This is a genomic window from Streptomyces sp. NPDC042364 (genome assembly GCF_056437585.1).
In genome coordinates this window covers 1-115,343 of sequence record NZ_JBWKAJ010000009.1, presented here as the reverse complement: position 1 = coordinate 115,343, position 115,343 = coordinate 1, and the positions used below count along the sequence as shown (strand labels likewise).

84 protein-coding genes and 2 pseudogenes (1 of these 86 running past the window's edge) are annotated in these 115,343 nt (G+C 71.2%); 56 read left to right on the top strand and 30 right to left on the bottom strand.

Annotated elements, in window-relative coordinates; all coding sequences use genetic code 11:
* The 6 genes and pseudogenes from AC067N_RS19840 to AC067N_RS19815 form a co-directional block, all read right to left on the bottom strand.
* A protein-coding gene (locus AC067N_RS19840) for an LOG family protein (protein WP_478680206.1) crosses the window boundary here: on the bottom strand, positions 1-694 show its 5' portion. The gene continues 431 nt to the left of window position 1, outside the view; 694 of the gene's 1,125 nt are visible here — the first part of the coding sequence; the start codon lies at positions 692-694; the stop codon falls past the left edge of the window.
* Positions 695-724: 30 nt separating this feature from the next.
* Positions 725-1,132 carry a VOC family protein gene (locus tag AC067N_RS19835; protein ID WP_478680205.1) on the bottom strand — a complete coding sequence of 136 codons (408 nt, stop codon included), beginning with the start codon at positions 1,130-1,132 and terminating at the stop codon, positions 725-727.
* A 152-nt stretch (positions 1,133-1,284) separates the two neighbouring features.
* Positions 1,285-2,571: a hypothetical protein gene (locus AC067N_RS19830; RefSeq protein ID WP_478680204.1), complete on the bottom strand. Its 1,287-nt coding sequence runs from the start codon at positions 2,569-2,571 to the stop codon at positions 1,285-1,287.
* Positions 2,572-2,873: 302 nt separating this feature from the next.
* Positions 2,874-3,593: pseudogene (locus AC067N_RS19825) on the bottom strand (ABC transporter ATP-binding protein); the annotation flags it as partial.
* Between the two features lie 187 nt (positions 3,594-3,780).
* Complete coding sequence (locus AC067N_RS19820) at positions 3,781-5,145, bottom strand: aspartate aminotransferase family protein (RefSeq protein WP_478680203.1); 1,365 nt, start codon at positions 5,143-5,145, stop codon at positions 3,781-3,783.
* A 19-nt stretch (positions 5,146-5,164) separates the two neighbouring features.
* The gene (locus tag AC067N_RS19815; protein ID WP_478680202.1) at positions 5,165-5,701 is read right to left on the bottom strand and encodes an Lrp/AsnC family transcriptional regulator; all 537 of its coding nucleotides are present in this window, start codon (positions 5,699-5,701) and stop codon (positions 5,165-5,167) included.
* Between the two features lie 179 nt (positions 5,702-5,880).
* Between AC067N_RS19815 and AC067N_RS19810 the strand changes: the two genes are divergently transcribed.
* From AC067N_RS19810 to AC067N_RS19800, 3 genes are all read left to right on the top strand, one after another.
* A complete protein-coding gene (locus AC067N_RS19810) occupies positions 5,881-7,317 on the top strand; it encodes a gamma-aminobutyraldehyde dehydrogenase (protein ID WP_478680201.1) in 1,437 nt (478 codons plus the stop codon).
* Between the two features lie 133 nt (positions 7,318-7,450).
* Positions 7,451-8,644 carry a polyamine ABC transporter substrate-binding protein gene (locus AC067N_RS19805; RefSeq protein ID WP_478680200.1) on the top strand — a complete coding sequence of 398 codons (1,194 nt, stop codon included), beginning with the start codon at positions 7,451-7,453 and terminating at the stop codon, positions 8,642-8,644.
* 348 nt (positions 8,645-8,992) lie between these two features.
* Positions 8,993-9,802 carry an SGNH/GDSL hydrolase family protein gene (locus AC067N_RS19800; protein ID WP_478680199.1) on the top strand — a complete coding sequence of 270 codons (810 nt, stop codon included), beginning with the start codon at positions 8,993-8,995 and terminating at the stop codon, positions 9,800-9,802.
* Between the two features lie 51 nt (positions 9,803-9,853).
* On the opposite strand, the gene AC067N_RS19795 is transcribed toward AC067N_RS19800, so the two are convergent.
* Entirely contained in the window at positions 9,854-10,429 is a 576-nt protein-coding gene (locus AC067N_RS19795; RefSeq protein ID WP_478680198.1) for a PadR family transcriptional regulator, read from the bottom strand.
* A 135-nt stretch (positions 10,430-10,564) separates the two neighbouring features.
* On the opposite strand from AC067N_RS19795, the gene AC067N_RS19790 reads away from it, so the two are divergent.
* Positions 10,565-10,957: a nuclear transport factor 2 family protein gene (locus AC067N_RS19790; RefSeq protein WP_478680197.1), complete on the top strand. Its 393-nt coding sequence runs from the start codon at positions 10,565-10,567 to the stop codon at positions 10,955-10,957.
* A 109-nt stretch (positions 10,958-11,066) separates the two neighbouring features.
* Here the strand turns inward: AC067N_RS19790 and AC067N_RS19785 are convergent, their stop codons facing one another.
* Complete coding sequence (locus tag AC067N_RS19785; RefSeq protein WP_478680196.1) at positions 11,067-11,726, bottom strand: YceI family protein; 660 nt, start codon at positions 11,724-11,726, stop codon at positions 11,067-11,069.
* A 304-nt stretch (positions 11,727-12,030) separates the two neighbouring features.
* Here AC067N_RS19785 and AC067N_RS19780 point away from each other — a divergent pair, with 304 nt between their 5' ends.
* Positions 12,031-12,558, top strand: a complete 528-nt coding sequence (locus AC067N_RS19780) for a hypothetical protein (protein WP_478680195.1) — start codon at positions 12,031-12,033, stop codon at positions 12,556-12,558.
* 77 nt (positions 12,559-12,635) lie between these two features.
* On the opposite strand, the gene AC067N_RS19775 is transcribed toward AC067N_RS19780, so the two are convergent.
* Positions 12,636-13,322 (bottom strand): glycerophosphodiester phosphodiesterase, encoded by a 687-nt coding sequence (locus tag AC067N_RS19775; protein ID WP_478680374.1) that lies wholly within the window; start codon positions 13,320-13,322, stop codon positions 12,636-12,638.
* A 26-nt stretch (positions 13,323-13,348) separates the two neighbouring features.
* Positions 13,349-14,467 (bottom strand): adenosine deaminase, encoded by a 1,119-nt coding sequence (locus tag AC067N_RS19770; RefSeq protein WP_478680194.1) that lies wholly within the window; start codon positions 14,465-14,467, stop codon positions 13,349-13,351.
* A 574-nt stretch (positions 14,468-15,041) separates the two neighbouring features.
* Here AC067N_RS19770 and AC067N_RS19765 point away from each other — a divergent pair.
* Positions 15,042-16,055 carry a DUF4190 domain-containing protein gene (locus AC067N_RS19765; RefSeq protein ID WP_478680193.1) on the top strand — a complete coding sequence of 338 codons (1,014 nt, stop codon included), beginning with the start codon at positions 15,042-15,044 and terminating at the stop codon, positions 16,053-16,055.
* Between the two features lie 298 nt (positions 16,056-16,353).
* Here AC067N_RS19765 and AC067N_RS19760 read toward each other — a convergent pair whose 3' ends face one another.
* Entirely contained in the window at positions 16,354-16,920 is a 567-nt protein-coding gene (locus AC067N_RS19760; protein WP_478680192.1) for an NADAR family protein, read from the bottom strand.
* A gap of 211 nt (positions 16,921-17,131) precedes the next feature.
* On the opposite strand from AC067N_RS19760, the gene AC067N_RS19755 reads away from it, so the two are divergent.
* The 7 genes from AC067N_RS19755 (at position 17,132) to AC067N_RS19725 (ending at position 25,006) form a co-directional block, all read left to right on the top strand.
* Positions 17,132-18,667 carry a gamma-aminobutyraldehyde dehydrogenase gene (locus tag AC067N_RS19755; RefSeq protein ID WP_478680191.1) on the top strand — a complete coding sequence of 512 codons (1,536 nt, stop codon included), beginning with the start codon at positions 17,132-17,134 and terminating at the stop codon, positions 18,665-18,667.
* Between the two features lie 83 nt (positions 18,668-18,750).
* Positions 18,751-19,995, top strand: a complete 1,245-nt coding sequence (locus AC067N_RS19750; RefSeq protein WP_478680190.1) for a polyamine ABC transporter substrate-binding protein — start codon at positions 18,751-18,753, stop codon at positions 19,993-19,995.
* Between the two features lie 8 nt (positions 19,996-20,003).
* On the top strand, positions 20,004-21,155 hold the full coding sequence (locus tag AC067N_RS19745; protein ID WP_478680189.1) for an ABC transporter ATP-binding protein: 1,152 nt from the start codon (positions 20,004-20,006) through the stop codon (positions 21,153-21,155).
* Positions 21,155-22,087 (top strand): ABC transporter permease, encoded by a 933-nt coding sequence (locus tag AC067N_RS19740; RefSeq protein ID WP_478680188.1) that lies wholly within the window; start codon positions 21,155-21,157, stop codon positions 22,085-22,087. The genes AC067N_RS19745 and AC067N_RS19740 overlap by 1 nt, the downstream gene beginning before the upstream one ends.
* A complete protein-coding gene (locus AC067N_RS19735; protein ID WP_478680187.1) occupies positions 22,088-22,888 on the top strand; it encodes an ABC transporter permease in 801 nt (266 codons plus the stop codon).
* 35 nt (positions 22,889-22,923) lie between these two features.
* Positions 22,924-24,342 (top strand): NAD(P)/FAD-dependent oxidoreductase, encoded by a 1,419-nt coding sequence (locus AC067N_RS19730; protein WP_478680186.1) that lies wholly within the window; start codon positions 22,924-22,926, stop codon positions 24,340-24,342.
* 211 nt (positions 24,343-24,553) lie between these two features.
* Positions 24,554-25,006 carry a bifunctional DNA primase/polymerase gene (locus tag AC067N_RS19725; protein WP_478680185.1) on the top strand — a complete coding sequence of 151 codons (453 nt, stop codon included), beginning with the start codon at positions 24,554-24,556 and terminating at the stop codon, positions 25,004-25,006.
* A 6-nt stretch (positions 25,007-25,012) separates the two neighbouring features.
* Here AC067N_RS19725 and AC067N_RS19720 read toward each other — a convergent pair whose 3' ends face one another.
* Both AC067N_RS19720 and gabT read right to left on the bottom strand, forming a co-directional pair.
* Entirely contained in the window at positions 25,013-25,858 is an 846-nt protein-coding gene (locus AC067N_RS19720; protein WP_478680184.1) for a phosphatase PAP2 family protein, read from the bottom strand.
* A 259-nt stretch (positions 25,859-26,117) separates the two neighbouring features.
* Positions 26,118-27,452 carry a 4-aminobutyrate--2-oxoglutarate transaminase gene (gabT, locus tag AC067N_RS19715; protein WP_478680183.1) on the bottom strand — a complete coding sequence of 445 codons (1,335 nt, stop codon included), beginning with the start codon at positions 27,450-27,452 and terminating at the stop codon, positions 26,118-26,120.
* Positions 27,453-27,791: 339 nt separating this feature from the next.
* Between gabT and AC067N_RS19710 the strand changes: the two genes are divergently transcribed.
* The 3 genes from AC067N_RS19710 (at position 27,792) to AC067N_RS19700 (ending at position 33,756) form a co-directional block, all read left to right on the top strand.
* Complete coding sequence (locus AC067N_RS19710) at positions 27,792-29,924, top strand: ATP-binding protein (RefSeq protein WP_478680182.1); 2,133 nt, start codon at positions 27,792-27,794, stop codon at positions 29,922-29,924.
* A 167-nt stretch (positions 29,925-30,091) separates the two neighbouring features.
* On the top strand, positions 30,092-31,921 hold the full coding sequence (locus AC067N_RS19705; RefSeq protein WP_478680181.1) for a PucR family transcriptional regulator: 1,830 nt from the start codon (positions 30,092-30,094) through the stop codon (positions 31,919-31,921).
* Positions 31,922-32,310: 389 nt separating this feature from the next.
* The gene (locus tag AC067N_RS19700) at positions 32,311-33,756 is read left to right on the top strand and encodes an aldehyde dehydrogenase family protein (RefSeq protein ID WP_478680180.1); all 1,446 of its coding nucleotides are present in this window, start codon (positions 32,311-32,313) and stop codon (positions 33,754-33,756) included.
* 143 nt (positions 33,757-33,899) lie between these two features.
* Here AC067N_RS19700 and AC067N_RS19695 read toward each other — a convergent pair whose 3' ends face one another.
* Positions 33,900-36,758 (bottom strand): glycoside hydrolase family 3 C-terminal domain-containing protein, encoded by a 2,859-nt coding sequence (locus AC067N_RS19695; protein ID WP_478680179.1) that lies wholly within the window; start codon positions 36,756-36,758, stop codon positions 33,900-33,902.
* 372 nt (positions 36,759-37,130) lie between these two features.
* Between AC067N_RS19695 and AC067N_RS19690 the strand changes: the two genes are divergently transcribed.
* From AC067N_RS19690 to AC067N_RS19665, 6 genes are all read left to right on the top strand, one after another.
* Positions 37,131-38,816 carry an extracellular solute-binding protein gene (locus AC067N_RS19690; RefSeq protein ID WP_478680178.1) on the top strand — a complete coding sequence of 562 codons (1,686 nt, stop codon included), beginning with the start codon at positions 37,131-37,133 and terminating at the stop codon, positions 38,814-38,816.
* A gap of 26 nt (positions 38,817-38,842) precedes the next feature.
* Complete coding sequence (locus AC067N_RS19685; RefSeq protein ID WP_478680177.1) at positions 38,843-39,883, top strand: ABC transporter permease; 1,041 nt, start codon at positions 38,843-38,845, stop codon at positions 39,881-39,883.
* Positions 39,880-40,851 carry a carbohydrate ABC transporter permease gene (locus tag AC067N_RS19680; RefSeq protein ID WP_478680176.1) on the top strand — a complete coding sequence of 324 codons (972 nt, stop codon included), beginning with the start codon at positions 39,880-39,882 and terminating at the stop codon, positions 40,849-40,851. Before AC067N_RS19685 ends, AC067N_RS19680 begins: the two co-directional genes overlap by 4 nt.
* A gap of 333 nt (positions 40,852-41,184) precedes the next feature.
* Positions 41,185-43,416 (top strand): WD40/YVTN/BNR-like repeat-containing protein, encoded by a 2,232-nt coding sequence (locus AC067N_RS19675; RefSeq protein ID WP_478680175.1) that lies wholly within the window; start codon positions 41,185-41,187, stop codon positions 43,414-43,416.
* A complete protein-coding gene (locus AC067N_RS19670; RefSeq protein ID WP_478680174.1) occupies positions 43,413-45,398 on the top strand; it encodes a beta-galactosidase in 1,986 nt (661 codons plus the stop codon). Before AC067N_RS19675 ends, AC067N_RS19670 begins: the two co-directional genes overlap by 4 nt.
* A 166-nt stretch (positions 45,399-45,564) precedes the next feature.
* The gene (locus tag AC067N_RS19665) at positions 45,565-46,299 is read left to right on the top strand and encodes a glycoside hydrolase family 12 protein (RefSeq protein ID WP_478680173.1); all 735 of its coding nucleotides are present in this window, start codon (positions 45,565-45,567) and stop codon (positions 46,297-46,299) included.
* Positions 46,300-46,387: 88 nt separating this feature from the next.
* Here AC067N_RS19665 and AC067N_RS19660 read toward each other — a convergent pair whose 3' ends face one another.
* Positions 46,388-48,565, bottom strand: coding sequence for a glycoside hydrolase family 36 protein (locus AC067N_RS19660; protein WP_478680172.1), 2,178 nt, complete (start codon positions 48,563-48,565; stop codon positions 46,388-46,390).
* A 129-nt stretch (positions 48,566-48,694) separates the two neighbouring features.
* Between AC067N_RS19660 and AC067N_RS19655 the strand changes: the two genes are divergently transcribed.
* From AC067N_RS19655 to AC067N_RS19645, 3 genes are all read left to right on the top strand, one after another.
* Positions 48,695-49,732: a LacI family DNA-binding transcriptional regulator gene (locus AC067N_RS19655; RefSeq protein ID WP_478680171.1), complete on the top strand. Its 1,038-nt coding sequence runs from the start codon at positions 48,695-48,697 to the stop codon at positions 49,730-49,732.
* A gap of 389 nt (positions 49,733-50,121) precedes the next feature.
* A complete protein-coding gene (locus tag AC067N_RS19650; protein WP_478680170.1) occupies positions 50,122-52,593 on the top strand; it encodes a CBM35 domain-containing protein in 2,472 nt (823 codons plus the stop codon).
* A 246-nt stretch (positions 52,594-52,839) separates the two neighbouring features.
* Positions 52,840-54,270 (top strand): non-reducing end alpha-L-arabinofuranosidase family hydrolase, encoded by a 1,431-nt coding sequence (locus tag AC067N_RS19645; protein WP_478680169.1) that lies wholly within the window; start codon positions 52,840-52,842, stop codon positions 54,268-54,270.
* 85 nt (positions 54,271-54,355) lie between these two features.
* Here AC067N_RS19645 and AC067N_RS19640 read toward each other — a convergent pair whose 3' ends face one another.
* The 3 genes from AC067N_RS19640 to AC067N_RS19630 form a co-directional block, all read right to left on the bottom strand.
* A complete protein-coding gene (locus tag AC067N_RS19640) occupies positions 54,356-55,402 on the bottom strand; it encodes an AI-2E family transporter (protein WP_478680373.1) in 1,047 nt (348 codons plus the stop codon).
* A gap of 316 nt (positions 55,403-55,718) precedes the next feature.
* Positions 55,719-57,770 carry a glycoside hydrolase family 31 protein gene (locus AC067N_RS19635; protein WP_478680168.1) on the bottom strand — a complete coding sequence of 684 codons (2,052 nt, stop codon included), beginning with the start codon at positions 57,768-57,770 and terminating at the stop codon, positions 55,719-55,721.
* A gap of 204 nt (positions 57,771-57,974) precedes the next feature.
* Positions 57,975-58,988, bottom strand: coding sequence for a LacI family DNA-binding transcriptional regulator (locus AC067N_RS19630; RefSeq protein ID WP_478680167.1), 1,014 nt, complete (start codon positions 58,986-58,988; stop codon positions 57,975-57,977).
* Between the two features lie 478 nt (positions 58,989-59,466).
* Here AC067N_RS19630 and AC067N_RS19625 point away from each other — a divergent pair, with 478 nt between their 5' ends.
* The 8 genes from AC067N_RS19625 to AC067N_RS19590 all read left to right on the top strand — a co-directional run bounded on the left by AC067N_RS19625 (position 59,467) and on the right by AC067N_RS19590 (position 72,112).
* Positions 59,467-61,407 (top strand): acyl-CoA dehydrogenase family protein, encoded by a 1,941-nt coding sequence (locus AC067N_RS19625; protein WP_478680166.1) that lies wholly within the window; start codon positions 59,467-59,469, stop codon positions 61,405-61,407.
* Between the two features lie 123 nt (positions 61,408-61,530).
* Entirely contained in the window at positions 61,531-64,176 is a 2,646-nt protein-coding gene (gene secA, locus AC067N_RS19620) for a preprotein translocase subunit SecA (protein WP_478680165.1), read from the top strand.
* 516 nt (positions 64,177-64,692) lie between these two features.
* Complete coding sequence (dxr, locus tag AC067N_RS19615) at positions 64,693-65,967, top strand: 1-deoxy-D-xylulose-5-phosphate reductoisomerase (protein ID WP_478680164.1); 1,275 nt, start codon at positions 64,693-64,695, stop codon at positions 65,965-65,967.
* Positions 65,964-67,268: a M50 family metallopeptidase gene (locus AC067N_RS19610; RefSeq protein ID WP_478680163.1), complete on the top strand. Its 1,305-nt coding sequence runs from the start codon at positions 65,964-65,966 to the stop codon at positions 67,266-67,268. Before dxr ends, AC067N_RS19610 begins: the two co-directional genes overlap by 4 nt.
* Before the next feature lie 188 nt (positions 67,269-67,456).
* Entirely contained in the window at positions 67,457-68,614 is a 1,158-nt protein-coding gene (gene ispG / locus AC067N_RS19605) for a flavodoxin-dependent (E)-4-hydroxy-3-methylbut-2-enyl-diphosphate synthase (RefSeq protein WP_478680162.1), read from the top strand.
* A gap of 207 nt (positions 68,615-68,821) precedes the next feature.
* Positions 68,822-69,676, top strand: a complete 855-nt coding sequence (locus AC067N_RS19600; protein ID WP_478680161.1) for a GNAT family N-acetyltransferase — start codon at positions 68,822-68,824, stop codon at positions 69,674-69,676.
* 97 nt (positions 69,677-69,773) lie between these two features.
* Positions 69,774-70,304 (top strand): GNAT family N-acetyltransferase, encoded by a 531-nt coding sequence (locus AC067N_RS19595; RefSeq protein WP_478680160.1) that lies wholly within the window; start codon positions 69,774-69,776, stop codon positions 70,302-70,304.
* Between the two features lie 101 nt (positions 70,305-70,405).
* Complete coding sequence (locus AC067N_RS19590) at positions 70,406-72,112, top strand: proline--tRNA ligase (RefSeq protein ID WP_478680159.1); 1,707 nt, start codon at positions 70,406-70,408, stop codon at positions 72,110-72,112.
* Between the two features lie 145 nt (positions 72,113-72,257).
* On the opposite strand, the gene AC067N_RS19585 is transcribed toward AC067N_RS19590, so the two are convergent.
* From AC067N_RS19585 to AC067N_RS19575, 3 genes are read right to left on the bottom strand one after another with little or no spacing between them, the layout of a single operon-like run.
* A complete protein-coding gene (locus tag AC067N_RS19585; RefSeq protein ID WP_478680158.1) occupies positions 72,258-73,187 on the bottom strand; it encodes an aminoglycoside phosphotransferase family protein in 930 nt (309 codons plus the stop codon).
* Between the two features lie 28 nt (positions 73,188-73,215).
* The gene (locus tag AC067N_RS19580; RefSeq protein ID WP_478680157.1) at positions 73,216-73,671 is read right to left on the bottom strand and encodes a ferritin-like domain-containing protein; all 456 of its coding nucleotides are present in this window, start codon (positions 73,669-73,671) and stop codon (positions 73,216-73,218) included.
* Positions 73,668-74,153 carry a hypothetical protein gene (locus AC067N_RS19575; protein ID WP_478680372.1) on the bottom strand — a complete coding sequence of 162 codons (486 nt, stop codon included), beginning with the start codon at positions 74,151-74,153 and terminating at the stop codon, positions 73,668-73,670. The genes AC067N_RS19580 and AC067N_RS19575 overlap by 4 nt, the downstream gene beginning before the upstream one ends.
* A 285-nt stretch (positions 74,154-74,438) precedes the next feature.
* Between AC067N_RS19575 and rimP the strand changes: the two genes are divergently transcribed.
* From rimP to AC067N_RS19530, 9 genes and pseudogenes are all read left to right on the top strand, one after another.
* A complete protein-coding gene (gene rimP / locus AC067N_RS19570) occupies positions 74,439-74,948 on the top strand; it encodes a ribosome maturation factor RimP (protein WP_478680156.1) in 510 nt (169 codons plus the stop codon).
* 2 nt (positions 74,949-74,950) lie between these two features.
* On the top strand, positions 74,951-75,937 hold the full coding sequence (gene nusA / locus AC067N_RS19565) for a transcription termination factor NusA (RefSeq protein ID WP_478680155.1): 987 nt from the start codon (positions 74,951-74,953) through the stop codon (positions 75,935-75,937).
* Positions 75,938-76,073: 136 nt separating this feature from the next.
* Positions 76,074-76,352: a YlxR family protein gene (locus AC067N_RS19560; protein WP_478680154.1), complete on the top strand. Its 279-nt coding sequence runs from the start codon at positions 76,074-76,076 to the stop codon at positions 76,350-76,352.
* 147 nt (positions 76,353-76,499) lie between these two features.
* A complete protein-coding gene (gene infB, locus AC067N_RS19555; RefSeq protein WP_478680153.1) occupies positions 76,500-79,559 on the top strand; it encodes a translation initiation factor IF-2 in 3,060 nt (1,019 codons plus the stop codon).
* Between the two features lie 417 nt (positions 79,560-79,976).
* Positions 79,977-80,270, top strand: coding sequence for a DUF503 domain-containing protein (locus AC067N_RS19550; RefSeq protein WP_055543214.1), 294 nt, complete (start codon positions 79,977-79,979; stop codon positions 80,268-80,270).
* A gap of 72 nt (positions 80,271-80,342) precedes the next feature.
* Entirely contained in the window at positions 80,343-80,789 is a 447-nt protein-coding gene (gene rbfA, locus AC067N_RS19545; RefSeq protein WP_478680152.1) for a 30S ribosome-binding factor RbfA, read from the top strand.
* Positions 80,786-81,697: a tRNA pseudouridine(55) synthase TruB gene (gene truB, locus AC067N_RS19540; protein ID WP_478680151.1), complete on the top strand. Its 912-nt coding sequence runs from the start codon at positions 80,786-80,788 to the stop codon at positions 81,695-81,697. The genes rbfA and truB overlap by 4 nt, the downstream gene beginning before the upstream one ends.
* A 258-nt stretch (positions 81,698-81,955) precedes the next feature.
* Positions 81,956-82,176, top strand: a pseudogene (locus AC067N_RS19535) (hypothetical protein); the annotation flags it as partial.
* A 269-nt stretch (positions 82,177-82,445) separates the two neighbouring features.
* Positions 82,446-83,399 (top strand): bifunctional riboflavin kinase/FAD synthetase, encoded by a 954-nt coding sequence (locus tag AC067N_RS19530; RefSeq protein ID WP_478680150.1) that lies wholly within the window; start codon positions 82,446-82,448, stop codon positions 83,397-83,399.
* Positions 83,400-83,519: 120 nt separating this feature from the next.
* On the opposite strand, the gene AC067N_RS19525 is transcribed toward AC067N_RS19530, so the two are convergent.
* The 3 genes from AC067N_RS19525 to eccE all read right to left on the bottom strand — a co-directional run bounded on the left by AC067N_RS19525 (position 83,520) and on the right by eccE (position 89,530).
* Positions 83,520-87,140: an SCO5717 family growth-regulating ATPase gene (locus AC067N_RS19525; protein ID WP_478680149.1), complete on the bottom strand. Its 3,621-nt coding sequence runs from the start codon at positions 87,138-87,140 to the stop codon at positions 83,520-83,522.
* Between the two features lie 222 nt (positions 87,141-87,362).
* Positions 87,363-88,196, bottom strand: a complete 834-nt coding sequence (locus AC067N_RS19520; RefSeq protein WP_478680148.1) for a hypothetical protein — start codon at positions 88,194-88,196, stop codon at positions 87,363-87,365.
* A complete protein-coding gene (gene eccE, locus AC067N_RS19515; RefSeq protein WP_478680147.1) occupies positions 88,193-89,530 on the bottom strand; it encodes a type VII secretion protein EccE in 1,338 nt (445 codons plus the stop codon). The genes AC067N_RS19520 and eccE overlap by 4 nt, the downstream gene beginning before the upstream one ends.
* A gap of 195 nt (positions 89,531-89,725) precedes the next feature.
* On the opposite strand from eccE, the gene eccB reads away from it, so the two are divergent.
* The 4 genes from eccB (at position 89,726) to AC067N_RS19495 (ending at position 93,554) form a co-directional block, all read left to right on the top strand.
* A complete protein-coding gene (gene eccB / locus AC067N_RS19510; RefSeq protein WP_478680146.1) occupies positions 89,726-91,264 on the top strand; it encodes a type VII secretion protein EccB in 1,539 nt (512 codons plus the stop codon).
* Between the two features lie 13 nt (positions 91,265-91,277).
* A complete protein-coding gene (gene mycP, locus AC067N_RS19505) occupies positions 91,278-92,543 on the top strand; it encodes a type VII secretion-associated serine protease mycosin (protein ID WP_478680145.1) in 1,266 nt (421 codons plus the stop codon).
* Between the two features lie 298 nt (positions 92,544-92,841).
* A complete protein-coding gene (locus tag AC067N_RS19500) occupies positions 92,842-93,186 on the top strand; it encodes a WXG100 family type VII secretion target (protein WP_478680144.1) in 345 nt (114 codons plus the stop codon).
* A gap of 59 nt (positions 93,187-93,245) precedes the next feature.
* The gene (locus AC067N_RS19495) at positions 93,246-93,554 is read left to right on the top strand and encodes a WXG100 family type VII secretion target (protein WP_478680143.1); all 309 of its coding nucleotides are present in this window, start codon (positions 93,246-93,248) and stop codon (positions 93,552-93,554) included.
* Positions 93,555-93,618: 64 nt separating this feature from the next.
* Here the strand turns inward: AC067N_RS19495 and AC067N_RS19490 are convergent, their stop codons facing one another.
* The 5 genes from AC067N_RS19490 to eccCa all read right to left on the bottom strand — a co-directional run bounded on the left by AC067N_RS19490 (position 93,619) and on the right by eccCa (position 101,459).
* The gene (locus AC067N_RS19490) at positions 93,619-93,939 is read right to left on the bottom strand and encodes a DUF397 domain-containing protein (protein ID WP_478680142.1); all 321 of its coding nucleotides are present in this window, start codon (positions 93,937-93,939) and stop codon (positions 93,619-93,621) included.
* 67 nt (positions 93,940-94,006) lie between these two features.
* Positions 94,007-94,630: a hypothetical protein gene (locus tag AC067N_RS19485; protein ID WP_478680141.1), complete on the bottom strand. Its 624-nt coding sequence runs from the start codon at positions 94,628-94,630 to the stop codon at positions 94,007-94,009.
* 3 nt (positions 94,631-94,633) lie between these two features.
* A complete protein-coding gene (locus AC067N_RS19480) occupies positions 94,634-96,952 on the bottom strand; it encodes a DUF6571 family protein (RefSeq protein WP_478680140.1) in 2,319 nt (772 codons plus the stop codon).
* Positions 96,952-97,458 carry a hypothetical protein gene (locus tag AC067N_RS19475; protein WP_478680139.1) on the bottom strand — a complete coding sequence of 169 codons (507 nt, stop codon included), beginning with the start codon at positions 97,456-97,458 and terminating at the stop codon, positions 96,952-96,954. Before AC067N_RS19475 ends, AC067N_RS19480 begins: the two co-directional genes overlap by 1 nt.
* A 23-nt stretch (positions 97,459-97,481) precedes the next feature.
* Positions 97,482-101,459, bottom strand: a complete 3,978-nt coding sequence (gene eccCa / locus AC067N_RS19470; protein WP_478680138.1) for a type VII secretion protein EccCa — start codon at positions 101,457-101,459, stop codon at positions 97,482-97,484.
* A 314-nt stretch (positions 101,460-101,773) separates the two neighbouring features.
* Here eccCa and eccD point away from each other — a divergent pair, with 314 nt between their 5' ends.
* The 7 genes from eccD to AC067N_RS19435 all read left to right on the top strand — a co-directional run bounded on the left by eccD (position 101,774) and on the right by AC067N_RS19435 (position 110,519).
* Positions 101,774-103,288, top strand: coding sequence for a type VII secretion integral membrane protein EccD (gene eccD, locus AC067N_RS19465; RefSeq protein ID WP_478680137.1), 1,515 nt, complete (start codon positions 101,774-101,776; stop codon positions 103,286-103,288).
* A gap of 15 nt (positions 103,289-103,303) precedes the next feature.
* Entirely contained in the window at positions 103,304-104,815 is a 1,512-nt protein-coding gene (locus tag AC067N_RS19460; RefSeq protein ID WP_478680136.1) for an outer membrane protein assembly factor BamB family protein, read from the top strand.
* A 189-nt stretch (positions 104,816-105,004) separates the two neighbouring features.
* Positions 105,005-105,292, top strand: a complete 288-nt coding sequence (rpsO, locus tag AC067N_RS19455; RefSeq protein ID WP_073949078.1) for a 30S ribosomal protein S15 — start codon at positions 105,005-105,007, stop codon at positions 105,290-105,292.
* 359 nt (positions 105,293-105,651) lie between these two features.
* Positions 105,652-107,883 (top strand): polyribonucleotide nucleotidyltransferase, encoded by a 2,232-nt coding sequence (locus tag AC067N_RS19450; RefSeq protein WP_478680135.1) that lies wholly within the window; start codon positions 105,652-105,654, stop codon positions 107,881-107,883.
* Complete coding sequence (locus AC067N_RS19445) at positions 107,880-109,259, top strand: M16 family metallopeptidase (protein ID WP_478680134.1); 1,380 nt, start codon at positions 107,880-107,882, stop codon at positions 109,257-109,259. The genes AC067N_RS19450 and AC067N_RS19445 overlap by 4 nt, the downstream gene beginning before the upstream one ends.
* 35 nt (positions 109,260-109,294) lie before the next feature.
* Positions 109,295-110,047, top strand: a complete 753-nt coding sequence (dapB, locus tag AC067N_RS19440) for a 4-hydroxy-tetrahydrodipicolinate reductase (RefSeq protein ID WP_478680133.1) — start codon at positions 109,295-109,297, stop codon at positions 110,045-110,047.
* 16 nt (positions 110,048-110,063) lie between these two features.
* Positions 110,064-110,519, top strand: coding sequence for a hypothetical protein (locus AC067N_RS19435; protein WP_478680132.1), 456 nt, complete (start codon positions 110,064-110,066; stop codon positions 110,517-110,519).
* Positions 110,520-110,630: 111 nt separating this feature from the next.
* On the opposite strand, the gene AC067N_RS19430 is transcribed toward AC067N_RS19435, so the two are convergent.
* Positions 110,631-111,188, bottom strand: coding sequence for a hypothetical protein (locus AC067N_RS19430; RefSeq protein ID WP_478680131.1), 558 nt, complete (start codon positions 111,186-111,188; stop codon positions 110,631-110,633).
* 189 nt (positions 111,189-111,377) lie between these two features.
* Between AC067N_RS19430 and thyX the strand changes: the two genes are divergently transcribed.
* The 3 genes from thyX to AC067N_RS19415 all read left to right on the top strand — a co-directional run bounded on the left by thyX (position 111,378) and on the right by AC067N_RS19415 (position 115,084).
* Entirely contained in the window at positions 111,378-112,118 is a 741-nt protein-coding gene (gene thyX / locus AC067N_RS19425) for an FAD-dependent thymidylate synthase (RefSeq protein WP_478680130.1), read from the top strand.
* A 211-nt stretch (positions 112,119-112,329) separates the two neighbouring features.
* Positions 112,330-113,229 (top strand): 4-hydroxy-tetrahydrodipicolinate synthase, encoded by a 900-nt coding sequence (gene dapA, locus AC067N_RS19420; protein WP_478680129.1) that lies wholly within the window; start codon positions 112,330-112,332, stop codon positions 113,227-113,229.
* Positions 113,230-113,398: 169 nt separating this feature from the next.
* Positions 113,399-115,084: a ribonuclease J gene (locus tag AC067N_RS19415; protein ID WP_478680128.1), complete on the top strand. Its 1,686-nt coding sequence runs from the start codon at positions 113,399-113,401 to the stop codon at positions 115,082-115,084.
* The last annotated feature ends 259 nt before the right edge of the window (positions 115,085-115,343 follow it).

The following is a 115,343-nucleotide window of genomic DNA, read 5'->3' as shown; positions in this document are numbered from 1 at the left end:
ACGGCGTGAACGTCGGTGCGGTCGCCAGCAGTTTGAGGGCGTCGGCGAGCATCCCGTCGTCGTACGGGGCGGCGTAGGCGCCCAGGTTGGCGGCCTCCATCGCGCCCGGACCGCCGCCGGTGGCGACCGTGAGACCGGAGCGGGCCAGGCTGCGGCCGAGGTGGGCGGCACCCTCGTACGCCGCGGTGCCGCGGGCCATCGCGTGGCCGCCCATCACCCCCACCACCCGTGCGCCCACGAGGAGTTCGTCGAGTGCGTCGGAGACGGAGTCGTCGTGGACGGCGCGCAGCGTGGAGGCGAAGACGTCCCGGTCGGCCTTGGTCCGCTGGAGCCAGGCGTACGAGCGGGCGTCCGGCGTCGCCTCGTAACCGCCGTCGGACAGGGACGCGAAGAGCTCGTCGGGGGAGTAGAGCAGACCGCGGTACGGGTCGAAGGGCAGATCCGGTATGGGCGGGAAGACCAGGGCGCCGTCCGCGCGGATCTTCGCCGCCGCGTCGTCGCGCATCGGGCAGCCGAGGAAGACGGCGCCCGCCGCGTCGGTGGCGAGCAGTTCGCGCGTACGGTCCGTCAGGTCGACGCCCTGGACGCGGTACCCGCTGAGGGAGCCGCGTGCCGAGACGGTCGCGTCGAACTCCTCGATCGTCTCGATCTCGCGGTCGTCGTGGTGGGCCGCGTGGGCGGGCATCGTCTGCACCCGCCCATGCTAGGGCCCTGCTCCCGGCCCTCAGCCCTCGATGACATCGGGGTTCATCCACACGACTTCCCAGGTGTGGCCGTCGAGGTCGTCGAAGGCGCGGCCGTACATGAAGTCCATGTCCTGGATCTTCTCCGAGGCGGTACCGCCGGCGGCGACCGCCTTCTCCACGAGTTCGTCCACCTTCTCGCGGCTCTCGGCACTCAGACACAGCAGCACCTCGCTGGTCCGGGTGGCGTCCGCGATCTCCTTCCTGGTGAAGGTCGCGTAGAACGGCTTGGTGAGCAGCATCGCCACGATGGTGTCGCTGATCACCACCGAGGCGGCGTTCTCATCGCTGAACCGGGGGTTGATCGAGTACCCGAGCTCCGTGAAGAACTTCTTGGAGGCGTCGAGGTCGTTCACGGGCAGGTTCACGAAGATCATCTGCTGGTACATGCGAGTCTCTCCCGTAGGCGTCGGTCGGTCCGTCGTGGGTCTCGGTCCGTTCGCAGGGGTAGACCGGGGCTCCCCGCGAAACTCATCGCCGGCCGAGGTCTTTCTTCGTACGGGTTCTCCGGCGCCCCTCGAAGCCGACGCGGGACCGCGCTTCAGGAGGCCAGCGGAACCGCCGCCAGCTCCGCGACCGTCCAGGTCAGCGGGCCGAAGACGGCGAGCAGCGCGCCCGTGCGGAGCAGGGCCGCCCGGCGGGGCAGGGCGGCGGGCGCCCCCAGTCGCAGCAGCGCGGTCGTGGTGTCGGCGCGCGCCTGGCGGACCTCCACGGCGGCCGTGGCGAGGGTGAGAACGGTGCAGCCGGCCACGACGAGGGCGCCCAGCACGGTGAGCGGACCGACGGTGGGGCGCGGGCCGGAGGCGGACAGCGTCACCATGGCGTACGCCCCGGAGGCCACCGCGCACACCACCCCCACCGGACGACCGATCCGCCTGGCCTCCGCCTGCAGTACCCGCCCGGACAGCAGCCGCAGCGCCCCCGGCCGCACGGCCTGGAGCAGCCGGCCGGTGAGGTGGGTGAGCCCGGGGCCGACCAGGACCAGCCCCACAGCGGTCAGCAGCCAGCCGCCGAGCACCCCGGCGGGGCTGTCGGCGACGCCGCCGGGGAGCGTGAGGGCCGAGCCGGCGTCGGACTGACCGGCGTAGGTCTCGGTGGCGAGGCCGACGGCGAGCACGGCGATGCCCCACGGAAGGCCGCCGGGCGCGGGGCGCGGGGCCGCCGGCCGGAGGGCCTCGGGGGTCGTGGGGGCCTCCTCCTCGGGCTCCGGCTCCTCCTCGAACCTTGTCGCACCCGCCGGTTCCAGGACCCGGCGGCGGACGTCGAAGGTGTCGTACGCCATGAAACGCGTCCTGGGGCCGGCGGATCGGGGCCGGGGGTCCTTGGGGCGCAGGATCAGCGCCGTCGTCACCGAGGCCGCGACCGGTACCAGGGCGAGCAGGGTGAGGGCGGCCGGCAGGGGCAGGGGCCGGCCGGCGGCGAGGACGTCGGCGGCGGAGCCGTCGAAGGGCATGCCGGTGAGATCGCCGCGCAGATGCAGGAAGACGAGCAGGGCGAGCAGGGAGCCGAGGGTGGTGGACAGGGCCGTCGTCACGGCCGAGACGGCCATGAGACGGACGGGGCCGAGACCGACGGCGGAGAGGCCGGGGCGCGGCCGGGTGCCGGGGTCGGTGCGGGCGACCGCCACGGCGAAGTGGACCGTGGCGGCGGCGGGTACGAGGCACCAGAGCAGTCGGAGCACCGAGCCGGAGGGGGCGTGCGGGTGGGACAGGGCGTGCCCGAGGGCGCACAGCAGCAGGAAGCCCGTGCCGCCGGACGCCGCGGCGACCAGCAGCCGGCGGAGCTGGACGACCGGGTGGGCCCGGCGGGCTAGGCGGAGAGCGAGCACGCGGTCCGGCCTCCTCCCCCGGCGGTGGGCGGGGCTTCGCCGCCCTGCGCGGGGTGTCCGGTGCCCGGAGTGGGGAGGCCGCTGCCCGGGGTGGGGTGTCCGGTGTCCTCGGCGGCTGCCCGGCGACGTCCCTCCGCCCTGGGCCGGCCTTCGTTGTCGACGGTGGCCCGCAGCTCGCCGCCGGTGGCTGATCGCGTGTCGCCGGCGGTGGTCACGGCGTCCCGTGCGGCACCGGCCGGTGCTTCTCCTCGCGGGGCGGGGCGGCTCCTGCCCCCGGTGGCCGTTCGGCGGTCCGCCCCCGGTGCGGGCCTTGGGGCTCTGTCGGCCGCGGACGGGAGATGGACGGTCTTCACGCCGCGGCCGTCGAGCAGGGCGACCGTGCGGTCGGCGAGGGCGGCTGCCTCCGCGTCCTGGGTGGCGAGGACGACCGTGATGTCGTGGGAGCGGGCGGCCGTGGTGAGGGTGCGCAGCACATGGGAGCGCTCGGCACGGTGCAGCGGGGCGGTCGGCTCGTCGGCGAAGAGCACGGTGGGCGCGGCGACCAGCGCACGGGCGACGACCACCCGCTGGCGCTCTGACTGCAGCAGGGCGTGCGGCCGCTTGCGGGCCGCGTCGCGGATGTCGAGGCGCTCCAGCCACTCCAGGGCGGATGCCTTGGCGGCCCTGCGGCCCGCTCCGCGCAGCATCAGCGGCAGGGCGGTGTTCTCCCAGGCGTTCAGCTCGGGGACCAGCACGGGTTCCGGGTCGATCCAGCCGAAGCGGTCACGGCGCAGCCGCTCCCGCGAGACCGGCCCCATGGTGTGCAGCGGGATGCTGTTGAACCACACCTCGCCCTGCTGGGGCCGCAGCTGTCCGGACAAGCAGCGCAGGAGCGTGGTCTTGCCGCTGCCGCGCGGACCGGTCACGGCGACGATCTCGCCCACCCGTACGCCCAGCGACACGCCTTGCAGCGCGGGCGAGCCGTCGTGGGCGTAGGTCAGACCACGCGCCCAGAGCACGTCGTTGTCCGGTGGGGCCACCATGGGCGTACACCTCGGTTCGGATCAGGGATTGCCGTGGGGAGTCCCCGTCCGGGGGAACGAAAGCAGGGCTGATCGGTTACCGGGCACGCTAGGCCGGGGGGTGGCGGGGCCGGACGGCACGCGGCCCGGGACGCCTCCATCTCACTCGGACGGGGGCATCCCGGGCCGTTCGCGGCGCCGGAGGCGATTACAGCAGGGTCCACGCCTCCGTCAGCGTGGCGCGCAGGATCTGCTCGATCTCGTCGAAGGTCGACTGGTCGGAGATCAGCGGCGGGGCGAGCTGGATGACCGGGTCGCCCCTGTCGTCGGCGCGGCAGTACAGACCGTTCTCGAACAGCTTCTTCGACAGGAAGCCGTAGAGGACCCGCTCGGTCTCGTCGTCGTCGAAGCTCTCCTTCGTCGCCTTGTCCTTGACCAGCTCGATTCCGTAGAAGTAGCCGTTGCCGCGGACGTCGCCGACGATCGGCAGGTCGTGGAGCTTCTCCAGCGTCGAGCGGAACGCCCCCTCGTTGTCGAGGACGTGCTGGTTGAGACCCTCGCGCTCGAACAGGTCGAGGTTGGCGAGGCCGACGGCCGCGGAGACCGGGTGGCCGCCGAAGGTGTAGCCGTGCAGGAAGGTGTTGTCGCCCTTGTAGAAGGGCTCGGCTATGCGGTCGGAGATCACGCAGGCGCCGATCGGGGAGTAGCCCGAGGTCATGCCCTTGGCGCAGGTGATCATGTCCGGGACGTAGCCGAACTTGTCGCAGGCGAACGTCGTGCCGAGTCGGCCGAAGGCGCAGATGACCTCGTCGGAGACGAGCAGCACGTCGTACTGGTCGCAGATCTCGCGGACCCGCTGGAAGTAGCCGGGCGGCGGTGGGAAGCAGCCGCCGGCGTTCTGCACGGGCTCCAGGAAGACGGCCGCGACGGTGTCCGGGCCCTCGAAGAGGATCTGCTGCTCGATCTGGTCGGCGGCCCACCGGCCGAAGGCCTCGGGGTCGTCGCCGAAGAGCGGGGCGCGGTAGATGTTGGTGTTCGGGACCTTGTGCGCGCCGGGGACCAGCGGCTCGAAGGGGGCCTTGAGGGCGGGCAGGCCGGTGATCGACAGGGCGCCCTGCGGGGTGCCGTGGTAGGCGACCGCGCGGGAGATGACCTTGTACTTGGTCGGCTTGCCGACGAGCTTGAAGTACTGCTTGGCGAGCTTCCAGGCGGTCTCGACCGCCTCGCCGCCGCCGGTGGTGAAGAAGACCTTGTTCAGGTCGCCGGGCGCGTGGTGGGCGAGGCGTTCGGCCAGCTCGACGGCCTTCGGGTGGGCGTAGGACCACACCGGGAAGAAGGCCAGCTCCTGCGCCTGCTTGAGCGCGGTCTCCGCGAGCTCGGTGCGGCCGTGGCCGGCCTGGACCACGAAGAGACCGGCGAGACCGTCGAGGTACCGCTTGCCCTTGTCGTCGTAGATGTACGTGCCCTCGCCCCGGACGATGGTGGGGACCGGGGAGTTCTCGTACGAGGACATGCGGGTGAAGTGCATCCACAGGTGGTCGTACGCGGTCTTGCTGAGGTCCTTGGGGCTCACGGCTATCGCGTCCTCACGGTTATCGGGTTCCCCACATATAGGTCTGCTTCTTGAGCTTGAGGTAGACGAAGCTCTCGGTGGAGCGCACGCCGGGCAGGGTCCGGATGCGCTTGTTGATCACCTCGAGCAGATGGTCGTCGTCCTCGCAGACGATCTCCACCATCAGGTCGAACGAGCCCGCGGTGATCACGATGTACTCGACCTCCGACATGGCCGTCAGCGCGTCCGCGACCGGATCGAGATCGCCGTCGACGTTGATGCCGAGCATCGCCTGCCGCCGGAAGCCCACGGTGAGCGGGTCGGTGACGGCGACGATCTGCATCACGCCCTGGTCCAGCAGTTTCTGGACGCGCTGGCGCACGGCCGCCTCGGAGAGGCCGACGGCCTTGCCGATCGCGGCGTACGGCCGGCGGCCGTCCTCCTGCAGCTGCTGGACGATGGCGAGGGAGACGGCGTCCAACTGGGGAGTGCCGTTCCTGGGCTCCTTCGAGTCCCTGCGGGGCTCGCGGGAGTCTCTCTGCTCTGCGCTTCGACTGGCCACGGCCACACTGTGCACGAGACATCGACAGTTCCGCAAGGCCAGATCGATGAAATTCGTTGTTTACGGCGTCGTAGCTTGCGGATTTCGCAGCGAGTCTGGTGTCAGGGGTGTTGAAAACGTCGGGCGGCGGACTAGGGTGGTGTCTCAAAGGATGGACAACCCCCATCTGGAACCCACATCTGGAGGGCACGGCAGTGAGCACCGAGCTGCGTCGTCTGCGTAACTACATCGACGGGGAGTTCCGCGACGCGGTCGACGGACGGACCACCGAGGTGGTCAACCCCGCGACCGGCGAGGCCTACGCGACCGCGCCCCTGTCCGGCGAGGCCGACGTCGACGCGGCCATGGCCGCGGCCGCGGCCGCGTTCCCCGGCTGGCGGGACACCACCCCGGCCGAGCGCCAGAAGGCCCTGCTCAAGATCGCGGACGCGTTCGAGGAGCGGGCCGAGGAACTCATCGCGGCCGAGGTGGAGAACACCGGCAAGCCGATCGGACTGACCCGGTCCGAGGAGATCCCGCCGATGGTCGACCAGATCCGCTTCTTCGCGGGCGCGGCCCGGATGCTGGAGGGCCGCTCGGCCGGCGAGTACATGGAGGGCATGACCTCGATCGTCCGCCGTGAGCCGGTCGGCGTCTGCGCCCAGGTCGCACCCTGGAACTACCCGATGATGATGGCCGTGTGGAAGTTCGCCCCGGCGATCGCCGCCGGCAACACGGTCGTCCTGAAGCCGTCGGACACCACGCCGGCGTCCACGGTCCTGATGGCCGAGATCATCGGGGCGATCCTCCCGAAGGGCGTCTTCAACGTCATCACCGGTGACCGTGACACGGGCCGCCTGATGGTCGAGCACCCGGTGCCCGCGATGGCGTCCATCACCGGTTCGGTACGGGCGGGCATGCAGGTCGCCGAGTCCGCGTCCAAGGACCTCAAGCGGGTCCACCTGGAGCTGGGCGGCAAGGCGCCGGTCGTCGTCTTCGAGGACACCGACATCGCCAAGGCCGTCGAGGACATCTCCGTGGCGGGCTTCTTCAACGCCGGGCAGGACTGCACGGCGGCCACGCGTGTGCTGGTGCAGGAGTCGATCCACGACGAGTTCGTGTCCGCGCTGGCCAAGGCCGCCGCCGACACGAAGACCGGGCAGCCGGACGACGAGGACGTCCTCTACGGGCCGCTGAACAACCCCAACCAGCTCAAGCAGGTCTCCGGGTTCATCGAGCGGCTGCCGGCGCACGCGCGTGTGGAGGCCGGGGGCAAGCAGGTCGGCGACAAGGGCTACTTCTTCGCGCCGACCGTCGTCTCCGGGCTGAAGCAGGACGACGAGATCATCCAGAAGGAGGTCTTCGGGCCGGTCATCACGGTGCAGTCGTTCAGCGACGAGGCCCAGGCGGTCGAGTGGGCGAACGGCGTCGAGTACGCCCTCGCGTCGTCCGTGTGGACCAGGGACCACGGGCGGGCGATGCGGATGTCCAAGGCGCTGGACTTCGGATGCGTGTGGATCAACACGCACATCCCGCTCGTCGCGGAGATGCCGCACGGCGGGTTCAAGAAGTCCGGGTACGGCAAGGACCTCTCGGGCTACGGGTTCGACGACTACACGCGGATCAAGCACGTGATGACGTCCCTGGACTGAGACGTCCCCGGACTGAGGCGTCCCCGGACTGAGGCGTCCCCGGACTGAGACGTCCCCGGACTGAGACGTCCCCGGGGCGGGCGCGGGGGCGTGCACGTTGCACGGGCCGGAGGTCGGGCGGCATGCTGCGGTGATGTTCGTACCGCGGGGCAACGGCCGTCCTCCATCCCGTCGTTCGGTCCTGCGCGCCCTCGGTTCCGGGGCGCTGGCCGGCGGGCTCGCCGGGTGCGGGGTGCCCGCCGCCTACGTGGCGCCCGGCGACCGGGCCGGAGCGGATCGGTCCGCCCGGGAGAAGCGGGTCAGCTGGGCGAACTGGCCGTTGTACATCGACACGGATGACGCGGACGAGTCGCGCAGGCCGACCCTGGACGCCTTCGAGCGGCGGACCGGCATCCGGGTCGACTACGTCGAGGAGATCAACGACAACGACGAGTTCTTCGGCAAGGTCGGCCCCGCGCTGATGAACCACCAGGACACCGGGCGCGATCTGATCGTGCTCAGCGACTGGATGTGCGCCCGGTTCGTACGGCTGGGCTGGGTGCAGGAGATGGACCGGGCGGCACAGCCGAACGTCACCGCCTACCTCGATCCGCAGCTGCGGTCGCCCGCCTTCGATCCGGGCCGCAGGTTCACCGTGCCGTGGCAGTCCGGGATCACCGGGATCGCCTACAACCGGCGGAGGACGGGCCGCGAGGTGCGCCGCCTCTCCGACCTGTGGGCCGACGACCTCAAAGGGCGCGTGACGCTGCTCTCCGGGCTGGACGAGGCGTTCGCGTTGCTGATGCAGGGCAACGGCGTCGATGTCACGCGCTGGACCGCGGACGACTTCCATGAGATCTGCGACCAGGTGGAGGCCCGCGTCCGCGGCGGCCACATCCGCCGCTTCACCGGCAACGACTACATCAAGGACCTGGCCTCCGGGGACGTCCTCGCCTGCCAGGCCTACTCCGGCGATGTGATCCAGCTTCAGGCGGACGACCCGGACATCGAGTTCGTCGTCCCCGAGGAGGGTGCCGAGCTGTGGTCGGAATCCCTGATGATCCCCAACCGGGCCGGGCACAAGAGCAACGCGGAACGCCTCGTCGACCACTACTACCATCCCGAGGTCGCCGCCCGACTGGCCGCCTGGGTGAACTACGTCTGCCCCGTACCGGCCGCCCGCGACGTCCTCGCCTCCGCCCCCGACGAGGAGACCGCCGCGCTCGCCGAGGACCCCCTGATCTTCCCCGACGGCACCCTGCGTTCCCGCCTCGCGATCGCGCGCGACATCACACCCGAGGAGCGCCCGGGTTTCGCCAGGCGGTGGAACGGGATCGTGGGGCTGTGATCCCGCGCCCCAGGCCGCGGGACGCCCGCCGTGCGGGGCGGACGCCGTGTGAGGGCCCGGCGGGCGTTTGTCCGCCGCCGGGTGCGAGACTATCTTCATAGTCAATAATGCACTTAGAGCTCCGCACAAGAGTGGAGCCCGGCTCGCGGCGTCTGGCACGCCCGCTCGCCGCGTTGCCGAAAGCCCCTGGTAGCCCCGCTAACAGGAGCTTCCGGCGCCTTGCGATCGCACGCACCAGACGCCGCGAGCTGATCGGCCTCCACTCTTGTTCGGAGCTCTTAGGTGCTTCGTTGCCTACAGCGGTGGTCCGCCCTTCCCGGGCGACGTTGACGAGGAGGCGGTCGGTCCGTGTCGAGCGGTGCGTATCTGCGGTACGTCGCCCTGGGGGACAGCCACACGGAGGGGGTCGGGGACGGCGACGACGTGCGCGGGCTCCGGGGGTGGGCGGACCGGCTGGCCGAGCGGGTCGCCGGGCACAGTCCCGGCCTGCTGTACGCCAATCTCGCCGTGCGCGGCCGCAAGGCGGGGGAGGTGCGTGCGGAGCAGCTCGCCCCGGCGCTCGCGATGCGGCCCGACCTCGCCACCGTGGTGGCCGGTGTCAACGACGTGCTGCGCCCCGGCTGCGACCTCGACGAGGTGGCCGGCCACCTGGAGGCGATGTTCGCCGCGCTCACCGCGCAGGGAGCCACGGTCGCGACGCTCATGTCTCCCGACGTGGGGCGCATCACGCCGCTGGCCCGCCCGATCGGCCGTCGGGTCCTCGCGCTCAACGAGCGCGTCCGGGAGGCCGCCGCACGGCACGGCGTGGTGGTGGCGGAGACGGCCGCGCACCCGGTGGTGACCGACCCCCGCCTGTGGAGTGCCGACCGGCTGCACGCCGGTCCGCTCGGCCATGCCCGTATCGCGGACGCCGTCGCGCACGCGCTCGGCCTGCCCGGCAGCGACGACCGCTGGACGCTGCCGCTGCCGGACGACGGGGCGGGACCCTCGGTGCTGCGGACCATGGGTGCCGAACTGCGCTGGGCGGGCGGTTTCCTCGGCCCCTGGCTCGTCCGCCGGCTCCGCGGCCGGTCCTCCGGCGACGGACGCCGGCCCAAGCGCCCCGACCTGCTGCCGGTGGTCGGCGGCGAACCTCTGGGCAGTCACCTGGTTGAGTAGTCGACGAAGTGAACTTCGTGGCCGGGCGGGCGGGCGGCCGGCGGGCCGCGGTCAGCCATCGGCGCGGAGCGCGGCCGCGCGCTGGTCGAGGCGGCGGAGCGCCATGTCTCCCCACTGGAGGTTCTCCCGCTCGAAGGACATGCCGCGCAGCAGGGTGAGATAGGGGCCGATGCGCTCGGCCTCGGCGAAGTACGCCTCCTCCGAGCGTCCGTCGAGCAGGCGTCGGCGGAGCCGTTCGTAGCGGGCCAACTTGGCCGTGGCCCACTCCATGCGCTCGGCGACGGCCTTGCGGACGGCCTCGATGTCGCCCGCGTCCACGCACTGCACCTTGACCATCAACTCGTCCCGGATCGCGGACGGTTTGCCCAGGGGTTCGACGGTGTAGGCGTGCACGGCCGCGCGCCCGGCCGCCGTCAGGGAGAACAGCCGCTTGTTGGGGCGGCGTTCCTGCTCGATGACACGGGCGACGACCAGCCCTTCGGCCTCCATGCGTTCCAGCTCCCGGTAGAGCTGCTGCGGGGTCGACATCCAGAAGTTGGCGACCGACGCGTCAAACGCCTTCGCGAGGTCGTACCCGGACGCCTCGCCCTCCAGCAGGGCGGCCATCACCGCGTTCCGCAAAGCCATGGGCAGACGCTAACACCGGTGCTGACTGATCAAGGAAGTGACGGACTGCCGCTCCCCATGCTGTGGACATGGCCCCGGACGACCTCTAGCCTCCCCCTCACATAGACAATTTATTGAGTATGAGAGGTCCGGCTTATGCATCCCTTCCGCAAGGCCGTCGAGAGCGGCGACATGGACGCCGTCGCCGCTCTGCTGGCGGACGACGTCGTCTTCACCAGCCCCGTCGCCTTCAAGCCGTACGCGGGCAAGGCCATCACCGCCGCGATCCTGCGCGGGGTGTCCCGCGTCTTCGAGGACTTCGCCTATGTCCGCGAGATCGCCAACCCGGACGGGCGCGACCACGCGTTCGTGTTCACCGCCACGGTGTCCGGCAAGCGGCTCCAGGGCTGCGACTTCCTGCACTTCGACGAGCACGGCAGGATCGACGAGTTCACGGTGATGGTGCGACCGCTCTCGGCCGCCCAGGCGCTTTCCGAGGCCATGGGCGCCCAGTTCGAGCAGATCGCACGAGAGGCCGCCGGGGAGTGACCGCCGGGGAGTGACCGGCGAGGGGCGACCGGCGGGGCCGGCGGATGAGTCCCCCGGTGTCCGCCGGACCGCCCGGGGCGAGGGCCCCGGGCGGCTCCGTCGCGTCCTCTCAGGCGCCGGGGAACTGGCGGATGGCGGCGAGGTCGAACTGCAGGCGGACCTTCTCGCTGACCATGGCGCCGCCCTCGGCGAGCCGCTGGTTGTAGGTCAGGCCCCATTCGGAACGGTTGATCGTGGTCGTGCCGTCGAAGCCGACCCGCTCGTATCCGAAGGGGTCGACGACATGGCCGATGTAGGTGAGTTCGAGGTCGACGGAACGGGTGACGTTCTTGATCGTGAGGTCGCCGGTCATGCGGTAGACATCGTTGCCGACGAGGTGGACCGCGGTGCTCGCGAAGCGCATACGGGGATATGCCGCGGCATCGAGAAAGTCGCGGCCGACCAGATGGGCGTCGCGTTGTTCCACTCCGGTGTCGACGGATGCGGTGGACAGAAGGATCTCGGCCTGCGAGCGGGACGGGTCACGGCCGTCGAAATAGAGCCGGCTCTCGTACTGCGTGAAAGCTCCGCGCACGGTCGTCACCAGGGCATGGCGGACGGAGAAACCGATACGGCTGTGCGCCCGGTCGATGATCCATTCTCCGGTCAGCCTCGCCAGTGCGGGATCCGGTGTGCCGGTGTCGGCGAACGCCGTTGATTGGTGGGGGAGTTGTCGGGCAGTGGGGGGAGCCGGGCGGCGCAGGGACGCAGCACGGTTGAACAGGTTCATGATTCACGTAACTACGGCAGTCGGGAAAGGGCCGCAAGTCTTCTTCAAGGGCCGCGCACACGGTCATCACGAATCGCCCCTCTCATTCGCCTGCTATTCGCCGTAATTCGTCGAACGGCGGGCGGGTCGCGAAAAGCGGGAGGAATCGCCTTATTGCCCCCCGGAGGCATTCGGTGCTCTCGGCTCCACGACGGCCTCGCGTCGCTTCTCCGCCGCCCGCTCGGCGGGTCGCGCTGTCCGCTCGCCCGCTCCAGGGGTTCGGGGTGCTTTTGAACGTGTTCAAGTCCAGGCGTACGCTCCTGGCATGAGCGACAGAGCCGCCCTGGTGAGGGGCATCCGCGCGTGGCTGGTCTTCTTCGTCGTCTGTCTGGTGCTGAGCGGTGCCACGGCGTTCCCGCTCGTCCACGAGCTGCGCTGGACCGAGGAGTTGATGCGATCGCTGTCCGTCGGGGACCACCTGCCCGGACTCATGGAGTGGATCGGGCGGGTGCGCGCCGGGCTGGACGAGGCCGACGCCGAGTACCCGTTCCTGCTGTACGGCACGGACTGGCTGGCCTTCGCGCACCTCGTGATCGCGGTCGCCTTCCACGGGCCGTACCGCGACCCCGTGCGCAACATCTGGGTGGTCGAGGTCGGGATGATCGCCTGCGCGGGGATCATCCCGCTGGCTCTGATCTGCGGGCCGATCCGGGGCATCCCCTTCTGGTGGTCGCTGATCGACATGTCGTTCGGGGTGTTCGGCGTGATCCCGCTCTACGTCGTGTGGAAGCGGATCAAGCGGCTGGAGTCTCTGGCGCCGGTGTCGGAGCCGGGCGTGGCGGCGGCGGGCTGAGCCCGGCCGCGTCCCCCTCGACGGTGACGCCGATGCCGACGACGTCGTGAGGGCGGCGCGATACGGCTGTGCGGTCGTCAGTTCCCGTTCCGCAGCGCGCACAGTGTGTCGACGCGGTTCGTGGTGATGGAGTCGACCCCGAGTGCCGCCAGCCGCCGCATCGAGCGGCGGGTGTCCGGCGTCCAGACGGACAGCAGATAGCCGTCACGGTGGACGCGGTCCACGAGGGCCCGGCTCACCAGCCCGAAGCGGTAGTTGAGCCAGCGGGGCCCCACGGCGTCGAGGAGGGCCGGGCGGGGCGGGGCGAGGGTCTTCCAGGTGAGGGCGAGCTCGGCGGCGGGAGCGGCGGCCCGTACCGCGAGCAGGGTGTCGGCCCCGGCGCTGTAGTACACCCGCTCCTGCGCTCCGCACTCCCGTACGACGCCCACCACCTGCCGTATCGCCCGGGGGTCGGCCGCACCCGGCAGGTCGACCATCACCCGGCTGTCCCCGGTGACGGCCAGCGCCTCGGCCAGCGTCGGCACGCCGTCGGCCGTGAGCCCGCGCAACTCCGCGGAGGAGAGCGCCGCCAGCGGCCGGTCCAGCTCCCACAGCCGCTTCAGCGTGGAGTCGTGGAGCAGGACCGGCACGCCGTCACGGGTCGTCCGTACGTCGAACTCGACGGCGTCCGCGCCCAGCGCCAGTCCCGCCCGCAGGGAGTCCAGGGTGTTCTCGCGGTGGCGGTACGGGGCGCCGCGGTGGGCCACGGCGGTGACGGTGCGCAGAGGGTTCATGGTGCTTCCGGTGCGGGTCAGGGGGCGAGCCAGGCCGAGGTGTAGGTGTCGATCTCGGCGGCCAGCCGTGCCTTGCCGGGCTCGTCGAGGAACGCCGCCTCCACCGCGTTCTTCGCGAGCGCGGCCAGCCCTTGCTCGTCGAGGTCGAGGAGGCGCGCGGCGACCGCGTACTCGGTGTTGAGGTCGGTGCCGAACATCGGCGGGTCGTCGGAGTTCACGGTCACCAGGACCCCGGCCCGCACGAACTCCTTGATGGGGTGCTCGTCGAGGGTACGGACCGCGCGCGTCGCTATGTTCGACGTGGGGCAGACCTCCAGGGCGATCCGGTGCTCGGCGAGATGTGCGAGCAGCTCCGGGTCCCTGGCGGAACTCGTGCCGTGTCCGATGCGCTCCGCGCGCAGTTCGTTGATCGCGTCCCAGACCGTCTCCGGGCCGGTGGTCTCTCCGGCGTGCGGGACGGAGTGCAGTCCGGCCGCGATGGCCTTGTCGAAGTGCGGCTTGAACCAGGGCCTCGGCACGCCGACCTCCGGCCCGCCGAGCCCGAACGACACGAGGCCCTCCGGGCGCAGCCGGTCGTCGGTGGCGAGCCGGACGGTCTCGTCGGCCGACACCAGTCCCGCCTCGCCGGGGATGTCGAAGCACCAGCGCAGTACGGTCCCGAACTCGGCCTCGGCCGCCTTGCGCGCGTCCTCGATCGCGTCCATGAACGCCCGCTCGTCGATGCCGCGACGGGTCGAGGAGTACGGCGTGATGGTCAGCTCGGCGTACCGCACCTGCTGCCGGGCCAGGTCCCTGGCCACCTCGTACGTCAGCAGCCGGACGTCCTCCGGGGTGCGGATCAGGTCGACGACGGACAGATAGACCTGGATGAAGTGGGCGAAGTCGGTGAACGTGAAGTAGTCCGCCAGCGCCTCGGGGTCGGTCGGCACCTTGGAGTCGGGGTGGCGGGCGGCGAGTTCGGAGACGATCCGGGGGGAGGCGGAGCCGACGTGGTGCACATGCAGTTCGGCCTTGGGCAGGCCGGCGATGAAGGCGTGCAGGTCGCGGGCGCCGGAGCCGCCGGGCGCGGTGGAGGTGCCGGAGGCGCCGGGGGCGGGCGCGACGGGTCCGCCGGGCGCGGTGCGGTGGTCGGTCAAGGTTCCTCCCGGGAACGGCGTCCGGCCCGGACCGAGATCGTCGTCGGGGGACGCGGGTGATCGGCTGATCGAAGACTCGGGGATCATCGTAGGCTGCGATCCGCCCGGAGAAGCCCGGGCTTTAGCATGATCGAACGCACGGCTGATTTCGTACGGGTCATACGGTACGAAGGGTCGGTAATCCGATACGGGATCAACGCAACGCCACGACGTGGACGGAACAGAGGGGGACCCGCGCATGTCGTCCGACGAGGCCAGGACTCCGGCGACACCGGCCGACGCGCCGCCCGTTCCCGAGGACCGTGTGCCGTCCGCGCCCACCCCGGTCGACAGGCACCCGTCATCCGGCTCGGCGGAGGGTCTCGGCTCGCGGCCGGAGGATGCCGCTCCGCAGCGTGGGGGCGCTGGTGCGGGGCCTGGGGTTGCCGTTCCCCTGCCCGAGGGCGCCCCTGGGCAGCCCGAGGACGCTGCACCGGGGCCCGCCGGCGGCTCTCCGCGGTCGGAGAGTGCCGCGCCCGCCCGGAAGGTCGAGCTCGACAAGCCGGCGGTCGCCGACGCGGCAGACGTCGGCCGGGTGAGGCTGGACAAGCCTGCCACCGCCGACAGGGCGGACCCCGCCGCGGCGTCGGCGTCCCGGCCCTGGGCCGGCCCCGGTACGTCCGAGGCCCCTGCCGGGCAGCAGCCCGCCTGGGCCCCGCCTCCCGCCACCGGGCCCGCGGCTCCCGGCCCCCTCGCGTCCCCGGGGAACGAGACGGCTCCGCCCGCTCCCGCGGCCCACGCCCCCAACCCGTTCGCCCCGCCGTCGGACGAGGCGCCCCTCCCGGCCCCGGCGGCACCCGCCCCCAGTCCCTTCGCGCCGTCCGCGGCGGCACCGTACCCCGCGGCGCAGGGGACCGCACCGGGCAACCCGTTCGCCGCGCCCTCCGACGAGACGCCCTTCCCGGCGTCCGCGCCCCACGCCGCCCACTCTTCCCCCGCACCCATACCCGGCCATTTCGTCCCGCCCGCCCCGGCCGGCCACACCCTCCACACCCACGTGCCCGGCGCGCCGGGCGGTCTCCCCTTCGCCGCGCCGGGCCCCGGCGTGCCCGTGCCGCCCCCGCCGATCAGTCCCGACGGGCCCGGGCAGTTCCCGTACGTTTATCCGCAGTACCCGGGCGTCGGTCCCGGCGCCGTCGGCCATCCGTTCGCCTCCGGCTACGGCTGGCCCCTCCTGCCGCCTCCGCCGAGCAACAGCATGGGCATCGCCTCGATGGTGCTCGGGATCTGCGCGGTCACGCTGTTCTGCATGTGGCCGCTGGCGATCCTGCTGGGTGTGATGGCGGTGATCTTCGGCATCCTCGGCCGCGCCAAGGCGAGCCGGGGCGAGGCGACGAACCCCGGGCACGCGCTGGCCGGGATCATCTGCGGCATCGCCGGCTTCCTCATGGGCATCGGCTTCTTCGTCCTGATCCTTGTGGCGCCGGACGCCACGGACGACTCGGACCCCGGCGTCTTCGACGACAGCTACGACACCTCGCTGTCGCTGGTCCTGCCGGCCCAGAGCGCACCGCCGCCGCTCGCCAGGCCCGCGGTGCCGGGCCGGTAGGGGCTGTCGTCGGACTCCCGTCGTCGTCGCAGGGCGGCCCGGCGGCGTCCGGTGCGTGCCCTGGGGGTGCCCCCTGCCCGAAGAGCTTGGGGAAGCGCCGGGCGTAGGCCCCGTGCCGGGCGTACTCGGGCTTTCGCCCGGTGCGGCGAGAGGGCGTGCCAGGCGTCGCGGGGCACGTGCCAGGCGTCGCGGGGCGGACGGGAGTTTCACGCCGGCCCGCCCTCCTGGACCGGTTCCGCCGGGCCGCGCGGCGTGCGTGCCGCGGCGTGCGGCCCGGGCGCGATCCGGACGGCGGTCCCTACCCCTCGTCGCCCCGCAGCAGCCGCTCCCGCGCCGCCATCAGGGCGAAGCCCAGCAGGTTGGGACCGCGCCACCGCGTGGGGTCCATCGCGCGCTCGTCGTCCGCCGCGAGACCGATGCCCCAGACACGGTCGACCGGGCTGGCCTCGACGAGTACACGGCCCGTCGTGCCCAGCAGGAACGCCCGCAGGTCGGCGTGGGCGGCGAACTTGTGGACGCTGCCCTCGACGACGATGCCGAAGCGCTCCCGCTGCCACAGGGCCTCGTCGAAGCCGCGCACGAGCCGCCCGACCTTCTTGGCCATCGCGGGACTCGCCGCCGCGACGGCCTTGCGCTCGGCCTCCACGTCACCGAACAGCCGGGCCTTGGACGCCATCATCCAGTGCTCCGCCGTCGCGTACTCCACGCCGTCCACCGTGAACGGCGACGGCCACCACTGACTCAGGCAGCTCGGCCCCACCCGGCCGTCGGGCCGCGGCCGGTGCCCCCAGAAGTGCAGGTACTTGATCCTTGCCCCCGCCTGGACCTCGCCGATCAGCGCGTCCCAGGAATCGATCTTCAGCATGCCGACGAGTGTGGCACCCGCCACTGACACTCCGTCCTCGATTTTCCCCTGGGACTGGACACCTGGTCGACAGATTCCGTCGCGTAACCAAAAGGCAACAACGGAATCACTTGTTGGAGCCCCATCCCTCTGTCAGGATCGGCACTCAATTCGAGCTGGAGCTACGCCACCCGCCCCCGGGACGCAGGGGGACAAGGCGGAGGAGAGCGACATGCAGAACCCGGGTACCGCCACCCCGGACCGATTCCCGGCACAGGAACGCTTCGCGGCCGGCGCGCAGTACATCGCAGGCCGCCGGGCCACGGGCACGTCGGGTCACACGCACGCGGTCGTCGACCCCGCCACCGGCGAGGAGGTCCTCACCTACGAGCTGGCCGGCACCGACGACGTGGACGCCGCCGTCGCCGCCGCGCGCGCGGCGTTCCCCGGCTGGGCCGCGGCCACGCCCGGCGAGCGGTCCGACGCGCTGCACCGGTTCGCCGCCGTGCTCGCCGACCGGGCCGAGGAGTTCGCCCGGGCCGAGTCGCTCCAGTGCGGGAAGCCGCTGAAGCTCACCCGCGAGTTCGACGTCCCCGGCACCATCGACAACAACGCCTTCTTCGCCGGCGCCGCGCGCCACCTCCAGGGCCAGTCGGCCGGCGAGTACTCCGGCGACCACACCTCGTACGTACGGCGCGAGCCCATCGGTGTCGTCGGCTCCATCGCCCCCTGGAACTACCCCCTCCAGATGGCCGCCTGGAAGATCCTCCCGGCGGTCGCCGCGGGCAACACGATCGTCCTGAAGCCCGCCGAGCTGACCCCGCTCACCTCACTGCTCTTCGCGCAGGCCGCCACCGACGCCGGAATCCCCGACGGCGTGATCAACATCGTCACCGGCACCGGCAGGGTGGCAGGCGAGCACCTCGTCGGCCACCCCGACGTGGCCATGACGTCCTTCACGGGCTCCACCGCCGTCGGCAAGCGGGTCGCCGAGATCGCCACGGCGACCGTCAAGCGGCTCCACCTGGAGCTCGGTGGCAAGGCGCCCTTCGTCGTCTTCGACGACGCGGACCTGGACGCCGCCGTGAACGGCGCCGTCGCGGGCGCCCTCATCAACACCGGGCAGGACTGCACGGCCGCCACCCGCGCATACGTACAGCGTCCCCTCTACGAGGCGTTCGTGGAGCGGACGGCCGCCCTCATGGAGACCGTCCGGCTGGGCGATCCCTTCGCGCCGGGCACCGACCTCGGACCGCTGATCTCGCACGTCCAGCGCGACCGGGTCGCCGGGTTCGTCGACCGGGCCCGCGGGTACGCGCGCGTGGTCACGGGCGGAGAGGCGCCACAGGGCGAGCTGGCGAAGGGCGCGTACTATCGTCCGACACTGGTGGCCGACGCCGCCCAGGACAGCGAGATCGTCCAGTCGGAGATCTTCGGCCCCGTCCTCGTCGTCCTGCCCTTCGACGGCGACGACGAGGGCATCCGCCTCGCCAACGACACCCCGTACGGGCTCGCGGCCTCCGCCTGGAGCCGCGACGTGTACCGGGCGGGCCGCGCCACCCGGGAGATCAAGGCCGGGTGCGTATGGATCAACGACCACATCCCGATCATCAGTGAGATGCCGCACGGCGGCTACAAGGCGTCCGGCTTCGGCAAGGACATGTCGGCGTACTCGTTCGAGGAGTACACGCAGATCAAACACGTCATGTTCGACAATACGGCGGTGGCCAGGAAGGACTGGCACCGCACGATCTTCGGGGACCGCTAGTCAGACCGGGGCCCGGCCGCCCGACCTCCGGCCGGCCCCCGCCATCCTCCCGAAAGGGCACCTCCCGAAAGGGCAACACGCGCATGGAGCAGTACGAGCCCGACCGCCTGTCCCCGGCCCAGGTGGCCGCCATGCGGCGCAGTCTCAGGAACGGCAGGGCCTCCCTCAGCCGCCGTTCGCTGCTGCGCGCCGGAACGGGCGGCGCGCTCGCCGTCGGTGCGCTCGGCACGCTGAGCGCCTGCGGCATCCCCGCGGCGAAGAACACCTCGGGCGTCTCGTCCGAGGACCACTCGGCCAAGGAGAAGGAGATCTCCTTCTCCAACTGGACCGAGTACATGGACGTCGACGACAGCGGCAAGCACCACCCGAGCCTGGACGCGTTCACCAAACGCACCGGCATCAAGGTCAAGTACACCGAGGACATCAACGACAACGTCGAGTTCTTCGGCAAGATCAAGCCGCAGCTCGCCGCCGGTCAGGCCACCGGCCGCGACCTCATCTGCGTCACCGACTGGCTGGCGGCCCGGCTGATCCGCTTCGGGTGGGTCCAGAAACTGGACCCCTCCAACCTGCCGCACGCCTTCATGAACCTCTCCCAGCAGTTCCGCAGCCCGGACTGGGACCCGGGGCGGGCCTACTCCTACCCCTGGCAGGGCATCTCGACCGTCATCGCCTACAACAGGAAGGCCCTCGACGGCGAGGAGGTGAAGTCGGTCTCCGACATGCTCGACAACCCGAAGCTGAAAGGCCGCATCGGCTTCCTCTCCGAGATGCGCGACAGCATCGGGATGACCCTGCTGGACATGGGCAAGGACCCGGCGACGTTCTCCGACGACGACTTCGACGCGGCGATCGCCCGCCTCCAGAAGGCCGTCGACAAGGGCCAGATACGCCGCTTCACCGGCAACGACTACACCTCCGACCTGAGCAAGGGCGACCTGGCGGCCTGTATCGCGTGGGCCGGTGACGTCGTCCAGCTCAAGGCCGACACCCCGGACATCGACTTCGTCATCCCCGACAGCGGCTACATGACCTCGACGGACAACCTGCTGATCCCCAACAAGGCCCGCCACAAGACCAACGCCGAGCGGCTGATCGACTACTACTACGAGCCGAAGCCGGCCGCGGAACTCGCCGCGTACATCAACTACGTGTGCCCCGTCGAGGGGGTGAAGGCGGAGCTGGCCAAGATCGACGAGGACGCGGCGAACAACCCGCTGATCATCCCCGACGCGGCCATGGCGGCCAAGTCCCACGCCTTCCGCTCCCTCACCCAGAAGGAAGAGACGGCGTACGAAGAGAAGTTCGCGAAGCTGACGGGGGCGTGACGAGGACCATGAAGACCACACAGAACAGCAGCGGTGACGTACGCCTCTCCGGCATCGGCAAGACCTACGGCTCCTTCACCGCCGTGCACCCGCTCGACCTGACCGTGCCGGAAGGCTCCTTCTTCGCCCTGCTCGGAGCCTCCGGCTGCGGCAAGACCACCACGCTGCGGATGATCGCCGGCCTGGAGGAGCCTTCCTGCGGCACGGTCTCGCTGGGCGACCAGGACGTGACGCACCTCCCGCCCTACAAGCGGCCGGTGAACACCGTCTTCCAGTCGTACGCCCTCTTCCCGCACCTCGACATCTTCGAGAACGTCGCCTTCGGACTGCGCCGGCGCGGCCTCAAGAGCGTGAAGAAGCAGGTCGACGAGATGCTGGACCTGGTCCAGCTCGGCGAGCAGGCGCGCAAGAAGCCGCACCAGCTGTCCGGCGGCCAGCAGCAGCGCGTCGCCGTCGCCCGCGCGCTGATCAACCACCCCAAGGTGCTGCTCCTCGACGAGCCGCTCGGCGCCCTCGACCTCAAGCTGCGCCGCCAGATGCAGCTGGAGCTCAAGCGCATCCAGACCGAGGTCGGGATCACCTTCATCCATGTCACGCACGACCAGGAGGAAGCCATGACCATGGCCGACACGGTCGCCGTGATGAACGGCGGCAGGGTGGAGCAGCTCGGCTCCCCGGCCGACCTCTACGAGAACCCGAAGACCACCTTCGTCGCCAACTTCCTCGGCACCTCCAACCTCATCGAGGCCGAGGTCGACTCCAGGAGCGGCGAGGAGATCGTGCTGAAGGCGGGCGACGGGAAACTCGTCCTGCCCGAGGCCCGATGTCAGGCGCCCGCGACGACCGGCGGAAAGGTCCTCGTCGGCATCCGCCCGGAGAAGATCGCGCTCACGCACGCCGACGACGCGGGTGAGATCCCGGCGGGCCGCAACCGCATCACCGGGAAGATCGCCGCGACCAGCTTCATCGGGGTCTCCACGCAGTACGTGATCGACAGCTCGGTCTGTCCCGACTTCGAGGTGTACGTCCAGAACATCGACCGGGACGCCCGCCTGGTGCCCGGCGCCGACGTCGTCCTGCACTGGAGCCCGGCCCACACCTTCGGCCTGGACGCCGCGCAGGACATCGACGCGGGTGTCGAAGAGGGGGCGGCCGGCTGATGTCGACCCTCACCGAAGCCGAGGCGCCGCCGCCCCTCGCCCCCGTACCGACGGCGAAGCCGCCCCGCAGAAGGGGCCGCTGGACGCCGTACCTGCTCCTCGCGCCCGGTCTGATCTGGCTGCTCGTCTTCTTCGCGATGCCGCTGGTCTACCAGGCCTCCACGTCCGTGCAGACGGGCTCCCTGGAGGAGGGCTACCAGGTCACCTGGCACTTCGCGACCTACTGGGACGCGCTCGGCGAGTACTACCCGCAGTTCCTGCGCTCGGTGCTCTACGCCGGCACGGCGACGTTCCTGTGCCTGCTCCTGGGCTATCCGCTGGCGTATCTGATCGCGTTCCGCGCGGGGCGGTGGCGCAATCTGATCCTGATCCTGGTGATCGCGCCGTTCTTCACCAGCTTCCTGATCCGCACCCTCGCCTGGAAGACGATCCTCGCGGACGGCGGCCCGGTGGTGGGCGCCCTCAACTCGCTGCACGTCCTGGACGTCACCAGCTGGCTCGGTCTCACGGCGGGCGACCGCGTGCTGGCCACCCCGCTCGCGGTGGTCTGCGGCCTCACGTACAACTTCCTGCCGTTCATGATCCTGCCGCTCTACACCTCGCTGGAGCGGATCGACGGGCGGCTGCACGAGGCGGCGGGCGACCTCTACGCGACCCCGTTCACCACCTTCCGCAAGGTCACCTTCCCGCTGTCGATGCCCGGTGTCGTCTCCGGCACGCTGCTGACCTTCATCCCCGCCAGCGGCGACTACGTGAACGCCGAACTCCTCGGCTCCACCAACACCCAGATGATCGGCAACGTCATCCAGAGCCAGTTCCTGCGGATTCTCGACTATCCGACGGCGGCGGCCCTCTCGTTCATCCTCATGGCCGCGATCCTCGTCATGGTCACGGTCTACATCCGCAGGTCCGGGACGGAGGATCTGGTTTAAATGGCCTTCCTGAACTGGCTCAAGCGGCATCTCGTCGTCATAGCGGGACTGCTCACCCTCGGATATCTCCTCCTGCCCAATGTCGTGGTCACGGTCTTCTCCTTCAACCAGCCGAAGGGCCGTTTCAACTACGAGTGGCAGGAATTCTCCACGGCCGCCTGGACCGACCCGTGCGGTGTCGCCGACCTGTGCGGCTCGCTCACGCTCAGCCTCCAGCTCGCGGCCTGGGCGACCCTCGGCGCGACCGTCCTCGGCACCCTGATCGCCTTCGCGCTGGTCCGCTACCGGTTCCGCGCGCGGGGTGCCGTGAACTCGCTGATCTTCCTGCCGATGGCGATGCCCGAGGTCGTGATGGCCGCCTCGCTGCTCACCCTCTTCCTCAATCTGGGTGCTCAGTTGGGTTTCTGGACGATTCTCATCGCCCACATCATGTTCTGCCTCAGCTTCGTCGTCGTGGCCGTCAAGGCACGCGTGATGTCGATGGACCCGCGGCTGGAGGAGGCCGCCCGGGACCTGTACGCCGGCCCCGTCCAGACCTTCCTCCGCGTCACCCTCCCGATCGCCGCCCCCGGTATCGCGGCGGGCGCGCTCCTCGCCTTCGCGCTCTCCTTCGACGATTTCATCATCACCAATTTCAACGCGGGCTCGACCGTCACCTTCCCCATGTTCGTCTGGGGTTCGGCACAGCGCGGCACACCCGTCCAGATCAATGTCATCGGTACGGCCATGTTCCTGATCGCCGTACTGTTCGTGGTGGCCGGAATGGTCGTCACCAATCGCAGAAAGCGGCAGAAGGCATAACCCCGCCGCCGGAATAATCGTAGGGAGTTGAAATCATGGCCCCAAGCGCCATGAACCGCTGGACAAAGTCTCTCTCCGACGCGCAGCCGGTCCCGTACTGGCTCGAAGACCCCGGCAAGCCCCACCCCGAGCCCGCCCTCACCGGTGCCGAGACCTGCGACCTGCTGGTCGTCGGCGGCGGCTACAGCGGACTGTGGACCGCGCTCGTCGCCAAGGAGCGCGACCCCGGGCGGGACGTCGTCCTGCTGGAAGGCCGTGAGGTGGGCTGGGCCGCCTCCGGCCGCAACGGCGGCTTCTGCGCCGCCTCCCTCACCCACGGTCTGGCCAACGGCCTCAGCCGCTGGCCCGACGAGATCCACAAGCTGGAGGAACTGGGCGCCCGCAACCTCGACGAGATCGAGGCGGCGGTCGCCCGGTACGACCTCGACTGCGACTTCGAACGCACCGGCGAGATCGATGTCGCCACCGAGACCTACCAGGCCTGGGAGCTGCGCGACTGGTACGACGAGATCAGCCGCAGGGGCCTCGCCGACGGCATCGAGTTCCTCGACGCCGACGCCGTCCGCGAGCAGGTCGCCTCACCGACCTTCGAGGCCGGCCTCCACGACCGCCGGGGCGTCGCCATGCTGCACCCCGCCAAGCTCGCCTGGGGCCTCAAGCGCGCCTGTGCGAGGCTCGGCGTCCGCGTCTACGAGCACACCCCCGCGCTGAGCCTGAAGGCGTACGGCGCGGGTATGGCCGTGCGCACCCCGTACGGCCAGGTCCGCGCCCGCCAGGTCGCCCTCGGCACCAACATCTTCCCCAGCCTGGTCAAGCGCGTCCGCTCGTACACCGTCCCGGTCTACGACTACGCCCTCATGACCGAGCCGCTCACCGCCGACCAGCTGGCGTCGGTCGGCTGGAAGAACCGGCAGGGGCTCGGGGACTCCGCCAACCAGTTCCACTACTTCCGGCTCTCCGCCGACAACCGCGTCCTGTGGGGCGGTTACGACGCCATCTACCCGTACGGCGGCCGGGTGCGCGCCGAGTACGACGACCGGCCCGAGACCTACGCCAAGCTCGCCGGGCACTTCTTCACCTGCTTCCCGCAGCTGGAGGGCGTCCGCTTCACCCACGCCTGGGGCGGCGCCATCGACACCTGCTCCCGCTTCTCGGCGTTCTTCGGCACCGCCCACCAGGGAAAGGTCGCGTACGCGGCCGGGTACACCGGTCTGGGCGTGGGTGCCACCCGGTTCGGCGCGGAGGTCATGCTCGACCTGCTCGCGGGGGAGCGCACGGAGCGCACCGAGCTGGAGATGGTCCGCAAGAAGCCCCTCCCGTTCCCGCCGGAACCGTTCGCCTGGACCGGCATCGCCCTCACCAAGTGGTCCCTCGCCCGAGCCGACTCCCACGGCGGCCGGCGCAACCTCTGGCTGAAAGCCATGGACCGCCTGGGTCTGGGCTTCGACAGCTGACGCCGAGCAGGATGGAGGGGGGCGCACCGAAGCGCTCGTGAGCCAAGGGCGTACGCCGTGCCCGCACAGGCGTACGCCCCGCTCGACTGCCGCCATCCGATTCACCACCAAGAAGTGAGGGGAACCCGCGTAACGCCCGCCCGGCACCGCTGTCTGTGCTCCTGACGCGACACCGCGTCCGACGGAGCTCTACAGAGAGGAAGGTCCCGTCATGACAGGGGCCAAGACGCCGGTCGAGTGGCTTGCATCCGTGGCGCCGGACCCCGACGCCTGTCGCCGGGAGTGGGAACGCAACCCCCTGGGGGTCACCCTGCTCCCGGCGGGCCGCGCCTGGGACGTCCTGATCCTGCCGGGCGAGCTCGGCTACCCCACCCTGGACGTCCTGACCCGCATCATCGACCAGCCCGGGCCCGTGCTCGTCGACTTCGGCGACGACCGCATGGGCTTCTTCGTGCCCCCGGGCACCGCTTCCCGCTGGCTCGGCACCGGGGTGCGCAGCGCGGGCCACGGCACCTGGATCGTGGTGCCGTACCCGGGCCGGACGTCCGGCGGTGTCCGCTGGCTGGTCCCTCCGGACGGCACCGGCACCCTCACCGACCCGGCCCTGCTGGAACTGGCGATGCACGAGGCGGCGGCGGGCCCGGCCGGGGGCCGGGGCCGGTAGGGCCCGTCAGGAGGCGCGGGAGCGGTGTCGCGTCCACCGGCCCGGCGCGGCGAGCAGCATCACGCACACACACCAGCTCGCCACCACGTCGAGCGGCCAGTGGTAGCCCTGGCGCACCAGGCCGGCACCGACGCCGAGGGTGAGGACGGCCGCGCAGCACACGGCCGCGGCGCGTGCCGGGGCGCCGCGCAGCAGGGGCAGGAGGAGCAGTGCGGCGGCGCCGTAGGCGATGGCGGCGGTCGCCGCGTGGCCGGAGGGGTAGAAGCCCGTGCCCGGGCCCATGACCGAAGGGCCGGGGCGGGCGACGAGTTCCTTCAGCGGGAGGACCCAGAAGGGTACGGACGCCATGAGCGCGGCGGCGCCGGCGGCGGGCCGCCACCAGTCGTCCGTACCGGTGGCACGCGTACGCCACGCGGCGAACGCGAGGACCAGCACGAGCACCGGCACGGCGACCGTGACATTGCCGAGGTCGGCCAGGAACTGTGTCGCGGCGCCGCGCCGCACGAGGGAGTCGCTGAGGCGTTCGTCCGCGCGGGCCAGCGGGCCGTGCGCGACGACCTGCCAGGTGATCAGTGCGAGGAGGAGGCCCGGAAGGCCGAGAAGGAGCAGTGCGGCGCTCCGGCCGGAGAAGATGGTCGGCCGCCCTCGAACAGGGGGGGTGGTTCGAGAGCGGCCGTCCGGATCGGTGTGCCGCGCGCCCCGGGGGGTTTGGGGCGAGCGGCCATCCGATCGGTGAGGAGATCCGGAGCCGGAAGCTCCGGGTGTGTGCGCGAGGGCACGACCAGGACGAGGCTGGGGAGGCCCCGACCGGGTGTCACCCGCAGTCCCCTGCGGGCGGGGTGTATCTCTCATCTGCTTCAGAACCTACGACAGGCGGTGCGGCGGCGACAGGAGAAAACCCGACCCGCCATGCACCTTGCACACCTTCTTCACGCGCTCCGACGCTTGTCCACAGGCACCGGAATCCGGCACCGGATTCCGGTGCCGGAACGCGTGGGACGTCGGAGGCGGACGAGGGGTTCCGTATGCGCGTCCCCCGCAAGCAGGGGCCGGCGGAGGGCGCGCACGGGCCACTCCTCCGGGGGAGCGTGCAGGGGTGCTCGCAGGGGGCTCAGATGCGGGTGAACGCCTGCTCGATGATGTCGAGGCCCTCGTTCAGGAGGTCCTCGCCGATGACCAGCGGCGGGAGGAAGCGCAGCACGTTGCCGTAGGTGCCACAGGTCAGGACCAGCAGACCCTCCTGGTGGCAGGCCTTCGCCAGCGCGGCGGTCGCCTCCGGGTTCGGCTCCTTCGTCGTACGGTCCTTGACCAGCTCGATGGCGATCATGGCGCCGCGGCCGCGGACGTCGCCGATGACGTCGAACTTCTCGGCCATGGCGGTGAGGCGGGACTTCATGATCGCCTCGATGGTCTTCGCCTTGGCGTTGAGGTCGAGCTCCTTCATCGTCTCGATGGAGCCGAGGGCGCCCGCGCAGGCGACCGGGTTGCCGCCGTAGGTGCCGCCCAGGCCGCCCGCGTGGGCGGCGTCCATGATCTCGGCGCGGCCGGTCACCGCGGCGAGCGGGAGACCGCCGGCGATGCCCTTGGCGGTGGTGATCAGGTCGGGGACGATGCCCTCGTCCTCGCACGCGAACCACTGGCCGGTGCGGCAGAAGCCGGACTGGATCTCGTCGGCGACGAAGACGATGCCGTTGTCGGAGGCGAACTTGCTGATGGCCGGGAGGAAGCCCTTGGCGGGCTCGATGAAGCCGCCCTCGCCGAGGACCGGCTCGATGATGATCGCGGCGACGTTGTCCGCGCCGACCTGCTTGGAGATCTGGTCGATGGCCTGGGCGGCGGCCTCCGGGCCCGCGTTCTCCGGGCCGGTCGGCCAGCGGTAGCCGTAGGCGACGGGCACGCGGTACACCTCGGGGGCGAACGGGCCGAAGCCGTGCTTGTAAGGCATGTTCTTGGCGGTGAGCGCCATCGTGAGGTTGGTGCGGCCGTGGTACCCGTGGTCGAACACGACGACGGCCTGCCGCTTGGTGTACGCACGCGCGATCTTCACCGCGTTCTCGACGGCCTCGGCGCCCGAGTTGAACAGGGCGGACTTCTTGGCGTGGTCGCCCGGGGTCAGCTCGGCGAGGGCCTCGGCGACCGCCACGTAACCCTCGTACGGGGTGACCATGAAGCAGGTGTGCGTGAAGTCCTGGAGCTGGGCGGAGGCCCGGCGGACGACGGCCTCCGCGGAGGCGCCGACGCTGGTCACGGCGATGCCCGAGCCGAAGTCGATCAGCCGGTTGCCGTCCACGTCCTCGATGATCCCGCCGCCCGCGCGCGCGGTGAACACCGGCAGCACGGAGCCCACGCCCGCAGCCACCGCGGCGGTACGACGTGCCTGCAGCTCCTGCGACTTCGGTCCGGGAATGGGGGTGACTACGCGGCGCTCCTGCGGAAGGGCGGTCATGGGGGCTCCCTGGTGATCGTGCGTGTGTACGACATGGGGCGTACGGGGCGGGGCCGGCGCTCGTGGCGGCCGACGGGCGCGGGCGTTTTCGGACGCGTGCCTTCTTTTCTCGCAGGCTAGGGCGGTGACCGGAGACTGGGCATGCTCCATGTGGGCGTTGTCGAGGGTTCGTCTTGTCCGCGTTGGACATGGAGGAACCGTGGGTACGGGTGTGCGTCCCACCGCGTAAAACGGTGAGCCCGGGCGGGCGGTCGGCCGCGTAAGCGGTGAACTCCCTTTCCCGGAGCGTTAGATTGGCTCGCTGATGGTGGACGGAACGGCTGGTCAGGGGGCAAGGCGATGAACAGCGACGGGACGCGGGACGCGCGGGGCACGCACGCGAATCCTGTGCCGCGTCCGGCGGGGTCGCCGGAGATGCCCGCGGTGCCTCCGCTGCCGCCCATGCCCGCGGGCGTGCCGGGCGCGCCGCCCAGGCCCGACGGGAACGCCTTTCTGACCTGGCTGCGGACCCCCCGGCCGGACGCGGCACCCGGAGTCTGGCGACTCGGTCACCTACCGCGACCCGAGGAGGAGCCCGAGACCGTCCCCGGCCGCCAGCTCCTCGGCGGCGCGGTCATCGCCTTCCTCGTCGGCTGGCTGATCTGGTCCCTGCTCTGGAACGGCTATCTCGGCGGCTGGTGGCTGGTGCCGCTCTACGCGATGATCCCGGACTCCTGGGCCCCCGCCCACTCGTACTCCGCGGTGGTCCTCAGCTATGTCTGGTACGTCGTCGTCGCCCTGGCGATCATGATCGGCGTCGGGCGGCTCGGCCGCTGGGGCGAGGTCTGGCGCCGGTACGGCGCCCCGCGCCTCAGGCGGCCCCGGGAGCGCCAGGTCGTCACGCCTCCGCCCGAGCATGATCCCGCCGAGTGGCCGCAGCTCAGGGAGGCCGGGGCCGTCGAGGTCGCCGACCGGCTGGTCGCCGAGGCGCGGGCCGGGCTGATGCGCGACGTGGATCACGCGCGGATCATGCGGGCGTGGCAGGGCGTACGCAGTGGGCGGCACAGCATGGCGACGTTCACCGGCGCGGTGCTGAAGGACGGTGCGGCGGCGTGTCTGCATCCGTCGGGGGAGCGGGACCTCCCGGGCCGGCTCGCGCAGCACGACATGGTGACCGGGCAGGTCCGGCTCGGCACGACGGCGGACGACCCCCGCAACCCGTACGCCTACCGCGGCACCGGCCTCGCGCTGGGCCCCGAGCTGCTGGGCACCTCCCTGCTGGCCGTCGGACCCGCCGGATCGGGCAAGACCGGGGGCATCGTGTGGCCCGTCGCCGAGTCGCTGTGTCTGCACGCGCTGGCCGGACGCGCCGCCGTGGTGGTCGTGGGCGCAGCGGGCGCGGGGCTCGGCCCGGCCGACGCGTACGACGTCGTCGTCCGCATCGGCAACCCGGAGTCCGTGTACGACCTCGACCTCTACGGGGGCACCACCGACCCCGACGAGGCGGCCGCCGTCCTCGCCGAGGCGCTCGTCGGCGACCTCGCCGATCCGCACCCCGGCGGCGACAGCCGGCGTTCGACCACCGTGCTCGCGCAGTTGCTCGGGCCGTTCCGGGCGGTGCACGGACGGTTCCCGTCGGTGCCGCAGCTGCGGCAGCTGCTGGACGGCGCCCCCGGCCCGCTCGGCGAGCTGCGCGAGGGGCTCCAGGACGCCGGTCAGGACTCCCTGCTGCGGGAGCTGGACGCGCGTGAGCGGCAGCTCGGGCACCCCGGCGACGTCGGCTCCGTGCTCGCCGACCGGGTCGCCCTGCTCGACCGGCCCGCCTTCGCCGGGTTCTTCGACACCTCCGGACAGTCCCGGCCCTTCTCCCTCCGGGCGCTCGACCACCCCGTGCGGGTCCGTATCGACCTCCCCGAGCGCGGCCACGCCGACGCCTCCCGCATCCTGGCGCGGCTGGTGCTCGCGCAGTTCACCGCGAGCGTGGCGGTCCGTGAGGACCGCTCGCTGTTCGCCTGCCTGGTGCTGGACGACGCGACGGGCGTCATCACCCCCGAGGCGGTGCGCGGCATCCAGCGGCTGCGGTCCGCCAACGCGGGCACGGTCCTCACCCTCCGCACCCTCGACGACGTGCCCCGGCCGTTGCGCGGGCCGTTGCTCGGCGCGACCGGCTGCCGTATGGCGCTGTCCGGGATCACCCCGTGGGACGGCCAGGACTTCGCCGAGGTCTGGGGCAAGGAGTGGACCGAGGCACGGGACGTCACCGACCGGCAGATCATCGCCGACTCCCCGGCGGGCAAGGCGTGGCACGCGCTGCGCCGGGTGATGACCGGGTCCGCGCCGACCGCCCGCGCCGTCACCGTGCGGCAGGTCGAAAGGGAGCGCTGGTCCGCGTCCGAACTGGCGCACGCCGTGCCGCCCGGCCACGCGGTGCTGTCGCTGACGGACGTCCGCGGCGAGCACGCGCCGCCGCTGCTGGTGAACCTGCGCATCTGACCGACCGGGCGCGCGGCCGTCGGCGCAGAGAGGGCGCGCGGCGACCATACGGTGAGGCAGAATCGGCACAGGCCGTTCATACGCGGCGGCCAAAACGCACCTGCCGTGAACGCCGAGACGGCCGACATCCCGATGCCCCGACGCCGGTCCGAACATCTGAAGGCCTCATGCCCCCGACGCTCGCCTCGCTCGTCCACCACTCCGCGCTCAAGCTGACCGTGCGGGCGGGCGGGGACCGCCTTGACGTGCCCGTCCGCTGGGCCCACGTCAGCGAGCTCGCCGACCCCGTGCCGTACATGGAGGGCGGCGAACTGCTGCTGATCACCGCACTCAAGCTGGACGCGGAGGATCCGCAGGAGATGCGGCGCTATGTCCGGCGGCTGGTGGGAGCCGGAGTCGTCGGGCTCGGCTTCGCCGTCGGGGTGAACTACGAGGAGGTCCCGGAGGCGCTCGTCGAGGCGGCGGAGGCCGAGGGGCTGCCCCTGCTGGAGGTGCCCCGGCGCACCCCCTTCCTCGCCATCAGCAAGGCGGTGTCGGCCGCCATCGCCGCCGACCAGTACCGGGCGGTGACGGCAGGCTTCGCCGCACAGCGCGAACTCACCAAGCAGGCGCTCAGCGCCGGCCCCGAGGGGCTTCTCGCCGCGCTCGCCTCGCAGGTCGACGGGTGGGCCGCCCTGTACGACGCCTCCGGCGCCGTGGTGGCGGTGGCGCCCGAGTGGGCGGAGCGGCGGGCCGGGCGGCTCACCGCCGACGTCGAACGGCTGCGGGACCGGCCCGCCCCGGCCAGCGCTGTGGTCGGCGGTGAGGACCGCGTCGAGCTGCACTCCCTCGGCACCGGGCGACGGGCGCGCGCCGCCCTCGCCGTCGGCACGGCCGCCGCGCCGGGCACCGCCGAGCGGTACGCCGTCCACTCCGCGATCGCGCTGCTGACGCTGACGACGGAGCGGTCCCGCCCGCTGCACGCCGCCGAGCAGCGCATCGGGGCGGCGGTGCTGCGGATGCTGCTGGCCGGGGAGCCGGATCACGCGCGGGCCGTCGCCGGGGATCTGTACGGCGACCTGCTGGACGCGCCGTTCCGGCTGATCCTCGCGGAGTCCGGCTCCGCGTCGGCGGCCCGGGCACGGGCGGAGGGGGCGGTCGGCGGAGGCGGCGCCCCGGCCGGGAGCGGTGGGGCGGCCGGCGGGGAGAGCGGGCGGTACCGGGCCGCCGCCTTGGCCGCCGCCTCCGCGAGCGGTGATCCGCTCGGGCAGCTCGCCGAGGTCGTCGAGGCGGCGGCCGCGCGGGGCGGCGAGGCGGTGCTCGTCGTGCCCGACGGGGAGCGGCTCGTCGTGCTCGCCGTGGACGGGGGCGCGGTGGTGGACGCGTGCGGGGAGTTCGCGGCGGCGCTGGAGGCGGCGCGGGCGGCGACCGCGCGGGGCGCGGGGGGTGCGGGCGGGGCGTCGGCGGCGGCTTCGGGAGCAGCCTCGGCCACGGCCGGTCCCGCGGCTCCAAGCCCCGGCTCGGGCCCTGCTTCCCTGTCGGCCTCGGCCGCGGGCGCCGCCGCGGCTTCCGCCTTCGCCGAGGAGGGGGAACTCGTCGTCGGTCTCTCCGCGCCCGCCGGGCCGATAGCGGTATCGGCCGCGTACAAGCAGGCCGAGCAGGCGCTGTCGGTGGCCCGGCGGCGGGGGCGGTGCCTGGTCGAGCACGAGGAGCTGGCGGCCGGGTCCGTGCTGCCGCTGCTGGCGGACGACGCGGTGCGGGCCTTCGCGGACGGGCTTCTCCGTGCGCTGCGGGAGCACGACGCCACGGGGCGGGGGGATCTGGTCGCCTCGTTGCGGGCGTGGCTGTCGCGGCACGGGCAGTGGGACGCGGCTGCGGCGGATCTCGGGGTGCACCGGCACACCCTGCGGTACCGGATGCGGCGGGTGGAGGAGATTCTCGGGCGGTCGTTGGACGATCCGGATGTGCGGATGGAGTTGTGGCTGGCGTTGAAGGCGACGTCCGCGGCGGGGGAGTGACCGGGTTTCCTCGCCCCCGCCGCCCCTACCCGTCCCGTCCCCAGGGGCTGCGCCCCTTCGACCCCGCCCGGGGCTGCGGCCCCCATGCTTCTGCCGGGGGCCGCGGGGTGGCTTCGGCCGTGTGAACCCGCGGGTCCGTCGGGGCTTGGTCGCGCAGTTCCCCGCGCCCCTCAAGAAGCGGGGGCCTGCGGCCCTCTCGCTCTTTGAGGGAGGGTGTACGCCCCCACCCCGAGCCCACCGGCGCCCGGCGGACCCGGTATCGCACCAAAGCGGAGCAACCCCCCGCCCCACTCATACGCGCCGGACAAACGACCCCCCGGCCTCCCGGCCCTACCGTGGAGCCGAGAAGAGCCGTTGTGTAGAGACGCACCGAAGGGCCGGGAACGACTATGACCGCCACGCATGCCTTCTGGCTCGCCGGCCGCGAGGCCACCGGTGAGACCACGTTCGACGTCATGTCGCCGTGGGACGACCGGCTCGTCGGCAGGGTGAGCGTGCCGACGGACGCGCAGGTCGAGGAGGCGGTGGCCGCCGCGTACGCCGTACGGGACGAGTTCGCGGCGACCCCGGCGCACGTACGGGCCGCCGCACTGGACCACGTCAGCCGACGGCTGGCCGAGCGGACCGAGGAGATCGCGCAGCTGATCTCCGCCGAGAACGGCAAGCCGATCAAGTGGGCCCGCGGCGAGGTCGGCCGCGCCGTGTCCGTGTTCCGGTTCGCGGCGGAGGAGGCCCGCCGGTTCAACGGCGGTGAGGCGCAGCGCCTCGACACCGACCTCGGCGGTCAGGGTCGGCTCGCCGTCACCCGCCGCTTCCCGAAGGGCGTCGTCCTCGGTATCGCGCCGTTCAACTTCCCGCTGAACCTCTGCGCCCACAAGATCGCCCCGGCGATCGCGGCCGGTGTGCCGATCATCCTGAAGCCCGCGCCGGCCACCCCGCTCTCCGGTCTCGTCATCGGTGAGCTGCTGGCCGAGAGTGAACTGCCCGCCGGGTCGTGGAGCATCCTCCCCGTCGCCAACGACCGGATGCCGTCCCTCGTCCAGGACGAGAGGCTGCCGGTCATCTCCTTCACCGGTTCCGAGAAGGTCGGTTACGCGATCATGGACTCGGTGCCGCGCAAGCACTGCACGCTGGAGCTGGGCGGCAACGGCGCGGCGGTCGTGCTCGCCGACTACGCCTCCGACGAGGACCTGGACTGGGCCGCGAACCGGATCGCCACCTTCTCCAACTACCAGGGCGGCCAGTCCTGCATCTCCGTGCAGCGGGTGATCGCGGACGCGTCCGTCTACGACCGGCTGCTGCCGCGTGTCGTGGCCGCCGTGGAGGCCCAGGTCACCGGCGACCCGTCCGACGCGGCCACCGACGTCGGCCCGCTGGTCAGCGAGGACGCCGCCAAGCGGGTCGAGGCGTGGGTCCAGGAGGCCGTCGACGCGGGGGCGACCCTCCTCACCGGGGGCAAGCGTGACGGCGCCTCGTACGCGCCGACCGTCCTCGCGGACGTGCCCGCCGACGTCACGATCTCCTGCGAGGAGGTCTTCGGGCCCGTGCTCACCGTCCAGAAGGTGGAGGGGGAGGCCGAGGCCTTCGCCGCCGTCAACGACTCCAAGTACGGTCTCCAGGCGGGCGTCTTCACCCACGACCTGCAGACCGCTTTCCGCGCCCACCGTGCCCTGGAGGTCGGCGGCGTGGTCATCGGCGACGTCCCGTCCTACCGTGCCGACCAGATGCCGTACGGCGGCGCGAAGCAGTCCGGCGTCGGCCGCGAGGGCGTCCGCTACGCGATGGACGACTACACCTACGAGCGGGTGCTGGTGCTGACGGGGCTCCAGCTCTGAGTCCGAGCGGACGAATCCCGGCAACCCCTAGCTTCTGACAATCGTTTTCATGTAATCTGGGGTCAGATCCCGGGATGAAGAGGCCCGGCACCGATGCCTTCCGGTGCCGGGCCCCTTCTGTGTGCCGGCCTGCTTCCGGACCCTCAACCGGAGAAGCCGACGCGCGCGAGCCGCAGCGGGCCGCGCAGCGTGAGATGGACGTCGTGGACCCCGGCGGTGGAGACCGCGGCGTGCAGGGTGGTGTACGCGTACGGGCCCGCGGTGGGGGTGTCGAGCGTCAGGGTCGCCAGCACCGGGCCGCCGATGAGCGAGAACTCCACGCTTCCCCCGCCCGCCGCCTCGACCGACATTCCGGTGACGCCCGTCCCGAAGTCGCAGTCGTAGAAGATCAGTTCACCCGAGGTGCCGCCCAGCGGGGTGACCGCGTCGCCGGACGCCTTCGTCCGGTCGACGATCTCCGTGCCGCGCTGCTCGTCGAAGTCCGCCGCGTTCAGGCCGCGTTCGCGGACCGGGCGCGGGGCGAGCGGCTCGCCCTCGACGGTGACGGTGGTACGGAGGCGGATGTCCTCGCTGGACGACCCGGCCAGCACCTCGTACGCGCCCGGCGCCAGCCGCCAGGTGCCGTGTGCCACGTCCCAGAACTCCAGGACGGACAGCGGCAGCCGGAAGGTCAGCTCGGCCGAGGCGCCGGGGGCGAGGGTGACGCGGCGGTGGCCGGCCAGTTCGCGGCGGGGGCGCGGGACCGAGGGGTCCACCGCGCGGATGTAGAGCTGGGCCACCTCGTCGGCGCTCACCCCGCTGGTGTTGGTGACGGTGAAGGAGACGGTCAGTCCGCCCCCGTCCTCGTCCCGGCCCGGCTCCAGGCGGGCTTCGAGGTCCTCGTACGCGAACTCGCCGTACGACAGGCCGTGGCCGAACGGGAACAGCGGTTCGCCCTCGAAGTAGAGGTACGTCTGGCGGGAGCCGATCACGTCGTAGTCGAGGAGGCCGGGCAGGTCCGCGTCGGAGGCGTACCAGGTCTGCGGGAGGCGGCCGGCCGGGGAGACGTCGCCGGCGAGGACGCGGGCCAGGGCGGTGCCCGCGGCCTGACCGCCGTGGGCGGTCCACAGGGCGGCGGGCAGGTCCGCCGGGTCGACCGCGTACGGGTAGGCGGAGACCAGGACCAGGACCGTGTTCGGGTTGGCGGCACGGGCCGCGCGCAGCAGGCGCTCCTGGTGGGCGGGGAGGGCGAGGGTGGTGCGGTCCTCGGTCTCGCGGCCGTTGATGTGCGGGTCGTTGCCCGCGACCACCACGACCACGTCGGCCCCGGCGGCGGCCTCCCGCACCGCCTCCTCGCCCGCCTGGACCACGACGAGCTCGAAGACCTCCGGGTTACCGTCGGCAACCTTCACCCCGTCGGCGGCGACAGTCACGTACCGGCCCGTACCCGTGTGCCTGAGGAGGTGGCCGTTCTCGTGAGGTTCCAGGCGGAACGTCTCCTGGACCACCCAGCCGCCCGGCTGGTCGGCGGCGGCCCGGATCCGGCCGTCCTCGGCGACCGAGAGGTAACGGCCGTCCGGCGCACGGAAGGTGAGGACGCCCTGGCCCCAGTCGACCATGGCGAGTTCGGTGCCGGTCGGGTCGGTGGTGAGCGGGGGCAGATCCGTACGGCCCGCGAGGAGCGCCGGGTCGAGGGCGCCCTGCGCGCCGCGCGCCTCGTCGGCGGCGTCGCCGGACTCCGGGACCGCCAGGTACGCGCCGCCCGCCGTGCGCAGCCTCACCCGGTCCACGCCCTCCGCGAACGTCACGCGCCCGGCGCCGAACCTGTCGTACAGGCCCTCCAGCGGGGTGGAGCGGTGGATGAGGGTGCCGCTGTACCAGTCGAGCTTGCACTCGTCGGCGAGGAGGCCGACGACGGCGATCCGGGTCTCCTCGGCGAGCGGCAGCAGACCGCCCTCGTTCTTCAGCAGCACGATCGCCTGCTCGGCGGCCTCCTGGGCGAGGGCCCGGTGGGCCGGTGTGTCGAAGTCCGACGCGTCGGCGTACGGGTCGGCGCCCGGGTCGAACTCACCGAGCCGGAAACGGACCCAGAGCTGGCGGCGGACCGCCTCGTCGATGTCGTCCGCCGTCAGCAGGCCCTGGTCCAGGGCTCGGCGGACGCGTCCGGTCATCGTCGAGCCGTCGGTGCCGTGGTCGGTGAAACTGTCGACGCCGGCGCGCAGCGAGGCGGCGGTCGCCTCCTCGTGGGTGTCGAAGTAGTGCTCGGAGTCGACCAGGTTCGACGGGGCGCCCGCGTCCGAGCAGACCAGCAGAGGGTCCTCGGTCCAGGTCCGCAGATGCTCGGCCAGGTAGGGCGAGACATGGTTGGGGCGGCCGTTGACCAGGTTGTACGCGGGCATGACGCCGGCGACGGCGCCCGCCTCGACGGTCGCGCGGAAGGCCCGCAGGTCGTACTCGTGCAGGACGCGCGGGCGGACCGAGGAGGACGTCTCGGAGCGGTCGGTCTCGTTGTTGTGGGCCAGCCAGTGTTTGAGAACGGGCGCCGTGCGCCAGTAGGTGGGGTGGTCGCCGCGCAGGCCCCGGGTGTAGGCGGTGGCGATCGCCGAGGTCAGCCCGGGGTCCTCGGAGTAGCCCTCCTCGTTGCGGCCCCACAGGGGGTGGCGCAGGAGGTTCACCGTCGGGGACCAGACGTTGAGGCCGACGCGGTCGTCGCGGGCGCGCATGGCGCGGACCTCGGTGGACACCACCTCGCCGACCCGGCGTACGAGGTCCTCGTTCCAGGTCGCGCCCAGTCCGACGGCCTGCGGGAACACCGTCGCGGGCCCCATCCAGGCGACGCCGTGGAGGGCCTCCTGGCCGGTGCGGAAGGCGGCGACGCCAAGTCGTTCGACGGCGGGTGCGAACTGGTGCAGAAAGCTGATCCGCTCGTCCTGGGAGAGCCGCCGGAGCAGATCGTCGATGCGCTTCGCGATCGGCAGCCGCGGATCACGAAACGGCGGCGTGGACGGCGTCTGAGCGGTCACGTGGAGTTCCCTTTGCGCTGGAGCGGCGAAGCTCTTTCGAAGCGCTTCGATGCTCATTCGGTTGTGGGGTGGGTGTCAAGAGACCAAGGTGCAACAGATCCGTTTCCTCGGTGTCATACAGGGAGCGTCCCGGGCCGTGGCAGGGTCCCGGAGCTCCGGGGAATCTGGGGATCGACCCTTGTGCGCCCCCGGTCGTTCACTTAACCTCGCAGCAACATCGAAGCGCTTCGACTGCGGAGGGGCCGCTTCGCGTGCTCACCGCCCTCCGCTGCTCATGGGCTCCATCGCTTCAGCACAGCCAGTCCCACTCGAGACACCGCAGCCGACGGCCACCGCCGGGTGTCCTGGTGTGCGCCATGAAGGGTTGACGCAATGACGCCGAACTCCGCCTCCCCCTCCGGCCCCAGCCGGAGAAGCTTCCTCGCCTCCACGGCGGTCGCCACCGCCGTCGTGGCGGGGGGTGTGCCCCTGCTGTCCGCCTGCGGCGGCTCGCAGGAAGGCCGCAAGGAGGGCACGACGTCGGGGAAGGACGCGCAGAAGCTCCTTCCGGCGTTCGTCGCCTCGACCGTGGTGGCCCCCGACATCCCGGCGAAGAACGGCTCGGCGGCGGGCTTCACCAAGGCGATCCCCACCGCGGAACTGAAGACCTCGGTCCCGAAGAAGCTCGGCGGCGGCAGCCGGCTGAAGGCCATGTCCCCGTTCTGGGGGACCCCGCCCAAGGGCGACAACCCCTACTACAGGGCGATGAACGAGGCCATCGGGGTCGAGGTCACCTGGCAGAACCAGGACGGTGTCACCTACGACCAGAAGCTCGGCGCGGTCCTCGCCTCCACCGACATCCCCGACATGGTCGTCGTGCCCGGCTGGAACCTGATGGGCAGGATACCCAGCGCCATCAACGCCAAGTTCGCCGACCTGGGCCCGTATCTGTCCGGCGACAAGGTCAAGGAGTACCCGAACCTCGCGGCCGTCCCCAGCGAGGCCTGGCAGCGCGGCATCTTCGGCGGCCGGCTCCGCGCGGTCCCGATGCCCGCCTCGTACGTCACGGACATCGCGCCCATGTACCGCCGGGACATCTTCGAGAAGAAGGGCTACACGGTCCCGGCCAGCCCCGACGAGTTCCTGTCCTGGGCGAAGGAGGCCACCGACGCCAAGTCGAAGGTATGGGCCTGCGACGACATGAAGTGGTCGGCGTTCAACTTCTACGGCGTCTTCCCCGGCAGCGACAAGGCGCTGTGGTGGAACATGGTCGACGGCAAGCTGGTCAACCGCGTCGAGACCGAGGAGTTCCTCGAAGCGCTGGAGTGGACGCGCAAGCTCTACGCGGCCGGCGTGGTCCACCCGGACGCGGTCTCCGGCAAGGCGGGCGGCAACGCCCGCAACCGGTTCACCGCCGGCCAGTCGCTGGTCTTCAACGACAACATCTCCGCCTGGTGGGGCTCGGTCTCCGAACAGGCCACCCAGAAGAGCGACTTCGACATGGCCGCGTTCGACATCTTCGGCCCCGACGGCGGTGACCCCACCCTGTGGGCGGTGCAGCCCGCCAACATCTTCACCTTCGTCAGCAAGAAGGCGACCGAGCAGCAGATCAAGGACTTCCTCGCCCTCTGCAACTACTGTGCCGCGCCCTACGGCACCAAGGAGTTCATGCTCACCGCCTACGGCGTCGAGGGCACCGACTACGACATGAAGAAGGGCCTGCCGGTCAAGTCCACCACGGGCGTCAACGAGGTCAACGGCGCCTACGACTACACCGGAAACCCTGCCCCGTACGTCGCCTACCCCGACTTCCCCGAGGTGACCAAGGGCATCGTCGAGTGGCAGCAGCGTATGGGCGCCTTCACCAAGAAGACCTCCTTCTTCGGGCTGACCGTCACCGAACCCAACCGCTGGGCCAACCTCGCCGACAACTTCGAGCAGTTGGAGGACGACGTCGTGCGCGGGCGCAAGAAGATCAGTGACGTCCAGCAGGCGGTGTCCGACTGGAAGAGCAAGGGCGGCGACGACCTGCGCGACTGGTACAAGAAGCTGCTCGACGACACCGGTTCGGCGAACTGACCCGGGGCCGAGACGAGGAGAAGGCCGTGTCCCACAGCACGGTGCCCCGGCCGAGGGCCGAGGCGAAGACTTCAGGGACGGCTCCGGCGGCGGCCGACGACGCCACCGGGCCCCCGCCCCAGGGCGACCGGCGCGCGGGCAGGCCGGGCCTCCGGCTGAGATTCCGGCGTGACCGCGCGCTGCTCCTGATGACGCTGCCGGCGGTCCTGCTGATCCTGGTCTTCAACTACATACCGATCCTCGGCAACGTGGTCGCCTTCCAGGACTACGACCCCTATCTCAGCGAGAACGGCTTCGTCGCCATCTTCCAGTCCCCCTGGGTCGGCCTCGAGCAGTTCGAACGGATCTTCGCGGACTCGGACTTCTGGCACGCGGTGCAGAACACCCTCGTGCTGTTCTTCCTCCAGCTCGTCCTGTTCTTCCCCGTCCCGATCCTGCTCGCGCTGCTCATCAACAGCATCGTCAGGCCCCGGGTCCGGGCGGTCGCCCAGGCGGTCATGTACCTCCCGCACTTCTTCTCCTGGGTCCTCGTCGTCACCGTGTTCATGCAGATCTTCGGCGGGGCGGGCGTCATCGCGCAGACGCTGCGGCAGCACGGCGTCGACGGCTTCGACCTGATGACCAACCCGGAGACCTTCAAGTACCTCGTCACGGTCGAGATGATCTGGAAGGACGCCGGCTGGGGCATCATCGTCTTCCTCGCGGCGCTCTCCTCCGTCTCCCACGACCTCTACGAGGCCGCCGCCATGGACGGCGCCGGCCGCTGGCGGCGCATGTGGCACATCACCCTGCCCGCCCTGCGCCCGGTGATCGCCCTCCTGCTGGTGCTGCGCGTCGGCGACGCCCTGACCGTCGGCTTCGAGCAACTGCTCCTCCAACGGCAGGCGGTGGGCGTCGAGGCCTCCGACGTCCTCGACACCTATGTGTGGTGGAACGGCATCCGCAACCAGGACTTCAGCTACGCCGCCGCGGCGGGACTCATCAAGGGCGTGGTCGGCCTCGCCCTGGTCCTGACCGCCAACAAGGTCGCCCATCTCATGGGCGAGCAGGGGGTGTACAAGAAATGAGCGCGCTCCTCGACAAAGCCGGTGAGGAGGCCGGGACCGCCGACCGGCGGGCGACGGCCGCCAGGCCGAGCCGCTGGGCCGCACCGCCCCGCCCGGTCTGGGAGGAGGAACCCGCCAGGGCGGGCCTCGCGGGCAAGGGCATCGCCCTGGGCTTCGCCTGCTTCGCGATCCTCTTCCCCCTGTGGATCGTCATCGTCACCAGCCTCCAGACGAAGAAGACCATCGACGAGGCGGGCGGCCTGGTCGTCGTCCCCAGGAGCATCACCTTCGTCGCCTACCAGGAACTCCTCGGCGGCGGCCAGGTGCAGCGGGCCGCGCTGGTCAGCGTCGGCGTCACCCTCGTCGGCACCCTGTTCAGCATGACCGTCTCGGTCCTGTGCGCCTACGGACTCTCCCGTACGGGCTCCCTCGGCCACCGCTGGATCCTGATGACCCTGCTCGCGACGATGTTCTTCGGCGCGGGCCTGATCCCGACCTACCTGCTGGTCCAGGCCCTCGGGCTCACCGACACCTATCTCGCGCTGATCCTGCCGAGCGCGGTGAGCGTCTTCAACATCCTGGTCCTGCGCTCGTTCTTCATGGGCATCTCCCCGGAACTCATCGACAGCGCCCGCATAGACGGCGCCGGCGACTGGCGCATCCTGTGGAAGATCGTGATGCCCCTGTCGAGGGCGGTCCTCGCGGTCATCGCCCTCTTCTACGCGGTGGGTTACTGGAGTGCCTGGTTCAATGCGTCCATCTACCTCACCGACCAGGACATGATGCCGCTGCAGAACGTCATGATCCAGCTCGTCCAGAAGCAGGAACGGCCCGTCGGCCTCGCCGCCCAGATCAACACGGGCCAACTCTCCCCGCTCGCCGTCCAGATGGCCGTCATGGTGATGGCCCTGCTTCCGGTAGCCGTGCTGTCGCCCTTCGTTCAGAAGCACTTCAAGAAGGGCATGCTCACCGGGGCGATCAAGGGCTGACCCGAGCCACCCCCTTCGGCCCCCGCCGTGTTCGGCCGTGCCTGTCACCCGGCCGAGCACGGCGGGTCCAGCAGCCGGGTGCCTTCCGGCCAAGGACCACCCGGGTGCCCGGGTCGGCAAGATCCCGCCCCGCCGAAGGGCGCGGCCCTTCCAGGGGCGCGGGGAGCCGCGCGACCGGCCACACACGACCCGCGGTCGCCATCCCTCCCCGGCACCCCGAGCTCTCAGGCGCCGAAACGCGCACCCGAAGCCCCCTGCACCCCCGACGCACCCCTCGCGGCCCCACTCCCCACCCCTCCCGAGGCCCCCGCCCCGCACCCCCGGAGGTATGTCATGCGCACGCCCCACCCGAGCCGCCGTACCGTACTCACCGCGACCACAGCCGCAGCGGCCCTCACCACTCTCCCCGCACCCGCCGTCCCGGCCCACGCCACCGAGGCCCGAAACGGCCCAGCCGCCGGAGGCTACCGCTGGCGCACCGCCGTGATCGGCGGCACCGGCTTCATCACCGGTGTCCTCTTCCACCCCTCCGTACGCGGCCTCGCCTACGCCCGCACGGACATCGGCGGCGCCTACCGCTGGGACGACCGCAGGGCCCGCTGGACCCCGCTGACCGACCACCTCGGCTGGGACGACTGGAACCTCCTCGGTGTGGAGGCGATCGCCGTCGACCCGGCCCACCCGAACCGCGTCTACCTCGCCCTCGGCACCTACACCCAGCCCTGGGCCGGCAACGGTGCGATCCTCCGCTCCGACGACCGGGGCGCCACCTGGACCCGTACCGACCTCACCGTGAAGCTCGGCGGCAACGAGGACGGCCGGGGCACGGGCGAGCGTCTGCTCGTCGACCCCCGGGACAGCGACACCCTGTGGCTGGGCACCCGGCACGACGGCCTGCTCAAGTCGACGGACCGGGGCGCCACCTGGGCGAAGGCCACCGGTTTCACGGCCATGCCCAGCGCCACCGGGCAGGGCGTCACCCTGCTCGTCGCCGCCGGCCGCGCCCTCTACGCCGGCTGGGGCGACGGCGACGGCACCTCCGCCACCGCCAACCTGTACCGCACGACCGACGGCACCACCTGGGAGGCCGTCCCCGGTCAACCGGCGGGCGCCTCCGCCAAGGTCCCGGTCCGCGCCGCGTACGACCGGCACACCCGCGAGCTGTACGTGACGTACGCCAATGGGCCCGGCCCCAACGGCCAGTCCGACGGCAGCGTGCACAAGCTGCGCACCACCAGCGGCACATGGACCGACGTCACGCCGGTGAAGCCGGGCGGTACGGCGGCGGACGGCTCCGCCGACACCTTCGGCTACGGCGGCGTGGCCGTGGACGCCAGCCGCCCGGGCACCGTCGTCGTCTCCACCAACAACCGCTGGGCCGACATCGACACGGTGTTCCGCTCCACCGACGGCGGGCGCTCCTGGACCTCCCTCAAGGAGTCCGCGGTCTTCGACGTGTCCGAGACCCCCTACCTCAAGTGGGGCGCGGACCAGCCGAAGTTCGGCTGGTGGATCCAGGCGCTGGCGCTCGACCCGTACGACTCGAAACACCTCGTGTACGGCACCGGCGCGACCCTCTACGGCACCCGCGACCTCAGGCACTTGGCGCCGCAGATCCGCGGGCTGGAGGAGACGTCCGTACGCCAGCTGATCTCGCCTCCCGCCGGGCAGGCGCACCTGATCAGCGGGCTCGGGGACATCGGCACGATGTACCACGAGCGGCTCACCGCGTCCCCGTCGCGCGGCATGGCGACGAACCCCGTGTTCGGGTCGGCGACGGGGCTCGCACTGGCCGCGGCGAAGCCGTCGTACGTGGTCCGGACCGGCTGGGGCGACCACGGCAACGGAGCCTTCTCGGACGACGGCGGACGGACCTGGGCACCCTTCGGGAGCCAGCCCGCCATCGCCAAGGACGCGCCGGGGCCGATCGCCGTCAACACCGACGGAACCGTGCTGATCTGGTCCTTCGTCCACTGGGACGGCACGAAGTACCCGGCCCACCGCTCCGGCGACGGCGGCGCGACCTGGGCCGAGGTGCCCTCCTTCCCCAAGGGCGCCACACCGGTCGCCGACCCGGCGGACGCGACGCGCTTCTACGCGTACGACACCGACACCGGCACGCTGTACGCCAGCACCGACGGCGGCCGTACCTTCACGGCGGGCGCGACCGGCCTGCCGTCGGGGGACAGCCAGTACAAGCTGGCCGCCGCGCCGGGACGCACCGGTGACCTGTGGCTGAGCACCAAGACGAACGGGCTGTACCGGTCCACCGACGGCGGGGCCGCCTTCACGAAGGTCGACAGCTGCCGGGCCTCGCACGTCCTCGGCTTCGGCAAGGCCGCCCCCGGCGCCCGCTACCCGGCGGTCTACCAGATCGGGGCCGTCGGAACCGTCACCGCGGTCCTCCGCTCCGACGACGGCGCGCGGACGTGGACCCGCGTCAACGACGACGCCCACCAGTGGGGATGGACCGGCGAGGCCATCGCCGGCGACCCGCGGATCCACGGCCGTGTCTACGTGGCGACGAACGGCCGCGGCATCCAGTACGGGGACCCGGCCCGGTGACCCGGCAGCCCACGGCACCCACCCTCGCCGACGCCACCCGCGGCCGGCTCCTCTTCGGCGGGGACTACAACCCCGAGCAGTGGCCCGAGGAGGTCTGGCACGAGGACGTACGCCTCATGAAGGAGGCGGGCGTCAACTCCGTCACCCTCGGCGTCTTCTCCTGGGCGAAGCTCGAACCCCGGCCTGGGGCGCGGGAGTTCGGCTGGCTGGACACCCTGATGGACCTGATGCACGCGAACGGCGTCGGCGTCGTCCTCGCCACCCCGACCTCCTCCCCGCCGCCGTGGATGGGCCGCCTCCACCCCGAGACCCTCCCGCGCGACGAGAACGGGCGGACCGAGTGGTGGGGCTCCCGCCAGCACTTCTCGCACTCCAGCGCCGTCTACCGCCGCTACGCAGCCGCCATCACCGAGGATCTCGCCGCCCGCTACGGCTCCCACCCGGCCGTCACGATGTGGCACATCAACAACGAGTACTGCACCTACGACTGGGGCGACGAGGCCGCCACCGCCTTCCGCGACTGGCTGCGCGGACGGTACGGCACCCTCGGCGCGCTCAACGAGGCCTGGGGGACGGCCTTCTGGAGCCAGGGCTACGACGGCTGGCACGAGATCCTCCCGCCCCGCCGCGCCCACTACATGAGGAACCCCACCCATGTGCTGGACTTCAGGCGCTTCACGAGCGACATGCTCCTGGAGTGCTACGTGATGGAGCGGGACATCGTCCGCCGGCACACCCCCCACATCCCGGTCACCACCAACTTCATGCCGCTGTGGTCGGGCCAGGACGCCTGGCGCTGGGCCGAGGAGGAGGACGTCGTCTCGGTCGACCTGTACCCGGACCCGCGTGACCCGCTGGGAGCGCAGCACGGCGCGCTCATCCAGGACATGACCCGCTCGCAGGCCGGCGGCGGCCCCTGGGTGCTCATGGAACAGGCCGCCGGACCCGTCAACTGGCGCGGGGTGAACCACCCCAAGCCACGGGGCCTCAACCGCCTCTGGTCACTCCAGGCCGTCGCCCGGGGCGCCGACGCCGTCTGCTACTTCCAGTGGCGGCAGTCCCGGCAGGGCGCGGAGAAGTTCCACTCCGGGATGGTCAGCCACGCGGGCGAGCAGGGCCGCACCTTCCAGGAGGTCAAACGGCTCGGCGCCGACCTCGCCGCCATCGGCGCCGAGGTGGCCGGCCGGCCGGTCGCCGCCGACGTCGCCGTGCTGTTCGACTGGAACTCCTGGTGGGCCGGGGCGCAGGACGGCCGGCTGTCGTCCGAGGTCGACCTCGCCGAGGTCGTACGGGACTGGCACCGCGCTTTCTGGGAGGCCGACGTGACCACCGCCTTCGCCCACCCCGAACACGACCTGTCGCCGTACCGGCTCGTGGTCGTCCCGCAGCTCTACCTGCTGACGGACACCGCCATCGACAACCTCCTGGCCCACGTCCGCCGCGGCGGCACCCTCGTCTGCGGCTTCCTGACCGGTGTCGCCGACGAGGACGACCGGGTCCGCCCCGGCGGCATGGACGCCCGGCTCCGCGCCCTGTTCGGCATCCGCACCCTGCACGAGTGGTGGCCGCTGGACGCCGGCGAGGACGTCCGGTGCGACGGCTTCCGGGGCCGGCTGTGGTCCGAGGAGCTGGAGGCGGCGGACGCGGACGAGGTGGTGCCCTACAAGGGCGGCGAACTCGACGGACTTCCGGCGGTGCTGCGCAGGGGACGCGCCTGGTACGTCTCCACGCTGCCCGAACCGGCCGGACTGCGCGGTCTGCTCACCCGGATCGCCGCCGACGCCGGGGTGCGACCGGTGCTGGACGGGCTGCCCGGCGGGGTCGAGGCGGTACGCAGGGGAGAGGTGCTCTTCCTGCTCAACCACGGCCGGGACGAGGTCACCGTCGACGTGCCGGGCACGCACCGCGACCTGCTGACGGGTGCGACGGTCACCGGCTCGCTGTCCCTCGGACGGTACGGGGCGGCGGTGCTCAGGCCATGACCGACCGGGACCACGTGTACCCGTCGTGTCCGCCGTGCCCGGCACGTCGGACTCCGGCTTTCTCCGGCGCGGAAACGCTCCGACCGCTCACCGGAGAAGACCACGTCCTCCCCATAGGGGCGTGGTGATCCTCCCCGCACATCCCCCCACCCATGGAAGGAAAGCCATGGCACTACGCACCCGCACGCCGAGCAGGATCGGCAAGGCCCTGCTCGCCCCCGCGCTCGCGTTCGGCGCCACCGTCGGTCTCGCCGCAGCCCCCGCCTCGGCGGCCGTCTGGAACAGCTGTGACCAGTGGGGCAACACGAGCCTGGGCGGCTACACGCTCTACAACAACATCTGGGGCGGCGGCGCCGGCAGCCAGTGCATCTGGGCCAACTCCGGCACCAACTGGGGTGTCTGGGCCAACCACCCCAACACCGGCGGGATCAAGTCGTACCCCAACTCCAAGAAGGTGATCAACAAGACGATCACCTCGCTCGGTTCGCTCAACAGCAACTACAACGTCACGGTCCCGTCCTCGGGCGCCTACAACACCTCGTACGACGTCTGGGACACGGACCACGACTACGAGATCATGCTCTGGGTCAACTACAACGGCGCGGTCGGCGCGCTCGGCGACTACCAGGGCAACGTCACGCTCGGCGGCCACAACTGGAACGTCCACAAGGGCCGGGTCCACCGGAGCGACGGCACGTACTGGGACGTCTTCTCCTTCCTGCGGACCGCGGACTCCACCTCCGGCTCGGTCCAGATCCTGCCCGTCCTGAAGTGGCTCAAGGACACCAAGGGCTGGATGGGCAACGAGACCATCGGTGACGTGCAGTTCGGCTTCGAGATCACCTCGTCGTCCGGCGGCCTGGACTTCCAGACCCACAACCTGACCGTCAGCAGCAGCTGAATCCACCCGCCCGAGCCGCGCCGGACTCCCGCAGGCCCGGCTCGGGCCCGTCAGCCACGCACCCCGACACCCTCCGGACGGCGGCTGGTCACACGGTCCCGTCGCACAGCCGGACCAGCACGGCGGCCGGCGCGCTCGGCAGCGCCACCCGCAGCACGAGCGCCTCGCCGTCCCAGGCCGCCGAGCCGTCGCTCCCGGCCGACGGATGCAGGATCTCCGGGCGCACGTCCCGGCCCGCCAAGTGGCCGACGTGGAGAGACACGTCGCCCGCTCCGCCCCGCCGCCACACCGACAGGTACGACGGCCCGTCCGGCACCCGCAGTCCCAGCGCCAGCCACTCGTCCGTCCACCCCGGCAGACCGAGCGGCCAGAAGGGCACCGCTTGTGCCAGATCACCGCGGATCGACTTGTAGGCGTCCACGGCGTCCCGGACGAGGCCCAGCTGGTGCCCGGACATACGGTTCAGATGGCCGGAGAGGTGGATACGGCCGAGGAGCGCGCCGCCGAGGGTGAACGCGATCAGGCCGTCGTCGAACCCGGGCTGCGGATAGGCCCAGACGGCGCCCTGTTCCGGCGGGACCGCCGTCGGCGCGGCGGCGGCGATCGCGGGGAGGCGCAGGGGGTCCTGCTGGTCGCTGGTCGACTGGAGCTGGGCGACGGCCAGGGTCGCGCCGTCCATGCGCATGCCCCCGGAGGCGCAGTTCTCGACGACGAGCCCGGGGTGGCGGTCCAGGACGTCGGACAGCCACCCCAGGTAGGCGTGGGCGTGGCCGAGGAGCCCGGCCCCGGGGGAGAGGTCACCGGAAGCGCAGGTACCCGGGTCGACGACGATGTTGTAGTCGAGCTTCAGATAGCCCACGCCCCAGTCGCCGACGATCCGGTCCACCGTCCTGTCGAGGTGCGCCCGGGCGGCGGGGTGCCGCAGGTCGAGCTGATGGCGGCCCTGCTCGGTGAGCCGGATGCCGTCCCGCTGGAAGAAGGCGTCCGGTGGGAGGGCGGAGGCGACCGGGCTGTGCACCCCGACGACCTCCGGCTCCAGCCACAGCCCCGGCACCATGCCGCGCTCCCGGATCCGGTCCAGTACGGCCCGGATGCCGCCGGGGAAGCGGCGCGCCGAGGGCCGCCACTCGCCGACGCCGTCCCACCAGCCGCCGTCCACGGTGTCGTCGTACCAGCCGGAGTCGATGCAGAAGTACTCCGCGCCCGCGCCCGCCGCCGCGTCGATCAGCGGCAGCAGCTTCTCGGTGGTCGGGTCGCCCATCAGCGTGTTCATGTAGTCGTTGAAGACCACGGGCAGGGTGACATGGTCCGGATGCGGCCGCCGGACGGCCCGCCGGTAGGAGGTCATGGCCGCCAACGCCTCATCGAGCGCCGAGCAGCCGGCCGCCGCCCCGGCGACACCCCCCGCCGGCCCCGACGTTCCCAGCGCGATCGCCGCCCACACCGTCGTGAACTCGTCGCCCGGCGCCAGCCGTACCCGCCACTGGTGCTCGGCGTCCGTGGGACCGTTCACGGCGAGGTAGGTGCCGTACGCGCGTTCGCCCAGGTCCCAGCGCCAGCCTGCCGGGGACTCCACCTGCCACACCCAGGCCCGGCCGCCGCCCCGTTCCGTCAGCGCCCCCATCGGCAGGTGGCCGTCGGTCGGCCAGCTGCCGCGCCCGGTGAGGGAGAGCGCCGCCCGGCTGTCGTGCTGATGGGCGTCCACGCCGATGTCGGCGACGCTGTCGCGCAGCGGCGCGGTGTACCAACGGCACTCGGCGAGCCAGTCGTTGCGGGCGCGGTGCACGTCGAGGACGTCGGGGGAGGGCAGCCCGCCGAGCAGGAGAGTGCTGACGGACTGCACGACGAGGGGCTCCGTACCGTCGTTGCGCAGCCGCACACGGGAGCGGAGCACCGGGATCCCGACCGGGGAGGCCAGTTCGACGAGTGCGGTCAACTCGGTCGCCGGGTCACGCAGTTCGACGGTCAGCCGCGCCCAGCCGGAGCCGCCGAGGTCACGGTGCCCCCGGTACCCGAGCCGCGACCCGAACGCCGTACCGGTGAACCGGGGCCCCGACCACCCGCTCCCGTGGCCCACCGCCGTCAACTCGACGAGTGGGAGGGCGACCTCCGGATCGACGGAGGTCCCCGCGGCGCCCAGCCGGACCAGACGCGGCGTGCCGTCCGCCGCCGCGGCGAACTCCGCGCGCAGCGCCGGATGCCCCCAACTAAAACGTTTCGAGGGGGAGTTGAAGCCGCCCGCCGTCTGGTCCGTCGTACCGGTCACGTCGCCGCCCCTCCAGAGCCCGCCCCGCTCGGGTACGCCGATTCCCAGGCCCTCGCCGGGGGCGCCGCTCGCGTGAATGCCTCGTCGCGCTCTCTTGACCGCCCCAGTGTGACCGGTCACAATCCTGGCATGAATGTGACCGGTCACACAAGGCGCCCGTCGAGCATCCGGGATGTCGCGACCGCCGCCGGGGTCTCGTACCAGACCGTCTCCCGGGTGATCAACGGCCACCCCAGCGTCAAGCAGTCCACCCGGGACCGGGTGCTGGCGGCCATCGACGAGCTGGGCTTCCGCCGCAACGCGACCGCGCTGGCGCTGGCCCGTGGCCGCAGCCGGTCGGTGACCGTGCTGACCGCCGACACCACCCACTACGGCTACGCCTCGGTCCTCCGGGGAATCGAGGAGGCGGCCCGCGCGGCGTCGTACGCGGTCGGGATCGGCGTCCTGGAATCGGCGGAGGAGACGGCCGTCGCCGCCGCGGTGCAGCGGGCGGCGGACGCGGGCGGCGGGCTGATCGTGATCGCCTACGATCCGGCCGGTGTCGCGGCGCTGGCCGCCGTGCCCGCCGGCCTGCCCGTGGTCGGGGTCGTCGAGACACCCGCGAGCCCGCCCGACGGCGACCGCCCCTGGGTGTGGACCGACGACCGCGAGGCGGCCTGCGCGGTGACCCGCCATCTGCTCTCCCTCGGCCATGAGACCGTGCACTACGTCGCCATCCCGTCCAGCACCCGCCGCACCAGCGCCCGCACCGCCGGCTGGCGGCAGGCGCTCAAGGAGGCGGGGGCGCCCGAACCGCGCCCGGTGCAGGGGAACTGGGGCCCGGCGGGCGGTCACCGGGCCGGCCGGAAACTGGCGGAGGACCCGTCGGTGACGGCGATCCTCTGCGGCAACGACGACCTCGCGCTCGGCGTGCTCCGCGCCCTGCACGAGAGCGGCCGTTCCGTTCCCGGGGAGGTCAGCGTGGCCGGATTCGACGACGCCCCGCACTCCGCGTATCTGACCCCGACCCTGACGACCGTACGGCTCGACTTCACCGGCCTCGGCCGGGCCGCGTTCGCCCTGCTCCATGGCGTCCTGGAGAAGTCCGCCACGATCGCCCCGCACCGGGTGTCCGTACCGGAGCTGGTGGTCCGGGAGAGCTCGGGGGTGCCGCCCGCCCGCGCCTGACCCGCCCCGGCACCCGCGTTCCGCGGGCCGGGCGCCGAGCCGCCCGCGGCCCCGGCGGCCCGCGCCGCCGCCCACGCCTCCCGCCCGAGCACAGCGTTCCGCCCCGTGATCCCCCCGACCCGCACCACCCTTCTCGGAACGAGCGCCCGGTTCGCCCCTCGGCAACCGAGATCTCGTCCTCGCGCACGCCGTGGTGACGAGCCTGCCGTCGGCCGCCGTGTTCACCGTCGGCCGACCGCAGACCGTGTCCGGAACCACCAGTGGAGCCGTCATATGACCGGAGGTCCGACCGAGTGATCACCCCCACCCGCACGCGAACCCGTGACCGAGCCCGCACCAGGTCCCGGGCGCGAACCGCCCTGGTCACCGCAGTACTTGGAGTCACCGCCATGGCAGGCACCCTTCCCGCCACCGGGGCCCCCGCGGCCGCCGCCGCGGACCCGCAGCGCCTCACCGTCGACCTCTCCGCCTCCGAGGGGCCCGTCATGCTGGGCGCCAACGGCGCGCTGTACGGGCTCAGCGACGACGGGGTGCCCAGCGACGCCGCCCTCGCCCCCCTGAAGATCACCAGCATCTCGCAGAAGCCGGAGGGCGGTGCCCAGCACCCCAACGGCGACGCGCTGACCGTCTCCAAGTCGTTCTTCCGCAACGGCGGCGGCGAGATCAACGTGATGATGCAGGACATCTACGCCAAGTGGCCGTACGAGGACCTCGGCATCGACGACTACCTCCCCAAGGTCGACAGGATCGCCCGGGAGATCGCGGCCGACCCGAACAGCGACCGCTTCGTCTACGTCCCCTTCAACGAACCGGACCAGATCTGGTACAAGCTCGACGTGGCCGACCAGGACCGGTACGAGGAGAACCGCGACCGGTTCTTCCGGGACTGGAAGACCGTGTACCAGCGCATCCGCGCCGTTCACCCCGACGCGCGGATCGCCGGTCCCAACGAGGCCGCGTACCACACCCGGCTGCTGAGGGACTTCCTCGCCTTCGCCCAGCGCGAGAACGTCCTGCCGCAGATCATGACCTGGCACGAACTGGGCTCCGGCTCGCTGCGTGACTTCCAGGGCCACTACGACGACTACCGTTCGATCGAACGGCAGTTGGGCATCGGGCCGCTGAAGATCAACATCGACGAGTACGCCAACCGCCGCGACCTCTCCGTCCCCGGCCAGCTGGTGCAGTGGGTCTCGATGTTCGAGAGGAACAAGGTGTACGCCAACCAGGCGTACTGGGACGCCGCCGGGAACATGGACGGCAACGTCGTCCGCTCCAACATCCCCAACGGCGGCTGGTGGTTCTTCCGCTGGTACGCGGGTCTCACCGGCGACACCGTGAAGGTCACCCCGCCGCGGGCCGACGCCATCGACACCCTCCAGGGCCTCGCCTCCCTCGACGCCTCCCGCCGTCAGGCCCAGGTCCTCCTCGGCGGCTCGGCCGGTGACGCCGACGTCGTGGTCCGCAAGGTCCCCCGGTCCCTCTTCGGCCGTGCGGTCACCGCGACCGTCGCCGAGGCCGCCTGGTCCGGCTACGAGGGGCAGCACGCCACACCGCGCGTCCTCTCCCGCACCAAGGTGCGGGTCGCCGACGACGGCACGGTGACCGTCCCGCTGCGCGGCATGCACAGGATGTCCGCCTACCGGGTGGTCCTCACCCCCGGCGGCTCCGGCACCCCGTCCGCCCCCGCCGTCCCCTGGACCGCGTCCTACGAGGCCGAGGACGCCGCCATCACCGGCGGCAGGGTCTACACCCAGGGCACCGTGAGCAACGCCAACGGCTACGCCGCCTCCGGCACCAAGGACGTCGGCTCCCTCAACCAGGCCGGCAGCAGGGTCGACTTCACGGTGACCGTCCCCGAGGACGGCACGTACGACCTGGCGATCCTCTACGGCAACCAGTCCGGCGCTCCCGCCACCCAGAAGCTGTCCGTCGACGGCGGCGACCCGGTCACGGTCACCTACCCCTCCACGGAGAACTGGACCTACCGCGCCAGGAAGGACGTCCGCCTGGAGCTGCCGGCCGGCAGCCACACCCTGACCCTCGCCAAGGGCGCAGCCGAGGTCACCCTCGACCGGATCGACCTCACCGCCCGCGCCGCGGCGCCCTCCGCCTCCTACGAGGCCACGCTCGCCGACATCGGCGGCAAGCCGTCGTACGACTACTCCTCGTCGGCCGGCGTCGGCACCGGCGCCCTCGTGCTGCGCTCCGGGGACAGGGCGGTCTTCGACGTGTACGCCCCGCGCGACGGCTACTACCGGGTGGTGCCCCGGGCGTCGGCGCCGGTGCGGCTCACCCTGCACGGGCAGTCGGTGGCGGCGGTGCCCGGCCGTCCGCTGCGGCTGTACCTCGTCGCGGGCAACAACCGGGTCGGGATGACCGCCCGGCACGCCACCGTGCGCTCCCTCGACGTCTCCGGTGACGGCTCGACCGACGGCACCCTCTCCTACGAGGGCGCGGCGGCCACCCTCAGCGGCGGGGCCGTACTGGTCGAATCGGCGCACGCCTCCGCCGGCTCGTACATCGGCCGGCTCGGCAACAGCCCCGAAAGCACCGCCGAGTTCACCGTGGACGCGCCGGCACCGGGCCGCTACGTGCTGGTCGTCCACTACGCCCACAACGACCGCCGGGACAACGGCCACGCCTACAACACCGACATCATGTCCCGCACGGCGGACATCACCGTCGGCACCGGGGTGCCCAGGAAGGTGACGTTCAAGAACACCTGGAGCTGGGACGACTACTGGGCCCTCGGTATCCCCGTCGACCTGAGGAAGGGCGCCAACAAGGTCACTTTCGGCAACGCGAGCGCCTGGGCACCGAACATCGACCGGATCGAACTGGGCCGGGTCGTCGGCTGAGGGTTGTCCCGTGATCCCCGGCGTCGCGCGCCCGCCGGGGATCACGGGACACCCTTGGGCCGCTGTTTCCGGCTCGTGAATCCTGTGAGAAGTATTGACGCTGGTGGCCGGATCTCTATTATCCACTTGCTCGATACTGCGACCCACGTTCGAAATGACGAACATGCGTGGGGGTCGTGCCGCACCACCCTTCGTACTGCCTCCGAGGTGCCGGCAGAGCCGCGCACTCAGAAACACGAGGTCCCCATGCACAGACTCGGCTTCAGTCGCAGACGTCCGTCCGCGTTCCTCGCCGCCACGACCGCGACCCTGGTCTCGTTTGCGGCGCTGCTGGCCGCCGGCCCGGCCGCCCAGGCGGCCACCAGTGGCGCCCTGCGCGGCGTCGGCTCCAACCGGTGTCTCGACGTGCCGGGCGCCGGCCAGACCAATGGCACCACCACCCAGATCTGGGACTGCTGGGGCGGGACCAACCAGCAGTGGACGCTGACGGACAGCAGCCAGCTGACCGTGTACGGCAGCAAGTGTCTGGACGTCCCGGGTCACGCCACGACGCCCGGGACCCGGCCGGTGATCTGGGACTGCAATGGTGGTACGAACCAGCAGTGGCGGGTGAACGCCGACGGCACGGTCGTCGGAGTGGAGTCCGGGCTGTGCCTGAGCGTCACGGGTGCCGGTACCGCCAACGGCACGTCGGTGGAGATGGCGACGTGCAACGGCGGCAGCAACCAGAAGTGGTCCGGCCTGACCGCGTCGGGCACCACGTGCTCGCTGCCGTCGACCTACCGGTGGACCTCGACCGGGGCGCTCGCGCAGCCGGCCAACGGGTGGTACGCGCTGAAGGACTTCACCACCGTGACGTACCAAGGCAAGCACCTGGTCTACGGGACGTACTCCGACGGCAACTGGAAATCGATGGGCTTCGGCGCCTTCACGAACTGGTCGGACATGGCGACGGCCCCCCAGACCGCCATGAGCCAGGGCGCGGTGGCGCCCACGCTGATCTACTTCGCTCCCAAGAACATCTGGGTGATGGCCTCCCAGTGGGCCGGCGGCTGGACCTTCAACTACCGCACGTCGACCGACCCCGCCAACCCCAACAGCTGGTCCGCGCCGCAGCCGCTGTTCACCGGCAACCTCCCCGGCACCGAAAACTCCCCCACCGGCGCGCTCGACCAGACCCTGATCGCCGACGACCGGAACATGTACCTGTTCTTCGCCGGTGACAACGGCAAGATCTACAAGGCGACCATGCCGATCGGGAACTTCCCCGGCAACTTCGGCACGTCGTACACGACGGTCCTGAGCGACACCGTGGACAAGGTGTTCGAGGCGCCGGAGGTCTACAAGGTCCAGGGCCAGAACCAGTACCTCATGATCGTCGAGGCGCGGGGAGCGAACGGGCGCTACTTCCGTTCGTACACCGCCTCCAGCCTGAACGGTCCGTGGACCGTACAGGCCGGCAGCGAGAGCAGCCCCTTCGCGGGCAAGGCCAACAGCGGTGTCACCTGGACCAACGACATCAGCCACGGTGACCTGGTCCGCAACAACCCCGACCAGACCAAGACCATCGACCCCTGCAACCTGCAGTTCCTCTACCAGGGCAGGGGCACCACCCCTGCGGGCGCACCCTATGAGCAGTGGCCGTACCGGCCGGGTGTCCTCACCCTGCAGCGCTGACCCGCCCGACACGCACCACCCAGTGGAACCCCGGCCGCACGCCGGCCGGGGTTCCCTCCGTTCGGCGGCCGGCGGGCACCGGCGGTCATCCCGCCGTTCCGGCGATCTCCTTCGGCCGCGCGGGTTCGGCCCGGTCCGCGCCGTCGCCGTACCGAGAGCGCAGCTCCGACAGCACACCGAACGCCGCCGCCGTCAGCGGCACCGACAGGAGCATGCCGAGGATGCCGGCGATGGAGGCGCCCGCCGTGAGCGCCAGCAGGATCGCCGCCGGATGCATCTGCACGGTCCGGCTGTGGATCATCGGCTGGAGCACGTTCCCTTCGAGGAGCTGCACCGCGAACACCACACCGACCGCCCACAGCGCCGTCACCAGCCCCCGGTCGGCGAACGCCACCAGGATCGCCACCGCGCCCGACAGGAACGCGCCCAGATACGGGATGTACGCGCCGACGAACACCAGCGCGCCCAGTCCGACGGCGCCCGGCACCTGGAGGATCAGCAGGCCGACGGCGATGCAGACACCGTCGATGAACGCGATGATCGTCGTGCCCCGCATGAAGCCCTCGATCGCCTGGAAGGCGCGCCGGGCCATCACCTCCAGCGTCTCCCCGCGGCCGCGCGGCGCGAGGGAGTGCAGCGAGGCGACCGCCTTGTCGGAGTCCCGCAGGAAGAAGAACATCAGCAGCAGCGCCAGGATCGCCATCGCCACGAACGAGCTGACCGCGCTGACCCCGGTGAGCACCCCGGAGGCCGCCGTGCCGCCGAACTTCGACAGCAGCTCCCTGGCGTTCTTCGCGAGGTCGTCCAACGACGTCCCCGCGAACCCGAACTCGTCGCTCAGCGCCTTCGCCGCGTCCCGCAGCGAGGAGATGATCTGGTCGCCGGTGTCGATGAGCGCCGCGACCACGATGTACGCGGCCCCGCCCATCACCACGACCACGGCCGCACAGGTCAGCCCGGCGGCAAGGGACTTGTTGAACCGCATCGCCACCAGCCGCCGGTAGAACGGCCCGAGCAGCGCCGTGCCGAGCAGCGCGAGCAGCACGGGTGTCACCGCCGTCTGGAACGTCACGCAGATCCACACGCCCACCGCGACGACACCGGTGACGAGCAGTGTCAGCGCGCTCCACACCGCGATGTGCCGCGCCGGCCCCGGCAGGAAGCCGCCGGAGACGGCCGGCGCCGGCGGGGCGACCGCCGACGGCACCTCCAGAGGGCCGCCGCCGGTGGTCCGTATCGTCGTCCGTGTCCGGTGCAACGGTCTGCGCGGGTGACCGCCCCGCCGGCCCGGCCGTCCCCCGCCGGCCCGGCGAGGGTCTCCCGTACGGCTGTTCATGCTCTGTGGTCTCCGCTCACTCAGGGGTCGCGCACACCCCCTGAAGATCACGGGATGGCCGTGGCGCCATAGCGTAGACCCGGCGGGCGGACGACCGGTGCCCGCCGCCCGCCTACTCGGCGATCGGCAGCGACGCCCCGTCCCGCAGGAACAGCGGAATGCGGTCCAGCGGGGCCTCCACGGTGACGGACGCGCCCCCGTCGTACGTCTGCCCGGTCCACGCGTCGGTCCAGCGGGCACCCGCCGGCAGATACGTCGTCCGGGTGGTCGCGCCCGCCTCCAGCACCGGCGCGACCAGCACGTCGCGGCCGAACAGGTACGCGTCGTCGACCGACCAGGTCCGCTCGTCCCCGGGGAACTCCAGGAACAGCGGGCGCATGACGGGCAGACCCTGCTCGTGGGCCTCGCGCATGACCCGCAGGACATACGGCTTGAGGCGCTCGCGCAGCCGCAGATACCGCTCCAGGATCGCGCCGGCCTCCTCGCCGTACGACCAGACCTCGTTGGGGCCGCCGGTCATGTCCGGGCCCAGCGGCATGCCGGGGTCACGGAAGCCGTGCAGCCGCATCAGCGGGGAGAACGCGCCGAACTGGAACCAGCGCACCATCACCTCGCGGTACGCCGGGTCGTCCGGGTCGCCCCCGTGGAAGCCGCCGATGTCGGTGTTCCACCAGGGGATGCCCGACAGCGCCGTGTTGAGGCCGGCCGCGATCTGCCGGCGCAGGGTCGGGAAGTCGGTGCCGATGTCACCGGACCACAGGGCGGCCCCGTACCGCTGACTGCCCGCCCACGCCGAGCGGTTGAGGGAGATGATCTCGTCCTCGCCGGCCGCCTTCAGCCCCTCGTAGAAGGTGCGGGCGTTCTCCGCCGGGTAGATGTTGCCGACCTCCAGGCCGGGCCCCGCCCAGTACCGCAGGTTCTCCTGGAACCCGGGCTTCAGCTCCGGCTCGCAGGCGTCCAGCCAGAACGCGGTGATGCCGTACGGCTCCAGGTAGTTCTCCTTCACCCGCGCCCAGACGAACTCACGGGCCTGGGGGTTCGTGGCGTCGTAGAAGGCCACCTGCACCGTGGACGCGACCCCCTTGTCGGGCCAGTCCGCGTGGGCCGTCGGACCGTACTGCGTGCCGATGAAGTAGCCGCGCTGGTCCATCACCGGGTGGTTCTCCGACAGCGGCGACACCGACGGCCACACCGACACCACCAGCTTGATGCCCATCCCGGCCAGTTCGTCCACCAGGGCCGCCGGGTCGGGCCACTCGCTCGGGTCGAACTTCCACTCGCCGAGATGCGTCCAGTGGAAGAAGTCGCACACGATCACATCGATCGGCAGCCCCCGGCGCTTGTACTCCCTTGCCACGCCGAGGAGTTCGTCCTGGGTGCGGTAGCGCAGCTTGCACTGCCAGAACCCGGCCGCCCACTGGGGCAGCATCGGCGTCCGTCCCGTCACCGCGCTGTAGCGGCGCTGCGCGTCGGCCGGTTGGCCCGCGGTGATCCAGTAGTCGATCTGCCGGGCGGAGTCCGCCACCCAGCGGGTCCCGTTGCCCGCCAGCTCGACCCGGCCGATCGCCGGGTTGTTCCACAGCAGGGTGTAGCCGCGGCTGGAGGTCAGCACCGGGACGCCCACCTCGGCGTTGCGCTGCACCAGGTCCAGGACCAGCCCCTTCTGGTCCAGCCGCCCGTGCTGGTGCTGGCCCAGCCCGTAGAGCCTCTCGTCGTCGTACGCGGCGAAGCGCTGCTCCAGGCGGTGGTGGCCGTTGCCGACCGCCGTGTAGAGGCGCGAGCCCGGCCACCAGAAGTGGGCGCGCGCCTCCGACAGCAGTTCGTGGCCGTCGGCGGTACGGGTGAACCGGACCAGGCCCTCGGCGCTGACCTCGACGGTGAGCGCGCCGACCGTCAGCCGCCCCTGCCCCTCCTCGATCTTGACGCTGCTCTCGGTGCTCTCGGCCTCGTCGAGCAGGGCGCCCGGCAGCCCGTCGAGGACCGGGCCGCCCAGCCGGGCACGGACCCGGACGGCGTCCGGGCCCCAGGGCTCGATCCGGAGGGTCTCCTGGCGTCCGCTCCACTCCAGGGCACCGTCCCGCTCGCGGAACGTACCGACGGTGGGGGAGGACTGGGCGAGGCTGACCGCGCCCGTCGGGGTCTGGTTCTCGGCAGGCTGATTCACGAGACGGCTCCTGGAAGGAAGGAGTGGCGGCACACCCGGCACGACTGCGGCCGCCGGGGACTGGGGGAGGGGGCGGCCGGTGGGGCACCGGACGACCGGAGTGCGAGCTTGGGCGCGGACGGTGGGGGGGAGCCCGGATGCCGGGCGGTGGGGGCGGCTGCCGGCCGGCGGGAGCTGCTTCTCGCCATGCCCCCGCCCGTGGTGTCAGCCGCCGCCGGTCAGCGGTCCCGTGCTCGCGCGGACCGTCAGCTCGGGGGCGAGCAGCACCACTTCGTCCGCCTCCCGCCCGTCGAGCTTGGCGACCAGCTGCTCCACGGCCCGCCGCCCCATCTCCTGGGCCGGGATGGCGACCGAGGTCAGCCGCACCGAGGCCTGCACGGCGACCTGCTCGGGACAGACGGCGATCACCGAGACGTCCTCGGGCACCGCCCGGCCCTGCTGGCGCAGCAGGGCGAGCAGCGGCTCCACCGCGGACTCGTTCTGCACCACGAACCCCGTGGTGCCCGGCCGTTCGTCGAAGATCCGGGCCAGCGTCGCGGCCATCGCGTCGTAGCCGCCCTCGCAGGGTCGGTGCAGCACCCGCAGCCCCAGCTCCCGCGCTCGGGACCGCAGCCCGTCAAGGGTGCGCTCGGCGAAACCGGTGTGCCGCTCGTACACCGCGGGGGCCTCGCCGATGACGGCGATCTCGCGGTGGCCCAGCACCGCAAGGTGCTCCACACACAGCGCGCCCGTCGCCCCGAAGTCGAGGTCGACGCAGGTCAGGCCGGTGGTGTCGGCCGGCAGTCCGATGAGCACCGACGGCTGGTCGGTGTCCCGCAGCAGCGGCAGGCGTTCGTCGTCCAGCTCGACGTCCATCAGGATCATCGCGTCGGCGAGCCCGCTGCCGGTCACCCGGCGCACCGCGTCGGGTCCCTCCTCGCCGGTGAGCAGCAGCACGTCGTAGCCGTGGGCGCGGGCCGTGGTCGCCACCGCGATGGCGATCTCCATCATCACCGGGACGTACATGTCCGTCCGCAGCGGGACCATCAGCGCGATGATGTTGGACCTGCTGCTCGCCAGGGCGCGGGCCCCGGCGTTGGGGTGGTAGCCCAGCTCCTGGATGCTCTGTTCGACCCGGCGGCGGGTGCCGGCGGAGATGGACCGCTTGCCGCTGAGGACATAGCTCACCGTGCTCGCCGAGACTCCGGCGTGCTGGGCGACCTCGGCGAGGGTGACCATCCAGCTCTCCAAGCGTGTTTAAGCGCTTCGACGGCGCGTGGGTTCCGAAGAGGGGGGTGTGAGGGTGGCTCGACAGTAGCTCGGTGGTGGGTGCGTGTCCATAGGTTGTCGAAGCGCTTCGATTCCCGGGCGGGCACCTACGGGACAACCCTTGGGCGGTGGAGGGAGGGGGAGCGCGGCGGCCGCGGGTGGGTGGGGGTCTGCCGCGCAGTTCCCCGCGCCCCTTTTTTTCGGTCGGCCCTTGACCGGGAGGGGCGCCGTGGGTCTCAGCTTAGGGCCGGGGGCGGGTTTCGGCCGCGCGTGGCCGGGAGTGGCCGGTCGGGGAGCGGAGGTGGTAGTAGGCCACCATCGGCTGAACGCGGACGCGAGGGGTGGCGGGGGGCGTCCGGATCGGGTACCAACGATCGGGTAGCACCCATCGGTAACCAATCAGGTACTCATCCGGTACAAGATCCCGATTCGCGGCGAGGTGAGCCTCATGTCCGCACCACCCCTCAAGAAACCCGTCGTCACCGAACGTGAGGCCCGCCAGGTGGCGGAGGCCGCCAGGGAGCGGGACTGGCGCAAGCCGAGCTTCGCCAAGGAACTCTTCCTGGGCCGGTTCCGCCTCGACCTCATCCACCCCCACCCGCTGCCCACCGACGAGGCCGTCCGGCGCGGTGAGCAGTTCCTGACCAAGCTCCGCGAGTTCTGCGAGACGAAGGTCGACGGCGCCCTCATCGAGCGCGAGGCCCGGATCCCCGACGAGGTCGTCAACGGCCTCAAGGAACTCGGCGCCCTCGGCATGAAGATCGACCCCAAGTACGGCGGCCTCGGCCTCACCCAGGTGTACTACAACAAGGCCCTGGCCCTGGTGGGCTCGGCCAGCCCGGCGATCGGCGTGCTGCTCTCCGCGCATCAGTCGATCGGCGTACCGCAGCCGCTGAAACTGTTCGGCACCCCCGAGCAGAAGCAGAAGTTCCTGCCGCGCTGCGCCCGCACCGACATCAGCGCCTTCCTCCTCACCGAGCCCGACGTCGGCTCGGACCCGGCCCGGCTGGCGACGACCGCGGTGCCCGACGGGGACGACTACGTCCTCGACGGGGTGAAGCTGTGGACCACCAACGGCGTCGTCGCGGACCTCCTCGTGGTGATGGCCCGGGTGCCGAAGAGCGAGGGCCACAAGGGCGGCATCACCGCCTTCGTCGTGGAGACGGACTCGCCCGGCGTCACCGTCGAGAACCGCAACGCCTTCATGGGCCTGCGCGGCATCGAGAACGGCGTCACCCGCTTCCACCAGGTCCGGGTCCCGGCGGCCAACCGCATCGGCCCGGAGGGCGCGGGTCTGAAGATCGCGCTGACCACCCTCAACACCGGCCGGCTCTCGCTGCCCGCGTCCTGTGTGGCCGCGGGCAAGTGGTGTCTGAAGATCGCCCGCGAGTGGTCGGCGGCCCGTGAGCAGTGGGGCAAGCCGATCGCCCACCACGAGGCCGTGGGCGCCAAGATCAGCTTCATCGCGGCCACCACCTTCGCCCTGGAGGCGGTGCTCGACCTCTCCTCGCAGATGGCCGACGAGGACCGCAACGACATCCGGATCGAGGGCGCCCTCGCCAAGCTCTTCGCCTCAGAGATGGGCTGGCGCATCGCCGACGAGCTGGTCCAGATCCGCGGCGGCCGGGGTTTCGAGACCGCCGAGTCCCTGAGGGCGCGCGGCGAACGTGCCGTGCCCGCCGAGCAGATGCTCCGCGACCTGCGGATCAACCGCATCTTCGAGGGCTCCACGGAGATCATGCACCTGCTGATCGCCCGTGAGGCCGTCGACGCCCACCTGTCCGTGGCCGGCGACCTCATCGACCCCGAGAAGTCCCTCACCGACAAGGCCAGGGCCGGGGCGAACGCGGGCGTCTTCTACGCCAGGTGGCTGCCCAGGCTGGTCGCGGGAACCGGACAACTCCCTCGTGCCTACGCGGAGTTCCACCCGGCGGGTCACCCCGACCTCTCGGCCCACCTGCGCTACGTCGAGCGGTCCGCCCGCAAGCTGGCCCGCTCCACCTTCTACGCCATGTCCCGCTGGCAGGGCCGGATGGAGACCAAGCAGGGCTTCCTGGGCCGGATCGTCGACATCGGCGCCGAACTGTTCGCCACGGGCGCGGCGTGTGTACGCGCCGAGCTGCTGCGCACCACGGAGGGGCACGGCCGCGAGGCGTACCAGCTCGCCGACGTCTTCTGCCGGCAGTCCCGCCTCCGTGTCGAGGAGCTCTTCGGCCGGCTGTGGAGCAACACCGACGACCTCGACCGCAAGGTGGTCAAGGGAGTGCTCGGGGGCGCGTACGAGTGGCTGGAGCAGGGCGTGATCGACCCCTCCGGCGAAGGCCCGTGGATCGCGGACGCGACACCGGGCGCGAGCGAGAAGGAGAACGTCCACCGCCCCGTTCGCTGACCCCGCACCCCTACGGAATTCCCCGTCGCCCCGCTCCGCCGTCACGCTGCTTGCCGCGCTCACCGCACGAGCCGACAATCGAAGGGACGGCGGACGGGGCGACAGCGCCGAGGTGATGCTGCGATGTCCGAACCCGGCAGGAATTCCCTCGCCCACAGGATCATGCGCGCGGGCGAAGGCCGGATACTGCGCCGACTGCACCGGATCGCCGATGCCGTCGCCTCCGTCGAGGAGGATGTCGCGGCCCTCGACGACAGCGGACTGCGCGCCCTCACCGACGAGTACCGAGAGCGCCTGGCCGACGGTGAGACCCTTGACGACCTGCTGCCGGAGGCATTCGCCACCATGCGGGAGGCCGCCCGCCGCACCCTCGGCATGCGCCCCTTCGACGTCCAGGTCATGGGCGGCGCCGCCCTCCACCTCGGCAATGTCGCCGAAATGCAGACAGGCGAGGGAAAGACGCTGGTGGCCACCCTTCCGGTCTATCTCGACGCACTCACCGGAAAGGGCGTCCACGTCGTCACCGTCAACGACTACCTCGCCCGCCGGGACGCCGAGTGGATGGGAAAGGCGTACGAGTTCCTCGGCCTGAGCGTGGGCGTCCTGCGCTCCGAATCGACCCCGGACGAACGCCGGGCGGCATACGCGTGCGATGTCACCTACGGCACCAACACCGAGTTCGGGTTCGACTACCTGCGCGACAACATGGCCTGGTCGAAGGCCGAACTCGTGCAGCGCGGCCACCACTTCGCGATCGTCGACGAGGCCGACTCCATCCTCATCGACGAGGCCCGCACCCCGCTGATCATCTCCGGCCCGGCCGACCGGGCCACCCACTGGTACGAGGCCTTCGCGACCCTCGTGGGCCCGATGAGGGGCGTCGAGATCCAGGACGAGCGCTTCACCCGCCCCGCCGACAAGGAACGGCTGGAGCACCTGCGCGCCGGCCACCACTACGAGTACGACCCCCGCAAGCACACCGTCGCGATCCTCGACCCGGGCGTCGAGTACGTCCAGGACCAGCTGGGCATCGACAGCCTCTACGAGTCCGACCACACGCCCCTCATCGGGCACCTCAACAACGCCCTCAAGGCCAAGGAGCTGTTCAAGAGGGACCAGCAGTACGTCGTCGTCGACGGCGAGGTCCTGATCGTCGACGAGCACACCGGGCGCATGCTGCCCGGCCGCCGCTACAACGAGGGCCTCCACCAGGCGATCGAGGCCAAGGAGGGGGTGTCGGTCAAGGCCGAGAACCAGACCCTCGCCACCATCACCCTCCAGAACTTCTTCCGCCTCTACGACAAGCTCTCCGGCATGACCGGCACGGCGATGACGGAGGCCGCCGAGTTCCACCAGATCTACGACCTGGGAGTCGTACCCATCCCCACCAACCGGCCGCTGATCCGCGAGGACCGGCCGGACCTGATCTACCGGACCGCCGACGCCAAGTTCGCGGCGGTCGTCGACGACATCGCGGAGCGGCACGCCAAGGGCCAGCCGGTGCTGGTCGGCACCACCACGGTCGAGGTCTCCGAGGCGCTCTCCGCCCGTCTGAGCGAACGCCGGATCCCGCACCAGGTCCTCAACGCCAAGAACCACCGGCGTGAGGCCGTGATCGTCGCCCAGGCCGGACGCAGGGGAGCGGTGACCGTCGCCACGAACATGGCGGGCCGGGGCACCGACATCATGCTCGGCGGCAACCCGGAGGCCCTGGCCCGGGCAGCGCTGCCCGACGACGCGGACGACGAGGAGCGCGCGGCGGTCCTCGACCGGATCACCGCCGAGGTGGCGGCCGAACACACCGAGGTCACCGGACTCGGCGGGCTCTACGTCCTCGGCACCGAACGCCACGACGCCCGCCGCATCGACCACCAGTTGCGCGGCCGCTCCGGCCGTCAGGGCGACCCGGGGGAGTCCCGCTTCTACCTCTCCCTCCAGGACGACCTGATGCGGCTGTTCCAGGCCCAGCTCGTCGAGCGCGTCATGGCCGCGACGCACGTGCCCGAGGACGTCCCCCTGGAGAACAAGATCGTCACCCGTGCCGTGGCCTCTGCCCAGGCCCAGCTGGAGCGCCAGCACTTCGAGACCCGCAAGGACGTCCTGAAGTTCGACGAGGTCCTCAACCGCCAGCGCAGGCTGATCTACGCCCAGCGCCGCCGCGTCCTGGAGGGCGAGGACCTCCGCGGCCAGATCCTCCACTTCATGGACGACACCGTCGAGGCGTACGTCGCCGCCGAGACCGCCCACGGCTACCCGGAGGAGTGGGACCTGGACGCCCTGTGGCGGGCGCTCGGGGAGCTGTACCCGGTCGGGCCCACCATCGAGGACCTGGCGCGGGAGCACGGCGGCCGCGCGAACCTCACCGCCGAGGACCTGGTGTCCGACCTGACGGACGACATCCACGCCCACTACGCCGAGCGCGGGGCCGAGTTGGGCGAGGAGACCCTGCGCGACCTGGAACGCCGGGTGGTGCTGTCCGTCCTGGACCGCACCTGGCGCGAGCACCTGTACGAGATGGACTACCTCCGCGACGGCATCGGTCTGCGGTGGACCCTGGGCCGCGAGCCGATCATCGAGTACGAGCGCGAGGGCTTCGACATGTTCGTCGCCATGACCGACGCGATCAAGGAGGAGACGGTCGGCTTCGTCTTCAACCTGGACACCGCCTCCGGCGGCCTCGCCCCCACCCGCGACGCGGGCGCCCTCCACTTCACCGCCCCGACCGTCGACACGGCGGACGGCGTGGTGGAGGGCGCCCGGAAGGCGTAGAGGGTGTTCAGCAGTACGTGTCGCCGGGATCGCGCGTCGTCCACGAGCACGAGTCGGCCTTGGTTCCGCTCGCCCTCAGCAGCGTCGCCGTGTCGCTGGTGTTGTTCCAGACGTACGCCCTGCGGTTCTGGTACTTGGTGGCGCTGGTGTCGGTGCCCGCGCCGGTGCGGATCTTGATGTACTCGCCCGCCCCACGCGGTAGATGGTCACGCCCCCGCCGCCTCGGCCGGGCCGCTCAGCACCGTGCCGGTGAGTGCCACCGCTCCGGCGAGCACGGGCAGGGCGGCGCGTATGCGCTTGCGCAGGGAGTTCCCCAGGGACCTCGTTCACGACCGCCGTCATCCAGCAGCGATCGGCTGATACGACATTCGGATCAGCTGGGAAGAAGTCATATCACTCCGCCTTCACACCTGCTTCACAAACGGAGAAAGCGCATCGTCAAGGCACACCACCCGAAGTGGGCCAACGAGGGGCCGCGCGGTCCTGCCGGACACCGGATGCGGCAACAATGGGGGGATGAGTGACAGTCCCGCCCCTCTCGCCGATCCGCATCTCGTCTTCGACCCCGTCGACGGGGTGCGGGATGTGGTGATCCTCGGATCGACCGGCTCGATCGGCACCCAGGCCATCGACCTCGTCCTGCGCAACCCGGACCGCTTCCGGGTCACCGGGCTCTCCGCCGCAGGAGGGAGGGTGGAGCTGCTGGCCGAGCAGGCGCACCGGCTGCGGGTGCGCACCGTCGCCGTCGCCCGCGAGGACACCGTCCCCGCGCTGCGCGAGGCCCTGACCGCCGCGTACGCCGCCGGGGAGCCGCTCCCCGAGATCCTCGCGGGCCCCGGCGCCGCCGCCGAACTCGCCGCGTCCGACTGCCACACGGTGCTCAACGGCATCACCGGCTCCATCGGCCTCGCGCCCACCCTCGCCGCCCTGGAGGCGGGCCGCACCCTAGCGCTCGCCAACAAGGAGTCGCTCATCGTCGGCGGCCCGCTGGTGAAGGCGGTGGCCAAGCCCGGCCAGATCATCCCGGTCGACTCCGAGCACGCCGCCCTCTTCCAGGCCCTCGCCTGCGGCACCCGCGCCGATGTGCGCAAACTGGTCGTCACCGCCTCCGGCGGCCCGTTCCGGGGCCGTACCAGGGCGGAACTCGCGGACGTCACCCCCGCCGACGCCCTCGCGCACCCCACCTGGGCCATGGGCCCGGTCATCACGGTCAACTCCGCGACCCTCGTCAACAAGGGCCTGGAAGTCATCGAGGCGCACCTCCTCTACGACATTCCCTTCGATCGCATTGAGGTCGTCGTCCACCCCCAGTCGTATGTCCACTCGATGGTTGAGTTCACGGACGGATCGACAATGGCGCAGGCGACGCCCCCGGACATGCGCGGCCCCATCGCCATCGGCCTCGGCTGGCCGCAGCGCGTCCCCGGCGCCGCGCCCGCCTTCGACTGGACCAAGGCGTCCACCTGGGAGTTCTTCCCCCTCGACAACGACGCATTCCCCTCGGTCGGCCTCGCCCGGCACGTGGGCCGGCTCGCGGGCACGGCGCCGGCGGTGTTCAATGCGGCCAACGAGGAGTGCGTGGACGCGTTCCTGCACGGCGGTCTCCGGTTCGACGCGATCATGGAGACGGTGACCCGGGTCGTCGAGGAGCACGGCACCCCCGCCACGGGAACTTCCCTGACCGTGGCGGACGTCCTCGAAGCGGAGACCTGGGCGCGCGCCCGCGCCCGTGAACTGACCGGTTCCCCAGGCAAACCCACCGAGCGGACGACCGCGGAGGCCCGTGCATGACGACCCTGATGTTCATCCTCGGCATAGTGGTCTTCGTGATCGGCCTGGCCTTCTCGATCGCCTGGCACGAGCTGGGCCACTTCTCGACGGCCAAGCTCTTCGGCATCCGCGTGCCCCAGTTCATGGTGGGCTTCGGCCCGACCCTCTGGTCCCGCAGGAAGGGCGAGACGGAGTACGGCGTCAAGGCGATCCCGCTCGGCGGCTACATCCGCATGATCGGCATGATCCCGCCCGGCGACGACGGCCGCATCGAGAGCCGCTCCACCTCCCCGTGGCGCGGAATGATCGAGGACGCGCGCGAGGCCTCCTTCGAGGAACTCCAGCCCGGCGACGAGCAGCGCCTGTTCTACACGCGCAAGCCGTGGAAGCGCGTCATCGTGATGTTCGCCGGGCCCTTCATGAACCTGGTCCTCGCCGTCGTGATCTTCGTCGGCGTGATGATGTCCTTCGGCGCCAAGACCCAGACGACCACGGTCAGCAAGATCTCCGACTGCGTCATCTCCGCCAGCGAGAACCGGACCAAGTGCAAGGACGGCGACAAGGAGGCCCCCGCCAAGGCCGCCGGTCTCCAGCCCGGCGACAAGATCGTCGCGTTCGACGGCGAACCCGTCACGGACTGGTCGGCCCTCCAGACCGACATCCGCGACAACCCCGGCAAGAAGGTCACCCTCACCGTCGACCGCGACGGCGAGCGGGTCGACATCACACCCACCCTCATCAAGAACAAGGTCGCCCAGACCGACGGCGAGGGCGGCTACGTCGAGGACAAGTACGTCTCCGCCGGCTGGCTCGGCTTCACCCCCGCCAGCGCCATCGTCCCGCTCTCCTTCGGACAGTCCGTGGACCGCATGGGCGACATGATGGAGAACGGCGTCGAGTCCCTGATCTCCCTGCCCGCCAAGATCCCCGCCCTGTGGGACGCCACCTTCGGCGACGGCGAGCGCGCCGCGGACTCGCCCATGGGCGTGGTGGGCGCCGCCCGCGTCGGCGGCGAGATCTTCACCATGGACATCCCCGCCACCCAGCAGCTCGCCAGCTTCCTCATCCTGCTGGCCGGCTTCAACCTGTCCCTCTTCCTGTTCAACATGCTCCCGCTCCTCCCGCTCGACGGCGGCCACATCGCGGGCGCCCTGTGGGAGTCGGTGCGCCGGAACACGGCCAAGGTGCTGCGCCGCCCCGACCCCGGCCCCTTCGACGTGGCGAAGCTGATGCCCGTCGCGTACGTGGTGGCCGGCATCTTCATCTGCTTCACGCTCCTGGTCCTCATCGCGGACCTCGTGAACCCGGTGCGCATCTCGTAGCCACCCCGCGTTCACGGCGGCCGGGCACCCCGGGGTGCCCGGCCGATTCGCTGTCCGCCGCACCGCCCCTCCGCGAGGGGCCCCGGCCCGTGATGTGCCCGGACACAGGCCCGTACCGTAATCTCGAAGCCTGGAGCCCGCCCGTTCCGGGACCCGATCCTGATCCACAACTTGGGGTTGCACAGCAGATGACTGCGATTTCTCTCGGCATGCCGTCCGTTCCGACCAAGCTCGCCGAGCGCCGGAAGAGCCGGCAGATCCAGGTCGGGTCCGTGGCCGTCGGCGGAGACGCACCGGTCTCGGTCCAGTCCATGACGACCACGCGTACGTCCGACATCGGCGCCACGCTCCAGCAGATCGCCGAGCTGACGGCCTCCGGCTGCCAGATCGTCCGGGTCGCCTGCCCCACGCAGGACGACGCCGACGCCCTGCCCGTCATCGCCAGGAAGTCGCAGATCCCGGTCATCGCCGACATCCACTTCCAGCCGAAGTACGTGTTCGCCGCGATCGAGGCCGGCTGCGCCGCCGTCCGCGTCAACCCCGGCAACATCAAGCAGTTCGACGACAAGGTCAAGGAGATCGCCAAGGCGGCGAGCGACCACGGCACCCCGATCCGCATCGGCGTCAACGCCGGCTCCCTCGACCGCCGCCTCCTCCAGAAGTACGGCAAGGCCACCCCCGAGGCCCTGGTCGAGTCCGCCCTCTGGGAGGCCTCCCTCTTCGAGGAGCACGGCTTCCGGGACATCAAGATCTCGGTCAAGCACAACGACCCCGTCGTCATGGTCAACGCCTACCGCCAGCTCGCCGCCCAGTGCGACTACCCCCTCCACCTCGGCGTCACCGAGGCGGGACCCGCCTTCCAGGGCACGATCAAGTCCGCCGTGGCCTTCGGCGCACTCCTCTCCGAGGGCATCGGCGACACCATCCGCGTGTCCCTCTCCGCGCCCCCGGTGGAGGAGGTCAAGGTCGGCAACCAGATCCTGGAGTCCCTCAACCTCAGGCAGCGCGGCCTGGAGATCGTCTCCTGCCCCTCCTGCGGGCGCGCCCAGGTCGACGTCTACAAGCTCGCCGAGGAGGTCACCGCCGGCCTCACCGGCATGGAGGTCCCCCTCCGCGTCGCCGTCATGGGCTGCGTCGTCAACGGCCCCGGCGAGGCCCGGGAGGCCGACCTCGGCGTCGCCTCCGGCAACGGCAAGGGCCAGATCTTCGTCAAGGGCGAGGTCATCAAGACCGTCCCCGAGTCCAAGATCGTCGAGACCCTCATCGAAGAGGCCATGAAGATCGCCGAGGAGATGGAGAAGTCCGGCGTCGCCTCGGGCGAGCCGACGGTGGCGGTAGCGGGCTGAGGCCGCGGGCGCCCCACGGGGGATTCGGGGCGCCGCAGGCCCGTTTCGAGGGCCGCAGGCCCCTCGAGGGGCGCGGGAACTGCGCGACGAGCCACGACGTACCCGCACCCGCCGGAGCACGCGTACCCCCGAGCTCAAGGGCGCCCGTCACAGCCCCGCAGGGTATCGTGCGGAAACCAGCGCAGACCAAGGGTGAGGCCCCCGCACGTGTTGACCCAGACCACCACCCGGGTCCTCGAACCGAGTGACCTGGACGCCGCACTCGCCGTCCTCGACCGCGAGCCCGTCGCGAACGCCTTCGTGACCTCCCGCGTCCAGGTCGCCGGCCTGGACCCCTGGCGGCTCGGCGGCGAGATGTGGGGCTGGTACGAGGACGGCGCCCTCACCTCCCTCTGCTACGCCGGCGCCAACCTCGTCCCCATCTGCGCCACCCCCCGCGCGGTCCGCGCCTTCGCCGACCGCGCCCGCCGGGCCGGCCGCCGCTGCTCCTCGCTCGTCGGCCCCGCCGAACCCACCGCCCAGCTCTGGCGCCTGCTGGAGCCCAGCTGGGGGCCCGCCCGCGAGGTCCGCGCCCACCAGCCGCTGATGGTCACCGACCGGCTGCCCGACCCCGCCGATATCACCCCCGACCCGTACGTCCGCCGGATCCGCAAGGACGAGATGGAAACGATCATGCCGGCGTGCGTGGCGATGTTCACCGAGGAGGTCGGCGTCTCCCCGATGGCCGGTGACGGCGGCCTCCTCTACCAGGCCCGCGTCGCCGAACTCGTCGGCTCCGGCCGCTCCTTCGCCCGCCTCGACGCCGACGGACGCGTCCTCTTCAAGGCCGAGATCGGCGCCGCCACCCCGCAGGCCTGCCAGATCCAGGGCGTCTGGGTCGCCCCCGAGTACCGCGGCCGGGGCCTGGCCGCCCCCGGCATGGCGGCGGTCCTCCGCTACGCGCTCGCCGACGTGGCCCCTCTGGTCAGCCTCTACGTCAACGACTTCAACACCGCGGCGCGGCGCACCTATCGAAGGGTGGGCTTCCGGGAAGTGGGCGAGTTCATGAGCGTCCTCTTCTGACGGAGGCCGACCCGGCCGGGCCGCGGGGAACCGCACGGCCGGCCACATGCGACCGGCACCCGGCGGACCGGGCGAACCCCCCTGTAGCATCCGCAACATGAGCCTCGTCATCGGCCCCCTGGACCTCTCCGCCCACGTGGACGAGGCCCTGGCCGTCCAAGCAGTGGCGTTCGGTCTCGGCCCCGACGAGGTGGCCGTACGCCGCCAGATCGTCCTGCGCCACATGACCTACCCCGGAGCGAGGGCACTCGGCGCCACGGCCAGCGGCCGCCTCGTCGGGTTCGTCTACGGCATGCCCAACGACCGCACCCACTGGTGGTCCACCGTCGTGGAGCCCTACCTCCGCGCCCGGGGCCACGAGGACTGGCTGGACGACTCCTTCGTGATCACCGAGCTGCACGTCCACCCCGCCTACCAGAACCGCGGTGTCGGCCGCTCCCTGATCACCACCATCACCGACGGCGCGACCGAGCCCCGCTCGATCCTCTCCGCGATCGACATCGAGAGCCCCGCCCGGGGCCTGTACCGCTCCCTCGGCTACGAGGACCTCGCCCGCCAGGTCCTGTTCCCCAGCGCCCCGCGGCCCTACGCCGTCATGGGCGCCCCCCTGCCCCTGCGCCGCAGGTAGCCGCCGTACCGGCCACGCCCGCCACCGCCGGATTTCCACGGTCCCCCGCCCCCCGGCTAACCTCCTGCCATCAACCGATCCGCAGCAGGAGTACGAGAACCATGGCGAACGCACCGGTCCAGCGCATGTCCCAGTTGATGGCGAAGACGCTGCGCGACGACCCGGCGGACGCCGAGGTACTCAGCCACAAGCTGCTGGTCCGCGCCGGCTACGTCCGCCGCACCGCGGCCGGCGTGTGGACCTGGCTGCCCCTCGGCAAGCGGGTCCTCGCCAACGTGGAGCGGATCGTCCGCGAGGAGATGGACGCGATCGGCGCCCAGGAGGTGCTGCTCCCCGCCCTGCTGCCGAAGGAGCCCTACGAGGCGACCGGCCGCTGGGACGAGTACGGCCCGGAGCTGTTCCGCCTGCAGGACCGCAAGGGCGGCGACTACCTCCTCGGCCCCACCCACGAGGAGATCTTCACGCTGATCGTGAAGGACCAGGCGTCCTCCTACAAGGACCTGCCGGTGATCCTCTACCAGATCCAGACGAAGTTCCGCGACGAGGCCCGCCCCCGCGCCGGCATCCTGCGCGGCCGTGAGTTCCTGATGAAGGACTCCTACTCCTTCGACCTGGAGGACGAGGGCCTCGCCCGGTCGTACGCCCTGCACCGCCAGGCGTACCAGAAGGTGTTCGAGCGCCTGGGCCTCGACTACCGCATCTGCGCCGCCACCGCGGGCGCGATGGGCGGCTCCAAGTCGGAGGAGTTCCTGGCCCCGGCCGGCGCCGGCGAGGACACCTTCGCGGACTGCCCCAACTGCGACTTCGCCGCCAACACCGAGGCGATCACCTACGAGTTGAAGCCGGTGGACGCCGACGGCGTGCCCGCGCTCGAGGAGATCCCGACCCCCGACACCCCCACCATCGAGACCCTCGCCGCCCACCTCGGCGTCCCGGCCTCCGCCACCCTGAAGAACCTCCTGGTGAAGGTCGACGGCGAGATCGTCGCCATCGGCGTGCCCGGTGACCGCGAGGTCGACATGGGCAAGGTCGAGGCGCACTTCGCCCCGGCGGTCGTCGAGATGGTCACCGAGGACGACTTCGCCGCCAACCCCGGGCTGGTCCGCGGCTACGTCGGCCCGCAGGGCCTCGGCGAGAAGGTCACGTACGTCGCCGACCCGCGGGTGGCCCCCGGCACCTCCTGGATCACCGGCGCCAACAAGGACGGCATGCACGCGAAGAACGTGGTCGCGGGCCGTGACTTCGAGGTCGGCACGTACGTCGACGTCGTGGTCGTCCAGGAGGGCGACCCGTGCCCGAAGTGCGGCACCGGCCTGAAGCTGGACCGCGCCATCGAGATCGGCCACATCTTCCAGCTCGGCCGCAAGTACGCCGACGCCCTCAAGCTCGACGTCCTCGGCCAGAACGGCAAGCCCGTCCGCGTCACCATGGGCTCGTACGGCATCGGTGTCTCCCGCGCGGTCGCGGCCCTCGCCGAGCAGACCGCCGACGACAAGGGCCTGTGCTGGCCCGCCGAGGTCGCTCCCGCCGACGTGCACGTGGTCGCCGCGGGCAAGGCCCTCCAGACCGAACTCGCCCTGGAGGTCTCCCAGCGGCTGCGGGACGCCGGCCTGCGTGTCCTCGTCGACGACCGCGCCGGGGTCTCCCCGGGCGTGAAGTTCACCGACTCCGAGCTCATCGGCGTCCCGAAGATCCTCGTGGCCGGACGCCGTTCGGCCGAGGGCGTCCTGGAGCTGAAGGACCGCCGCACCGGCGAGCGCGAGGAACTGACGGTCGACGAGGCGATCGCCCGGCTCACGGCAGTCTGAGCCCGGCCCCGGACCGTGTGTGGGTTCTCCCGGACCGTTCCCCGACCGTAGGGCGTGACCGAACGTCACTACGGAGGGGAACGGTCACGGCGTCCGGAGTACGCGGCGCCGTCGCGGACGCCCGCGGAGCGCGGGACCGCCGGCGTCAGAGCCAGCCGGCGAACTCCAGCAGCAACTCCGCGTCGCGCGGACGCCCCACCCGCCGGGCCCGCACCCCGGACTCCACGGCCCGGAACAACGTCCACCCCCGCAACCGGTCCTGGTCCACGTCCAGCGACTCGGCCAGCTTCTTCACCCGCCGCCGTGTCGTCGCCGCCCCGGACGGCGAGGCGATCAGATCCTCCACCCGGTCCCGCACCAGCCGCGCCAGATCGAACGCGCACTCCCCGACCACCGGATCAGGCCCCACCGCCAGCCACGGCAACCGCTCCCCGGCCAGCACCTTGCTCTGCCGGAACGTCCCGTGCAGCAACCGCTCCTCGGGAGCGGAGGCGAGCAGTCCCTCCCGTGCGGCGAGAGCGGCCCCGACCAGCGACCGGACCTCCCCGTCGGCCTCGGCGCTCACGCGCATCGCCTCGGCCTGACGCCCCGTCCGCTCGCCCACGGTCTCGAACACATGCGCCTCGGGCGGCTCGACCCACAACCGGCGCAACGTGGCCGCCGCCTCCAGCAGCGCCTTGGCCTCGGGCAACGACCGCACCGACATGTCCGGACGCAGACGCTCCAGAAGCAGCACGCCCTGACTGTCGCCAGGGTTCAGCAACTGCACCGCCCCCCGCCCGTCCCAGTGGGCGAGCGCCGCCCGCTCGCTCTCCGGCCGCGCCCGCCCGGGCGCCAGCTTCAGGACGGCGGGGGTGCCGTCGATCTGCCGTACCAGGACCACCAGACTGCTGCGGCCGCCGGGTGCCTGCACCCGCTCGATGGTCAACTCGCGTAGATCAAGGGCCTGTTGAAGGATTTCGGGCAGATGCGACAGCCACTCCTGGGCACCGTCGCCGCCGCCCTGCCGGGTCTCGGCAAGCGCTCGCACAAGCCGCTGCGGCGGTTCGAAAGCCTCGAAAGCCCTGCGCGTCATGTGCGAGTCGTTCCCTTCCAGGCCGTGATCAGGTGCGCGGTGCCGCCGACGCGGTGGCACCGGCCGCCCGCTCGGCGAGACCAGGGAAGGCTACGCTTCGGCCGCGCCACCTGACCGCCCGCACCGCCGCTTCCCGCAGTGCCTCGGCCGCCGAGGCCCGCCGGCGGCCCGTCGCCGCCCGCACCAGGTCGGAGTACACCCCGGCCACCCGCTCCTCCAGCTCAACGGCGAGCCGTACGGCGGAGTCCGCGTCCGTCACCGGGAACGGCAGGGCGTAGGCGGCGGCCGATGCCTCGGGCCTGCCGTCGAGGTCCCGTACGGCCCGCGTGAGGAAGTCGCGCCGGGCCCGGTGGGCGTCGTACGCCTCCCGTGCCTCGCCCTTCCGCGCGTCACCGATCTTCCCGCCGACGATCCCGTAGCCGTACACGGCGGCGTGCTCGGCTCCGAGCGCCGCCTGCATCGCCTTCAGCTCCGCGCCGTTCACTTCGCACCCTCCGTCAACACGTACGCGTGCCCGGCCCCCGCCGCGGCCACCGACGCCATCAGCCGGGCCAGCTCGCCCGGCACCTCCAGCAACGCCCTGCCCCGCCGGTCGGCGAGCTTCCGCTCGGCGGCCGCCAGCCCGGCGAGTGCGGCCTTCGGTTCGGCCGGCACCGGGTCGGGCTCGCCGGAGGGCGAGGCGGACGCCGACGGCGAGGGGGAAGCGGACGGCTTCGCCGAGCGCTTCCCGCCACCGAACGCCTCAGCGTGGCGTACGGCCTCCGCCCGCAGCGGCGTCAGCAGTCCGGCCAGGTCCGGGTGGGCGGCGATGACGGCGTCGTACCGCTCCACGAGAGCCTCGCTGTCCCGAGCCGCCCGAGCCCGCGCCTGCTCCGCCGCCGACGGACTCCCCCCGGCCTCATTCGGCCCCTCACCCCCGGCCGAGCACCCCACGAGCAGGCCCAGACCCGCGGCCCCGGCGAGCAAACTCCTTCTGCGCGGCCCCGACTGGGCGCGCGACGGCAGGCTGAACGACACAGCAGACGTCCTAAGGGGGGTCGTACGAACAAAAGAGCGGTGCGATCACGTTACCCGGCCACGCCACGCGAGGGGCGCGGGGAACCGCGCGACCGGCCGCGGACAACCCGCACGCGCCAACGGACCGCGTCGCCCGAACGGGCAGGTGGACGGCAACACCCCGGCGGAGCGGCTACCCTTTGACCTGACACGCGCCCTACCCACAACAGCACACGCGGCCGAGGAGTCACCCGGATGAGCACCACCCAGAGCGAGAGGCTGCGAGAGCTGCTGGAACCCCTCGTACGCTCCCAGGGTCTGGACCTCGAAGAGATCGCCGTGGACGCGGTCGGCCGCAAGCGGGTGCTGCGTGTGGTCGTCGACTCGGACGAGGGCGCCGATCTGGACGCGGTCGCCGACGTCAGCCGCGCACTCTCGGCCAAGCTGGACGAGACGGACGCGATGGGCCAGGCGGAGTACACCCTGGAGGTCGGCACGCCGGGCGCCGAGCGTGCCCTCACCGAGCACCGCCACTACCGCAGGGCCGTGGACCGGTTGGTGAAGTTCCAACTCCGCGAGGGCGGGGAACTGATCGCCAGAATCCTGACCGTGGACGACGACGGCCTCGACCTCGAGGTGCCCGGAGTGAAGGGCCGCAAGGCCACCACCCGCAGGATCGCCTTCGACGAGATCGACAGGGCCCGCGTCCAGGTCGAGTTCAACCGCAAGGACAAGAAGGACATGAAGGAAGAGGAGGAGGCGTAGCCGTGGACATCGACATGAGTGCCCTCAGGGGCTTGGTACGGGAGAAGGAGATCTCCTTCGACCTGCTCGTCGAGGCGATCGAGGCGGCCCTCCTCATCGCCTACCACCGCACCGAGGGAAGCCGCCGCCACGCGCGCGTGGAGCTCAACCGGGAGACCGGCCATGTGACCGTGTGGGCGAAGGAGGACCCCGAGGACCTGGAGGAGGGGCAGGAGGCGCGCGAGTTCGACGACACCCCGTCGGACTTCGGCCGTATCGCCGCCACCACCGCCAAGCAGGTGATCCTCCAGCGTCTGCGGGACGCGGAGGACGACGCGACGCTCGGCGAGTACGCCGGCCGTGAGGGCGACATCGTCACCGGTGTGGTCCAGCAGGGCCGCGACCCGAAGAACGTGCTCGTCGACATCGGCAAGCTGGAGGCCATCCTGCCCGTGCAGGAGCAGGTCCCGGGTGAGACCTACCCGCACGGCATGCGGCTCCGGTCGTACGTCGTCCGGGTGGCGAAGGGTGTACGCGGTCCGTCCGTCACCCTTTCGCGTACGCACCCCAATCTGGTGAAGAAGCTCTTCGCCCTGGAGGTGCCGGAGATCGCCGACGGGTCCGTCGAGATCGCCGCCATCGCACGTGAGGCCGGTCACCGTACGAAGATCGCCGTCAGGTCCACCCGTTCGGGCCTGAACGCCAAGGGCGCCTGCATCGGCCCCATGGGCGGGCGGGTGCGCAATGTCATGGGCGAGCTGAACGGCGAGAAGATCGACATCGTCGACTGGTCCGACGACCCGGCCGAGATGGTCGCCAACGCCCTCTCCCCGGCCCGGGTCTCCAAGGTCGAGGTGGTGGACCTCGCGGCCCGCTCCGCGCGGGTCACGGTCCCCGACTACCAGCTGTCGCTGGCGATCGGCAAGGAGGGCCAGAACGCCCGCCTGGCCGCCCGTCTCACCGGCTGGCGCATCGACATCCGTCCGGACACCGAGCAGCCGTCCGCGTAGCCCCACAGGAGCGGTCGGCGCATGATCGGGAATAGATCCAAGCCGCAGGTCGCTTAGATCACGTCAGTTATAGCGCGGCAACTGTTCGATTCTTGCCCCACGGGGGTGAGGTCGGTACGGGGAGGTAGACTTAGCAGTGTCTGGCCGGACGCATGCCCGCGCATGCCCTGAGCGCACCTGTGTGGGCTGCAGGCAGCGAGCGGCCAAGACCCTGCTGCTGCGAGTCGTGGCGATCGAGGACGAATGCGTCCCCGATCATCGCGGTACGCTGCCCGGCCGGGGTGCGTACATCCACCCCGCCCTGGTCTGTCTCGACCTGGCGGTTCGCCGCCGGGCGTTCCCACGGGCGCTCCGTGCCCCGGGACCGCTCGACACCGCGGCGTTGCGCCGCACCGTCGAGCAGGCAACACAGTAAGACGCGTCGCATGGAACCCCCGTGCGGCCCTGGTACCCCGCGAGTTGGAAGTAGGTCGAGATTGCGATGAGCACTCGATGAGCACGCGATGAGTACGCCCATGAAGTAGCGACGGTCCGGCGTCAACCCGGACCTAAAAGGAGCGAAGTGGCTAAGGTCCGGGTATACGAACTCGCCAAGGAGTTCGGGGTTGAGAGCAAGGTCGTCATGGCCAAGCTCCAAGAGCTCGGTGAATTCGTCCGTTCGGCGTCCTCGACGATCGAGGCGCCTGTAGTACGCAAGCTGACTGACGCCCTCCAGCAGGGCAGCGGTGGCGGCAAGCCCGCCCCGCGCAAGGCCCCGGCACGTCCGGCGGCCCCCTCTCCCGCGCAGGCCGCCCGTCCGGCTGCCCCGCGTCCGGGTCCGGCGGCTCCGAAGCCGCCCGCCGCGGAGAGGCCCGCGGCCCCGACCCCGGGTCCGCGTCCCGTGCCCGGCCCGAAGCCGCCGACGCCGAAGCCCGCTCCGGCCTCCCCGGCTCCGAGCGTGCCCGAGTTCCAGGCGCCTCCGTCGGCTCCGGCCGCCCCGTCCCCGCGTCCGGGCTCCCGTCCCGGCCCGGGTGCTCCGCGCCCCGGTGGCCAGCAGCGTCCCTCCGGCCCCGGCCAGGAGCGTCAGGCCCCCCGCCCCGGCGGTCAGCGTCCCGGCGGTGCCGGTGCGCCCAAGCCCGGCGGCGCCCGTCCGGCGGGTCCGCGTCCGGGTAACAACCCCTTCACCTCCGGTGGCTCCACCGGTATGGGCCGCCCGCAGGCGCCCCGTCCCGGCGGTGCGCCGCGTCCCGGTGGCCCCGGTGCCCCCGGTCCGCGTCCGCAGGCTCCCGGCCAGGCCCCCCGTCCGCAGGGTGCTGCCGGTGGCGGTCCGCGTCCCCAGGCTCCGGGCGGTCCCCGTCCGACGCCGGGTGGCATGCCGCGTCCGCAGGGCGGTCCCCGTCCCGGCGGTGGCCCCGGCGGCCCGCGTCCGAACCCCGGCATGATGCCGCAGCGTCCCGCTGCCGGCCCGCGCCCCGGTGGCGGCGGTCCCGGTGGCCGTGGTCCCGGTGGCGGCGGTCGTCCCGGTGGCGGCGCCGGTCGTCCGGGTGGCGGCGGCTTCGCCGGCCGTCCCGGTGGTGGCGGCGGCGGTTTCGCCGGTCGTCCCGGTGCTCCCGGTGGTGGCGGCGGCTTCGCCGGTCGTCCCGGTGGTCCGGGTGCGGGTGGCGGCGGTCGTCCCGGCTTCGGTGGCCGTCCCGGTGGTCCGGGTGCCCGTGGTGGCACGCAGGGCGCCTTCGGCCGTCCCGGCGGTCCGGCTCGCCGTGGCCGCAAGTCGAAGCGGCAGAGGCGCCAGGAGTACGAGGCCATGCAGGCCCCGTCGGTCGGCGGCGTGATGCTGCCTCGCGGCAACGGCGAGTCCATTCGCCTGTCGCGCGGTGCGTCGCTCACCGACTTCGCGGAGAAGATCAACGCCAACCCGGCGTCGCTCGTCGCGGTCATGATGAACCTCGGCGAGATGGTCACCGCGACCCAGTCCGTCTCCGACGAGACGCTCCAGCTCCTCGCCGACGAGATGAACTACACGGTTCAGATCGTCAGCCCGGAGGAGGAGGACCGCGAGCTGCTCGAGTCCTTCGACCTGGAGTTCGGCGAGGACGAGGGCGACGAGGACGACCTGGTCGTCCGCCCGCCGGTCGTCACCGTCATGGGTCACGTCGACCACGGTAAGACCCGACTGCTCGACGCCATCCGCAAGACGAACGTCATCGCGGGCGAGGCCGGCGGCATCACCCAGCACATCGGTGCCTACCAGGTGGCGACCGAGGTCAACGACGAAGAGCGCAAGATCACCTTCATCGACACCCCGGGTCACGAGGCGTTCACCGCCATGCGTGCCCGTGGTGCCCGGTCGACGGACATCGCGATCCTGGTCGTCGCGGCCAACGACGGCGTCATGCCGCAGACGGTCGAGGCGCTCAACCACGCCAAGGCGGCCGAGGTCCCGATCGTCGTCGCGGTCAACAAGATCGACGTCGAGGGCGCGGACCCGACCAAGGTGCGCGGTCAGCTGACCGAGTACGGCCTGGTGGCCGAGGAGTACGGCGGCGACACGATGTTCGTCGACATCTCCGCCAAGCAGGGTCTGCACATCGACTCGCTGCTGGAAGCGGTCATCCTGACCGCCGACGCCTCGCTCGACCTGCGGGCCAACCCGAAGCAGGACGCGCAGGGCATCTCCATCGAGTCCCGCCTCGACCGCGGCCGCGGTGCCGTGGCGACGGTCCTCGTCCAGCGAGGCACGCTGCGGGTCGGCGACACGATGGTGGTCGGCGACGCGTACGGCCGCGTCCGTGCCATGCACGACGACAACGGCAACAACGTGCTCGAGGCGGGCCCGTCGACGCCGGTGCAGGTCCTGGGTCTCACCAACGTCCCGGGTGCGGGCGACAACTTCATCGTCGTGGACGAGGACCGTACGGCCCGTCAGATCGCCGAGAAGCGCGCCGCCCGTGAGCGCAACGCCGCGTTCGCCAAGCGCACGCGCCGTGTCTCCCTCGAGGACCTGGACAAGGTGCTCAAGGCCGGCGAGGTCCAGCAGCTCAACCTCATCATCAAGGGTGACGCTTCTGGTTCCGTCGAGGCCCTGGAGTCGTCCCTGCTCCAGCTGGACGTCGGCGAAGAGGTCGACATCCGCGTCCTGCACCGCGGCGTCGGTGCGGTCACGGAGTCCGACATCGACCTGGCGATGGGCTCCGACGCCATCGTGATCGGCTTCAACGTGCGCGCCGCCGGGCGTGCGCAGCAGATGGCCGAGCGCGAGGGTGTGGACGTCCGCTACTACTCGGTCATCTACCAGGCGATCGAGGAGATCGAGGCGGCCCTCAAGGGCATGCTCAAGCCGGAGTACGAAGAGGTCGAGCTCGGTACGGCGGAGATCCGCGAGGTCTTCAAGTCGTCCAAGCTGGGCAACATCGCGGGTGTTCTCATCCGCTCCGGCGAGGTCAAGCGGAACACCAAGGCCCGCCTCATCCGCGACGGCAAGGTCGTCGCGGAGAACCTCAACATCGAGGGCCTGCGTCGCTTCAAGGACGACGTCACCGAGATCCGCGAGGGCTTCGAGGGTGGTATCAACCTCGGAAACTTCAACGACATCAAGGTGGACGACGTCATCGCGACGTACGAGATGCGCGAGAAGCCGCGGGCGTAAGCCCGAGGTTCATGCCGGCCGGGGGTGCGTGGGCACCGCCGGCCGGTGTGGCCGTTTTCCGGGGGCTGCCGCCCCCGGGCCCCCTTCTTTGAGAAGAGGGGGGTGGATCGGTTGTCGTGAGACTGCCGGTCGGATGTGGCTTGTCGCGCAGTTCCCCGCGCCCCTGAAAAGCACGGGCTGCGCCCTGTGCTTTTCATATGGAGGTGGGCCGCAGGCCCAAACCTTCAGGGGCGCGGGGAACTGCGCGAACAGCCCCCACCCACCCGCACCCCCCGCCAACGCACCCGCACCCCCGACCCACTGGGCGCCCGATATCCCGTCGAGCCGCACAGCAGGTTCGGGGTACGGTTCTGATGTTCCTGCCCGGACACGGCGCAGGCCATCTACCCCGGCCCGGCGGGTTAACCGGCTACACACATGTACGTGGGGACTCTGTCCTTCGACCTCCTGCTCGGCGACGTACGGTCGCTGAAGGAGAAGCGTTCCGTCGTCCGCCCGATCGTGGCCGAGCTCCAGCGGAAGTTCGCGGTGAGCGTGGCGGAGGTCGACCATATGGATCTCCACCGCCGGGCCGTCATCGGGCTGGCGGTGGTCTCCGGTGACACGGGACATCTGACCGACGTGCTGGACCGGTGCGAGCGGCTGGTCGCCGGTCGTCCCGAGGTGGAACTGCTCTCGGTCAGACGGCGGCTGCACGGCGACGACGACTAGACCGGTCGCGGAGCCGGATCGCAGACAATTCAGGAAACAGCGGTAACGCAGAACGAGCTAGGAGACGGACCAGTGGCCGACAACGCGCGCGCCAAGAGGCTGGCGGACCTCATCCGAGAGGTGGTGGCCCAGAAGCTGCTGCGTGGGATCAAGGACCCGCGGCTCGGCTCACACGTCACCATCACGGACACCCGGGTCACCGGGGACCTGCGGGAGGCGACCGTCTTCTACACGGTGTACGGGGACGAGGAGGAGCGGAAGGCCGCCGCCGCGGGGCTGGAGAGCGCCAAGGGCATCCTCCGCTCCGAGGTCGGCCGAGCCGCCGGCGTGAAGTTCACGCCGACCCTCACCTTCGTGGCCGACGCCCTTCCCGACACCGCCCGGACCATCGACGACCTCCTCGACAAGGCGCGCGCCTCGGACGCCAAGGTGCGTGAGAGCGCGTCGGGAGCGCAGTACGCCGGTGAGGCCGACCCGTACCGGAAGCCGGGCGACGACGAGGACGACGCCGCCGAATGACCCAGCGCCAGAAGACCACCACGCCCGACGGACTTGTCATCGTCGACAAGCCGTCGGGCTTCACTTCGCACGACGTCGTGGCCAAGATGCGGGGCATCGCACGGACCCGCCGGGTCGGGCACGCGGGCACCCTGGACCCCATGGCCACGGGCGTGCTCGTCCTCGGCGTGGAGAAGGCCACCAAGCTCCTCGGCCATCTCGCGCTCACCGAGAAGGAGTACCTGGGCACCATCCGGCTCGGGCAGACCACCGTCACCGACGACGCCGAGGGCGAGATCACGGCGTCGGTCGACGCGTCGAAGGTCACCCGCGACGCCGTCGACGCCGGGATCGCCAAACTGTCCGGCGACATCATGCAGGTGCCGTCCAAGGTCAGCGCCATCAAGATCAACGGCGTGCGCTCGTACAAGCGCGCCAGGGACGGCGAGGACTTCGACATCCCCGCCCGGCCCGTCACCGTCTCCTCCTTCGCCGTGTACGACATCCGCGACGCCGTCGCCGAGGACGGCACCCCCGTCCTCGACCTGGTGGTGTCGGTGGTGTGCTCCTCCGGGACGTACATCCGGGCCCTCGCCCGCGACCTGGGCGCCGACCTCGGTGTCGGCGGTCACCTCACCGCACTGCGCCGCACCCGCGTCGGGCCGTACAAGCTGGACTCGGCCCGGACCCTCGACCAGCTCCAGGAGGAGCTGACCGTGATGCCGATCGCCGAGGCGGCCGCCGCCGCGTTCCCCCGCTGGGACGTGGACACCAAGCGGGCCCGGCTGCTGCTGAACGGTGTGCGCCTGGAGATGCCGGAGGAGTACGCCGAGGCCGGGCCGGTGGCGGTCTTCGACGCCGACGGCCGCTTCCTGGCCCTGGTGGAGAACGTGAAGGGCAAGGCCAAGAGCCTGGCGGTCTTCGGCTGAGGCGCGGGCAGCGCCTTCCGAGGAGTGTGGAGCGACGGTCACGGGGTTGCTGTTCCCGCCGCTCCACGGTCCCCCCTCGGTTCCCCCACCCAGAGGTGTATCCACCCGCTCACGTCCATTCACCCCTTCGAGCAGGCGCTCGGAGTGAACCGAGGGAGCGGAAGGGGGCGCGTTCGCCGAGCGCTCTCTCCTGCTGATCTTCGCTTGCCTACCGTCGGAACACAGGTACGACCGGGAGCCGTACAACCGCCGGGGGGCGCCCTCGGCAACCTGACGGAGACGCTCGTGGACTGCGCGTACCGGCGCGGGGACGAGCTGCTCGCCGTACTGGCCGAGGAGGAGCCGTCGGCGCTGTGCCGGGGCGTGGGCCGGCGCACGACGCGCGTCCGGCGCGGCGGGTGGCGGCGCTGGAGTACGGGCTGCGGGCGGCGCCCCACGCGCCCGCCGACCGTGAGCTGCTCCGCCGCACCGCCCCCGCCACATCCCGGGCTTCGCGGAGCTGGTGGCGGGCTGGCTCAGCTCACACCGCACGAATGGGCGGTGGTGCGGCCGAGCACCCGACGGATGATCGAGAACCTGGCGGGGGAGCCGGGGGAGCCGGGGGCGAGGGTGCCCGCCCGAGACGGGTGTCTCCACCGTGCTCCCGGTCACAGGCCGGATGCCGATGCGGGACGACGGCTGCGGGCATGGCACCCTTAGACCTGCGTAGAGGCAACCACGGACACAGGTTCGACGAGGAGCGGTCACAGTGCAGCGCTGGCGTGGCTTGGAGGACATCCCCGAGGACTGGGGGCGCAGCGTCGTCACCATCGGTTCCTACGACGGGGTGCACCGCGGGCACCAGCTCATCCTCCGGCACGCCGTGGAACGCGCTCGCGAGCTGGGTGTTCCCTCCGTCGTCGTCACCTTCGACCCGCACCCCAGCGAGGTGGTGCGCCCCGGTACCCACCCGCCGCTGCTCGCCCCGCACCACCGGCGAGCCGAACTGATGGCCGAGCTGGGCGTCGACGCGGTCCTGGTCCTGCCCTTCACGACGGAGTTCTCACGGCTGTCGCCGGCCGACTTCGTGGTCAAGGTCCTGGTCGACAAGCTGCACGCCAAGGCCGTGGTCGAGGGCCCCAACTTCCGCTTCGGCCACAAGGCGGCCGGCGACGTGGTGTTCCTCGCCGACCAGGGCAAGACGTACGACTTCGAGGTCGAGGTCGTCGACCTGTACGTGACGGGTGAGGCGGGCGGCGGCGAGCCCTTCTCGTCCACGCTGACCCGACGGCTGATCGCCGAGGGCGACGTCGAGGGCGCACGGGAGATCCTCGGGCGCCCCCACCGCGTCGAGGGCGTTGTCGTACGCGGCGCCCAGCGCGGCCGCGAGCTGGGCTTCCCCACGGCCAACGTCGAGACCCTCCCGCACACCGCGATCCCCGCCGACGGCGTCTACGCAGGCTGGCTGCACGTCGAGGGCGAGGCCATGCCGGCCGCGATCTCCGTCGGCACGAACCCGCAGTTCGACGGCACGGAACGCACGGTCGAGGCGTATGCGATCGACCGCGTCGGCCTCGATCTGTACGGACTCCATGTCGCCGTCGACTTCCTCGCGTTCGTGCGCGGCCAGGCGAAGTTCGACTCGTTGGAGGCGCTGCTCGTGGCGATGGCGGAGGACGTCAAGAAGTGCCGCGAGCTGATCGGTGCGTACGAGGGGGCGTAGTCCCCTCCTCGGTCTGACCGGACACAGGGCAGGCATACAGGACACAGGGCAGGCATGACGGGAAGGCCCGCACCGTGAGGGACGGTGCGGGCCTTCCGGTTTTGCCCTGTTGTTGCTCTGCTACTGCTGTGGGGGTGCGGCCGGCGGAGGGGTCTGGCCCCCCGGCTGGGGCGGGTACGGCTGGCCCGGAGCCGGGTGGCCGTAGAGCGGCTGGCCGGGCTGGGGCTGCCGGCCCGGCTGGGGGGCCTGGCCCGGATAGGGCTGACCGGGGTACGGCTGAGCGGGATAGGGCTGTCCCTGCTGTGGCGGGTACGGCTGGCCCGGCAGCGGCGGGGCGGCCACCGGCGGCGGGTTGCCGTCGGACGTCCACAGCCCGTGCGACTGCTGGTGCCGTGCGATGTCCTCGGCGACCATCGCGGCGAGCGTGAAGTACGCCTCCCGCACCTTCGGCCGCATCATGTCGAGGTCCAACTCCGCACCCGCCGCCAGGTGTTCGTCGAACGGAATGACCACGACGCCGCGACAGCGCGTCTCGAAGTGGTGGACGATGTCCTCCACCTTGATCATCTTTCCCGTCTCGCGCACACCGGAGATGACCGTGATGGACCGTGCCACCAGGTCCTGGTAGCCGTGCGCGGAGAGCCAGTCCAGTGTCGTGCTGGCGCTGCTCGCGCCGTCCACGGACGGCGTCGAGATGATGATGAGCTGGTCGGCGAGGTCCAGCACCCCGCGCATCGCGCTGTAGAGCAGACCCGTACCCGAGTCGGTGAGGATGATCGGGTACTGCTTGCCGAGCACGTCGATCGCGCGCCGGTAGTCCTCGTCGTTGAACGTCGTGGAGACGGCCGGGTCGACGTCGTTGGCGATGATCTCCAGCCCCGACGGGGCCTGGGAGGTGAACCGCCGGATGTCCATGTACGAGTTGAGGTACGGGATCGCCTGGACCAGGTCACGGATGGTCGCGCCGGTCTCGCGGCGGACCCGGCGGCCGAGCGTGCCCGCGTCCGGGTTGGCGTCGATCGCGAGGATCTTGTCCTGTCGTTCGCTGGCGAGCGTGGAGCCGAGGGCGGTGGTGGTCGTGGTCTTGCCGACGCCGCCCTTGAGGCTGATGACCGCGATGCGGTAGCAGGACAGGACGGGGGTCCTGATCAGCTCCAGCTTCCGCTGCCTCTCGGCCTCCTCCTTCTTGCCGCCGAGCTTGAACCGCCCGCCACCGCCCGTCGGACGGCTGCTCTTCGTCTTCTGCTTCTTGTTGTTGAGCAGCCGGTCGGAGGACAGCTCCACCGCCGCCGTGTAACCGAGCGGCGCCACACCGGGGTTGGTCGGCTGCCGGTGGTCGTGCTGCACCGGCTGCGGCCAGGCGGTGCCGGCACGGGGGTCGACGGGAGCGGGGTTGCCCGCGGCGGCCTGCGGGGGGCCGGGTTGGGCAGGGATGCCGGGGTGGCCGAACTGCCCGGGCTGGGCGGGGTGACCGGGGTGGCCCGGGGTGCCGGGCTGGCCGGTCTGGGCCGGGGGTTGAGGGAAGCCGTAGCCTGCCGGACCGGGCTGGCCGGGGATCGGGGCGTGCGGCTGGCCGGGACCACCGGGCTGGTCGGGCCCACCGGGTTGGGGGAAGCCGTACCCGCTCTGGGGTACGCCGGGGGTGCCCGGTGTGCCGGGCGCGCCGGGGGCCGCAGCGGTACCGCCGGGGCCGCCGGGAGCGCTGGGACCGCCGGGCTGGGGGAAGCCGTAACCCGCGGGCGGGGCCGGGGGCTGCGGGGTGTTCGGAGCGGGCGGGGCGGCCGGAGTGTGCGGGTCGCCGGAGGCGCTCGGGGTGCCTGGGTGGGCCGGTGGCTGAGGGAAGCCGTAACCCGGGGCGGGCTGCGCCGGGGGCGCGGCGGGCGCGGGGGCGCCGGGCGGGCCGGGTTGCCCCGGCTGTACGGGAGGGGCCGGCGGCTGGGGGAAGCCATAGCCGGCGGGGGGCTGACCGGGCTGGGAGGGGGGCTGGGGGAAGCCGTAGCCGGCGGGGGGCTGGCCGGGCTGGGAGGGGGGCTGGGGGAAGCCGTAGCCGGCGGGGGGCTGGCCGGGCTGGGACGAGGGCTGCGGGAAGCCGTAACCCGCCGGGGGCGGGGCGTCGTTGGGGGCCTGCGGAGGGGTCGGCGCACCCGGGGTGCCCGGAGCGTAGGGTGCGCCCGGTGTCCCCGGGGCGGAGGGCGCGTCCGGGGTTCCCGGCGTACCGGCTGCCCCCGGTGCGGCACCGGCCGCGTCGCCCCACGCCGCGGGCGCCCCCTGCGGGACCTGCGGAGGAGACGGCTGCTGCGGGACCGACGGCTGCGCCGGGTCCGGGGCCTCGGGAAACGCCTGTGTGGCCGGGGCCGACGGGGCGGACGCCGGCCACTGCGCGGCCGGGGCGGGTGCGGCGGGCTGATACGCGGGCGGCAGCGGCGGCAGCCCTCCCTGCGGGCCCGGCGGGGGAGTCCAGGCGGGAGGAGTCCGCGGTACGGCACCGGAGGCGTCCGGAGAGGCGGGCGCGGGAGGTGCGTCCTGGGGCGCCGGACCGTCCTGCGGGGCGGCGCCCTCGGCGTCCACGGTGTCGGCGGCGGCGTCTGCGGGCGCGTCGACGTCCGGCGTGGCTGCCTGTGGGGCGGTGTCCTGCGGGACGGCATCCGTCGGCTCGGCCGCGGCCGAGGCGGGGGCAGGGGCGACGGTGTCGCCGCGCCGGTCGCCTTCCGCGGCTCCGGTATCGCCGGATGCGCCGGCGGCCGTCGAGCCCCCGGCGGTCACACCACTCGGGTCGTCCTCGCCGGATGCGTCGGCATCCGGCGAGCCCTCGGCGCTCACGCCGTCCTGCTCGGTCTGGTGTTCCACCACATCGGCCGGGCCGCTATCCGCGGGCCGCTCGGTCGGACCGGCGTCGGCGTCGGCCTCGCGGGCGACATCCTCCTGGGCCTGGCCCTGAACCGTGTCCGGGGCCTGAACCGCGCTCTGAACCTGGTCGCCGGGCGAGGAACCGCTCTCCGCGGTCCCCTCGGCGCCATGGTCGCCGCCCAGGCCACCCGCACCGTCGCCGATCGTGCCCTCGGCCCCGGGCGCGCCCGCGCCCGTGTCCGCTCCCTCGGATGCCGGCCCCTGCGCCTCAGGCCCGGGCGGCTCGGAGCCCTCGGCCGGCGCCTCACCGCCGGAACCGGCGTCGGGACCCGCACCGACGCCCGAACCCGCGTCGGGTCCGGCCTGTGCGCCCGCGGCGGCCTCCGCACCCCCGGCGGGGGCAGGGCCACCCCCGCTGTTCGCGGCGGCAGCCGCCTCGGTCGCGGCCACCTGCGCGATGTCACGCTTCAGCGCGGCGGCGGAGATCCGCATGGTCGCGCCGCTCTCGATGTCACCGGTGTCGGTGTCGGTCTGAGCGGGAGCCGGGGCGGGGGGCTGACCCGGAGCGGGCGCGGCGGCCACCGGGGGCCACGGCGGCGGATAAACGCCGCCCGACGCCGTACCCGCCGGGTCGACGGGCGGGCCGGCCGGCGGGGCCGCCGGAGGTGTGGCCGAACCGGCCGTCGGGGCGGCTGCTCCCGCACCCGCCCCCGCGTCCGTGCCAGTCGCCGGATCCGATCCGGCCCCTTGCGACGAGGCGTTCTGCGTGTACCAGGCAGGCGGCGCGTAGTCGATGGTGAACTCGCCCGTCGTCTCGATGGCGGACTCCGCGTCGGACTGGTCATCGCCGGGTGTGGCCCAGCCCCCGCGCATCCCGTCCCGATCGCTGTTCACAGTTCCTCCTGGTGTGGTCGAGCACCCTCAAAGTCGTACCGGGGCCGACCGTTCTCGTCGTTCGAGCCGTGTCGTCCTGAACGTCGTGGTGTGCGCCCCCGGTCCCAGCCTAATCACCACGAGCGTGACGACGGCAGGCCCGTCCGCCCCTCCGTGCCCGCCCGTTCCGTCACATCCCGCCCCGAGGTGACGTCCCCATCCCCAACGACCGGGCGCCCGGCCTCAGTCCATCCGCCGGGGCGTACCCAGCAACCCCGTCTCCGCGTCGGTCGGCTGGGTCATCACGTACTGCCGGTCGCGGTCCGCGCACCACAGCGTGACGCCGTCGGCGAGCGTCGGCAGCGACTCAACGTCCGCCCGGGGCAACGCCATCGTGCGCCCCAGCTCGGCGGCCTCGTCCGGCGAGACCCGCTGTACGCCGACGAGCCGCGCCTGGCGGATGAGCCGCGGGGCGACCGGGCTGAGATACGGCAGCAGCGTCAGCACCGACTGCCAGGGCCCGGAGACCACTCGACCGCGCGGCGGCCGCATTCCGCAGTCACGCACGACCAGGACGGGGTTGCCCGCCGAGGCACCCTGAGGGGGCACCCGGCCCACGTCGTACACGGTCATGCCGTTCTGCCCACCGCCCATGGCGTGCACCATCTGCATCCACAACTGCGCCCGCCCGGTCTCCACGGCGACGCGCGCCCCCGTCGCCGCCGCGCGCAGCGCAAGGACCTGTGCGGTCCACAGGCCGCCGATGAGGACGACGTCGTACGGCGTGGGCCGGTTGACGCCCAGCACGGCGGGCTGTCCCTCGGCGTCCACCCCTATGACGACCCCGTCGTCCCCGATGGGCAGCGCGAGCGAGTCGACCTGCTCGACGGAGAGCGCGTGCCGCCCGTGCCGGGGCCCGATGAGACCGAGACCGGAACGCACCCGCTCACGCACACGTTCCCCGACGGACGGCCCGGTCGAGGGCCGACCGGACGGTGAACCGGTCGGCGAAGCCGGCGGATACGAACCCTGCGGATAGGAACCCGGCTGCGAACCGGTACCGGTCAAGGCCGTCACCGGGCACCTCCGAGAGGCAGAGTGGCGAGCACACCCGGCAACTGCTCGCGGTCGAGCCGCGCGAGCCCGGCGCCGGCCTCCCGGGCGGCGTGCTCCAACGCGTGCCGGGCGGCCACGAGTTCGTCGTCGCCGCGTCCGGTCACCCGTAGGTGACCGGTGAGCGTCACATCCTGCCGGTCCCCGCGCGCCATGGTCAGACTGAAGGTGGTGGCGAGCGCGGGCACGGCCGTCAGCGCGCCCACGAGCTGAGGGAGCGAGGGCCCCTGGCCGCCCAACTGCGGCCAGCGCCGCACCCAGTAGGTGGTGTGCCGCCGGTTGTCGCAGCGCCAGCTCCGTCCGGACTCCTCGGTCCGCCGCTGCGGCGTGTCCGTGCGGCCCGCCTCGGCCGTCACCAGCGGATTGGCGCAGGCCGAGGTGGCGATGGCGGCGATCAGTTCCTCTTCGTCGAGCACGGTCGCCCGGAATCCGGCACCGGTCAGCCGGCTCGCCAGGTGGTCGGCGACCCGTACGACGCTTTTCTGGGCCCCCACGAGTCCGCCCCCGCGCATGGCGACGGCCTCCGGGCAGAGTTCAGGGTCGAGCTTCAGGGCGATCCAGGTGATGCGGACCGCTGGTGCGCCCGTCTGGGCCTGCAGCGGCGCGTAGTTGCTGACGGCGACCGACTGCCGGGGAAGCTGTATCGCGGGCGCCGGCTGGGTGTGCAGGACGACCTGGGCACTCTCCAGCCGGATGCCGTCGACCTCCAGCGCGTCCCGCACCAGCCCCAACGGCAGCGGCTGCCGGCTCCGCTCGGCGCGCAGCGCCGTCACGTCCGCCTCGACCTGGAGGACGGCTGTGACGAAGGTGCCGTCCCCGATGATGCCGACCGGCCGACGCTCCCGGCCGCTGTACGCGTACGTCCGCAGACTCGGGTCGCATTCGACGGCGGGCGCGAGGCCGGGCTCGGTCCCCGGCCGAATCACCGAGGCCGCCGCCTTCTTCTGCCGTGCCTTCAACGCCCTTGCCGTGGCCAGCCATTCGGGCAGCGAGCGCCCTCGGCGGCGGGCGACGGCGAGGAGGACGAGCAGGACGGCGACGACGGCCGCGGGAATCAGGGCAAGGGGGCCCACGACCAAGGCGACCAGCAGGACCGCGACGGCGATCTCCAGCAGAACGATCCGTTGCAACCGGAACGCCCCCGACTGCCGAGCGCGGGGCCTCGGTTGCACCGCGACGGATGGGGTGGGTGTCGCACCGGGCGCCGACGGCTGCCTCGCAGGGTGCGGCGCGGGGGCTGGGGAGACCCGTGTCCGGGACCGGTCACGCGACCGGGTCCGCGCTCCGGAAATCCTCACTCCATCCCCCCGTTCTGCCCACAACTCTCCGGAATTTCCCCGGCACACAGGCTCCGGGAAGATCCAGGTACCCTACCCGCTCCACAGTGCCGTCCCGGTACCAGGCATAGTAGGGGGCCGGTCTGACGACGGAGGGCGGGGGACGGTGACCCCCGAGCGCCAATCAGGGCGAGACACGGGGAGATTCAGGCACACATGGCATCTCGGCGGGACCAGCTCAACGCCTACACCTTCGCGAAGCGCCGTATGCTCGCGTCCTTCCTCCAGTCGTCCCCCGACGGTTCGGACGAGGGAGCCCCGCGCCCGCTGCGGGCCGTCCTGCCGGGCACCATCGTCGGAGTCGTCATCGTCGCCGCCTTCGGGGCGTGGGGGATGTTCAAGCCGACGGCACCGGAAGGCTGGGACGAGCCCGGCGAGAAGGTGATCATCGCCAGCAAGTCCACCACCCGGTACGTCGTCCTGGAGACCGAGAGCGGGGCCGGCAGGAAGACCCAGCTCCATCCCGTCCTCAACATGGCCTCCGCCAGGCTGCTGCTCGCCACCGGAAAGGGTGAGGTCGTCACCGTCGACGAGTCCATCCTCGACAGGGGCGACATCCCGCACGGCGTGACGATCGGCATCCCGTACGCCCCCGACCGGCTGCCCTCCGCCGAGGAGGCGGGCGCGAAGAAGCGGTGGGCGGTCTGTGAACGGCCGGGTCCTGGCGGCAGGGCCATCCAGAAGGCGGCGTTCGTCCTCGCCTCCCGCGACATGAACAGGACCGAGGGCCGGAACAGGCTGCGCGGCGGCGAACTCCTGAACGTGGTGGACCCGGACGGCATCCGCTACGTCGTGGACGCGGGCGGCACCGCGTACAGACTGGACGGCGACGACGACGCACTGGTGCGTACCGTCGTCGGATCCCATCGCCAACCCCAGCGGGTGAGCCGGCAGTGGCTCGACACCCTCCACCCGGGTGACCCGATCACGTTCCCGAGGATCGAGGGCCGGCCGGGTGACCCGGCGGACGTCCCCGGTCTGCTGGAGGACGACGAGGCAAGGGTCGGCATGGTCCTGAAGGCGAACGACGGGGACGAGGCGCAGCACTACGTGGTGCTGCCGGACCGGGTCGCGCCCATCTCCGAGTTCGTCGCCGAGTTGCTCCTGGCGAGCAGTGACCTGGTCTCCCTCGGGCAGAGGGGTGACGCGCTCGGGGTCAGCATCGGGTCGATCATGCCGGGCAAGCCGTTCGAGGCGGACAGGAAGTGGCCGACCCTGAAGCCGGTCGCCGTCAACGACGCGTCGGGCCCCGGCCGGGGCCGGGGCACCGTCTGCAACGTCCTGCGGGACGTCGACGAGAAGGACCGCGGCGCCACCACCTTGAGCACATGGGCGGGCAGCGACTTCCCCGCGACGCTGGCCACCGGCTCCTCCAGTGCCTACGTCACTCCCGGCTCCGGTCAGCTCTACCGCCAGTTCAAGGGCGAGGAGACCAAGGCCGGCAGCGTCTTCCTGGTGACCGACACCGGTCTGCGCTACGCCCTGCAGTCCAACGCGGACGGGGCCGGGGACGACGCGGGCATCGGCATCACGGAGAAGGAGCGCAAGCAGCTCCAGAACGAGGCGCAGCTCGCCCAGGTCCGCCTCGGCTACGGAGACCTGGACCCGGCCGTGATCCCGGCCGAGTGGTCCGTCTTCCTGCCGACGGGCCCCCGCCTGTCGACGGCGGACGCGCGTCAGCCGCAGGGATCGTGAGGGGGAGTCCTCCATGCGACAGAAAAGCCATGCATTGACCGGCTCGTCCGCTCGCGGTCGACGCGTCCGCACATCCGCCGCGACGACCGCCGCGCTCGTCCTCACCGGCGCGGTGACGGCGACGCCCGCGGCCGCGGCCTCCCCCGACCAGTGCGTCTTCGGCAACAACACGTACGAGGGCCGCCCCTGGTCCCTCCAGCGCGTCCTCCTCGACGAACTGTGGAGCCAGTCGAAGGGCAAGGACGTACGGGTCGCCGTCATCGACACGGGAGTCGACGTCCGCAACGAGCAGCTGAAGGACGCCGTCGACGCCTCCAGCGGCGCCAACTACCTGCCGGAGAAGGACGACAAGGGCCGGCCCATCGACCGTGGCAAGGCCGACGGCACCACGGACGCGGTCGGCCACGGCACACGGGTCGCCGGCATCATCGCCGCCCGCCCCGCCAAGGGCACCGGTTTCGTCGGTCTCGCCCCCGAGGCGACCATCATCCCCATCAAGCAGAACGACGCCGAGGGCCACGGCACGACGAAGACGCTGGTGCAGGCGATCCACCATGCGATGGACGAAGAAGCCCACGTCATCAACATCTCCCAGGACACGGCGAACGCGGTCGAGCCGGACGAGTCGCTCCGGCGGGCGATCGACGAGGCCCTGGCGCGGGACATCGTGGTGGTCGCGTCGGCGGGCAACGACGGTCTCGGCGGCGACGACAAGAAGACCTACCCCGCGTCGTACGAGGGCGTCCTCGCCGTCGCCGCCTCGGACCGCAACAACGAGCGGGCCCCCTTCTCCCAGTCGGGGGACTTCGTGGGCGTCGCCGCCCCGGGAGTGGACATCGTCTCCACGGTCCCCAAGGGCGGGCACTGCTCCGACAGCGGCACCAGCTTCTCCGCACCGTACGTCGCCGGGGTCGCCGCCCTGATCAAGGCCAAGCACAACGACTGGACCGCGCCACAGATCGTCGCCCAGATCGAGCAGACCGCCGAGCGTTCCTTCGCGGGCCACGACCAGCGCGTGGGCTGGGGAGTGGTGGACCCGGTCCGCGCCCTCACGGACGACGACCAGCCGATCGAGTCACCCGACCCTCAGGAGGGACTGACCGAGGCGGAGGCCCCCACCGCCGAGGAACTCCACCTCGGCGAGACCCCGCAGGAACGCAGCGAGCGGTACGCCACCTACGCCCTGGGCTCCACCGTGGTCCTGGCCGCGCTCATCGCCGGTACCGCCGTCGTGACACGTGATGTGCGCCGCCGCGCCCGACGAGGCACCCCCGAGTGAGCCAGGATCCCGCTCCGCCGACCCGAGCGGCGACCGTCGCCGGCGCCGTGCTCTCCACGGGTCGAGCCGCGGTTTTGTGGTCGCAAACTTTCCACGAGGCAGGCGCGCCGGATACCCGCGTCGACAGCTCTCCCAGGTCGCTCACGCGCTGCCCGACTGCTTCGCAACTTGTTTATCACCGACTTCAGTTGGCCCCGTTTTGCACATTGACTACAGTGGTCCACCGAGTGACGCGGCCTGACTGAAGGTCTTCGAGTAGTGGCGTAAGGCCACGGGTTCACGAAAGGGAGTGCGGCATATGGCGGCCGACGGGCGGAAGCTCAGTAGTGACGAGGTCTGGCTCCTGGAGCAGAAGATCGTCGCGCGGTACGACGACGTCAGGAAGCTTCTCGGTCGTCTCCAGGGGACGATCGACATGATCGAGAAGAACTGGACGGGCCAGGGCGCGGCTTCCTTCAACAGCAAGCAGACGCAGATCAACGACCATGTTGCCGGTCTCGGTCGTGTGCTGGAGAAGTTCCTTGAGGGCGTCAACCTCAACCGCAAGGACAAGGACAAGCTGGAGGACCAGCTCCGCCAGGACATCGCCCAGATCGACGTGCAGGACCTGGGTGGCAAGACCTCGGCGCTCAGCAGCTACTGAGCTGTGACCGCCTCCGCTCAACGGACCGCAGTCCGATCCATCGAGGAGACAGAGCAGTCATGACAAGCGTCAATGGCGACTACCAGGATCTTGCCGTCAAGTACGGCACGCTGGACGCCCTCACCACCGAACTCCACGACCTTGCCCGGCAGTTCGGGGACCAGGTCGAGGCGCTGAAGGCGGACGTGGACAGGATCGCCGCGAGCTGGGAGGGCGAGGCCCACGGGGCCTTCAAGGCCCAGCACGAACAGTGGGACATGCACGCCAAGGGCATCCGCGAGGCGCTCGGCGCCGTCGTCAAGGTGATCGGGAACGCGGGTGGCGACTACCGCGGCGGTGACCTCAAGGGCGCGAGCTACTTCCTGTGAGGTAGCCCAACGACAAGGGGGTGGGTACGCGCGGGAGGTGCCCACCCCTCACCCGTCTGTTCCGTTATTCCGTCGCCGGTCCACCGTTGTGCGGCGCCGGCTCCAGATCGAACTCCCCGTCCCGCGCCCCCAGCACGAACGCCCGCCACTCGGCCTCCGTGTAACGCAGCACCGTCTCCGGGTCCAGCGACGACCGCATGGCGACGGCACCCCCCGGCAGATAGGCGATCTCCACCCGTTCCTCGTGCTCCTCCGTTCCGGGCGCGCTGTGCCACTCCACCCCGGAGATGTCGAGGGCGTACAGCTCGTTCTTCTCCCGCTCCTTACGCGCCTTGACGTCCTCCTCGGCCTGAGCGCGTGCCTCGGTGTCCCGTGCCTCGGTCATGCTGATGGAAACCTTTCTGACGTGCGAACGAACCGTGTACGCACCCTACTTGCCGAGGTGCCCCCGGTCAGAAACTCACTTTGGACGGCAGCTCACAGCGTGCCTTCTTATGAGCAGAGACCGCGGCGTTCTTGACCAGATCGATCAGATTCTCGCGCAGCGATGATGGGCTGGCGCTTCCCTGCTCTTTGAGGTTGACGGCGACGCTCAAGTGGTGACGGCCGATGGCTTTCGCGGTGCAGGGGAGATAGATGGCGGCGACCTTGTCGGAGGCGACGGCTTTGACACCGGCTTTGAAGGGGGTCAGCGAGGACACGGAGTCGCGTTGTGCGACTTCTTCCTCCAGCCAGTCGTCCGTGTCGTCGTACTCCATCATCTCGGCTTCCGCATACATGAGTTGCTGACCGTCCCCATATACGAAACATGCCCTCAAGAAGGAGCTGTCCATCTGATCCCTCCGAGGATCAGGGAGATCGTTCCGGAACGAGTAGGAGGATCTCTCGGGGAGAACGGCCTTCAATGCGGTTGCGGCCCCCGGGGTGTCACCGAACGTTGAGCAGACATCCGCTGCCTCGATGTCTCCGGTCTTCTTGAAAGGGGGAAGGTCGAAGGCGTAGGCAGCACCTGCTAGCAGAGCCAGCGCCAGGACGACACTCGCGGAGATGACAATCTTCGTTCGCTTCGCGCTCACGGGTCAATCTTCCTTTTCCAGTTGCCCAGGAATTCCCTCACCGCTGATGTAATCGTGGATATGGGTTCTTGCGGTGTCGAAGCCATCCTGTGCCGCGCTCGCAACGGATGCCTCGATCATCGGCGAGCGGTGACCGGAATTCTCGCCGGCCTTTCTGGCGGCCTCCTCGACCATCCGGTAGGTGGAGTCCGCCGCGTCCTGGAACTGCTGACCGTTCCGGTAGATGACATCTCCGGAGGAATCCTTCGCCATGCCGCCGGTGATGGCCCCGATGATCTCATCGGCCGCAGTGCCGGCCACACCGCCGGCGACGATCCCACCGGGCCCGACGAACGGCGCTGTGGCCAGACCGACTCCGATGCCCACGGCAGTGCCGCCCCAGGTACCGGCGTGTTCCAGAGCGGAGTTGTAGTCCGCGTCCTTGGCGCCCCCTTCGATCTCTCCCTCGTAGGCGCGGCCGGCACCGATGATCCCTTCGACCTGACCTGCGGTTCGAGCGATTTCCTCGATTCCAGCCTTGAGGCGATAGGGCTGGTCGTATCCGTGATCGTCCACATACGCTTCGGGATTTTCGAAGTGGTAGTGCATCAACTGTGTCGTATAGCTGTTTTGGCCCAGATTTACGGCTGTGTAGCCTTCAGGGTTCCTCCCCAGAGCGTAAAGGAATCGAGTGAGGTCCTGCTCTCCCAGCTTGGCCGCGGTTCCGGCGATGGGGAACAGGGAATCGCCGCTGTCGAAACTCGCATGCAGCCCCCGATGAATATCCGGCATATACTCCGCCGCGATCTGCCCCACGCTGTCCGACATATAGCCCTTGTCCGTCAGCCGTGACGGGTCCTCGGAGATCGAGTGAACGAGCGACTCCACCAGCTTCGCCTGCTCCGCGTTGTGGGCCGGAGTGTCGGCCGTGGGCATCTCGCCTGCCGGATGCCCCGTGGTGGCCGCTTCCAGGGCCAGGGCCAGATTGTTCTGGCCGGTGTGGAGGTCATCGCCGTCGGAGCTTCTCTCCTTGGGCCAGTCCCTCTCCTCGAAGAGGTACTGGAAGTTGGACAACGTGACCTTGCCCTTGTAGCCGTCGTCGTCCGTGTCCCGCTCGAACGGGTTGTCCGGGTCGTTCCTCGACACGTACTCCTGGTTGAGGAACGACGTCGCCGCGTCCGGGCTGTTGGACAGTCCCTTCAGGAAACCCGTCAGCGGGTCGGCCCCGCTGTCCTCTCCGATGCGGTTCAGGTACTGGGACGTCCCCGCCGCCCCGCCGTACTGCCAGACCAGGTTGTCGCGTTCGCCGTTGCCCGTGAGCTTGCGCTCGGCGGCCATCAGCTCGGTGCCGTACCGGTCGAGGAAGGCGTCGTCGTAGTCGCCGACGCGCATCAGATTGCTCATGACCTGGAAGCCCGTCGGCCCCATGCCGCCGGCCCCGACACGGGTCTCACCGAGGCCGATCATGTCGCGCTTCCATGCGGCCATGGCGGCCGAGTCGCTCTGCGACGCACCCGCCAGTGTGAGACTCAGATGGCGCTGGAGATCGTCGAACCGGTCGCCGCGATCCCGCACCAGTTCGTAGTTGCCGCTCGGACCGGTGATTCCCGTCCAGAACTCCAGTGTCTTCCTCGGCCCGAGCCCCGTGGCGAACCGTTCCGCGAAGAGGTCGTCCCTGCCGTACTTCTTGAGACCCGCGCTGAGCCGGTCGAATTCCCTGACCGTCAGGTCCTCGGGGTTCTTCTTCGCCAGCCGGGCCAGTGCGTCCGCCTCCTTGACCGCCCTGGCCGCCGAGTCCCGGTCCTGGTAGTTCGCGTCGGAGAAGCCCAGTTCGCTCTGGTCGGCGATGGCCCTGAGTACCGTGCCGGCCGAGGAGTCGCTCTCGGTGGCCCTGTCGAGGATCTCCTGGATCTCGTCCCGCAGCGCGACGATGTCGCTCCGACTGTCCTTGTCCGCATGGGCGCGTCCCTCCGGGGGGACGTTCGACGTGACGGTGAACCCGCCGTCGTGACCGATGACGGTGAGATTCTTCTGCCGGCCCCGCTCGATGGCGGCGTTGAGCTGCCGCCGGTACTCCCTCAACTCGGCACAGGTGTCCCGCAGGATGTTCCGAATGGTCCTGGCCTGCACATGGGCGTCCGCGAACTCCCCGGCCGTCTTGCCGATGAACTCCTTGGTGACGGTGGCGTTGTAGCCCGCCCAGTTCGCTTTCGCGGCGGCGCCCTTGAGGCCCTTCTCGGCGTCCTCCTTGAGCGTCTCCAAGTCCTTGACCATGGTCGACCAGTCATCGACGGCGTCGTCCAGCAGACCGAAGTCGGCGGTGCGCAGAGCGTCGAGGTCCATCAGCCCTTGTCCTTCTTCTCACCGGAGTCGCCGTACACCGGGTTGGGTTCGCCGCGGGCGCCCACCCGTTCGTCGAATCCGGCGTCGAGCGTGTCGATGCTGCTGATCAGCCCGTGGACGTAATTGTCGTTCCCCGAGTGCAGCTTCGTGCTCACGGTCATGTGGTTGGAGATGTGCGCGCACGCCTCGCGCAGGGAGGAGACCTGCTCGTCCCAACGCGTCGCCGCATGCCGCAGCCCACCGCCCAGCGCCAAACCGCTCCTGGACAGCGATTCCGCGGCCTTGTCACTGGTGGGGACCGCTCGGCGTCCCTTGTCCCACAGGTCCTCGTAGAGGTCCAACGCCTTCCGGCCGATGTTCGCCAGGTCGTCCTGACCGACCTTGAGATCCCCGTACGTCTCGGCCGCCGGGGACCCACTGCCGGGCTCCACCTGGTTCAACCGCATCCCCGCCGACGGGCGCTCCGCCGCCTCGGACTTCAGCCGTTCCCACTCGTCCCACGCCACGGGCGTACTCCCTTCCGGTCGGATCAGAAGTCTTCTACCGGTACGAGCCCCGTCTGGACCAAGGGCTTCCCCCGCCGCCGGGACACGAAGATCCCGCGGCCCGCGGGCATCGGCCGGGGCCGGACACCGCCGAGGAGGTCACCCTCGCCCGGATCACCCGCAAGGACGACGCCCTGTGCGCCGAGTTCCTTCATCCTCTGCATGAACGGCTCGTACGAGGCCCGCCCCGCGCCGGCGGTGGAACGGGCGATGATGAAGCGCACACCGACGTCACGGGCGAACGGCAGAAGCTCGGTCAGGCCGCTGAGCGGGTTGCCGCTCGACGTGGACACCAGGTCGTAGTCGTCGATGACCACGTACACCGTCGGCCCACGCCACCAGCTCCGGTCCCGCAGCTGCTGCGCGGTGACGTCGGCGGTGGGCGTGCGGCGCTTCATCAGGTCCGCCAGGGCCGTCATGTGGTGGTCCATGGCGTTGGACATCGGGATGTACTCGGCCAGATGGGACGCCGGGGTGACGTCGAGCAGCGAACGGCGGTTGTCGACGACGAACAGCTTGCAGACATCACCGGAGTAGCGCTCGGTCAGCTGCTTGACCAGCAGCCGCAGCAGATTCGACTTGCCGGACTCGCTCTCGCCGAAGACCAGGAAGAACGGGTCCTGCTCGAAGTCGACGAAAACCGGTTCGAGACTGTCCTCGTCGAGGCCGAACGCGACGCCCTGCCTCGGGAACCGGTCACCCGGCGGCAGCTGGTCCACCGGCACCCGCCGGGGCAGCAACCTGACCTCGGGCGCACCCGGAGCCTCCCAGTGCCGCGCGACCTCGGCGGCGAGCGCGGTCGTCGCGTCCGCCAGATCCGTGTCGGAGGTGAGTCCGTCGATGCGCGGCACCGCCGCCATGAAGTGCAGCTTCTGCGGCGACAGGCCCCGGCCCGGCACACCCGTCGCTACGTTCACCGCCACCTTGCGGTCGATCTCGGAGTCCATCGCGTCGCCGAGCCGCAGTTCGAGACGGTTCATGATGTGGTCCTTGAGGTTCGAGCGCACCTCCATCGAACGCGACGCGCTCAGGACCAGGTGGATGCCGTACCCGAGCCCTCGTGCCGCGATGTCGAGGACCACCTGGTCCAGACCCTCGTACTCGGACCGGAAGTTGCCCCACCCGTCGATGACCAGGAAGACATCCCCCCACGGCTGGTCGGTGACCGCGATGTCGCCGCGGGCGCGCCGGGTCCGGAACTCCGCGATCGACGAGATGCCGGCCGACCGGAAGTACTCCTCGCGGCGCGTCATCACGCCGTACACCTCGGCCACCGTGCGGCGGACCTTCTCCGGATCGAGCCGTGACGCCACACCGCCCACATGCGGCAGCCCGGCCACCGCCGACATACCGCCGCCGCCGAAGTCCAGCCCGTAGAACTGCACCTCGTACGGCGTGTGCGTCAACGCGAACGACGAGATCAGGGTGCGCAGCAGCGTCGACTTGCCGGACTGCGGGCCGCCGGTGATCTGCATATGGCCCGCCGCACCGGAGAAGTCCACCCACAGCGGGTCCCGACGCTGCTCGAACGGCTTGTCGACGATGCCCACCGGGACGACCAGCCGGCCCGCGCCCTCGTACCCCGGCTGGGTCAGCCCCCGGCCCGGCACCGCCGTGAGGCCGGGCAGCAGCCCGTCGAGCGACGGCGGGCTGTCCAGCGGCGGCAGCCACACCTGGTGCGCCGCCGGTCCCTGAGCCTCCAGCCGGCGCACGATCACGTCCAGCACGGTGTCGGCCAGCGCGTCGTCCGTGTCCGGCGCGTTCGATCCGGGCTCCGTACGCGGCCGGGGCACCGCCACGTACCGCACCGGCACCTCGGCCGCCGTGAACAGCACCGGCCGCCGGTCCACCGGCAGAGGCCCGCCCGGGGTGACCGCGCCCGCGGAACCGGCGCGGTACACCCCGGACACGTACGCCGCCTTGAAGCGCACCATCTCGTCCGTGCCGTACTTCAGGAACCCCGAACCCGGCACGTTCGGCAGCTCGTACGCGTCCGGCACACCCAGCGCGGCCCGCGACTCGGCGGCGGAGAAGGTCCGCAGACCGACGCGGTAGGAGAGGTACGTCTCCAGACCCCGCAGTCGCCCCTCCTCCAGCCGCTGCGAGGCGAGCAGCAGATGCACGCCCAGCGACCGCCCGATCCGGCCGATCTGCACGAACATCTCGATGAAGTCCGGCTTCGCGGTCAGCAGCTCGCTGAACTCGTCGATCACCAGCACCAGTGAGGGGATCGGCTGGAGCGGAGCACCCGCCGCGCGCGCCTTCTCGTAGTCGTGGATGTTGGCGTAGTTGCCCGCGTCGCGCAGCATCTCCTGGCGGCGGTTGAGCTCGCCCCGGATGGAGTCGCCCATGCGGTCGACCAGGGTGAGATCGTCGGCCAGGTTGGTGATCACGGCCGCGACGTGCGGCATCTGCGCCATACCGGCGAAGGTCGCGCCGCCCTTGAAGTCCGCGAGGACGAAGTTCAAGGTCTCCGAGGAATGGGTGACCGCGAGGCCCAGCACCAGCGTCCGCAGCAGCTCCGACTTGCCGGAACCCGTGGCACCGACACACAGACCGTGCGGGCCCATGCCCTCCTGCGCGGCCTCCTTCAGATCGAGCATCACGGGCCGGCCGTCCTCGCCCACACCGATCGGCACCCGCAGCCGCTCGGCGAGCGCGCGCGGCCGCCAGGTCCGGCTCGTGTCCACCGACGCGGCGTCCCCGAGGCCGAGCAGATCGGTGAACTCCAGGTTGGCGAGCAGCGGTTCGTCGTCGTCCCCGCCCGCGGCCATGCGCAGCGGGGCCAACTGCCGCGCCAGCGCCTCCGCCGACTCGTAGGACAGCGCGTCGGGGACCCCTTCGTAGACCAGACCCTGCCCCGACTCCAGGCGCAGCGACCTCGGGCGCACGACGACGGAGAGGTCACCCCGGGCACCGCTCGGCTCGCCCGGGGTGACCTCGACGACGGTCACACCCTGCAGACCCTCGGGCGAGGCCAGGACGGAGTCCGGCGGCAGGGACACCCCGTCGAGCACCACGACGACGTGCGGTTCCTCGGGGAGCGGTGCGGCGGTGGGATGGAAGCGGGGGCGGCCGGTCAGACGGGCCGCCAGCAGATCCTCCAGCGCACGGGGGTCGCCGCCGATCAGCCGGCGGCTGCCCGCGCCGTCCGTGGCACCGGGCGCCTGCACATGCGGCAGCCACTTGGCCCAGTCCCAGTGGGGCAGGGCCTCCCGCCCGGCCATGACCACGATCATCAGGTCCGCGGGCGAGTGCAGCGCCGTCAGCGAGCCGGTCAGGGCACGCGCCGAGGACCGTACGGACTCGGGCTCGCCGGCCATCGTGACGTGGTAGAAGGCGCGCAGCGACACCGCCATCGGCAGGTCGTCCAGAGTGTCGTGCGTGGCGATGAAACGCTGCATCGCCCCCGCGGACAGCGGCTCCAGCTGCTCCACCGGCCCGGTCTCCGGCGGCACCAGGGCCGTGGCCAGCGCCTGCGGCCCGAGACCGATGCGCACCTGTGCGAAGTCCTCGTCACCAGGCCGCCGTTCCCACAGCCGGCTGCCCTCGGCGACCAGCGCCCACAGCTGGTCGGGGGAGGGATGCAGGTAGTACTGGGCGTCGCGCTGCTTCCTGGCCGTCTCGACGGCCGAGCGCCGGGCCTGCGAGAGGTACAGCAGATAGTCGCGGCGGATGTCCGCCAACTGCGTCTGGGAACCACGGCGATAGCGGACGACCATCGCGATGGACATGGCGATGGTCGACGCGATCATCACCATGCCCATGACCCTCATGAACGGTTTGTCGCTCATGAAGAAGAAGACCACCGAGCCGCCCATGCCGAGCGTGGGCAGCAACTGCAGCAGCACACTCTCCTGTTGGCCGCGCGGCAACTCCGGCGGAGGCTGCAGGACGACCTCGTTCGCCGGCACCTCGGACGGCAGCGCCCTCGGTGGACGCTTCACAACGATCTGGCTCACCGCTCACCAATTCCCTTGCCGGACCCGGAGTTCGTCCGCCGCCCCGTGTCGGGCGGACGCGGGCCGCCGCGTGATCCTACTGACTTCGTGTCACACCGGCGGGCGGTAGGGTGCCGGTTGATTCGCGTGAGCACACGCCGATCAGGTCGGCGAAACAGGGCATTCCGCGGGATGCGGAGCCGCCCGGACACCCGACGCCGACCGCACCGACCGCTTTCCGCCGCCTCACCGGACCTCCCGCGAGGCGACCACGGGAAAACGGCGCAGGACCTTCACACCGCAGACGCGGAACCAACACCGAGGGGGAGCAGCAGGTGAGCATGACGGCCTCCGCGACGGCAGCCGGAGCCGGCGGGCCCGGTCAGGGAGCCCCTGCCGGGGCCGGTACGGGGCTGGGCTTCTGCCGGGTCACCATCGTCGCGCCCGACAGCCGCATCGACGTCGCCCTGCCGGACGACGTGCCGGTCGCCGATCTGTGCCCGGAGATCCTCAGGCTCTCCCGGCAGAGCCCCGCCGAGGGCGCCCCGGTCGGCTACCACCTGGTGCGCCGCGACGGCACGGTCCTCGACAGCGCCCGCTCGTTCGCCGCCCAGCGCATTCTCGACGGCGAACTCCTCACCCTGCGGCCCTTCGCCGACTCCCTCCCCCCGGCCGTCTTCGACGACGTCTCCGAAGCCGTGGCCTCCGCCGTCACCCGCGACCACCGGCTGTGGAGCGGCGACCTGACGCGTGCCGCCGGGCTCGTCGGCGGAGGCGTGCTGCCCACGCTGCTCGCCTTCGTGGCCTGGTCCGCCGATCCGCGGCACGACATGAACGGACTGCCGGGCGTCCTCGCGGCCGTGGTGGGCGTGCTCCTGGTCGCCCTCGCGGCCGTACGGGCCCGTGTCTACGACGACCGTGCCTCCGCCGTCGCGCTCGGGCTCGCCGCCCTCGCGAACGTGGCGGTCGGCGGCTCCGGCCTCCTTCCGCCCGCGGACGGCCAGGGCGTCGGCAAGCTCCAGTTCCTGCTGGCCCTCGCCTCGGTGCTCGTGGCCTCCGTCGTGCTCACGGTCTGCTCGCCGCGCGGCGACGGCCCGTTCGTCGCCTGCCTGTTCGCCTCGGCGGTCGGCATGGTCACCGTGTTCGTCGCGATCCTCATGGAGTGGACGCCCACCGAGATCGCCGCGCTGTGCGCCCCTCTGGCGGTTGTCGCGCTGGCCTTTCTGCCCGGCATGTCCATGCGCTTCGCCCGCCTGCCCATCGGCTACGAGCCGCCCAGCACCCAGCGCAGCGCCTACGGCGACGACCCCGCCGTCGCGCCGGAGCCGGTCGACCCGGCCCGCATCGAGGCCCAGGCGCGCCGCGGTCACGAACTGCTGGTCGGCCTGGTCGGCGGCTGCGCCCTGATCGCCGTCGCCTCCGCGGCGGTGCTGGGCTTCTCCGACGACGTCTGGGGCCAGCTCCTCGCCTTCGCGACGGGCGTCGCGCTCCTGATGCGTGCCCAGCTCTTCCGCTACACCGCCCAGGTCGCGGCCTGTCTGGCCGCGGGGCTCGGCTCCCTCGTGCTGCTGGGCCTCGGTCTGGCGCTCAACCCACCGCACTCCCTGATCCGCGACGCCCTGGCCGGCGACGGCACGGGCCTGTACATCCGCGCGATCTGGCTGGCCGCCGCCATCGCGGCCATCGCCGCGCTGGCCACCGCGATCGGGCTGATCGTCCCCCGTCAGGGCCTCACCCCGTTCTGGGGCCGCTTTCTGGAGATCTTCGAGGGGTTCGTCCTGCTGACGCTGATCCCGCTGGCTCTCGCCGTCTTCGGCGTCTACGGCGCCGTCCGCGCCATGACCGGCTGACCCGGGAGGCGCAACGTGAACGCCGGCACCTCCCCTTCGCCCTACACCGCCTCCACCCTGGAGGCCGAACGCCGCAGGAGGCTGCGCAGACTTCGGCTCGTCGCCGCGACGGCCACCGCCGCCGCGCTGCTCGCCGGCGCCGTCTGGACCGTGTCCTCGGGCGGCGACGAAACCGAGGCGGACAACACCGCGGCGGCCGGGCGGTCCCCGGACGACATACGCGAGACGGTCGAGACGGCGCCCAGGACGCCCGAGGCCGCGCTCGCGGTGAAGTACGACGTCAACGGACTCACCCCCGGCGCGTACCAGTCGTCACTCGGTACCTGGGCCACCGGCCGCCTCCTCGTGAAGTCCCTCAGCCGCGACATCACCGCGCTGGACATCGACAGCGGCGACCCGAAGTGGAAGCTCAGCTTCCCCGGCCCGGTCTGCGGTGCCGCGAAGCACGTCACCACCGACAACCGCACCGCCGTGGCGTACTCGGGCAAGACCATGGTCGGGGACGACGAGACGTCGGAGCGCAACACCGGCATGCCCTGCGACCATGTCGCGTTCATCGACCTCGACACCGGCGAGAAGCTCTGGGAGACGGGTCTGCCCACGGGCCGCGCCCCCGTCGCCGCCGAGATCACCCTGACCCGCGGCGTCGTCGCCGCCAGCTGGATGGGCACCTCGCTGGGGTACGGCATGGACGCCGGCCGGCTGCTCTGGTCCCGGAAGGAGGCGGCCTCGGCGGCGGGCTGCGAGGACATGGGGCTGGCCGGCGGCAAGGGCCTGCTGGCACTGCGCATCTGCCGCGACGGGCAGGTGACGTACAAGGTCCAGAAGGTCGATCCCCGCACCGGCCGCGGCCGGTGGACCTACGACGTCAGAAAAGGCATCAAAGGCGTCAGACTGGCCTCCGCCTCGCCGCCGGTGCTGGCCCTGGAAGCCGGTGAGACCGAGAGTCACGACATCAACGCCCTGATCGTCCTCCAAGACGACGGCACGCTGCGCTCCTCGATCACCTCGAACGTCGACCGCTACAGCACCCTGTGCGACCCGACCGCACGGGGACTGGTCGAGACCTGCGACGGAGTCGTGGTCGGCGAGCGGCAGCTGTTCATGGCCACCCGGGAGCGGCTCCTCACCGACGAGACCGTCGAGGGGGAGGTGTCGAACGAGATCGTCGCCTACGACCTCGACACCGGGAAGAGCGGTCTCAAGTTCGACGGCAGGCCCGGCCGGCCGCTGTACCCGTTGCGCATGAGCGGCGACCGGCTGATCGCCTACCGGCAGGGCGGCGAGTTCGGCCCCAGCGCGGCGGTCACCATCGACCCCTCATCGGGCAAGGAAACGCTTCTTCTGGCCTTCCCCGCGGCCACCGAGAGCGCGACCGGGATCCGGCGCTACGAGGACGGCCACACGGGGCTCATGTACGAGCACGGCCGGTTCTTCATGTACGTCAGGTCCGTCCAGGCGTCGACGGACGAGGCAGAGGAAGGCCGGGAGACACCGATCGCGCTGGGCTACGGAAGCACCGGCTGAGCCCCCGGGCAGAGCGGCCCCTCCGTACTGGTACGCTGTGTGACGGCCGTCTGTGTACGCATCCCCGGACCTCTTCGAGGACCCCGGAGGCAGCGCCGACGGATCCCCGCCACCCGAGTCACAGAAGCTCCCCTGAGACGAAGACCAGGGGCACTCGATGGCATCGAAGAGACTCAAGAGGAGTATCGCGTGTCGCTCGACGCCGCTACGAAGAAGCAGATCATCGCCGAGTTCGGTACCAAGGAGGGCGACACCGGCTCCCCCGAGGTCCAGGTCGCGATGCTCTCGCGCCGTATCTCGGACCTGACCGAGCACCTCAAGACCCACAAGCACGACCACCACTCCCGTCGTGGTCTGCTGATCCTGGTCGGTCAGCGCCGCCGTCTGCTGCAGTACCTGGCCAAGAAGGACATCCAGCGCTTCCGTGCGCTGGTCGACCGCCTCGGCATCCGCCGCGGTGCGGCCGGCGCCAAGTAAGACGCCGTGAAGGGAGCGGTTCCCGAAACGATCGGGGGCCGCTCCCTTTGCCGTACATACGGACCTTGCCGCACGGACGGAAACGTGCGGAGTGTCACCACCCCTTTGTAGTGTGGTAGCACAACGCCATATGGACGACGCAGCGTGAGGGGCACCCGAGAAGGGGTGGCCGCACGCGACCGAACGAGGAGAAGCGCACCAAGCCGCCGCCGGTCCTCGGTAGTGGCCCCCGGGGCAGCGAACCCCGGGTGCTTCGATCGAAGACCGGCCCGCACCGCACGGAGCGCTTCTCCGCCACCGTCCCCCTGTCACACGGACAGCGCGGGGCAAAAGACGACAAAGTAACGGAGAAAACGCTAGTGGAGAACGAGACCCACTACGCCGAGGCCGTCATCGACAACGGCTCCTTCGGCACCCGCACCATCCGCTTCGAGACGGGCCGCCTGGCCCGCCAGGCCGCCGGCTCCGCCGTCGCCTACCTGGACGACGACACCATGGTGCTGTCGGCCACCACCGCCTCCAAGAACCCCAAGGACCAGCTCGACTTCTTCCCCCTCACGGTGGACGTCGAGGAGCGGATGTACGCCGCCGGCAAGATCCCCGGCAGCTTCTTCCGCCGTGAGGGCCGCCCCTCCGAGGACGCCATCCTCACCTGCCGCCTGATCGACCGCCCGCTGCGCCCGTCCTTCAAGAAGGGCCTGCGCAACGAGATCCAGGTCGTCGCCACGATCATGGCCCTCAACCCCGACCACCTGTACGACGTCGTCGCGATCAACGCCGCGTCCGCGTCCACCCAGCTGGCCGGCCTGCCCTTCTCCGGCCCGATCGGCGGCGTCCGCGTCGCGCTGATCAACGGCCAGTGGGTCGCCTTCCCGACCCACACCGAGCTGGAGTCCGCGGTCTTCGACATGGTGGTCGCCGGCCGTGTCCTGGAGGACGGCGACGTCGCGATCATGATGGTCGAGGCCGAGGCCACCGAGGAGACCATCAAGCTGGTCCAGGGCGGTGCCGAGGCGCCGACCGAGGAGGTCGTCGCCGCCGGTCTGGACGCCGCGAAGCCCTTCATCAAGGTGCTGTGCAAGGCCCAGTCCGACCTCGCGTCGAAGGCCGCCAAGCCGACCGGCGAGTTCCCGATCTTCCTCGACTACCAGGACGACGTCCTGGAGGCCCTCACGGCCGCCGTCAAGGACGAGCTCGCCCAGGCGCTCACCATCGCCGGCAAGCAGGAGCGCGAGAGCGAGCTGGACCGCGTCAAGGCGCTCGCCGCCGAGAAGCTGCTCCCGCAGTTCGAGGGCCGCGAGAAGGAGATCTCCGCCGCGTACCGCTCGCTGACCAAGTCCCTGGTCCGTGAGCGCGTCATCAAGGAGAAGAAGCGCATCGACGGCCGCGGCGTCACGGACATCCGTACGCTCGCCGCCGAGGTCGAGGCCATCCCGCGGGTGCACGGCTCCGCCCTGTTCGAGCGTGGCGAGACCCAGATCCTGGGCGTCACCACCCTCAACATGCTCCGCATGGAGCAGCAGCTCGACACCCTCTCCCCGGTGACGCGCAAGCGCTACATGCACAACTACAACTTCCCGCCGTACTCCACCGGCGAGACCGGCCGCGTCGGCTCCCCGAAGCGCCGCGAGATCGGCCACGGCGCCCTCGCCGAGCGCGCCCTGATCCCGGTCCTGCCGACCCGCGAGGAGTTCCCCTACGCGATCCGCCAGGTGTCCGAGGCCCTCGGCTCCAACGGCTCGACGTCCATGGGCTCGGTCTGCGCCTCCACCATGTCGCTGCTTAACGCCGGTGTGCCGCTGAAGGCCCCCGTCGCCGGTATCGCCATGGGCCTCATCTCCCAGGAGATCGACGGCGAGACGCACTACGTCACCCTCACCGACATCCTCGGTGCGGAGGACGCCTTCGGCGACATGGACTTCAAGGTCGCCGGCACCAAGGAGTTCGTCACCGCCCTCCAGCTCGACACCAAGCTGGACGGCATCCCGGCCTCCGTCCTGGCCGCCGCCCTCAAGCAGGCCCGTGACGCCCGCCTCCACATCCTCGACGTGATGATGGAAGCGATCGACACCCCGGACGAGATGTCCCCCAACGCCCCGCGGATCATCACCGTCAAGATCCCCGTGGACAAGATCGGCGAGGTCATCGGCCCCAAGGGCAAGATGATCAACCAGATCCAGGAGGACACCGGCGCCGAGATCACGATCGAGGACGACGGCACCATCTACATCGGTGCCGCCGACGGCCCGGCCGCCGAGGCCGCCCGCGCCACGATCAACGGCATCGCCAACCCGACCATGCCGGAGGTCGGCGAGCGCTACCTGGGCACCGTCGTCAAGACGACCACCTTCGGTGCGTTCGTGTCGCTGCTCCCGGGCAAGGACGGTCTGCTGCACATCTCGCAGATCCGCAAGCTCGCCGGCGGCAAGCGCGTGGAGAACGTCGAGGACGTCCTCGGTGTGGGCCAGAAGGTCCAGGTCGAGATCGCCGAGATCGACTCCCGCGGCAAGCTCTCCCTCATCCCCGTGATCGAGGGCGAGGCCGAGTCCGACGGCGGCTCCGACGAGAAGAAGGACGACGCCGACAAGTGACGTCGCGTAGCTCCAAGGCGACGGCCCGCACCTCCACGGAGGCGCGGGCCGTCGCCCGTACCCAAACCCTGATCAAGGGCGTCGGCGGCATCGGCACGGTCCGCAAGACCACCCTCCCGGGCGGCCTGCGCATCGTCACCGAGACCCTGCCGTCGGTGCGCTCCGCCACCTTCGGCATCTGGGCCCACGTCGGCTCCCGCGACGAGACGCCCGCCCTGAACGGCGCCACGCACTACCTGGAGCACCTGCTCTTCAAGGGCACGTCCCGCCGGAGCGCGCTCGACATATCGTCCGCGATCGACGCGGTCGGCGGCGAGATGAACGCGTTCACGGCGAAGGAGTACACGTGCTACTACGCGCGCGTGCTCGACTCCGACCTGCCCCTCGCCATAGACGTCGTCTGCGACATGCTCACCGGCTCGCTCATCCGCGAGGAGGACGTCGACGTCGAACGCGGCGCCATCCTCGAAGAGATCGCGATGACGGAGGACGACCCGGGCGACTGCGTGCACGACCTGTTCGCGCACACCATGTTCGGCGACACCCCGCTCGGCCGTCCGGTGCTCGGCACGGTCGACACGGTCAACGCGCTCACCGCCGACCGCATCCGCCGCTTCTACAGGAAGCACTACGACCCGACGCACCTCGTGGTCGCCTGCGCGGGCAACGTCGACCACAACAAGGTCGTACGACAGGTCCGCGCGGCCTTCGAGAAGGCGGGCGCCCTCACCCGCACCGACGCCACCCCGATCGCCCCGCGCGAGGGCCGCCGCAGCCTCCGTACGGCCGGCCGCGTCGAGCTGATCGGCCGCAAGACCGAGCAGGCCCATGTCGTCCTCGGCATGCCCGGCCTCGCCCGCACCGACGAGCGCCGCTGGGCCCTCGGCGTCCTCAACACCGCGCTCGGCGGCGGCATGTCCTCCCGCCTCTTCCAGGAGGTCCGGGAGAAGCGCGGCCTCGCCTACAGCGTGTACTCGTACACCTCCGGCTTCGCCGACTGCGGCCTCTTCGGCGTCTACGCGGGCTGCCGCCCCTCCCAGGTCCACGACGTGCTCAAGATCTGCCGCGACGAGCTGGACCAGGTCGCCGAGCACGGCCTGCCCGACGACGAGATCGACCGGGCCATCGGCCAGCTGAAGGGCTCCACGGTCCTCGGCCTGGAGGACACCGGCGCGCTCATGAACCGCATCGGCAAGAGCGAGCTGTGCTGGGGCGAGCAGATGTCCGTCGACGAGATGCTGACCCGGATAGCGATGGTGACCCCGGACGAGGTCCGCGCCGTCGCCCGCGACGTGCTGGGACAGCGCCCCTCCCTGTCGGTGATCGGCCCGCTCAAGGACAAACAGGCGTCCCGACTCCACGACACCGTCGCCTGACCCCTCCCACAAGGCCCCAGAAGGAAGCAAGACAGATGAGCAAGCTGCGCGTGGCGGTCCTCGGTGCCCGGGGCCGTATCGGCTCCGAGGCGGTCAAGGCCGTCGAGGCCGCCGAGGACATGGAACTGGTCGCCGCCCTGAGCCGGGGCGACAAGCTGGAGACCCTCGCCGAGCAGGGCGCCCAGGTCGCCGTCGAACTGACCACGCCCGCCTCGGTCATGGACAACCTCGACTTCTGCGTCCGCCACGGCATCCACGCGGTCGTCGGCACCACGGGCTGGACGGACGAGCGCCTCGCGCAGCTCAGGGGCTGGCTGGACGGCTCCCCGGAGACCGGTGTGCTCATCGCGCCCAACTTCTCCATCGGGGCCGTCCTCACCATGAAGTTCGCGCAGATCGCCGCCCCCTACTTCGAGTCCGTCGAGGTCGTCGAGCTGCACCACCCGAACAAGGTCGACGCCCCCAGCGGCACCGCCACCCGCACGGCCCAGCTCATCGCCGAGGCCCGACGAGCCGCCGGCACCGCCCCGGCCCCGGACGCCACCGTGACCGCCCTGGACGGGGCACGGGGCGCCAGCGTCGACGGCATCCCCGTCCACGCCGTACGCCTGCGGGGCCTCCTGGCCCACCAGGAGGTGCTGCTCGGCGGCGAGGGCGAGACCCTGACGGTCCGCCATGACTCCCTGCACCACAGCAGCTTCATGCCGGGCATCCTGCTCGGTGCCCGCCGCGTGGTGCAGACCCCGGGCCTCACCTTCGGCCTCGAACACTTCCTCGACCTGGGCTGATCGGCCGGCACCCCTCATGCGCGCGAAGATCACCTACGCCGTCACGGCAGCCGTCCTGGTCGTCTACTTCGTCCTGGTCGGCAGCCGCGGAGTCATGCTCATCGAGACCGGCACCCCGATCACGATCGCCTTCGGTGTCGCCGTCCTGGTCCTGCCGGCGATCGGCATCTGGTTCCTGTGGAAGAACACCCAGTTCGTCCGCAAGGCCAACCAGCTCGCCGCCGAACTCGACGCCGAAGGCGGCCTGCCCGTCGACGAGCTGAAGCGCACCCCGAGCGGGCGCATCGACCGTGCCTCGGCCGACGAGGTCTTCGCACAGCGCAAGGCGGAGACCGAGGACGCCCCCGACGACTGGCGCACCTGGTTCCGCCTCGCCGTCGCCTACCACGACGCCCGTGACACGCCGCGGGCCCGCAAGGCGATGCAGCGCGCCATCGCACTCCACGACGGCAAGCCGATCCAGGCCGCCTGACCCACACACGGGTGAGGGGGCGGCCCGCACACGCGGACCGCCCCCTGACCCACACACGGGTGAGGGGGCGGCCCGCACACGCGGACCGCCCCCTCACCCGTTCGGTCGTATCTACGCGGCGCGCCCGTACTCCGCCGCCCATGCCTCGATCGTGTCCGCCGCCCGGTCGAAGGCCTCCGTACGCGCCAGGAAGTCGGCGTTGTGGGTGGTCATCAGCGGCGTCACATACTCCTGGACACGGTCCCTGCGCACGAGGAGCAGCGCCTGCCCCTGCACGGAGCGCGGCAGCCCGAGCCACCGCACCGGCTGCTGCACGGTGCGCACCGAGATGCCCGGCGCCCAGGACGCCGTGCGCGTCCGGAAGAAGCCCACCTGGCGCACGCCCCCCGCACTCACCCAGATGCCGACCCGCAGCAGCCGCACGGCGCAGCCGATGATCAGCAGCGCCGCTCCGAAACAGACCGCGCCCGCCTGCGGCGTCTCGGCAAGCGCGATGATGACCGCCGCGACCAGCACGTACGACGCGAGCAGCAGCAGGAGCGCGGCCGCACCGACCCGCCACGGGCCGGGCCGGTAGGGCCGCCGCCAGCGGTCACGGTCGTCGAACGGCAGCGGCTCGTCCACCGCCTGGTCGAAGGCGGGATCGGCGGTCAGGAAGGGCAGGGGCACGGCTGATCCTCACTCAATCCACGCACTGGTCGTGCCGGGTGAGGCTACCGAGCCGCACCCCGGCCCACCACTCCCAGCGGTCCGACCGGGGCACAAGGCGGTACAACTCAGGCCATCCGACCCGTTGTCGGTGCCGGGCCGTAGAGTGGGCGCCGCCCGAGAGCAGCAATGGGAAGGACCATCCGCACCGTGACCGACACCCCCGCCGACGATCTCAAGCCCACCTTCCGCAGCGATGTCACCGTCGAGCTGGTCAAGCACAGCGCGTCCGACTCCGACGTGCTGTGGGCCGCCCGCGTCTCCACCGCCGGCGAGCAGTCCCTGGACGAGCTGAAGAAGGACCCGGAGCGCTCCAAGGGCCTCATCAACTACCTCATGCGGGACCGGCACGGCAGCCCCTTCGAGCACAACTCGATGACCTTCTTCATCAGCGCCCCGATCTTCGTCTTCCGCGAGTTCATGCGCCACCGGGTGGGCTGGAGTTACAACGAGGAGAGCGGTCGTTACAGGGAGCTCCAGCCCCACTTCTACGTCCCCGACGAGTCCCGCAAGCTCGTCCAGGAGGGGCGCCCCGGAAAGTACGTCTTCGTCGAGGGCACCCGGGCCCAGCAGGAGCTGGTCGGCCGGATCACGGAGGACGCGTACGTCCACGCCTACGAGGCGTACCAGGAGATGCTCGCCGCCGGCGTCGCCCGCGAGGTCGCCCGTACGGTCCTTCCGGTCGGCCTGTACTCCTCGATGTACGCCACGTGCAACGCCCGCTCGCTGATGCACTTCCTCGGCCTGCGCACCCAGCACGAGCTGGCGAAGGTGCCGTCCTTCCCGCAGCGGGAGATCGAGATGGTCGGCGAGAAGATGGAGGCCGCGTGGGCCGAGCTCATGCCGCTGACCTACGCCGCCTTCAATGCCAACGGCCGCGTCGCCCCCTGATCAACAGATGTGTTTCGGCCAGGCACAGATGTACGGGTCAGTCGAGCGAAGTGTCCGTATTGCGGCATTTCGTGAAGTTCATCTAGCCTGATCAAACGGACCCGGCACTGCTTGAACCCCCGAGCAGGCAGTGCCGGGCTCCGCATTTGTCCTGACTTTTCCCAGCCCCCGAGGGCAGACCGCGCCCTGAGCAACGAGTAGCGTGTTACCCATGGCTCCGACCTCGACTCCGCAGACCCCCTTCGGGCGGGTCCTCACCGCCATGGTCACGCCCTTCACGGCGGACGGCGCACTCGACCTCGACGGCGCGCAGCGGCTCGCCACCCACCTGGTGGACGCAGGCAACGACGGCCTGGTCATCAACGGGACCACCGGCGAGTCCCCCACCACCAGCGACGCGGAGAAATCGGACCTGGTACGAGCCGTCCTGGAGGCCGTGGGCGACCGCGCCCACATCATCGCCGGCGTCGGCACGAACGACACCCACCACAGCATGCAGCTGGCCCGCGCCGCCGAGCAGGTCGGCGCCCACGGCCTGCTCGTCGTCACGCCGTACTACAACAAGCCCCCACAGGAGGGCCTGTACCGGCACTTCAAGGCCGTCGCGGACGCCGCCGGCCTCCCGGTGATGCTCTACGACATCCCCGGCCGCAGCGGCGTCCCCATCGACACCGAGACGATCGTCCGCCTCGCCGAGCACCCGCGGATCGTCGCCAACAAGGACGCCAAGGGCGACCTCGGCCGCGCCGGCTGGGCCATCGCCCGCTCGGGCCTCGCCTGGTACTCCGGCGATGACATGCTGAACCTGCCGTTGCTCTCCGTGGGCGCGGTCGGCTTCGTCTCCGTCGTGGGCCACGTCGTCACCCCGGAGCTGCGCACCCTCGTCGAGGCGTATGTCTCCGGCGACGTCCAGAAGGCCACCGAGATCCACCAGAAGCTGCTCCCGGTCTTCACCGGCATGTTCCGCACCCAGGGCGTGATGACCACCAAGGCGGCGCTCGCCCTCCAGGGACTGCCCGCCGGACCGCTGCGCGCCCCCATGGTCGAACTTTCGCCCGAGGAGACCGCCCAGCTCAAGATCGATCTTGCTGCCGGCGGGGTACAGCTCTAACACCAGACTTCGCGCGGCGCGAACCTGACATCGCACAGTGCGGCATCGGCTTCACAACTGAATACGCAGGACGCGAGTGCCTGCATCCCCATACACAACTGCTTTTGCACGAACGTCACGCGCGCCACGTGCCACAGAGGTACGTGGCGCGCGTGGTGAGGAGAGTCTTTTGAGTCATCCGCATCCTGAACTGGGCTCGCCCCCGCCCCTCCCCGAGGGTGGCCTGCGGGTCACCCCGCTCGGCGGCCTCGGCGAGATCGGCCGGAACATGACCGTCTTCGAGTACGGCGGCCGTCTGCTGATCGTCGACTGCGGAGTGCTCTTCCCCGAGGAGGAGCAGCCCGGAATCGACCTGATCCTGCCGGACTTCTCGTCCATCAGGGACCGCCTCGACGACATCGAGGGCATCGTCCTCACGCACGGTCACGAGGACCACATCGGTGGTGTCCCGTATCTGCTGCGCGAGAAGCCCGACATCCCGCTGATCGGCTCCAAGCTGACCCTCGCCCTGATCGAGGCCAAGCTCCAGGAGCACCGCATCCGTCCGTACACCCTTGAGGTGGCGGAGGGGAACCGTGAGCGCATCGGCCCCTTCGACTGCGAGTTCGTCGCGGTCAACCACTCCATCCCCGACGCCCTGGCCGTGGCCATCCGCACCCCTGCGGGGATGGTCGTCCACACCGGCGACTTCAAGATGGACCAGCTTCCGCTGGACAACCGTCTGACCGACCTCCACGCGTTCGCCCGGCTGAGCGAGGAAGGCATCGACCTCCTTCTCTCCGACTCGACCAACGCCGAGGTCCCGGGCTTCACCCCGCACGAGCGGGACATCTCCAACGTCCTGCGCCAGGTCTTCGCGGGCGCCCGCAAGCGCATCATCGTGGCCAGCTTCGCCAGTCACGTCCACCGCATCCAGCAGATCCTGGACGCCGCCCACGAGTACGGGCGCCGGGTCGCTTTCGTCGGCCGCTCGATGGTCCGCAACATGGGCATCGCCCGGGACCTGGGCTATCTCAGGGTCCCGCCGGGCCTGGTCGTGGACGTGAAGACCCTGGACGACCTGCCCGACCACGAGATCGTCCTCGTCTGCACGGGCTCACAGGGCGAGCCGATGGCCGCGCTGTCCCGCATGGCCAACAGGGATCACCAGATCCGTATCGTCCAGGGCGACACGGTGATCCTTGCCTCGTCGCTGATCCCCGGCAACGAGAACGCGGTCTACCGCGTCATCAACGGGCTGACCCGCTGGGGTGCCAACGTCGTCCACAAGGGCAACGCCAAGGTCCATGTCTCCGGGCACGCCTCGGCCGGCGAGCTGCTGTACTTCTACAACATCTGCCGCCCGAAGAACCTGATGCCGGTCCACGGCGAATGGCGCCACCTGCGAGCCAACGCCGAGCTGGGCGCCATGACCGGTGTCCCGCACGACCGCATCGTCATCGCCGAGGACGGCGTCGCCGTCGACCTCGTCGAGGGCAAGGCCAGGATCTCCGGCAAGGTCCAGGCGGGGTACGTCTACGTCGACGGCCTCTCGGTCGGCGATGTCGGGGAGCCGGCCCTGAAGGACCGCAAGATCCTCGGCGACGAGGGCATCATCTCCGTCTTCGTGGTCGTGGACTCCTCCACCGGCAAGATCACCGGCGGTCCGCACATCCAGGCCCGCGGCTCCGGCATCGAGGACTCGGCCTTCGGTGACGTGGTCCCGAGGATCACCGAAGTCCTGGAGCGTTCGGCGCAGGACGGGGTCGTCGAGCCCCACCAGCTGCAACAACTCGTCCGGCGCACCCTGGGCAAGTGGGTCTCCGACACCTACCGCCGCAGGCCGATGATCCTGCCTGTGGTGGTTGAGGTCTGACCCTCCGTCAGTGCTCGCCTGGAGCGGGGCCCCTCGATTTGCATCGGGGCGCCCCGCTCCAGTACGTTTACGGCTCCGCCCAGGGGGAACCCGACGCAACTGTGCGTCAGGAGCCACCCTGACCGGGTGGAAATTCCGACTCAGAACTTCTGATAAAGTCGGAGCCGCCGGAAAGGGAAACGCGAAAGCGGGAACCTGGAAAGCACCGAGGAAATCGGATCGGAAAACGATCTGATAGAGTCGGAAACGCAAGACCGAA

What these genes read in the sequence shown, in the direction of transcription:
- AC067N_RS19690 (WP_478680178.1), top strand. Translation starts at nt 37,131, where the DNA reads ATGACGCCGAACTCCGCCTCCCCCTCCGGCCCCAGCCGGAGAAGCTTC.
- ispG (WP_478680162.1), top strand. Translation starts at nt 67,457, where the DNA reads ATGACTGCGATTTCTCTCGGCATGCCGTCCGTTCCGACCAAGCTCGCC.
- AC067N_RS19805 (WP_478680200.1), top strand. Translation starts at nt 7,451, where the DNA reads ATGTTCGTACCGCGGGGCAACGGCCGTCCTCCATCCCGTCGTTCGGTC.
- gabT (WP_478680183.1), bottom strand. Translation starts at nt 27,452, where the DNA reads ATGACCGCCCTTCCGCAGGAGCGCCGCGTAGTCACCCCCATTCCCGGA.
- AC067N_RS19435 (WP_478680132.1), top strand. Translation starts at nt 110,064, where the DNA reads ATGCGCGCGAAGATCACCTACGCCGTCACGGCAGCCGTCCTGGTCGTC.
- AC067N_RS19665 (WP_478680173.1), top strand. Translation starts at nt 45,565, where the DNA reads ATGGCACTACGCACCCGCACGCCGAGCAGGATCGGCAAGGCCCTGCTC.
- AC067N_RS19550 (WP_055543214.1), top strand. Translation starts at nt 79,977, where the DNA reads ATGTACGTGGGGACTCTGTCCTTCGACCTCCTGCTCGGCGACGTACGG.
- rimP (WP_478680156.1), top strand. Translation starts at nt 74,439, where the DNA reads ATGAGCACCACCCAGAGCGAGAGGCTGCGAGAGCTGCTGGAACCCCTC.
- AC067N_RS19645 (WP_478680169.1), top strand. Translation starts at nt 52,840, where the DNA reads ATGCACAGACTCGGCTTCAGTCGCAGACGTCCGTCCGCGTTCCTCGCC.
- AC067N_RS19730 (WP_478680186.1), top strand. Translation starts at nt 22,924, where the DNA reads ATGGCCCCAAGCGCCATGAACCGCTGGACAAAGTCTCTCTCCGACGCG.
- AC067N_RS19745 (WP_478680189.1), top strand. Translation starts at nt 20,004, where the DNA reads ATGAAGACCACACAGAACAGCAGCGGTGACGTACGCCTCTCCGGCATC.
- AC067N_RS19760 (WP_478680192.1), bottom strand. Translation starts at nt 16,920, where the DNA reads ATGCTGAAGATCGATTCCTGGGACGCGCTGATCGGCGAGGTCCAGGCG.
- AC067N_RS19795 (WP_478680198.1), bottom strand. Translation starts at nt 10,429, where the DNA reads ATGGCTTTGCGGAACGCGGTGATGGCCGCCCTGCTGGAGGGCGAGGCG.
- AC067N_RS19590 (WP_478680159.1), top strand. Translation starts at nt 70,406, where the DNA reads ATGGCGAACGCACCGGTCCAGCGCATGTCCCAGTTGATGGCGAAGACG.
- AC067N_RS19585 (WP_478680158.1), bottom strand. Translation starts at nt 73,187, where the DNA reads ATGACGCGCAGGGCTTTCGAGGCTTTCGAACCGCCGCAGCGGCTTGTG.
- AC067N_RS19490 (WP_478680142.1), bottom strand. Translation starts at nt 93,939, where the DNA reads ATGACCGAGGCACGGGACACCGAGGCACGCGCTCAGGCCGAGGAGGAC.
- AC067N_RS19595 (WP_478680160.1), top strand. Translation starts at nt 69,774, where the DNA reads ATGAGCCTCGTCATCGGCCCCCTGGACCTCTCCGCCCACGTGGACGAG.
- AC067N_RS19610 (WP_478680163.1), top strand. Translation starts at nt 65,964, where the DNA reads ATGACGACCCTGATGTTCATCCTCGGCATAGTGGTCTTCGTGATCGGC.
- dapB (WP_478680133.1), top strand. Translation starts at nt 109,295, where the DNA reads ATGAGCAAGCTGCGCGTGGCGGTCCTCGGTGCCCGGGGCCGTATCGGC.
- dxr (WP_478680164.1), top strand. Translation starts at nt 64,693, where the DNA reads ATGAGTGACAGTCCCGCCCCTCTCGCCGATCCGCATCTCGTCTTCGAC.
- truB (WP_478680151.1), top strand. Translation starts at nt 80,786, where the DNA reads ATGACCCAGCGCCAGAAGACCACCACGCCCGACGGACTTGTCATCGTC.
- AC067N_RS19710 (WP_478680182.1), top strand. Translation starts at nt 27,792, where the DNA reads ATGAACAGCGACGGGACGCGGGACGCGCGGGGCACGCACGCGAATCCT.
- AC067N_RS19650 (WP_478680170.1), top strand. Translation starts at nt 50,122, where the DNA reads ATGGCAGGCACCCTTCCCGCCACCGGGGCCCCCGCGGCCGCCGCCGCG.
- AC067N_RS19835 (WP_478680205.1), bottom strand. Translation starts at nt 1,132, where the DNA reads ATGTACCAGCAGATGATCTTCGTGAACCTGCCCGTGAACGACCTCGAC.
- mycP (WP_478680145.1), top strand. Translation starts at nt 91,278, where the DNA reads ATGCGACAGAAAAGCCATGCATTGACCGGCTCGTCCGCTCGCGGTCGA.
- AC067N_RS19675 (WP_478680175.1), top strand. Translation starts at nt 41,185, where the DNA reads ATGCGCACGCCCCACCCGAGCCGCCGTACCGTACTCACCGCGACCACA.
- AC067N_RS19785 (WP_478680196.1), bottom strand. Translation starts at nt 11,726, where the DNA reads ATGAACCTGTTCAACCGTGCTGCGTCCCTGCGCCGCCCGGCTCCCCCC.
- AC067N_RS19720 (WP_478680184.1), bottom strand. Translation starts at nt 25,858, where the DNA reads ATGAGAGATACACCCCGCCCGCAGGGGACTGCGGGTGACACCCGGTCG.
- AC067N_RS19750 (WP_478680190.1), top strand. Translation starts at nt 18,751, where the DNA reads ATGGAGCAGTACGAGCCCGACCGCCTGTCCCCGGCCCAGGTGGCCGCC.
- AC067N_RS19655 (WP_478680171.1), top strand. Translation starts at nt 48,695, where the DNA reads ATGAATGTGACCGGTCACACAAGGCGCCCGTCGAGCATCCGGGATGTC.
- AC067N_RS19480 (WP_478680140.1), bottom strand. Translation starts at nt 96,952, where the DNA reads ATGGACCTCGACGCTCTGCGCACCGCCGACTTCGGTCTGCTGGACGAC.
- AC067N_RS19755 (WP_478680191.1), top strand. Translation starts at nt 17,132, where the DNA reads ATGCAGAACCCGGGTACCGCCACCCCGGACCGATTCCCGGCACAGGAA.
- dapA (WP_478680129.1), top strand. Translation starts at nt 112,330, where the DNA reads ATGGCTCCGACCTCGACTCCGCAGACCCCCTTCGGGCGGGTCCTCACC.
- AC067N_RS19705 (WP_478680181.1), top strand. Translation starts at nt 30,092, where the DNA reads ATGCCCCCGACGCTCGCCTCGCTCGTCCACCACTCCGCGCTCAAGCTG.
- AC067N_RS19780 (WP_478680195.1), top strand. Translation starts at nt 12,031, where the DNA reads ATGAGCGACAGAGCCGCCCTGGTGAGGGGCATCCGCGCGTGGCTGGTC.
- secA (WP_478680165.1), top strand. Translation starts at nt 61,531, where the DNA reads ATGTCCGAACCCGGCAGGAATTCCCTCGCCCACAGGATCATGCGCGCG.
- AC067N_RS19625 (WP_478680166.1), top strand. Translation starts at nt 59,467, where the DNA reads ATGTCCGCACCACCCCTCAAGAAACCCGTCGTCACCGAACGTGAGGCC.
- AC067N_RS19700 (WP_478680180.1), top strand. Translation starts at nt 32,311, where the DNA reads ATGACCGCCACGCATGCCTTCTGGCTCGCCGGCCGCGAGGCCACCGGT.
- AC067N_RS19725 (WP_478680185.1), top strand. Translation starts at nt 24,554, where the DNA reads ATGACAGGGGCCAAGACGCCGGTCGAGTGGCTTGCATCCGTGGCGCCG.
- eccB (WP_478680146.1), top strand. Translation starts at nt 89,726, where the DNA reads ATGGCATCTCGGCGGGACCAGCTCAACGCCTACACCTTCGCGAAGCGC.
- AC067N_RS19630 (WP_478680167.1), bottom strand. Translation starts at nt 58,988, where the DNA reads ATGGTCACCCTCGCCGAGGTCGCCCAGCACGCCGGAGTCTCGGCGAGC.
- AC067N_RS19740 (WP_478680188.1), top strand. Translation starts at nt 21,155, where the DNA reads ATGTCGACCCTCACCGAAGCCGAGGCGCCGCCGCCCCTCGCCCCCGTA.
- AC067N_RS19680 (WP_478680176.1), top strand. Translation starts at nt 39,880, where the DNA reads ATGAGCGCGCTCCTCGACAAAGCCGGTGAGGAGGCCGGGACCGCCGAC.
- AC067N_RS19495 (WP_478680143.1), top strand. Translation starts at nt 93,246, where the DNA reads ATGACAAGCGTCAATGGCGACTACCAGGATCTTGCCGTCAAGTACGGC.
- AC067N_RS19790 (WP_478680197.1), top strand. Translation starts at nt 10,565, where the DNA reads ATGCATCCCTTCCGCAAGGCCGTCGAGAGCGGCGACATGGACGCCGTC.
- AC067N_RS19735 (WP_478680187.1), top strand. Translation starts at nt 22,088, where the DNA reads ATGGCCTTCCTGAACTGGCTCAAGCGGCATCTCGTCGTCATAGCGGGA.
- AC067N_RS19500 (WP_478680144.1), top strand. Translation starts at nt 92,842, where the DNA reads ATGGCGGCCGACGGGCGGAAGCTCAGTAGTGACGAGGTCTGGCTCCTG.